This is a genomic window from Bradyrhizobium sp. SOJA106, from assembly GCF_059448745.1.
The window spans coordinates 7,131,548-7,245,282 of record NZ_CM182549.1; the positions used below are offsets into that span (position 1 = coordinate 7,131,548).

At 65.0% G+C, this 113,735-nt stretch carries 100 protein-coding genes, 1 tRNA gene and 1 pseudogene (1 of these 102 cut by a window edge); 50 read left to right on the plus strand and 52 right to left on the minus strand.

Features of this window, described 5'->3' with window-relative positions; translation table 11 throughout:
* From AC5V87_RS33640 to AC5V87_RS33675, 8 genes are all read right to left on the minus strand, one after another.
* Positions 1-487, minus strand: partial view of a L,D-transpeptidase gene (locus tag AC5V87_RS33640; RefSeq protein WP_495369075.1) — the 5' end (the start) only. It extends 1,079 nt beyond the left edge of the window; the window shows 487 of its 1,566 coding nt (coding positions 1-487); its start codon is at positions 485-487; its stop codon lies off the left edge, out of view.
* A gap of 223 nt (positions 488-710) precedes the next feature.
* Positions 711-929 (minus strand): hypothetical protein, encoded by a 219-nt coding sequence (locus AC5V87_RS33645; protein ID WP_456842809.1) that lies wholly within the window; start codon positions 927-929, stop codon positions 711-713.
* Positions 930-1,089: 160 nt separating this feature from the next.
* Positions 1,090-1,785, minus strand: coding sequence for an ABC transporter ATP-binding protein (locus AC5V87_RS33650; protein WP_495369076.1), 696 nt, complete (start codon positions 1,783-1,785; stop codon positions 1,090-1,092).
* Positions 1,785-2,555, minus strand: coding sequence for an ABC transporter ATP-binding protein (locus AC5V87_RS33655; protein ID WP_456842807.1), 771 nt, complete (start codon positions 2,553-2,555; stop codon positions 1,785-1,787). Before AC5V87_RS33655 ends, AC5V87_RS33650 begins: the two co-directional genes overlap by 1 nt.
* Entirely contained in the window at positions 2,552-3,844 is a 1,293-nt protein-coding gene (locus AC5V87_RS33660; protein ID WP_456842806.1) for a branched-chain amino acid ABC transporter permease, read from the minus strand. The genes AC5V87_RS33655 and AC5V87_RS33660 overlap by 4 nt, the downstream gene beginning before the upstream one ends.
* Positions 3,841-4,788 carry a branched-chain amino acid ABC transporter permease gene (locus tag AC5V87_RS33665; protein WP_456842805.1) on the minus strand — a complete coding sequence of 316 codons (948 nt, stop codon included), beginning with the start codon at positions 4,786-4,788 and terminating at the stop codon, positions 3,841-3,843. Before AC5V87_RS33665 ends, AC5V87_RS33660 begins: the two co-directional genes overlap by 4 nt.
* 120 nt (positions 4,789-4,908) lie before the next feature.
* The gene (locus AC5V87_RS33670; protein WP_495369077.1) at positions 4,909-6,141 is read right to left on the minus strand and encodes a branched-chain amino acid ABC transporter substrate-binding protein; all 1,233 of its coding nucleotides are present in this window, start codon (positions 6,139-6,141) and stop codon (positions 4,909-4,911) included.
* Positions 6,142-6,440: 299 nt separating this feature from the next.
* On the minus strand, positions 6,441-7,877 hold the full coding sequence (locus AC5V87_RS33675; protein ID WP_495369078.1) for a lipopolysaccharide biosynthesis protein: 1,437 nt from the start codon (positions 7,875-7,877) through the stop codon (positions 6,441-6,443).
* A 325-nt stretch (positions 7,878-8,202) separates the two neighbouring features.
* On the opposite strand from AC5V87_RS33675, the gene AC5V87_RS33680 reads away from it, so the two are divergent.
* On the plus strand, positions 8,203-9,270 hold the full coding sequence (locus AC5V87_RS33680) for an endo-1,4-beta-xylanase (RefSeq protein WP_495369079.1): 1,068 nt from the start codon (positions 8,203-8,205) through the stop codon (positions 9,268-9,270).
* Positions 9,271-9,282: 12 nt separating this feature from the next.
* On the opposite strand, the gene AC5V87_RS33685 is transcribed toward AC5V87_RS33680, so the two are convergent.
* From AC5V87_RS33685 to AC5V87_RS33695, 3 genes are all read right to left on the minus strand, one after another.
* Positions 9,283-10,233: a DUF6492 family protein gene (locus AC5V87_RS33685; RefSeq protein WP_495369080.1), complete on the minus strand. Its 951-nt coding sequence runs from the start codon at positions 10,231-10,233 to the stop codon at positions 9,283-9,285.
* Positions 10,234-10,328: 95 nt separating this feature from the next.
* Positions 10,329-11,123, minus strand: a complete 795-nt coding sequence (locus AC5V87_RS33690) for a protein-L-isoaspartate O-methyltransferase family protein (RefSeq protein WP_495369081.1) — start codon at positions 11,121-11,123, stop codon at positions 10,329-10,331.
* Complete coding sequence (locus tag AC5V87_RS33695) at positions 11,120-14,590, minus strand: ATP-binding protein (RefSeq protein WP_495369082.1); 3,471 nt, start codon at positions 14,588-14,590, stop codon at positions 11,120-11,122. The genes AC5V87_RS33690 and AC5V87_RS33695 overlap by 4 nt, the downstream gene beginning before the upstream one ends.
* A gap of 136 nt (positions 14,591-14,726) precedes the next feature.
* Between AC5V87_RS33695 and AC5V87_RS33700 the strand changes: the two genes are divergently transcribed.
* From AC5V87_RS33700 to AC5V87_RS33715, 4 genes are all read left to right on the plus strand, one after another.
* The gene (locus AC5V87_RS33700; RefSeq protein WP_495369083.1) at positions 14,727-21,170 is read left to right on the plus strand and encodes an amino acid adenylation domain-containing protein; all 6,444 of its coding nucleotides are present in this window, start codon (positions 14,727-14,729) and stop codon (positions 21,168-21,170) included.
* A 142-nt stretch (positions 21,171-21,312) separates the two neighbouring features.
* The gene (locus AC5V87_RS33705; RefSeq protein ID WP_495369084.1) at positions 21,313-21,483 is read left to right on the plus strand and encodes a hypothetical protein; all 171 of its coding nucleotides are present in this window, start codon (positions 21,313-21,315) and stop codon (positions 21,481-21,483) included.
* 233 nt (positions 21,484-21,716) lie between these two features.
* Positions 21,717-22,448 carry a 4'-phosphopantetheinyl transferase family protein gene (locus AC5V87_RS33710; protein WP_456842797.1) on the plus strand — a complete coding sequence of 244 codons (732 nt, stop codon included), beginning with the start codon at positions 21,717-21,719 and terminating at the stop codon, positions 22,446-22,448.
* A complete protein-coding gene (locus tag AC5V87_RS33715; RefSeq protein WP_456842796.1) occupies positions 22,445-23,425 on the plus strand; it encodes an LLM class flavin-dependent oxidoreductase in 981 nt (326 codons plus the stop codon). Before AC5V87_RS33710 ends, AC5V87_RS33715 begins: the two co-directional genes overlap by 4 nt.
* 134 nt (positions 23,426-23,559) lie before the next feature.
* Here the strand turns inward: AC5V87_RS33715 and AC5V87_RS33720 are convergent, their stop codons facing one another.
* The 3 genes from AC5V87_RS33720 to AC5V87_RS33730 all read right to left on the minus strand — a co-directional run bounded on the left by AC5V87_RS33720 (position 23,560) and on the right by AC5V87_RS33730 (position 27,743).
* Entirely contained in the window at positions 23,560-24,585 is a 1,026-nt protein-coding gene (locus AC5V87_RS33720; RefSeq protein ID WP_495369085.1) for a histone deacetylase family protein, read from the minus strand.
* Between the two features lie 190 nt (positions 24,586-24,775).
* Positions 24,776-25,717, minus strand: coding sequence for an SMP-30/gluconolactonase/LRE family protein (locus tag AC5V87_RS33725; protein WP_495369086.1), 942 nt, complete (start codon positions 25,715-25,717; stop codon positions 24,776-24,778).
* A complete protein-coding gene (locus AC5V87_RS33730) occupies positions 25,674-27,743 on the minus strand; it encodes a PQQ-dependent sugar dehydrogenase (RefSeq protein WP_495369087.1) in 2,070 nt (689 codons plus the stop codon). Before AC5V87_RS33730 ends, AC5V87_RS33725 begins: the two co-directional genes overlap by 44 nt.
* A gap of 206 nt (positions 27,744-27,949) precedes the next feature.
* Here AC5V87_RS33730 and AC5V87_RS33735 point away from each other — a divergent pair, with 206 nt between their 5' ends.
* From AC5V87_RS33735 to AC5V87_RS33745, 3 genes are all read left to right on the plus strand, one after another.
* Positions 27,950-28,183: a DUF6894 family protein gene (locus AC5V87_RS33735; protein WP_027562577.1), complete on the plus strand. Its 234-nt coding sequence runs from the start codon at positions 27,950-27,952 to the stop codon at positions 28,181-28,183.
* Between the two features lie 9 nt (positions 28,184-28,192).
* Entirely contained in the window at positions 28,193-28,363 is a 171-nt protein-coding gene (locus tag AC5V87_RS33740; RefSeq protein ID WP_456843587.1) for a hypothetical protein, read from the plus strand.
* Between the two features lie 591 nt (positions 28,364-28,954).
* Positions 28,955-30,544: a gamma-glutamyltransferase family protein gene (locus AC5V87_RS33745; RefSeq protein ID WP_495369088.1), complete on the plus strand. Its 1,590-nt coding sequence runs from the start codon at positions 28,955-28,957 to the stop codon at positions 30,542-30,544.
* Between the two features lie 164 nt (positions 30,545-30,708).
* Here AC5V87_RS33745 and AC5V87_RS33750 read toward each other — a convergent pair whose 3' ends face one another.
* Genes AC5V87_RS33750 through AC5V87_RS33765 form a run of 4 tightly spaced genes read right to left on the minus strand, consistent with a single transcriptional unit; the run spans position 30,709 to position 34,169 of the window.
* Positions 30,709-31,992 (minus strand): NAD(P)/FAD-dependent oxidoreductase, encoded by a 1,284-nt coding sequence (locus AC5V87_RS33750; protein WP_495369089.1) that lies wholly within the window; start codon positions 31,990-31,992, stop codon positions 30,709-30,711.
* A 13-nt stretch (positions 31,993-32,005) separates the two neighbouring features.
* Entirely contained in the window at positions 32,006-32,737 is a 732-nt protein-coding gene (locus AC5V87_RS33755; protein WP_495369090.1) for an amino acid ABC transporter ATP-binding protein, read from the minus strand.
* Positions 32,734-33,387 (minus strand): amino acid ABC transporter permease, encoded by a 654-nt coding sequence (locus AC5V87_RS33760; RefSeq protein WP_456842790.1) that lies wholly within the window; start codon positions 33,385-33,387, stop codon positions 32,734-32,736. Before AC5V87_RS33760 ends, AC5V87_RS33755 begins: the two co-directional genes overlap by 4 nt.
* 23 nt (positions 33,388-33,410) lie before the next feature.
* Positions 33,411-34,169, minus strand: coding sequence for an ABC transporter substrate-binding protein (locus tag AC5V87_RS33765; protein ID WP_456842789.1), 759 nt, complete (start codon positions 34,167-34,169; stop codon positions 33,411-33,413).
* Positions 34,170-34,347: 178 nt separating this feature from the next.
* Between AC5V87_RS33765 and AC5V87_RS33770 the strand changes: the two genes are divergently transcribed.
* Entirely contained in the window at positions 34,348-34,992 is a 645-nt protein-coding gene (locus AC5V87_RS33770; protein ID WP_456842788.1) for a helix-turn-helix domain-containing protein, read from the plus strand.
* A 96-nt stretch (positions 34,993-35,088) separates the two neighbouring features.
* Here the strand turns inward: AC5V87_RS33770 and AC5V87_RS33775 are convergent, their stop codons facing one another.
* Complete coding sequence (locus AC5V87_RS33775) at positions 35,089-36,357, minus strand: D-amino acid dehydrogenase (RefSeq protein WP_456842787.1); 1,269 nt, start codon at positions 36,355-36,357, stop codon at positions 35,089-35,091.
* 70 nt (positions 36,358-36,427) lie between these two features.
* Positions 36,428-37,756: an omega-aminotransferase AptA gene (gene aptA, locus AC5V87_RS33780; protein WP_456842786.1), complete on the minus strand. Its 1,329-nt coding sequence runs from the start codon at positions 37,754-37,756 to the stop codon at positions 36,428-36,430.
* Between the two features lie 148 nt (positions 37,757-37,904).
* Between aptA and AC5V87_RS33785 the strand changes: the two genes are divergently transcribed.
* Positions 37,905-38,453: a cupin domain-containing protein gene (locus tag AC5V87_RS33785; protein WP_018646206.1), complete on the plus strand. Its 549-nt coding sequence runs from the start codon at positions 37,905-37,907 to the stop codon at positions 38,451-38,453.
* 147 nt (positions 38,454-38,600) lie between these two features.
* A complete protein-coding gene (locus AC5V87_RS33790) occupies positions 38,601-38,753 on the plus strand; it encodes a hypothetical protein (RefSeq protein WP_495369091.1) in 153 nt (50 codons plus the stop codon).
* A gap of 42 nt (positions 38,754-38,795) precedes the next feature.
* Here AC5V87_RS33790 and AC5V87_RS33795 read toward each other — a convergent pair whose 3' ends face one another.
* The 3 genes from AC5V87_RS33795 to AC5V87_RS33805 are packed head-to-tail and all read right to left on the minus strand — an operon-like array spanning position 38,796 to position 42,599.
* The gene (locus AC5V87_RS33795) at positions 38,796-41,057 is read right to left on the minus strand and encodes a xanthine dehydrogenase family protein molybdopterin-binding subunit (protein WP_456842784.1); all 2,262 of its coding nucleotides are present in this window, start codon (positions 41,055-41,057) and stop codon (positions 38,796-38,798) included.
* Complete coding sequence (locus AC5V87_RS33800; RefSeq protein WP_456842783.1) at positions 41,050-42,105, minus strand: FAD binding domain-containing protein; 1,056 nt, start codon at positions 42,103-42,105, stop codon at positions 41,050-41,052. The genes AC5V87_RS33795 and AC5V87_RS33800 overlap by 8 nt, the downstream gene beginning before the upstream one ends.
* The gene (locus AC5V87_RS33805) at positions 42,102-42,599 is read right to left on the minus strand and encodes a (2Fe-2S)-binding protein (RefSeq protein ID WP_456842782.1); all 498 of its coding nucleotides are present in this window, start codon (positions 42,597-42,599) and stop codon (positions 42,102-42,104) included. Before AC5V87_RS33805 ends, AC5V87_RS33800 begins: the two co-directional genes overlap by 4 nt.
* 239 nt (positions 42,600-42,838) lie before the next feature.
* On the opposite strand from AC5V87_RS33805, the gene AC5V87_RS33810 reads away from it, so the two are divergent.
* Together AC5V87_RS33810 and AC5V87_RS33815 are read left to right on the plus strand one after the other, a co-directional pair.
* Entirely contained in the window at positions 42,839-43,480 is a 642-nt protein-coding gene (locus tag AC5V87_RS33810) for a TetR/AcrR family transcriptional regulator (RefSeq protein WP_456843544.1), read from the plus strand.
* A 1-nt stretch (position 43,481) separates the two neighbouring features.
* Positions 43,482-43,574 (plus strand): annotated as a pseudogene (locus AC5V87_RS33815) (DUF4864 domain-containing protein); the annotation flags it as partial.
* On the opposite strand, the gene AC5V87_RS33820 reads toward AC5V87_RS33815, so the two are convergent.
* Complete coding sequence (locus AC5V87_RS33820; protein ID WP_495369092.1) at positions 43,571-44,830, minus strand: MFS transporter; 1,260 nt, start codon at positions 44,828-44,830, stop codon at positions 43,571-43,573. The pseudogene AC5V87_RS33815 and the gene AC5V87_RS33820 sit on opposite strands and share 4 nt — an antisense overlap.
* 173 nt (positions 44,831-45,003) lie before the next feature.
* Here AC5V87_RS33820 and AC5V87_RS33825 point away from each other — a divergent pair, with 173 nt between their 5' ends.
* The 8 genes from AC5V87_RS33825 (at position 45,004) to AC5V87_RS33860 (ending at position 52,324) form a co-directional block, all read left to right on the plus strand.
* Positions 45,004-45,426: a hypothetical protein gene (locus AC5V87_RS33825; protein ID WP_495369093.1), complete on the plus strand. Its 423-nt coding sequence runs from the start codon at positions 45,004-45,006 to the stop codon at positions 45,424-45,426.
* A 77-nt stretch (positions 45,427-45,503) separates the two neighbouring features.
* A complete protein-coding gene (locus AC5V87_RS33830; RefSeq protein ID WP_456842779.1) occupies positions 45,504-45,788 on the plus strand; it encodes a hypothetical protein in 285 nt (94 codons plus the stop codon).
* A gap of 7 nt (positions 45,789-45,795) precedes the next feature.
* A complete protein-coding gene (locus tag AC5V87_RS33835) occupies positions 45,796-47,220 on the plus strand; it encodes a TolC family protein (RefSeq protein ID WP_495369094.1) in 1,425 nt (474 codons plus the stop codon).
* Positions 47,221-47,233: 13 nt separating this feature from the next.
* Complete coding sequence (locus tag AC5V87_RS33840; RefSeq protein WP_456842778.1) at positions 47,234-48,565, plus strand: multicopper oxidase family protein; 1,332 nt, start codon at positions 47,234-47,236, stop codon at positions 48,563-48,565.
* A 32-nt stretch (positions 48,566-48,597) separates the two neighbouring features.
* The gene (locus AC5V87_RS33845; RefSeq protein WP_456842777.1) at positions 48,598-49,050 is read left to right on the plus strand and encodes a cupredoxin domain-containing protein; all 453 of its coding nucleotides are present in this window, start codon (positions 48,598-48,600) and stop codon (positions 49,048-49,050) included.
* Positions 49,051-49,067: 17 nt separating this feature from the next.
* On the plus strand, positions 49,068-49,364 hold the full coding sequence (locus tag AC5V87_RS33850; RefSeq protein WP_456842776.1) for a copper-binding protein: 297 nt from the start codon (positions 49,068-49,070) through the stop codon (positions 49,362-49,364).
* Positions 49,365-49,687: 323 nt separating this feature from the next.
* Positions 49,688-51,829 carry a flagellar biosynthesis protein FlhA gene (flhA, locus tag AC5V87_RS33855; protein ID WP_456842775.1) on the plus strand — a complete coding sequence of 714 codons (2,142 nt, stop codon included), beginning with the start codon at positions 49,688-49,690 and terminating at the stop codon, positions 51,827-51,829.
* A gap of 294 nt (positions 51,830-52,123) precedes the next feature.
* Positions 52,124-52,324 (plus strand): hypothetical protein, encoded by a 201-nt coding sequence (locus AC5V87_RS33860; protein ID WP_092193413.1) that lies wholly within the window; start codon positions 52,124-52,126, stop codon positions 52,322-52,324.
* Positions 52,325-52,999: 675 nt separating this feature from the next.
* Here AC5V87_RS33860 and AC5V87_RS33865 read toward each other — a convergent pair.
* The 7 genes from AC5V87_RS33865 to fliI all read right to left on the minus strand — a co-directional run bounded on the left by AC5V87_RS33865 (position 53,000) and on the right by fliI (position 60,383).
* The gene (locus AC5V87_RS33865; RefSeq protein ID WP_495369095.1) at positions 53,000-53,968 is read right to left on the minus strand and encodes an ABC transporter substrate-binding protein; all 969 of its coding nucleotides are present in this window, start codon (positions 53,966-53,968) and stop codon (positions 53,000-53,002) included.
* Positions 53,969-54,080: 112 nt separating this feature from the next.
* The gene (locus AC5V87_RS33870) at positions 54,081-55,304 is read right to left on the minus strand and encodes an NAD(P)/FAD-dependent oxidoreductase (RefSeq protein WP_495369096.1); all 1,224 of its coding nucleotides are present in this window, start codon (positions 55,302-55,304) and stop codon (positions 54,081-54,083) included.
* Between the two features lie 115 nt (positions 55,305-55,419).
* Positions 55,420-56,379, minus strand: coding sequence for a helix-turn-helix transcriptional regulator (locus tag AC5V87_RS33875; RefSeq protein WP_456842773.1), 960 nt, complete (start codon positions 56,377-56,379; stop codon positions 55,420-55,422).
* A gap of 157 nt (positions 56,380-56,536) precedes the next feature.
* The gene (locus AC5V87_RS33880; protein WP_495369097.1) at positions 56,537-57,580 is read right to left on the minus strand and encodes an anti-sigma factor; all 1,044 of its coding nucleotides are present in this window, start codon (positions 57,578-57,580) and stop codon (positions 56,537-56,539) included.
* 74 nt (positions 57,581-57,654) lie between these two features.
* On the minus strand, positions 57,655-58,200 hold the full coding sequence (locus tag AC5V87_RS33885; RefSeq protein WP_456842772.1) for a sigma-70 family RNA polymerase sigma factor: 546 nt from the start codon (positions 58,198-58,200) through the stop codon (positions 57,655-57,657).
* Between the two features lie 316 nt (positions 58,201-58,516).
* Positions 58,517-58,936, minus strand: coding sequence for a flagellar export protein FliJ (gene fliJ, locus AC5V87_RS33890; RefSeq protein ID WP_011084990.1), 420 nt, complete (start codon positions 58,934-58,936; stop codon positions 58,517-58,519).
* A gap of 121 nt (positions 58,937-59,057) precedes the next feature.
* Positions 59,058-60,383, minus strand: coding sequence for a flagellar protein export ATPase FliI (fliI, locus tag AC5V87_RS33895; protein ID WP_495369098.1), 1,326 nt, complete (start codon positions 60,381-60,383; stop codon positions 59,058-59,060).
* 400 nt (positions 60,384-60,783) lie between these two features.
* Between fliI and ctrA the strand changes: the two genes are divergently transcribed.
* The 4 genes from ctrA (at position 60,784) to AC5V87_RS33915 (ending at position 63,608) form a co-directional block, all read left to right on the plus strand.
* Entirely contained in the window at positions 60,784-61,485 is a 702-nt protein-coding gene (gene ctrA, locus AC5V87_RS33900; protein ID WP_016848562.1) for a response regulator transcription factor CtrA, read from the plus strand.
* Positions 61,486-61,645: 160 nt separating this feature from the next.
* The gene (locus AC5V87_RS33905; protein WP_495371996.1) at positions 61,646-62,050 is read left to right on the plus strand and encodes a DUF350 domain-containing protein; all 405 of its coding nucleotides are present in this window, start codon (positions 61,646-61,648) and stop codon (positions 62,048-62,050) included.
* Position 62,051: 1 nt separating this feature from the next.
* Complete coding sequence (locus tag AC5V87_RS33910; protein ID WP_456842770.1) at positions 62,052-62,444, plus strand: hypothetical protein; 393 nt, start codon at positions 62,052-62,054, stop codon at positions 62,442-62,444.
* A 3-nt stretch (positions 62,445-62,447) separates the two neighbouring features.
* Positions 62,448-63,608 carry a glutathionylspermidine synthase family protein gene (locus AC5V87_RS33915; protein ID WP_495369099.1) on the plus strand — a complete coding sequence of 387 codons (1,161 nt, stop codon included), beginning with the start codon at positions 62,448-62,450 and terminating at the stop codon, positions 63,606-63,608.
* A 156-nt stretch (positions 63,609-63,764) separates the two neighbouring features.
* On the opposite strand, the gene AC5V87_RS33920 is transcribed toward AC5V87_RS33915, so the two are convergent.
* The 7 genes from AC5V87_RS33920 to chpT all read right to left on the minus strand — a co-directional run bounded on the left by AC5V87_RS33920 (position 63,765) and on the right by chpT (position 71,329).
* Complete coding sequence (locus tag AC5V87_RS33920) at positions 63,765-64,235, minus strand: hypothetical protein (protein ID WP_456842768.1); 471 nt, start codon at positions 64,233-64,235, stop codon at positions 63,765-63,767.
* Between the two features lie 260 nt (positions 64,236-64,495).
* Positions 64,496-65,368, minus strand: coding sequence for a CheR family methyltransferase (locus AC5V87_RS33925; RefSeq protein ID WP_495369100.1), 873 nt, complete (start codon positions 65,366-65,368; stop codon positions 64,496-64,498).
* Complete coding sequence (locus AC5V87_RS33930) at positions 65,365-66,558, minus strand: protein-glutamate methylesterase/protein-glutamine glutaminase (RefSeq protein ID WP_495369101.1); 1,194 nt, start codon at positions 66,556-66,558, stop codon at positions 65,365-65,367. The genes AC5V87_RS33925 and AC5V87_RS33930 overlap by 4 nt, the downstream gene beginning before the upstream one ends.
* A gap of 74 nt (positions 66,559-66,632) precedes the next feature.
* Complete coding sequence (locus AC5V87_RS33935) at positions 66,633-66,998, minus strand: response regulator (protein ID WP_007600538.1); 366 nt, start codon at positions 66,996-66,998, stop codon at positions 66,633-66,635.
* Positions 66,999-67,071: 73 nt separating this feature from the next.
* Entirely contained in the window at positions 67,072-67,542 is a 471-nt protein-coding gene (locus AC5V87_RS33940) for a chemotaxis protein CheW (RefSeq protein WP_456842766.1), read from the minus strand.
* A gap of 80 nt (positions 67,543-67,622) precedes the next feature.
* Positions 67,623-70,478, minus strand: coding sequence for a hybrid sensor histidine kinase/response regulator (locus AC5V87_RS33945; RefSeq protein ID WP_495369102.1), 2,856 nt, complete (start codon positions 70,476-70,478; stop codon positions 67,623-67,625).
* A gap of 197 nt (positions 70,479-70,675) precedes the next feature.
* On the minus strand, positions 70,676-71,329 hold the full coding sequence (gene chpT, locus AC5V87_RS33950) for a histidine phosphotransferase ChpT (protein ID WP_456842764.1): 654 nt from the start codon (positions 71,327-71,329) through the stop codon (positions 70,676-70,678).
* A gap of 189 nt (positions 71,330-71,518) precedes the next feature.
* On the opposite strand from chpT, the gene AC5V87_RS33955 reads away from it, so the two are divergent.
* Positions 71,519-72,346 carry a 3'(2'),5'-bisphosphate nucleotidase CysQ family protein gene (locus AC5V87_RS33955; RefSeq protein ID WP_456842763.1) on the plus strand — a complete coding sequence of 276 codons (828 nt, stop codon included), beginning with the start codon at positions 71,519-71,521 and terminating at the stop codon, positions 72,344-72,346.
* A 9-nt stretch (positions 72,347-72,355) separates the two neighbouring features.
* On the opposite strand, the gene AC5V87_RS33960 is transcribed toward AC5V87_RS33955, so the two are convergent.
* Positions 72,356-72,841: a YHS domain-containing (seleno)protein gene (locus tag AC5V87_RS33960; RefSeq protein ID WP_495369103.1), complete on the minus strand. Its 486-nt coding sequence runs from the start codon at positions 72,839-72,841 to the stop codon at positions 72,356-72,358.
* Positions 72,842-72,981: 140 nt separating this feature from the next.
* On the opposite strand from AC5V87_RS33960, the gene AC5V87_RS33965 reads away from it, so the two are divergent.
* From AC5V87_RS33965 to AC5V87_RS33980, 4 genes are all read left to right on the plus strand, one after another.
* On the plus strand, positions 72,982-73,587 hold the full coding sequence (locus AC5V87_RS33965) for a DUF1134 domain-containing protein (protein ID WP_456842761.1): 606 nt from the start codon (positions 72,982-72,984) through the stop codon (positions 73,585-73,587).
* Between the two features lie 118 nt (positions 73,588-73,705).
* Positions 73,706-74,998: a coiled-coil domain-containing protein gene (locus AC5V87_RS33970; protein WP_456842760.1), complete on the plus strand. Its 1,293-nt coding sequence runs from the start codon at positions 73,706-73,708 to the stop codon at positions 74,996-74,998.
* 158 nt (positions 74,999-75,156) lie between these two features.
* Positions 75,157-75,231 (plus strand) — tRNA-Val (locus tag AC5V87_RS33975).
* 630 nt (positions 75,232-75,861) lie between these two features.
* A complete protein-coding gene (locus AC5V87_RS33980; RefSeq protein ID WP_456842759.1) occupies positions 75,862-76,635 on the plus strand; it encodes an SDR family NAD(P)-dependent oxidoreductase in 774 nt (257 codons plus the stop codon).
* A 205-nt stretch (positions 76,636-76,840) separates the two neighbouring features.
* On the opposite strand, the gene greA is transcribed toward AC5V87_RS33980, so the two are convergent.
* The 3 genes from greA to AC5V87_RS33995 form a co-directional block, all read right to left on the minus strand.
* On the minus strand, positions 76,841-77,323 hold the full coding sequence (greA, locus tag AC5V87_RS33985; RefSeq protein WP_495369104.1) for a transcription elongation factor GreA: 483 nt from the start codon (positions 77,321-77,323) through the stop codon (positions 76,841-76,843).
* A gap of 66 nt (positions 77,324-77,389) precedes the next feature.
* Entirely contained in the window at positions 77,390-77,866 is a 477-nt protein-coding gene (locus AC5V87_RS33990) for a hypothetical protein (protein ID WP_456842757.1), read from the minus strand.
* A 136-nt stretch (positions 77,867-78,002) separates the two neighbouring features.
* Positions 78,003-78,353 carry a hypothetical protein gene (locus AC5V87_RS33995; protein WP_456842756.1) on the minus strand — a complete coding sequence of 117 codons (351 nt, stop codon included), beginning with the start codon at positions 78,351-78,353 and terminating at the stop codon, positions 78,003-78,005.
* Positions 78,354-78,624: 271 nt separating this feature from the next.
* Here AC5V87_RS33995 and AC5V87_RS34000 point away from each other — a divergent pair, with 271 nt between their 5' ends.
* Entirely contained in the window at positions 78,625-78,858 is a 234-nt protein-coding gene (locus AC5V87_RS34000) for a DUF3551 domain-containing protein (protein WP_456842755.1), read from the plus strand.
* Between the two features lie 335 nt (positions 78,859-79,193).
* Positions 79,194-80,738 (plus strand): peroxidase family protein, encoded by a 1,545-nt coding sequence (locus AC5V87_RS34005; RefSeq protein WP_456842754.1) that lies wholly within the window; start codon positions 79,194-79,196, stop codon positions 80,736-80,738.
* Between the two features lie 229 nt (positions 80,739-80,967).
* Here the strand turns inward: AC5V87_RS34005 and AC5V87_RS34010 are convergent, their stop codons facing one another.
* Positions 80,968-81,201 carry a DUF1127 domain-containing protein gene (locus AC5V87_RS34010; RefSeq protein ID WP_456842753.1) on the minus strand — a complete coding sequence of 78 codons (234 nt, stop codon included), beginning with the start codon at positions 81,199-81,201 and terminating at the stop codon, positions 80,968-80,970.
* A gap of 150 nt (positions 81,202-81,351) precedes the next feature.
* On the opposite strand from AC5V87_RS34010, the gene AC5V87_RS34015 reads away from it, so the two are divergent.
* Positions 81,352-82,929, plus strand: a complete 1,578-nt coding sequence (locus tag AC5V87_RS34015) for a winged helix-turn-helix domain-containing tetratricopeptide repeat protein (RefSeq protein ID WP_456842752.1) — start codon at positions 81,352-81,354, stop codon at positions 82,927-82,929.
* A 142-nt stretch (positions 82,930-83,071) separates the two neighbouring features.
* Here the strand turns inward: AC5V87_RS34015 and AC5V87_RS34020 are convergent, their stop codons facing one another.
* Together AC5V87_RS34020 and AC5V87_RS34025 are read right to left on the minus strand one after the other, a co-directional pair.
* Positions 83,072-83,590, minus strand: a complete 519-nt coding sequence (locus tag AC5V87_RS34020; protein WP_456842751.1) for a hypothetical protein — start codon at positions 83,588-83,590, stop codon at positions 83,072-83,074.
* 86 nt (positions 83,591-83,676) lie between these two features.
* A complete protein-coding gene (locus tag AC5V87_RS34025; RefSeq protein ID WP_495369105.1) occupies positions 83,677-85,224 on the minus strand; it encodes an acetolactate synthase large subunit in 1,548 nt (515 codons plus the stop codon).
* 266 nt (positions 85,225-85,490) lie between these two features.
* Between AC5V87_RS34025 and AC5V87_RS34030 the strand changes: the two genes are divergently transcribed.
* Together AC5V87_RS34030 and AC5V87_RS34035 are read left to right on the plus strand one after the other, a co-directional pair.
* Positions 85,491-86,069 carry a L,D-transpeptidase gene (locus tag AC5V87_RS34030; RefSeq protein ID WP_495369106.1) on the plus strand — a complete coding sequence of 193 codons (579 nt, stop codon included), beginning with the start codon at positions 85,491-85,493 and terminating at the stop codon, positions 86,067-86,069.
* A gap of 208 nt (positions 86,070-86,277) precedes the next feature.
* Positions 86,278-87,090 carry a DUF2927 domain-containing protein gene (locus AC5V87_RS34035; protein WP_495369107.1) on the plus strand — a complete coding sequence of 271 codons (813 nt, stop codon included), beginning with the start codon at positions 86,278-86,280 and terminating at the stop codon, positions 87,088-87,090.
* 50 nt (positions 87,091-87,140) lie between these two features.
* Here AC5V87_RS34035 and AC5V87_RS34040 read toward each other — a convergent pair whose 3' ends face one another.
* A complete protein-coding gene (locus AC5V87_RS34040) occupies positions 87,141-88,268 on the minus strand; it encodes a threonine synthase (RefSeq protein WP_495369108.1) in 1,128 nt (375 codons plus the stop codon).
* A 395-nt stretch (positions 88,269-88,663) separates the two neighbouring features.
* Here AC5V87_RS34040 and AC5V87_RS34045 point away from each other — a divergent pair, with 395 nt between their 5' ends.
* The 3 genes from AC5V87_RS34045 to upp are packed head-to-tail and all read left to right on the plus strand — an operon-like array spanning position 88,664 to position 91,846.
* Positions 88,664-89,920 (plus strand): GTP cyclohydrolase II, encoded by a 1,257-nt coding sequence (locus tag AC5V87_RS34045; RefSeq protein WP_456842746.1) that lies wholly within the window; start codon positions 88,664-88,666, stop codon positions 89,918-89,920.
* A gap of 7 nt (positions 89,921-89,927) precedes the next feature.
* A complete protein-coding gene (locus AC5V87_RS34050; RefSeq protein WP_495369109.1) occupies positions 89,928-91,166 on the plus strand; it encodes a URC4/urg3 family protein in 1,239 nt (412 codons plus the stop codon).
* A 50-nt stretch (positions 91,167-91,216) separates the two neighbouring features.
* Positions 91,217-91,846, plus strand: a complete 630-nt coding sequence (gene upp, locus AC5V87_RS34055) for a uracil phosphoribosyltransferase (RefSeq protein ID WP_456842744.1) — start codon at positions 91,217-91,219, stop codon at positions 91,844-91,846.
* 111 nt (positions 91,847-91,957) lie between these two features.
* Here the strand turns inward: upp and AC5V87_RS34060 are convergent, their stop codons facing one another.
* Together AC5V87_RS34060 and AC5V87_RS34065 are read right to left on the minus strand one after the other, a co-directional pair.
* Entirely contained in the window at positions 91,958-93,067 is a 1,110-nt protein-coding gene (locus AC5V87_RS34060; protein ID WP_495369110.1) for a M48 family metallopeptidase, read from the minus strand.
* A gap of 3 nt (positions 93,068-93,070) precedes the next feature.
* The gene (locus AC5V87_RS34065; RefSeq protein ID WP_495369111.1) at positions 93,071-94,216 is read right to left on the minus strand and encodes a DUF898 family protein; all 1,146 of its coding nucleotides are present in this window, start codon (positions 94,214-94,216) and stop codon (positions 93,071-93,073) included.
* 305 nt (positions 94,217-94,521) lie between these two features.
* On the opposite strand from AC5V87_RS34065, the gene AC5V87_RS34070 reads away from it, so the two are divergent.
* Positions 94,522-95,787 carry a cytochrome P450 gene (locus AC5V87_RS34070; protein ID WP_495369112.1) on the plus strand — a complete coding sequence of 422 codons (1,266 nt, stop codon included), beginning with the start codon at positions 94,522-94,524 and terminating at the stop codon, positions 95,785-95,787.
* A 190-nt stretch (positions 95,788-95,977) separates the two neighbouring features.
* Positions 95,978-97,252, plus strand: a complete 1,275-nt coding sequence (locus AC5V87_RS34075; protein ID WP_456842741.1) for a cytochrome P450 — start codon at positions 95,978-95,980, stop codon at positions 97,250-97,252.
* A 226-nt stretch (positions 97,253-97,478) separates the two neighbouring features.
* Here the strand turns inward: AC5V87_RS34075 and AC5V87_RS34080 are convergent, their stop codons facing one another.
* Positions 97,479-98,399 carry a LysR family transcriptional regulator gene (locus tag AC5V87_RS34080; protein ID WP_495369113.1) on the minus strand — a complete coding sequence of 307 codons (921 nt, stop codon included), beginning with the start codon at positions 98,397-98,399 and terminating at the stop codon, positions 97,479-97,481.
* Positions 98,400-98,524: 125 nt separating this feature from the next.
* Here AC5V87_RS34080 and AC5V87_RS34085 point away from each other — a divergent pair, with 125 nt between their 5' ends.
* From AC5V87_RS34085 to mdlC, 4 genes are all read left to right on the plus strand, one after another.
* Entirely contained in the window at positions 98,525-99,694 is a 1,170-nt protein-coding gene (locus AC5V87_RS34085; RefSeq protein WP_495369114.1) for an acyl-CoA dehydrogenase family protein, read from the plus strand.
* A 9-nt stretch (positions 99,695-99,703) separates the two neighbouring features.
* Positions 99,704-100,822, plus strand: coding sequence for a CaiB/BaiF CoA transferase family protein (locus tag AC5V87_RS34090; protein WP_456842738.1), 1,119 nt, complete (start codon positions 99,704-99,706; stop codon positions 100,820-100,822).
* Positions 100,819-101,670, plus strand: a complete 852-nt coding sequence (locus tag AC5V87_RS34095; protein ID WP_456842737.1) for an HTD2 family dehydratase — start codon at positions 100,819-100,821, stop codon at positions 101,668-101,670. Before AC5V87_RS34090 ends, AC5V87_RS34095 begins: the two co-directional genes overlap by 4 nt.
* A gap of 116 nt (positions 101,671-101,786) precedes the next feature.
* Positions 101,787-103,409: a benzoylformate decarboxylase gene (mdlC, locus tag AC5V87_RS34100; RefSeq protein ID WP_456842736.1), complete on the plus strand. Its 1,623-nt coding sequence runs from the start codon at positions 101,787-101,789 to the stop codon at positions 103,407-103,409.
* A gap of 141 nt (positions 103,410-103,550) precedes the next feature.
* On the opposite strand, the gene AC5V87_RS34105 is transcribed toward mdlC, so the two are convergent.
* Entirely contained in the window at positions 103,551-104,345 is a 795-nt protein-coding gene (locus tag AC5V87_RS34105) for an SDR family oxidoreductase (RefSeq protein ID WP_495369115.1), read from the minus strand.
* Between the two features lie 64 nt (positions 104,346-104,409).
* The gene (gene trhA, locus AC5V87_RS34110; protein WP_456842734.1) at positions 104,410-105,105 is read right to left on the minus strand and encodes a PAQR family membrane homeostasis protein TrhA; all 696 of its coding nucleotides are present in this window, start codon (positions 105,103-105,105) and stop codon (positions 104,410-104,412) included.
* Between the two features lie 186 nt (positions 105,106-105,291).
* On the opposite strand from trhA, the gene AC5V87_RS34115 reads away from it, so the two are divergent.
* Positions 105,292-106,761 (plus strand): YcjX family GTP-binding protein, encoded by a 1,470-nt coding sequence (locus tag AC5V87_RS34115; RefSeq protein ID WP_495369116.1) that lies wholly within the window; start codon positions 105,292-105,294, stop codon positions 106,759-106,761.
* Positions 106,758-107,786, plus strand: a complete 1,029-nt coding sequence (locus tag AC5V87_RS34120; RefSeq protein ID WP_456842732.1) for a YcjF family protein — start codon at positions 106,758-106,760, stop codon at positions 107,784-107,786. Before AC5V87_RS34115 ends, AC5V87_RS34120 begins: the two co-directional genes overlap by 4 nt.
* Here AC5V87_RS34120 and AC5V87_RS34125 read toward each other — a convergent pair.
* Complete coding sequence (locus AC5V87_RS34125; protein WP_456843540.1) at positions 107,695-109,326, minus strand: glycosyltransferase family 39 protein; 1,632 nt, start codon at positions 109,324-109,326, stop codon at positions 107,695-107,697. The two genes, AC5V87_RS34120 and AC5V87_RS34125, sit on opposite strands and share 92 nt — an antisense overlap.
* Before the next feature lie 463 nt (positions 109,327-109,789).
* Between AC5V87_RS34125 and AC5V87_RS34130 the strand changes: the two genes are divergently transcribed.
* The 4 genes from AC5V87_RS34130 (at position 109,790) to AC5V87_RS34145 (ending at position 113,669) form a co-directional block, all read left to right on the plus strand.
* A complete protein-coding gene (locus AC5V87_RS34130) occupies positions 109,790-111,517 on the plus strand; it encodes an adenylate/guanylate cyclase domain-containing protein (RefSeq protein ID WP_456842731.1) in 1,728 nt (575 codons plus the stop codon).
* Positions 111,518-111,738: 221 nt separating this feature from the next.
* Positions 111,739-112,938, plus strand: a complete 1,200-nt coding sequence (gene sorA / locus AC5V87_RS34135) for a SorA family sulfite dehydrogenase catalytic subunit (protein ID WP_495369117.1) — start codon at positions 111,739-111,741, stop codon at positions 112,936-112,938.
* A gap of 12 nt (positions 112,939-112,950) precedes the next feature.
* Positions 112,951-113,259 (plus strand): SorB family sulfite dehydrogenase c-type cytochrome subunit, encoded by a 309-nt coding sequence (gene sorB / locus AC5V87_RS34140; protein WP_456842729.1) that lies wholly within the window; start codon positions 112,951-112,953, stop codon positions 113,257-113,259.
* 209 nt (positions 113,260-113,468) lie between these two features.
* Positions 113,469-113,669 carry a cold-shock protein gene (locus AC5V87_RS34145; RefSeq protein ID WP_008563500.1) on the plus strand — a complete coding sequence of 67 codons (201 nt, stop codon included), beginning with the start codon at positions 113,469-113,471 and terminating at the stop codon, positions 113,667-113,669.
* Positions 113,670-113,735 lie beyond the last annotated feature (66 nt).

Consider the following 113,735-nt stretch of genomic DNA (forward strand, 5'->3'; position numbering starts at 1 on the left):
CGATGTTGGTCTTGTCGAACAGGCCCTCGGCGAAGTCGAAGGGCATGCGCACGCAGCCGTGCGAGGCGGCATAGCCGGGCAGCGGCCCACCATGCAGCGCGATGCCGTTCCAGGTGATGCGCTGCATGTTCGGCATCCAGGCATCGTCATACATGGTCGAGTGGTGGTCCTTGTCCTTCTCGATGATGGCGAAGACGCCGGCCGGCGTCTCGCGGCCGGTGGTGCCGGTCGAGACCGGCGCCCGCAGGATCCAGCCGTCGGCGTCGTAAAAGGTGACCTGCTGGCTCTTGATCGATACGATCGCCATGATCGGCTCGCCGGCTACGCGCGGCGCCACCGCCTCGGCCGCCTGGCGGGCCTGCTTGGCCGCTTCGGCGCTGGCGGTCAACCCGGCCAGGGCAGCGATCGTCGCGAGCGCAACAAGTCCGGGGGTTCGCCAACGCCGCGTCGCCATCGTGGATTGCGCCGTCGTCATCAGGTCTTTCATGCCATACCCCGGTCCAATGCCAGTCCGCGCCCGTGCGTCGACCGCATGTCAGATTGCGGTCTTTGGATTAAGAATTCGCAGCCACCTTGCGTTCCGTATCTGGCGATATTCGGTCCAGTCCGGCGGCAAATCTCTCATATACGAGGGCCCGAAAAGGCGGAAGATGGTCCGGCGCCGGGGCTGGTCCGAGGCTGGCCGCGAATCACTGCGGCAGAATGTCCGGCTAGTGGGTCCTGCGCCCGATCAGCCGGGTCATTGCAGCGCCAAACAGGCCGAACAGCGCAAAGACCATGAGGGGCAGAGCGCGCGCTGCGGCCTGCGCGACCGGCTCATGCTGCATGATCAGCAGCACGGCGAACACGGTGAGGCTCAGCAGCGCGCAAATGAGCGCGGCGGCAACACCCAGCTTGCGCAAAACGGAAGCAAAGTCGGTGGCGGTCATGACCGGAACCCGGGCGAAGATGAACAAATCTGTGCTAGCGCCGTTTGGAGGCCGCACGATGTGACCGTCATCACACAGAGCCGTGTCATAGGCCTACCATGCCGGGCGCAGCCCGGGTGCAGCCCTGTCAGACTCCAGCGGAGGTCCTGTACTGTGAGCGTCAGACCTCGAGCCACTCTTGCCGCACGGCAGCATTCGCTTTGAGCGCGTCGGGCGTGCCCTCGAATACGACGCGGCCGTGGCCCATGATGTAGACGCGTTTCGAGATGCGCATCGCGATCGACAGCTTCTGCTCGACGAGCAAGATCGCGACACCGGCCTGTGCGATACGCGCGATGAGATCGCCGACCTGCTGCACGATCAGCGGCGCGAGACCTTCGGTCGGCTCGTCGATCATGATGAGATCCGGATCGCCCATCAGCGTGCGGCAGGTCGTGAGCATCTGCTTCTCGCCGCCGGACAGCACGCCCGCAGCCGTGTCGGCGCGCGCCGCGAGATTGGGGAACATGTCGAGCATGTCCTGCAATCGCCACTTGCCGGGACGGCGCGTGTCCTTGACCCCGAGCAGGAGGTTCTGGCGGACCGTCAGGCTCGGAAAGATGTCGCGATGTTCAGGCACATAGCCAAGGCCAAGCCGCGCGATCCTGTAGCTGGGAAGACCTGCGATATCCTGGCCCTTGAAGCGGATCGTGCCTTGCGGCGCGACCTCGCCCATGATCGCCTTGACCGTGGTGGAGCGGCCGACGCCGTTGCGGCCGAGCAGGCTCACGACCTCGCCGGCGGCGACATCGAGATCGACGCCCTGGAGAATGTGGCTCTTGCCGTAATAGGCGTGCAGATCCCTGACCTCGAGCATCAGTGCGCGTCCTCGCCCAGATAGGCTTCCTTGACCTTGGGGTCGCGGCGGATCTGTTCCGGCGTGCCCGAGGCGATGATGTGGCCGTAGACCAGCACGGAGATGCGGTCGGCCAGACCGAACACGACGCTCATATCGTGCTCGACGATGACGAGGGTCTTGCTCTCGGTCAGCCGGCGGATCAGCGACACCGCGCGATCAGTCTCGGCATGGCTCATGCCGGCAGTCGGCTCGTCCAGCATGACAACCGTGGCGCCGCTCGCGATCGTGATGCCGATCTCGAGCTCGCGCTGCTCGGCATAGGTGAGGAGCCCGGCCGGAACATCGCGCCGATGCGTCAGATGGATGTCGTCCAGGATCTGCGCGGTGCGCTCGCGCACTTCTGGCAGGTTGTCGACGTTCTTCCAGAACGCGTAGCGATGGCCCGTTGCCCACAACACGGCGCAGCGGACATTCTCCCAGACCGACATGCGGGCAAATACGTTGGTGACCTGGAACGAGCGCGACAGGCCGCGCCTGTTGATCTCGAAGGGCCGCAAGCCCGAGATCAGGTCGCCATTCAGCCTCACCTCGCCCGAGGTCGGCTTGATGTGCCCGCTGATCAGGTTGAACGTCGTGGACTTGCCGGCGCCGTTGGGACCGATGATGGCGTGACGCTCGCCTTGCGCGACGCTGAGATTGAGGTCGCGGATGATTCCGACATTGCCAAAACGCTTTTCGACGGCGCGGACTTCGATGGCCGCGCGCTTTCCAGACACCGCTCCGCTCATGCGAGATACCCCCGGTCACGGGCGACCGTTGCCGCCCTGTCCCACGCATCCGCAGTCCGCCGCCAGGTCAGCCGCGCGACGAATCCGCCGCCGATCACGAGAACCGCGGCAGCGACCCAAGTCACCGGCGATGTCGGCTTGAAGCCGACCCCTAACAGGTTGATGACTTCCCCGCCCGAATAGCGCGCGATGGTCTCGATGGTGAGAATGATTCCGCAGGCAAGCGCCACCGTCGGGACAACAGCGACGAGATAGGACGGGATCACCGTCCACAGCGTTCCGGCGCGCACCAGCGGCCGGTGCATCATCACCAGGCCCGCGATGCCGCCCGGCGAGAACATCACGATGCCGATGAAGATGATGCCGAAATAGAGCTGCCACACGCTGGTGACACTGGTCAGCCCGAGCTGCAGGTAAGTCACCAGGATCGCGCCGAGGATCGGGCCGAAGAAATAGGCGGTGCCGCCGATGAAGGTGGAGAATAGCACGAGGCCGGACTGGATCGCGCCGAGATAGGCGGAGTTGGCGATCTCGAAATTGATCGCGGCAAGACCGCCGGCGACGCCGGCAAAGAATCCGGCAAAGCAGAAGGCGAGATAGCGCACGACATGCGGATCGTAGCCGATGAACTGGACGCGCTCCGGATTGTCGCGGACGGCATTGCTGATCCGGCCCAGCGGTGTCCGGGTCAGCGCGTACATCGCGATCGCCGACAGCACGAGCCAGAACGCAATGAGGTAGTAGACCTGAAGCTGCGGCCCGAACGACCAGCCGAACATTTTTGGCAACGCGGTGCGGTCCGTGGTGATGCCAGACTCGCCCCCGAACACGGAGCGCAGGATCAGCGAGGACGACGCCACCAGCTCGCCGATGCCGAGCGAGATCATCGCGAACACGGTGCCGGCGCGCTTGGTCATCACCCAGCCGATGATAATCGCAAAGACGAGGCCGCCGAGGCCGCCGAACAGCGGAATGAACGGCAGCGGGATCGGCCAGCCGTGCGAGACCACGGCGTTCATCAGGTGGCAGGCAGCGAAACCGCCGAGGCCGTAATGCACGGCATGGCCGAACGACAAGAGCCCGGTCTGGCCAAGCAGGATGTTGTAGGACAGCGCAAAGACGATCGCGATGCCGATCAGGCTGAACGACGTCAGCGAACCGCCGGTGGAGAAGACCATCGGCAGGACGATCAGCGCGGCAATGCCGATCAGCCAGACGCCGTAGAAGCGCAGGCCGTCGCCGGCGGGTTTGTCTGCAATCTTGGATGTCGAAGTCTTCGTGGCGGTCATGTCTCGCGCGTCCCCATCAGGCCCATGGGGCGTACGATCAGAATGATGACCAGCAGAAGATAAGGCACGATCGGCGCGACCTGGGCGATGGTGACGTTCCAGATGTCGGTAAGGACGGACGGGCCCGCCGAGGGATCGAGCGGGCCGAAGGCGCTGGCGAGCGAGCCGTTCAGCGCGACCGCAAAGGTCTGGACCAGGCCGATGACCAGCGAGGCGATGAAGGCGCCGGGCAAGGAGCCGAGACCACCGAACACGATGACCACGAACAGGATCGGCCCGAGCGCCGCGGCCATGTCGGACTGCGTCACCAGGGCGGGGCCGGCAATGACGCCGGCAAGGCCGGCGAGCGCGCTGCCGACGCCGAACACCACCATGAACACACGGCCGACATTGTGGCCGAGATGCCCGACCATGTGTGGATGCGTCAGCGCCGCCTGCACGATCAGACCGACACGGGTGCGCTTGAGCACGATCAGCAGCGCGACAAAGATCACGACCGACACGGCCAGCATGAAGATCTTGTAGGCGGGATAGTTGGTCGAGAACACCGTGAAGGCCGGAAAGTCGAGCAGCGTCGGCACGCGGTAATCGACCGGGCTCTTGCCCCAGATCATCGACACGATCTCTTCGATCGCGAACGCGAGACCGAATGTCAGAAGCAGTTCCGCGACATGGCCATGCTTGTGGGTGTTGCGCAGGCCGTAGCGCTCCACCGCCATGCCGATGGCGCCGACCAGCAGCGGCGCCAGCACCAGTGCCGGCCAGAAGCCGATCCACTTCGTCAGCTGGAAGCCGAAGAAGGCGCCGAGCATGTAGAAGCTCGCATGGGCGAAATTGAGCACGCCCATCATGCTGAAGATGACGGTGAGTCCGCTCGACAGCAGGAAGAGCAGCATGCCGAACAGCACGCCGTTCAGGATCGAAATGACAATGAGTTCAAGCACAGCGCACTCATGGATATCCGGGGCCTGATGGCCCCGGCGAACATCGCCCAATCAAAAACAGTCCTGCTGCCGTCAACCCGCGGCCCATGACGGCCCGCGGGACAACGACAGGGTTCATGCTTACGGCCGCGCCATCTTGCAGGTCGTGGAGACCATGGCCTGCGGCGTGTCGATTCTGGAGACCAGATGCCAGCCCCAACCGGTGCTCTCCTCGTCGAACGGCTCGCTCTCGGTCAGCTTGCCGAACGAGGAGATGTAGATCGGTTGCAAGAACTGATGGTCGTCCTTGCGCATGATGCCCTGCCCGCCGTCGAGGACCTCGAACTTCAGGTCCTCGAGCGCCGCCGCCACCTTCACGGGGTCGATCGAATTGGCCTTCTCGGCCGCCGCCTTGAACATGCGCATCTCGTTGACCGCGCGCGGATACCACAGCGACAGATTGACCTTGGCGCGGAACGCTTTCTCGTAGTCCATCGCAGCCTTGTTGCCCGAATTCGCAAAGCCTTCGGTGATCTGGAAGACCTGATGATCCAGGCCGGTCTGCTTGACGGCAGTGGGACCGCCGGCGCCGCCGGCATAATAGGTGTACCAGTTGACCTTCAGACCGGCATCCGCCGCAGCCTTGAGCAGCAGCGCGAAATCCTGCCCCCAATTGCCGGTGACGACGCTATCGGCGCCGGACGCCTTGATCTTGGCGATGTAGGGCGAGAAATCCGTGACCTTCAGCAGCGGATGCAGCTCGTCACCCACGATCTGGATGTCGGGCCGTTTCGCACCCAGCATCTTGCGCGCATCGGTGCGGACCGACTGGCCGAACGAATAGTCCTGGTTGATCAGGTACACCTTTTTGATCGACGGCGCTTCCTTCATGTAGTTGGTGAGCGCTTCCATCTTGATGTCGGAGCTCGCATCCCAGCGGAAATGCCAATAGCTGCACTTCTCGTTGGTCAGGCTCGGATCTACCGCGGCGTAGTTGAAGTACAGGACCTCCTTGCCGGGATTACGCGAGTTGTTCTTGGTGACGAAGTCCGAGAGCGCCGCGGCGACGGACGAGCCGTTGCCTTGCGTGATGTAACGCACCCCGGCGTCGATCGCCTTCTGAGCCTGCACCAGGCTCTCCTGCGGATTGGTCTTGTTGTCGAGCGGGACGATCTCGATCTTGTGGCCGAGAATGCCGCCCTTGGCGTTGAGCTCGTCGGCCAGATACTGGAAGGTCTTCAAACCACCCTCGCCGACGCTGGCACCGCCGCCGGAGAGCGGATCGATATAGCCGATCTTGATGGTGTCCTCGGCCGACGCTGGTTGACCGAGCATCGGGGCGATCACGGCAATGGCCAATGTGAGCTTGCGCATTATTGTTTCCTCGCTGGCTATCGACTTTAGTCGATGGGTTTTTTGCGCAGGTTGCAGCGCATTTTCAAAACCCTAATGAGCAGAACGAACTTTGCTTTTCAAGCGCTACAGGACATGGCTCGGGCTGCCACCATGAAATCGTGATCCGGCCGCCTGACCTGTCTTCAGAATTCCGCGACAAGGAATAGAACGCAAGGGGAAATTCGCATGCGGCGGACAGCGGTACCGCCGGCGATGCTCTCCACCTAGAGCCAGTCGATCGGATCCTTGCTGTCTGCTTCCGGGTGCAATGCGCCGGGCTAGACCCCCAGCGCTTTGCGGTTGAAGGTCCGCACCAAGCGCAGCGACAGCGTCCGCACATTGGCGACGTTCAGCAGCCAGACGGCGGCAACGTAGGCAAGACCGCCGGCGAGACTCACGACGATGAGCGACACGGGTCCGGTGCCGCCGGCCTGCGATCGCGCAATCAGGATTGCAGCCGCCATCACGGCGGCGGAGGCGGCAATGCCGGCGAGGCGGTTGAGGTCGAACGGGACCGGATGGGCGCGGTGCATCAGCACGATAGCGACGAGGAAGCCGATGGCCTCGGTCGCAAGCGTCGCCAGCGCCGCACCGTAGAGGCCGTAGCCGGCGACCAGGACGAACATCAGCGCCACGCTCAGAACGAGCGTGAGGAGGGACTGCGCCGCCAGCATGAACGGCCGCTCGGCGAGCTGGAAGCTGATCTGGACATAGAACTGGTTGGCGATGCCGAAGAATCGCGCGAGCACGAGGGTCGGCAGCAGCGCCGACACGCCGGCGCGGAAGTCCACGCCGACGAGCGTGCCGGCGACCTGGTCGGCCGCGAGCGCAAGCCAGACCGCGACCGGCGCGACGACGACGAGCAGCAGCTCGAGACTTTCGGTCAGCCGCTCCCGCGTCGTCTCCTTGTTGTTCTCGGACAGTGACCGGAACACCAGCGGCACGGTCGCCGCGGCAACGCTGGAGGCGATCATGACCATGAACTGGCGCGGCAGATCGGCGGCGACGCCGAAAATGCCGGTGGCGTCCTTGCCGAGGAGGTAAGCCACAATGAGCCGGTCGCAAGCCGAGTAGACTGCCACGGACAGTCCGGCCAGCGTCAGCGGCAGACCGTAGCGGGCGAGCTGCATGAATTGGCTGCGCTGGAAGCGACCAATTTTGGTGCGGTCGCCTACGAGATTGAGAATGATGCCGGTGAGCGAGCCGAGGCCAAAGGCCGCCAGCAGCCCCAATCCACCCCAGCCGAGCCAGATGCCGAGGAGGCCGAAGCCGACGCTGGAGACGCTGCGCACGATCGAGATCGCGGCGAATCGATAGGGGCGCAGCTTGGCGCGCTCGAACTCCTGGCCGACATCGACCGCATTGGCCATGATCGCGACGAACATGCTGGCGAGCAGCAGCTCGATGCTGAGATCGCTGCGGAACAGGAACGCCAGCGGCGCAGTGGCGCAGAGCACCGCCGCCGTCAGCGCAAAGGCGACCATCGCCGTGCCGCGAAAATCCACCTCCGCCGACATCGCCTGATAGCGCGACACCGACAGCTTGATCCAGGCAAAGAAGATCGCGCCCAGAATGCCGGCAAGGCTGATGCCGACGACATAAACGCCGTACTCCGCGGGCGTCAGCAGGCGCGTGTAGGCCGTGACGGCGAAGAAGCCCACCGCCGCGGGCAGGATATAGGCGACGAGATAGATCGAGAAATGGCGGTTCAGCATGCGAGCACGGGACCGGCAGCAAGACGTTGGCGGCCGTTCATCAATGGGGCCTTGTCAGGGACCTTGGCGGAGCGAACGAACTGCGCCGCAGCATCGCTCAAGAGTGTCACATAAGTCTGGAGATCGGGCGGCGAATGCGGCTGAGCGGCCGCTTTCGCGCGTTAGCGTTAAATTTGCCCTGTCGTCGAAGCGCATTTTTGCCGACCGTGAGGCGAAAGCCCTGATCCAGACCGGAACAGCGCCACAAGGTTAACCCAACAACGGAAAACCCCGACGTTGCAAGGCGTCGCTTGGTACTATGGCGCGTTGGTTCCGAAGGACTGCTGTGACCAGGCTCAACAGACGCGAATTTCTCTTCGGCAGCGCCGTGACGCTCGCGGCCGGCGCATCGGTGTCGGCCGCTCCCGCGTCGAAATTTGCCCAGCGCCGGCCCGGCTATGGCGCAGCCGCGACGCTGTGGGATCTGCAAGCCGATCCGCGGCTCGGCGACGCCATCAGCACCTATTGCACGCAGGTCGTGCCGGTGCTCGAGCTGAAATGGCCGATGCTGCGGCCGGATGCGCATACATTCGCGTTCGAACGCGCCGACGCCATCTATGAATTCGCCCAGAAGAACGATCTGACCATGCGCGGTCACGCGCTCGCCTGGTATCACGACATTCCGGACTGGACCAAGCAGATCAAGGACGCCAAAGCGGTCGAGCGGGCCTATGTCGATCACATCGGCACCGTGGTCTCCTATTACAAGGACAAGCTGACCTCGTGGGACGTCGTCAACGAGCCGATCCCGGACAATCCGCGCAGTGCGAAGGATCGGCGCGACACGTTCTGGACGCAACATCTCGGCGAGCGCTGGATTCCGCTGGCCTTCCGCACGGCGGCGGCGGCCGATCCATTCGTCAAGCTCGCGATCAACGAATATGACATCGAATCGGCGAAGGACTCGTTCATCGCGAAGCGCGCTGCGTACCGCAACCTGATCATGGACCTGCTCGACCAGGGCGTTCCGCTGCATGCGGTGGGCCTGCAATCACATCTGCATGCCGAGCTCGATATCGATACGCATGGCCTCGCCGAGTTCGTCACCGAGCTGCGCTCGTGGGGGCTCGAGGTATACGTCACCGAACTCGACGTCGACGATCAGAAGCTGGCGGGCAGTCCGGCGGAGCGCGATGCCATCGTCGCCAAGCGTGTCGACGATCTCCTGACGGCGATCTCGACCAGCGGCCCGGTGCGCTCGATCCTGACCTGGGGCATCTGCGACCGTTACAGCTGGATCAACGGCACCTTCGCGCGCAAGGACAAGCAGCCGAACCGTCCCTTGCCGCTCGATGGCGAGTTCAAGCCAAAACCGTTCATGGACGTGATCAGCAAGTTCACGAAGGACGTTTGAGAACGGCGGCGCTTAGCGGGTCTTCGGCACTTCGAATTCCGCCGCATCGCTGATGTGATCCGGCGACAGACTCGGGCCGCGGCGATCGCGCGAGCTGAAGCGGAACACGTCGCGGATGTCGTCGATCGAGGTAGACGAATAGGACTGGATGCAGAGCGCGACCTGCTCCGGTGAAGCGGCCCGCATCATCGCCTCGATCGCCTCGCGGTCGAGGCGGGTGTCATCCCAATGCGAGACGGCGATGCCGTCCTCGGTGACGCGATGCGCCGCCAGATGTTCCGGCGAATTCGCGACGAAGTTTCCGTAGAGCAGGTATTCGGAGAACTTCTTCTTCCGGCACAACGCCAGCGTCCAGCTGAGGCCCGTCGCCGATTTGATGGCCGCGGTCATCGCCCGCGCGCTGTCCTTGTCCCAGACCAGTGCGTTGCCGACATAGTCGTCCGCGGGGAAGGACCGGTCCTTGATGCCGAGGAGCTGGTCGACGGTGCGCAGCCACAGCACGTGCAAGGGATGGTCGGCGTCGATCCCCTTGCGCGTGACGAAGAGCGGCGCCTTCTCACCGCCGGCATATTGGCCGACGTCGAATTCGCGAAAGAACAGATTGTCCGAGTCGAGGATGCAAACGCGCTGCTCGGGCGCGTTGAGGACGCCGGCGATCTTCAGGATCTGCTGGATGTGCCAACCGTGCACGGGCGACGACAGCAGCGACAACCAGACCCGACGGCTGCTGACGAACTGAAGCGCCGGCGGCAGGGCGAACAGCCATTTCGGCAAATAGCGCGAGGCCGGAACGATGACGCGCTTGTCGGACGCGAACCGTTCGAACAGCGGCACGTCCTCATCGTTAACAAGGACATAATGCCGCGTGTATCCCGTCAGCCAGGTGTCGATGCTCTCGCTGAGCAGCGAAAAGCGTTCGATATCCTTGGCATAGCTGGCAGTCAGCAGTGCAACGGAATGCATGAAGCGCGCCCGAATGACCATCAAGCCGCAGTCATACAAGTGGTGCGCGACATTGGAAACTTGGATTCGCAATCAAGGTAAAATGAAACGAATCGTTAGCCATCCGATGGCAGCCCCTGCTCTATCCGCCGAAAGCGCAGCGGCTGCAGGGCGGAGGCGCGCTGCCACCAGTCCGCGACGCGGTCGTCGAGCGCGGTCACGCCGCGGCCCTGGCCGGGAAAGATCCGGATCTGCTGCACCGCCTCGGCTTCGAAGCCTTTGACCTTGCGCGTGATCTTGATCGCGGCGCCTTCGCGGTCCCGCTGGGTCAACGGCACCAACAGGCGGCCGCGCGGGCGGAGCGCCTGGAGCCAGAGCGGATGCGGGTGCGAGAAGCCGGCATGGATGATGATCACGTCGGCGCGTTCGCGGATCTCCTCACATCCATCGCCATGAAACACGATGACGTTGCGATAGGGGCGAAGATAGTGCGCAGCGCGGAATGCCAGACGCTCATCGCAATCGACCGCCATCACGCGCCCTTTCGGGCCGACCATCTTCGACAGTATTGCCGAGTAATAGCCGAGCCCGCAGCCGATCTGCACGACGCGGTCCTTCTCCTTGATGTCGAGCACGTCGATGAAATGCGCCCACAGGCTCGGCAGACCCACATCCAGCTTGCGGCGCGCGTCGATCGCGACCAGCACGTTGTCATAGAGATGAACTGGATCGGCATCGGGCGTCAGCCGGTAGCTGCGTGCCGCCTCACTCTTGACGCGCCAGCGCCCCCTGGGCAGAAAATCCTCGCGCGGGACGGCCGCCAGCGCTGCGAGCAGCCGCGGCGAGGAAATCCGCTCGCGCTTCGCAATCATCGCGACGTAACGCGCACGCGCGGCGGCAAGATCGCTCATCGCACCGGATCAGCCGGTTCGCGCACGGACAGGTTCGCGCCGAGCTCGTTGACCAGTTGCATCGCCTGCTTCACGTCGGGCGTATAAAAGCCCTCGCTGAACTTGGCCACGATCGGCACCAGCAGGAGGCTTGCGTGCTCGCGCTTGCCCGCCTCGTGCGACAGGCGCGCGAGGCTGACGGCGGTACGGAGCTCCCACGACAGCGCGCCCTGCTTACGCGCGGTCTCCAGCGACAGCGCGAACAGATCCTCGGCCTCCTGGACCGAAGCCGGATCGCGGTCCAGCAGCGTGATCTCGCCTTGCAGGCGGTAGACCTCGGCGAGGTAGGAATGATCGCCGGTCCTCCGCGCGGTCGCGAGCGCGCCGTCGAGCGCGCGCAAGGCGGCTTCGCGCATGCCGACCTTCGCATAGGCTTCCGCCAGCAAGCAGCGGAACCAGCAGCCGGCGAGCCAGGAATCCATCGCCTCGTACTCGTCGAGGCCGAAGCGCATCTGGCTGATGCCTTCGTCGGCCTCGCCGAGCTGCGCCAGCGCCCAGCCGCGCAGGATCGCGGCCTGCTGCTTCCAGTGCAGGAAATTGTGCTCGGTGGCGATGATCATGGCACGGTTGGCATAGTCGCGCGTGCCCTCGATATCGCGCAGATGCTGGCAGAGATAGGCGCCGAACACGAGCGCGAAGGCGAGCGAGAACGGATGCCGGATCTTCTCCGCATGCAGGATCGCCTGCTCGCTGTGCTGGCGCGCCGCGTCGGGCCGGCCGAGAAACCACAGGAGATAACCGAGATAGGACAGCGAGACGACGCCGGGATCGGTGCCGTGCCGCTCCATCAGATCGGAGTGCAGGTCGGGGCTGTAGAGGTTGATGCAGCGGTGCAGATGATGCTGGGACGCGGCGAAGCGGCCGCGATAGAGCATCGTCATCGCGATCGAGCGGTGCGCCTCGATCAGGTAGCCGGTCTGCTGCGCCGAATGGGCCCGCTCGTTGAGCCGCTCGCGCTTGGCGAACTTCAACAGCTCGACGCTGAGATCGTGCGCGCGGGTCAGGTCAGCGCGGATGAAATGGCACACCCAGAGGCCGCGCGTGGCAGCAAAAGCCTTCTCCTCGTCGTCGAGCTGCTGGCCGAGCTCGAGCGCGCGGGTGTAGTTCTCCTCGACCTCCTGCACCGCATAGCCCTTGGCCGCGATCAGCGCGTTGCCGAGCGCAATACGCAGCTCAAGCTCCATCTCGTCGGCGCCCTGCATGCGCGCATTGGCCTGCACGACGCTGAGGCCGCGCCTGAGATGGCCGATCGCCTCCAGATTGCCTCCGCTCTTGGCCGCCTGCTTGCCGGCCTTGAGCCAGAAGCTGGCAGCGCCCTCGCTCTGGCCGGATTCGGTCAGGTGATGGGCGAGCAGCTCCGGCTCGCGCTCGGTCTTCTCCGGATACATCTCCGCGAGCACCTGCGCGATGCGGGAATGCAGCTTGCGCCGCTCGCTGTGCAAAAGGCTTGCATGCGCGGCGTTCTGGATCATCACATGCTTGAAGGAGTAGAGCGCATCGGGCGGATGGCCGCGGCGCATGATCAGCCCTGCTTCTTCCAGGTGATCGAGCGCGGCCTCGATCTCATCGGCCGGCGTGTTGGCGACCGCGTGCAGCGTCTCGTAGGAGAATTCGCGGCCGATGGTGGCACCGATCTGCGCGATCCGCTTGAACGGCCCCATCCGGTCCAGCCGCGCCATCAGCGAATCGGTCAGCGTTGCCGGGATCGCGAGCTGACGCCACGGGCCAGACAGCACGTAGCGGCCGTGCCGTTCGGTGAGCAGGTTGGATTCAAGGACGGTCTTGGTCAGCTCCTCCAGGAATAACGGCACACCGTCGGTCTTGACGATGATCTCCTCGACGACCTCCTTGGGAAGCTCCCTGCCGGCGACGCGCTCGACCAGCGTCGTGCGGAGCTGCCGGCTCAGACGATTCAGCACCAGGGTGGTGATGTGCGAATGCGCGTTCCAGCTCGGCTGGAATTCGGATCGCGCGGTGATGATGACCAGGATCGGCCGGTTCTGCACCCGGTCGACCAGGAGGTCGATCACCTCGCGGGAGGTCGGATCGATCCAGTGCAGATCCTCGAACGCGATCACCAGCGGCATCTCGCGCGCAAGGCCGAGGAAGTGATTGACGAGCGCGGCGACGGTCGCATCCTTCTGCTGCTGCGGCGACAGGTCGAGCGGGGGGTAGCGATCGCCGGTCGGAATCGACAGCAGCGCGGCGAACAGCGGCGTGACCTGCTCGATGTCGCCATGCGCGGCAGCGATCGCGGTCTCCAGGTTCGCCAGCGACAGCGCGGAGGCATCCTCGCGGTCGAGGCCAAGCGAGAATTTGAGCTGCTCGGCGAACGGATAGAACGCCGTCGAGGTGTAATAGGGCGAACACTGAAACGAAACCTGGCCGTGGCGGTCGCCCGAGATCCGCTCGAAGATCTCCTGGATGATGCGCGACTTGCCGATGCCGGGCTCGCCGAACTTGACCACGACCTGGCCGTCGCCGTCCTTGGCCTGCTGCCAGCGGCCCATCAAGAGGGCGATCTCCTCCTCGCGGTTGACGAGCGGTGTCAGCCGCCCGCCCATGGCGGCGGCGAAGCGGGTCTCCACCCGCGTGGCGCGCACCACGTGCCAGGCCTGCGCCTTCTCCGAGATGCCCTTCAGGGCATGGACGCCGAGATTGCGGTAGTCGAACTTTCCCTTCAGTAGCGACTGGGTCGAGGAGGAAATCACGACGCCATTGGGCGGCGCCAGCGCCTGCAGGCGTGCGGCGAGATTGACGGTCTCTCCGACCGCGGAGTCGCGCTCTTCGGTGCCTTGTCCAACGAGGTCCCCGACCACCACGAGCCCGGTCGCGATGCCGATGCGAACGGCGGGGGAGTGGCTAAGCGCCACGCGCGGCTCGATCGCGCGCGCGGTCGAGAGCACGCGCACGATCTCGAGCCCGGCACGCACCGCGCGCTCGGCGTCGTCCTCATGCGCGGTCGGATAACCGAAATAGACCAGAATGCCGTCGCCGACGAAGCGGGCGGCGAAACCTTCGTAGTGCTTGACCACGCGAACGCAGGTCTCGCGAAAACTCGCGATCATGTCGCGCACGTCTTCCGGATCGAACTGCACCGAGAGCGAGGTGGAATCCACCATGTCGCAGAACATGGTGGTGAGCTGACGCCGTTCGGCGCCGACCTCCGTCCGGGTTTGCGGGCGCGCCGCCGGCGCCGGCGTCTCCGCGGTTTCCGCCTTGAACAGCGCGGCCATCGCCCGTTGGAGCCGCTTGCGATCGCCAAGCGGCAAGCCGAGCTCGACCAGATCGGATTCGGTCAGGTCCGCGATGACATCGAGATCGAGGCGGTGCTGCGCGAAGAGATCGCTGTAGTGGCCGAGGCCGATGGACTCGAGCCAGCGCTTCAGCCCGCTTTCCGCCCCGATGTCCGGCTCGTTCTCCAGCATGGTGATTTCTGCCCGACCCTCACTCCGTCGAAGGGCTTTGGGTCCCTCAACCACAGATTTTGGGGCCCGAACCTCACCTCAGACTGGACGCATTCCCGAAGTCTTGGGAAGAATAGCCCAATCAGATCAAAAGGGAATGGCGTTGTCCGATATTGCATCCGGAGCGGGAGAGGGATCGGACGGCGAAAGCGCCGAAACCGGCACCTTTGCCCATATCGGCGGTCTTCTCGAGCATTATGCACGGAAGACGCCGTCGGCACCGGCCCTCCTCGCCCCTGGCCGGCCAGCCCTCACCTATGGCGGGCTGGACGAGCTGATCCGGCATCTGGTCCGCACGCTGCGCGGGTCCGGCATCGGTCCTGCCGACCGCATAGCCGTTGCATTGCCGCGCGGCGCCGATAGCGCGCTGGCGTTGATCGCGGTCGCATCAAGCTGCGCCTGCGTTCCCGTCAACCCCGACCTGACCGCGGACGAGCTGCAACGCTATTTCAGCGAACTCGAGCTGACCGCGCTCGTCACCCGGGCCGACATGAACTCACCGAGTCGTGAGGTCGCCAAGGCGCTCGATATCGCGGTGATCGATTTCGTGCCGGGACCGAAAGACGATCTCGGCGGCTGCGCATTCATCGGTCCGACGATTGCTCCAGCGAGCAGCAGCGGCGCTTCGCGCGCCGACGATGATGCGTTCATCCTGCTGACGTCGGGCACGGCGGCGCGACCGAAAATGGTGCCGCTGACGCAGCGCAATGTGTGCCTCTCCGCCCACAATGCCGGCCGCGTGCTGTCGCTCGCGCCGAACGACCGCCTGCTCAACGTGCTGCCGCTGTTTCACGCCCATGGCCTGATCTCCGGCCTGCTGACGGCGCTCGCCGCAGGCTCCAGCGTGATCTGCACCGATGGCTTCGACGCTGCATCCTTCTTCGGCTGGATGCGGGAGCTGCAACCGACCTGGTACACGGCTGTGCCGACCATCCATCGCGCGCTGCTGACGGCGGCGGAAGCCGACCCGGACCGCGCCCGCTCGTCGTCGCTGCGCGTGATCCGTTCGGCCTCCGCCTCGCTCGCGCCTGCGATCCTGAACGGATTGGAGACGACGTTCGGCGTTCCCGTGCTCGAGACCTACGGCATGACCGAAGCGGCCTCGCAGATCGCGGCCAATCCCTTCGAGCTGCGCAAGGTCGGATCTGTAGGGCGTGCCGCAGGTCCCGAGATCGCGATCATGGACGAGACCGGCCGGCTGCTCGCGAGCGGCGAGCGCGGCGAGATCATGCTGCGCGGCCCCAATATGAGCCGCGGCTATTATAATGACGAGGTGGCGACGCGGGCCGCGTTCCGCGACGGCTGGTTCAGGACCGGCGATCTCGGCTATCTCGATGCCGACGGCTACCTCTTCATCGTCGGCCGCATCAAGGATGTCATCAATCGCGGCGGCCAGAAGATTTCGCCGCTCGAGGTGGAAGAGATCCTCTTGAGCCATCCCGCGGTGCTGGAGGCGGGCGTGTTCGCCGTTCCGCATCCAAAGCTCGGCGAGAACGTCGCCGCCGTCGTGGTGTTGCGGCCGAATTCCGCGGCGACCTCGGACCAGCTGCGCCAGTTCGCGCGGAAGCGTCTCGCCGCCTACAAGGTGCCGAGCCTGATCCGCCCCGTGGCGGCGCTGCCGAAAGGCGCCAGCGGCAAGGTCAAGCGCAATGCGCTCGCCGAGCTGATCGCAAGGACTGAGGACGCCGACGAAGAGCAACTGCCGCGCAATACGTTGGAGACCCAGCTCGCCACGATCTGGGCCAGCCTGCTGGAGCTGCCGCGAGTCGGCATCGATCAGGACGTCTTCGCGCTCGGCGCGGATTCGCTCGCGGTGACGCAGATGCGCTCGCGCCTGCGCGAACGCTTTGGCGTCGACTTCTCGTTCGAGGACATCTTCGATTGCGCCACGGTTACTGCGCTTGCGAGGCGGATCGAGACCGCCGTAAACCATCGTGAAGCCACGCTGCCCGCCTGGCGCCAGGCCAGAGGAACCGACGCGCCGCTGTCGTTCCAGCAGCAGCGAATGTACGTGCTTTCCCGGCTCGATCCGACCCGGTACAATTATAATGTCGTCGAAGTCGCGCTGCTGAAAGGGCAGGTCGATGTCGCCGCGCTTTCTGCGAGCCTCACCGCGATCTGCGCGCGCCACGAGGCGCTGCGCTCGGTCGTCGTGGAACAGCAGGGCGAACCGGCGCAGCGCGTGCTGCGATCGCCGCCGCGGTTCGATCGGATCAAGCTCAAGCCTTGCCCTGCCGGCAAGCAGCCCGCGGTCGTCAGGCGCGAGGCGCTCAAGCTCGCGCAATATCCATTTGATCTCTCGCGCGAGCCGCCACTGAAGGTCACACTGCTCTCGTTCGACAGATCCAGCCACGCGCTGGTGGTCAACGTCCATCACCTCGTCACCGACGGCTGGTCGCAGCGGCTGTTCTGGGAGGAGCTTGCCGCGCATTACGCTGCCGCGCGCAAGACGAGCGTGGCGGCGCTCCCCTCGCCGGCCTTCCAGTATCGCGACTTTGCGCTGTGGCAGCAGAGCTGGGCGCGGACGCCGGCGGCAAAAGAGCAGCTCGGTTACTGGAAGACCCAGCTCGACGGCGTCACCACGCTGCCGCTGCGGACCGACCGGCCGAGGCCGGAGGTCTGGAGCGGTCACGGCGCCCGCCATTATTTCGAGTTCTCCAAGACGCTGTCGGGCGATATCCGTGCGCTGAGCCAGGACCAGGGCGTCACGCCGTTCATGACGCTGCTCGCGACGTTCCAGTGCTTGCTGTTCCGCCACACCGGACATGAGGACGTCGCGACCGGGTCGCTGATCGCCAACCGTAACCAGATCGAGAGCGAGCGGCTGATCGGGCTGTTCGCCAACACGCTGATCCTGCGCAACGATTTCGGCGGCGATCCGAGCTTTGGCGAAATGCTGCGGCGAGTGCGGCAGGTCACGCTCGATGCCTACCGCAACCAGGACCTCCCGATCGAGGAGGTGCTGCGCGCACTGCAGGTGGCGCGAAGGACGGATGGCAATCCGCTGTTCCGGATCATGTTCATCCTCCAGAACGCCTCGATCGAGGCGGCGCGTTTCCCTGGCCTCTCGATGCGGCGGATCGAGATCGACCCGAACGTGGCGCGCTTCGACATCACGCTCGAATTGGTCGAGGCCGACGGCCGCTTCACCGGATTCTTCGAATACGCCACCGATCTGTTCGACGCCGAGACGATCGAGGACATGGTCAGGCAATTCAAGACCCTGCTCAAGGCCGCCATCGCCAATCCGGAGCAGCAGATCTCGCGCCTGCCGCTACTGACCGAGGCGGAACGCCGGCAGTTGCTGTTGCAAGGCCGCGGAGTCCAAATCAATTTTGGCAAGCGCGGCAATCTCGGCGAACGCTTCGATGCCCAGGCGAAAAAGACACCGTACGCGATCGCCGTGTCCGACGGTCGAACGTCCCTGACCTATCGCGAGCTGGCGCGCCGCAGCGCGGCGGTGGCGGGCTGGCTGGCGCGTGAAGGTGTCGGTGCCGAGAGCGTGGTTGCCCTGCTTGCGGAGCGCGGGCCCGGGCTGCTCGCCGCAATGATCGGCGTGCAACGTGCCGGCGCGGCTTTCCTGAACCTCGATCCCGAGCAGCCGCCGACGCGGCTCGCGACCATTTTGGGATCGAGCTGCGCCCGGGTGCTGCTGGCCGGCCGCGCGCAGTCGCCCATGGTCGAGGCGCTGCTCGAACCGCTGGTCGCGCGCATCCATGTGGCCGAGCTCGAAGACGCGATCGCGCCGGGCGCGACCAGGCCGGCCCGCGCCGCGCGGCGCGACGCCGCGAGCCTTGCCTATCTCATCTACACGTCCGGCTCCTCCGGCGCGCCGAAGGGCGTCACGATCGAGCAGCGCGGACTGTCCAATCATCTCGTCTCGCTCATCTCCGAGCTCGGCCTCACGGCCAGGGACGTGATCGCCCAGACCGCCCCACAGAGCTTCGTCATCTCGGTCTGGCAGTTCCTCGCCGGCCCGATGGTCGGCGGGCGCGTTCACATCTGCGCCGACGAGGTCGTGAAAGACCCGATCCGGCTCGCACAGGAGATCGCGCGCGAAGGCATCACGGTGCTGGAGGTCGTGCCGTCGCTGCTCCGCGTGATCCTCGATCGCATGGACGAGGCGCAGATCCGGCGCGCCTTCGCAAGGCTGCGGCTGCTGATCTCGACCGGCGAGCCGCTGCCGGTCGATCTCTGCCGCGCCTGGTTCGCCCGCTGCCCGAAAGTGCCGCTGATCAACGCCTATGGCGCGTCGGAATGCTCTGACGACGTCTCGCTGCATCGCCTGACCAAGGCGCCGGCGACAGCGACAGGCAACGTCCCGGTCGGCGCGCCGCTGCCGAACACCCAGCTCTACGTGCTCGATGCAAACCTCCAGCCGCAGCCGGTCGGGGTGGTCGGCGAGCTCTGCATCGGCGGCGCCGGCGTCGGCCGCTTCTATGTCAACGATCCCGCGCAGAGCCGGCAGCGCTTCCTGCCCGATCCATTTGCGCGCAAGGCCGGCAGCCGTCTCTACCGGACCGGCGACCTTGCCCGCCGCCGCAGTGACGGCACGATCGAATGCCTCGGCCGCGCCGACCATCAGGTCAAGGTCCGTGGCTACCGTATCGAGCTCAAGGAGATCGAGACCGCGCTGGCCGAGCATCCGGCGGTGCGCACCGGCATCGTCGAGCCGCGTCGCGAGGCGAGCGGCGAGGTCAGGCTGATCGCCCATATCGTCGCAAAACCGGGCAGCCGGAGCAGCGCCAGCGAGCTGCGTGAATTCCTGAAGACCCGGCTGCCGAGCCACGCCATTCCGTCGGCGTTCCTGTTCCTGGAGCAGGTGCCGCTCAACGCCCATGGCAAGATCGACCGGTCTGCGCTGCTCGCGCCGGCGCAGGTGGAGGCGTCCGGGCCGGATGCGGCCGTGCCGGCGCGGCGCTTCACCGAAAAGGTGCTCTCCGACATCTGGATCGACCTGCTCAAGGTCGAGAGCATCGGCGTCACCGACAATTTCTTCGATCTCGGCGGCCATTCGCTGCTGGCGGGCCAGGCGATGGCGCGCGTCGCCCGCGCGCTCGGCGTGTCGCTGCCAATCAAGACCATCTTCGAGGCACCGACGATCGAGCAGCTTGCCCGGCGGGTCGATGAGGCCGTGGCGGCAAAGCCGCGCAAGCTTGCCGCAACGGCGCCGCTTCTGACCGAGCGCGGACCTCCGACACTTTCGATCGCGCAGGACCAGATGCTGCGGATCGAGCAGAACCTGCCGGGACTGCCGCTGTTCAACCTGCCCTTTGCCTTCCATCTTCACGGCCCGCTCGATCCGGCCGCCCTGGCACAGGCGATCGATGATGTCGCAGCCCGGCACGAATCGCTGCGGACCGCGTTCGGCTGGAACGGCGAGGAGCCAACCACCCGCATCTTTCCGCCCGGAAAACTCCGCCGGGTGCTGACCGTCGAGACCATCGGCGACGGTCATCCCCACAACAACAAGCGCCGCAAGGCCCTGGAGCTCAGGAAGATCGGCCTCCTGATCGAACAGGAGACCTACACCCCGATCGACACCGCGCAGGCGCCGCTGCTGCGAGCCCGGTTGTTGCGGCTCCACGCGAACGATCACGTGCTGCTGCTGACGCTGCATCACGCCATCGTCGACGGCTGGTCGATCGGCGTGCTGTTCGAGGAGTTGTCGAGCCGCTATGCAGCGCTGGCCGGATATCCGTCGGTGCCGCTGCCGAAACCACCACCGGCCTTCGCGGACGTCGCACGCTGGCAGCGCTGGTGGTGCGGCACAGACGCCGCCCGCCGCCAGGCCGCCGACTGGACCGCGAGTCTGCGCGGCGCGGCGCCGCTCTTCGACGGCGAATCAAGCCCGGGTCCATCCACCGGCCATCATCCGGTCAGTCTCGAGCCCGACCTGATCGCACGGCTCACGGCCTTTGCCAGTCAGCACAATGCCACGCTGTTCATGTGCCTCCTCACCGGCCTGAAGGCCCTGCTGCTGGCGTGGACCGGCCGTAGCGACATCGCGGTCGCCACCGCGATGGCCAACCGTGCCCAGTCGCACACCGACCGAATCGTCGGCCCGTTCGAGAATACGGTGATCGTTCGCACGAGACTCTCGCCGGAGCTGTCGTTCGTGGAAGCCCTGGCCCGGGTGCGCCAGAGCGTGCTCGACGCGCATGCGCGGCAGGAACTGCCGTTCAATATCGTCGCCGACCATCTGGAGCAGGCGGGGATCGATCCGGCCGCCCTGCTCCAGGTCTATTTCACGCTGCAAAATCCGTTGCGGCAGCCGCTCGACCTGCCTGATCTCACGACAGCGTCGATCGGCAACATTGCACGCGAAGGCCAGCCTGTGCTGCCGATCGACCAGACCTGGCTCTCGCTGATGCTCAAGGAGCGTCCGACCGGAATCACGGGGTCATGCAATTACAAAAGCGAATTGCTCGACGGCGGTTTGGTCAGCGAGTGGATGGAAGATCTCGTCGCGCTGCTGGTGGCCGGAAGCGCCCAACCCAACGCACCGCTCGGCCGACTGCTCGCGCGCAGGGCGGCATGACCGGCTATACAGCACGGGCGAATACGGGTTCACTCGCCAAAGCTGTGAATGAGCAAGTTGCATCTTGATTATTTGACGCCACCGCGCAAGATTATTCCCGTGTTTTGATTTGGACGATCATTTTTAACCGGGGGAGTGTGTTATGGGTTTCATCAAATTTACCAAGGGCACCTCGTTGAGCGACAAGGATCGCAAGGCCCTGCAAAAGCTACTGAGCGACGAGAAGAAGAAGCTCCAGGCCGCGCTGAAGGACGTCGACGTCAGCCTTTCGATGCTGAGCGGCGCGAAGAAGTCCAAGAAGAAGAAGAGGTAAGACTCGCCGGCCGGGACGCCGCACGAATCTTGCAGCTTCATTTTACGGAAATCAGCCGCTCGCGCCTCGAGTTGGGGTCTCGCACAAGCTTGCGTCTGTAAACCGGCCTGCAAATCGACAAGAATTTGCCCGGGTGGACCGTTACAAGCGGTCCACTCAGTTGATTCTTGCTCGGTTGCTTCTTCTGTCGGGACCGGCAATCCAGCCTCCGCCCGATGCCAAAGGCCCAATTGATGGCAGACGACAGAATTGAACTGTTTGTCGGATTGATCGAGACCATTGACGCGCCGGGCGCCGCCGATGCGTGCCGCCGCCTGCTGTCGGTCGACGAACGCGTCCGCGCAGACCGCTTCATGTTCGAGCGGCACCGGCGGCAATATATTTTCGCGCACGCGATGCTGCGCTTGGCGCTGTCCCAGGTCGCGCCCAACGTCGCGCCCTCCGACTGGTCGTTTGGTGCCGGGCGATATGGACGGCCGTATGTCGCGGCGCCCAAGACCTCGACCGCGCTGCATTTCAGCCTGTCGCATGCCGACGGCTGCGTCGCCTGTGTCGTGTCAGGGCATGAGGCCGTCGGCGTCGACGTCGAAACCGTGTCGCGGCGCGTCGCACCGCTGTCGACCGCGCTTCGCTTCTTCGCGCCGGAAGAGGTCGAAACCTTGCGCGGACTGCCGGAGCCTGCCGCGATCGAGCGCTTCTTCGATTACTGGACGCTCAAGGAGGCCTATCTCAAGGCCAGGGGCTTCGGGCTCAATCTGCCGCTCGACGCCTTCGCAATGCAGGTGTCGCGCGAGGCGATCGAGATCAGCTTCAAACCGGATATCGCCGACGATCCCCAGGGCTGGCGCTTCTCACTTTGCTCGCCCTCCCCCTCGCATCGCCTCGCGATCGCCGACGGCTCGCGTGCGGACGGCGGCCTTCCGATCAGGCGCAACGCCTGGCCGTTCCAGGAAGCGGCGGAATGACGCCGCCGCGGCTGCGCGTCTTCCCGGCGATCTCGCGCAACCGCGACCCCAAAAAATATGTCGGCGAGCTGATGGGCGTCGCGCAGTTCGCCGACCGCAACGGCTTCGAAGGCATTTTGCTGTTCGAAGGCAATGACGTGTTCGTCGAGCCCTGGGCGATGGCCCAGCACATCATGGCGGAGACGACGCGGTGTTCGCCGCTGATCGCGGTCAATCCGGTCTACATGCACCCGTTCACGGCGGCGAAGTTCGTCTCCTCCTTCGCGCAGCTCTACGGCCGCAAGGTCTATCTCAATATGATCACGGGGACCGCGGTCAGCGACTTGCAGGGGCTGGGGGACGAGCAGTCGCATGGCGACCGTTATGTCAGGCTGGGCGAGTTCGTCGCGCTGATGCGCCAGCTGCTCTCGAGCCCGCGTCCGGTGAACATGGAGGGCCGGTTCTACCGCGCCAGCAATTTGCAGCTGCGTCCGCGCCTGCCGGCGGAGCTGATGCCCGAATTTCTGATCGCAGGTCAGTCCGAGGCGGCGCAGCGCGTGGCAAAGGAGACCGGCTGCATCAAGATGCAGATGCTGCCGCCCGACCTCGATCAAGGTCTCGATGCGCCGGCCGTGAATTTTGGAATATTCGCCCGCGAAAGCCGCGAGGAGGCGCGGCGGGCGGCGAAGGCGCGCTTTCGCGATAATGTCGATGATCGCGAACTGCTGGCGCTCACGGTGGAGAACAGCGACTCCGTGTGGAAGCGGCGGCTGTATGAGGGCCAGAGCGGCGAGCTTCAGGACAATGGCTACTGGCTATTGCCGTTTTTGACCTTCCAGGCCGACTGCCCCTATCTCGTCGGCAGCTACGCAGAGATCGGCGCGAAGCTGAAAGAGTTTGCCGCGAAAGGCCTGACCACGATCATGCTCGACATGGTCGCGGACGAGACCGAGATGCAGCACGTCTGCAAGGCGCTCGCGGCGAGCGGGATGTTTTGAATTTCGGCCGGCGCTCTCTCCACGTCATGGCCGGGCCTTGTCCCGGCCATCCACGCCTTGCTCCACGGCGCAAAGGACGTGGATGCCCGGGACAAGGCCGGGCATGAAGACCTACTCGGGGAGAGGTGAAAGCCTCACCTTGCCTCTTCAAACCCTGCCAGCACCGAGGTCAGGTTCGCGCCCAGAATATCCGAGAGATAGCCGCCTTCCTGCACGAACACGGTCGGCAGACCGAGCTTGGCGATGGCCTGGCCGATACGGCGGAAGCCGGGCGTGGTGACGGCAAGGCCCTTCAGCGGATCGTGCTCGGAGGCATCGAGGCCGAGGGCGATGACCAGGGCGCCGGGCGCGAAGGCCTCGATCGCCTTGCGCGCGACGTCCATTGCCTGAATGTAGCCGTCATCACCGGTGCCGATGGCGAGCGGGATGTTGAGATTGGTGCCGAGGCCGGGGCCCTCGCCGCGCTCATGCGCATAGCCCCACACGAACGGATAGTACGCGACGGGATCGGCATGGATCGAGATCGTGTAGACGTCCGGCCGCGCGTAGAAGATGCGTTGCGTGCCGTTGCCGTGATGGACGTCGACGTCGAGGATCACGACGCGCTCGTGCTTGAGCCGGAGATGTGCGGCGGCGATCGCGCTGTTGTTGAGGAAGCAGAAGCCGCCGGCCATATCGCGATAGGCGTGATGGCCGGGCGGACGGCAGAGCGCGTAGGTCGCATCCTCGCCGTCCATCACCATTTGCGCGGCGGTGACAGCAACGTCGGTCGCAGCGCAGGCCGCGGCCCAGGTGCCGGGACCGATCGGCGCCGCGGTGTCGGCGGTGTGCCAGCCGAGCTTGCCGACGATATGGGTGGGATAGGTCGCGGCATGACGCACGGGATGGATGTTGCCGATCATCTCCGGGCCGGAATCGCCGAGCGCCGTCCAGGCGTCCCAGGCTTCGCTCAGGAACGATAGATATTCCGGGCTGTGAATGCGTGCACGCGGGCCCTGCCCGAATGTCTTGGGCTCGACCAGTTGATGCTTGCCGTCCTTCAGCCCCTTGAGCAGGCGGTCGGCGCGCTCGGGTTGCTCGGTGGTGCGCTTGACGACGCCGCGAACCAGGAAGAATTGCGGATCGTGGCTCCGGTGCAGTTCGGTATGGACGGCTTTCACTCAAACACTCCGTGGTCGCGTGCTCTTGGGTTAGTGCCACAGATGTCTTGATCCCTGCGGCGGCCGGATGCAAGCAAGAAGAATGCCGCCTCTCATCGCGCCGCTCTGCGCGGAAGCAGAACGCCTCTGATGCTCTTTTAGTTGAGCATGATCTTTTCGGAAAACCGCTTCACACTTCTCCGGATCATGCTCAGCAGCGCCCGCGCTGGAGGCAGTGCTCGCGGCCCTCCTGGTCGGTGCGGAAGGCCTCGATGAAGCCGCCCTGGCGCTGGGTGACGAAGACGGTCTTGCCGTCGCTGCCGCCGAAAGCGAGATTGGTCGGCTCCTTGGCCCTGAGCGCGATCTCGCGCTCGACTGCGCCATTGGGCCTCATCACCGCGATGGTGCCCTTGAGAATGCGCGCAACGAAAAGACGGCCGGCGACATCCGTGCGCAGGCCGTCGACGGTGTCGGGCTGGAACGCCTTGACCATCTTTGCAGCAGTGAGCTCGTTGCCGTTGATCGCGTAGGACCAGATCTGGCCGTTGCTGGATTCCCCGACATAGAGCGTCTTGCCGTCGGGGCTGAGATCGATGCCGTTGGTGGTGCCCATCGCACGCGGCGCCGACATCACCTGCCCCTGCACCGAGCCATCGGCGGCCTTGGCGATGCGCCAGATGTGGCCTTCCCTGCCCTTCCAGTTCGGATCGCTCGCATAGATCGTGCCGTCGCGCGCGACCGTGATGTCGTTGGGCTGGCTCATCTCGTCGGAATGAAACCACACGACGGGCTCGGTCGCGCCCTTCGGGATCGCGAAGATGTTGTGCTTCTTGTAGTCGGCGATGAACATGGTGCCGCTGCGATCGAAGCGGATGGCGTTGCCGACGCTGCCCTCGGGCAGCGCCGTGAACAGCTCCGACGCCGCACCACCTGCCGGCAGCCTGCCGATAGTGCCGGACTTGCCAAAATTGACCACGAACAGATTGCCGTCGAGATCCGCCGCTGGCCCTTCGATGCCGAAGGTGTATTCGCCCGGCGACGTGACTTGCACGCTCTCGAACAGCTTCGTCTCCGCTTGCGCGGACGCCGCCGCGATGACGAGGAAAATGCTACCGCACAGGCACCAGAAATTCCTGCCGGATGTAATAGCCATCGTCGTCGCTGCACTCGCCGTTCAGATAGGGATCGGCTGGCCGGAAGAACCGGCTGAAGCCGGATTTGTCTACAGCGCTCCTTTGTGTCACGACGACGACCTTGCCGGCCGGTATTTCGCCGCATTCCTTGTTGGTTTTGCCAAAGAACTTGCGTTGCGGCGGACCGGCCTTGATCCGCATCCGCGTGCCCGGAACCATTTTTGCAACCAGCAAATCCGCGGTGTCGAGCAGGCGCGTGTAGCCGGGCTCCGTCTTCGGCAGGCTCTCACCGCCGGGCGGCATCAGCTTCTCCGCGCCGAGCCCGCGCAGCCGCGTGCGCAGCCTGCCGGACTCGGGGTCGCCGGGATAGATCCAGCCGTCCTGCGACAGCATGAAGCGCAGCACCGCCTTGTCCTTCTCGGCATCCGACTGTCCCGCCTTCAGGCCGAAGTCGGAATGGCAGCCGAGGCAATGCTTCTCGACGAGGCCCTTGCGCAAGCTGGTGAGGCGGCTGCTGTTCTGTACGTCCCTGGCAACGAAGGCCGCGAGCTGGTCGATCACCGACTGGCTGCGCGTGTCGCAGGGGAGCGGCTGACGCGCTTCGCCTTCAGCGCGATCGACGCGGATCACGGTCTGATTCTTGTCCTCCACCAGCCAGATCGCGCCGTCCTCGGCGACCGTCATGCCGACTGGCGCGCCTTGCGGCCGCGCGCCGTTGACGCGGTGCCAGCCCGCGATCAACTCCTCGAACGGTGCGGCCGCGATCTCGCCGGCCTCGGTCTGAAAGCTGTGGGTCGGATCGGCGGCACAGCTGACATGGTAGCGCACCGGCGCCGGGGCGGGTTTTGGGAAGCCGTGATCGTCGACGTTGTAGATAAGGACGCGGCTGCCGGTCGGGCGATAGCCGTGCAGGCCGACCAGCAGCTTGCCCTCGAGCTCCGGAAATTTTGTGCCGTGATAATAAAGCATCGCGAGCGGCGCCCCGTGCGGCGGCAGCAGCGAGAATGGCGGCTTGTAGAGCGCATTGGCAGTGCAGAGCGACTTGTAGACGCCCGATTGCAGCACCAGCCTGAATTCGGGGCTTGGCGTCGAAAGGTCGTAGCAATAGGGCCAGCCATAGTGCCTGCCCTGCTCGATCGCGTTGATCTCCTCATTCGGCTTGAAGATGTCGGGCAGGTCGCGCCCGTTCTCGCCTTGCAGGAAGGCGTAGCCGGCGTCGGGGAAATTCGGATGCAGCGCCAGCGCCATCGAATTGCGCAGCCCCCGCGCGTAGACCGTGTGCGGCGGATCGGGATCGTTCGGCTTCAAGGCCGGAAAGACGCCGCCCGCGGGCGGTGTGAACAGCCAGATCGATGCCATCGCGGAGGCGCCCTCGGCGGCCGCGCAAGGCTTTGTGATCGGCGCCGGCGTGATGCAGTCGTCGCTGTGCGAGCCGACATTGACGAACAGCCGACCATTTTTATCAAACACGAATTGCTTGAGCGGATGCGCGCTCTCGTCGAGCTTGGTGCCATCGGGCAGCTTGATCCGCCGGCCCGGCATATGACGGATGATGGTCTCGACCGTGCTGCGCGGATTCTCCGCCTGCGGATCGAACCGGAAGATCGCCTCGGCGCTCGAAGCATAGAGTTTCTTGTCCGGCCCGATCACGAGGCCGAACGGGTACTCAACGTCAGTCAGCAGCTCCTTGAAGCGCTGGCGCTGCGGCGCGTGCGGATCGAGCAGCAGTAGCCGGCCATTGGTGTGGCCCCAGCCACCCATGTCGGCGACCACGAACAGGTCGCGGCCCGGCACCTGGACGATCGAGCGCGGAAATTTGAGATGGTCCTCTTCGCTGCCGACGAGGCCGGCGCAGAAGCCCGCCTTCATGTCGATCTGGATTCTGGGAAAGGCGAGATCGCCGCTGCCGCAGAGTTCCGTGCCGAGCGCGTAGCCGCTCCTCCTCACCGGTTCGGAGGAGGCGACCGGCGCGACACCAAGCAGCACGCCGGCGAGGATCGCCGCCAACCGGCGTCGGTATCTGCGCGACAATGTGAGCTGATTCACGGCGGCCCCCAGATTTTCCCGTAAAGCTTGTTCCATGCCGCCCATACGCCGTCCAGTCGATCATCACCCCGCTGTGATTAAACCTGTAACGAGCTTGGAGCCGACCAATCTCCGTAATTTCCCTTACCGGGCTCGCCCCGAATGTTTCGCGAAGGCCTCGGGTGGTATCGGTTTGCCGTCCCAATCGCTCCCAATAGGAGACGCATATGGTCCAGGTCTACTTTCACTGCTCCAACACCGAGGGCACGCTGATTGATCGCAGCGGCGCTGCCGTGGCCAACCTGACTGAAGCGCGTGATCGCGCCGCCCAGATCATGAGCTCGATGATCCTGACGCCCGGCGCCGAAGACTGGCGCGACTGGGTAATCCATGTCAGCGGCTCCGATGGCGAAGATCTGTTCGATCTCCCCTTCACCGCCATGCTCGGCAAGCCGCATTGAGATGGTGCCGTGCTGCCACTGAGCCTCATTCGCCAGCCGCTGAGCTTCGTCGCCGCCAAATGGCAGAAGCTGGTCCGGATCGCCGGCAATCCCTATCGCCCCGAGCTTCACTACATGCGCGGGCCCGGCCCGAAATGGCACGCCAAGTATGAGGCCAGCCGCCTGAACCGCGGGATTTGAGCGCGGCGGCTTCGCCGTTTTTCAATTAACGGTCTCTCCACTCATGCCCGGGCCTGTTCCGGGCATCCACATTTTGGCCTCCACGAAACAATGTGGATGGCCGGGGCCTAGGCGAGCGGAAGCGACGCCGTCCTTCGGACCACTATGCCCGGCCATGACGGCTTGGGAAACTCTACCGCCCCTTAAACTTCGCCTTGCGCTTCTCGACGAAGGCGTTGCGGCCCCTCGATCGCATCCGCGCTCTTGCGGTGGCGATGTCCTCGCCGAGTGCTTCCGAGGCTCTTAAATTCTGTCCTGAGCAAATCCGCGCTCCGCGCCGGTGAGGACCAGCGCACGGACGTCGTCATCTCCTGTCATCTCAGCGATGGCGCCGCGAGCGCGCCGAGCAGGTCCGGCGTCATCGCGTTCAGGCTCGCGGGCTCGTCGAGCGTCAGGATCCGACCGCGCCATCCCGCGCCTGTTTCACACCTGCCATGTCGCTCCTCCGTTTGTTCTCGTTGACGGCAATGTGCCATCCTCCGCGCGCCCCGCAAATGCTGAGCTTCCCCGCCAGCGCCACAACGCAAAAACAACAGAGATCAAGACGACATCATGCCTCATCAGTTCAGCCTCAGCCAAACCGTCCGCAAGCCCGCCGTCACATCCAAGGGCGGCATCGTCGCCTCGCAATCGCGGCGGGCGGCTGAGGTCGGGGCGCAGGTGTTGGCGGCGGGCGGCGATTGCGTGGACGCGATCGTCGCGACCACCTTTGCGCTGAACGTGCTTGAGCCCTGGAACAGCGGCATCGGCGGCGGCGGCGCGATGGTGCTCTACCGCGCCAAGGAAAATCGCTATGAGGTGATCGACTACGGCATGTGCGCACCGCAGAGCCTGCGCACCGCCGACTACCCGCTCAGCGGCGAGGGTGCGGCCTCCGACCTGTTTCCGTGGCCGCGGGTGAAGGACGATCGCAACATCCACGGTCCCGGCTCGATCGCCGTGCCTGGCGTCGTCGCCGGCATGGAGGAGGCGCATCGCCGCCACGCCAAGCTGCCGTGGAAGGATCTGGTCGCACCGGCCGCCAGGCTCGCCGGCGCAGGGCTGCTGGTCGATTGGTGGACCACGGTGACGATCGCGGGGGCGGCGGCCGATCTCCGGCGCTATTCCGCCAGCGCGGCGGCATATCTGAAGGACGGCCTGCCGCCGAGTGCACCATGGGGCGTCAAGTCCGAGACGCGGCTGCCGCAGGACAGTTTGAAAGCAACGCTGTTGCATCTCGCCGAAGCCGGGCCGCGCGACTTCTATCAGGGCGATCTCGCCCGGAGCATCGCCTCCGACATCAAGGCCGATGGCGGCTCGCTCTCGGCGGAGGATCTCGCCGCCTTCCGCGCGCATCTGCGCGAGCCGCTGGCGATCCCCTATCGCGACGGCAAGGTGTATGCGACGCCGGAGCTGACGGCCGGGCCGACCATGGCGCATGCGCTGCGGCTGTTGCAGCAGAGCCTGAAGCCGGGAAGCGCGCCGGATGCAACCGCCTATGTCGAATATGCGCTTGCTTTGCAAGCGGCCTTCCGCGAGCGGCTCAAGGACATGGGCGATGCCGACGGCAAGCGCTCGCTCGGCGCCGAATATCTCGCGCCCGCCTGCACCACGCATTTCTCCGTGGTCGACCGAAACGGCAACATCGCGGCGGTGACGCAGACGCTGCTCTCGTCCTTCGGCTCGAAATACGTGACGTCACACAGCGGCATCACCATGAACAACGGCATCATGTGGTTCGATCCGACGCCGGGCACCACCAACTCGCTCGCGCCCGGCAAGCGCTGCCTCTGCAACTACACGCCCGTCATCGGCGAAACCAGGGACGGCAAGCGTCTCGCCGTCGGCGCCTCCGGCGGCCGCCGCATCCTGCCCTCGGTGATGCAGCTCGTGTCATTTGCGATGGATTTCGGCATGGACTTGGATGCCGCCATCCACCAGCCGCGCATCGACGCCAGCGAGGGCGCGATCGTGATCGGCGATGCCCGCCTGCCAGCCGACGTGCGCAAGACGCTGGCAGAGCGCTTCGATTATGAGGAGAGCCTGGTGCAGGCGGTGCCGCAGAAGTTCGCCTGCCCTAGCGTCGTAATGCGCGAGGGCGACACGAATTCGGGCGCGGTCGATATCTTCCAGCCCTGGGCCGAAGCAGTGGCGGAAGGTTGAGGCTTAAGCAAAAACGATCGGCCCGTGAGCAGCACTGCACCTCTCCGGCTTGCTTGCGGGAGAGGTCGACGCGCACAGCGCGGCGGGTGAGGGCTCTCTCCTCTTAGGGGTTCTCGATTGCGGAGACACCCTCTGTCCTACCTCCCCCGCAAGCGAGCGAGGCGCTATATCCCCAGCCGGTCCCGGACGCGGCCCGTGATCACGGCCGCCGTCACGCCGACTGGCCAGAACGCATGCATCGGGATCGCTTTGATGCCCGATATCGGCATGTCGATCTCGGCCTTGGCACCGCCGATCAGGCGGCGCGCGAGCTGCGCGCCCATCGCGGTCGAGAGCGCGACGCCGCGGCCGTTGCAGCCGAGCGAGATCAGGATGTTCTCCGCCGGCTCGTGCACATGCGGGTAATGATCTTTGGTGATGGCGAGCCGGCTGTTCCAGCCATGAGTCCAGGTGACGCCCTTGAGCTGCGGCCACAGCCGCTCGGCATAACGCATGAGATAAGCGACGTCGTGCGGCGAGTTGATCCAGCGCATCGGGCCGCGACCGCCCATCAAGAGGCGGTTCTGCTGGTCGATGCGATAGTAGACGGTGATGTGGCCGCTTTCGTAGAGCACCGGGCGCGTCGGCATGATCGAGCGCGCGACGTCGTCGGACAGCGGCGCGGTGGCGGCGATCGAGGAAAACACCGGAACGATGGTGCGGCGGAGCGCGGGCCAGAGATCGTCCGTAAAGCCATTGGTAGCGAGCAACACCTTTTCGGCATGCACCACCGCGCGCGGCGTCTCGATGCGCCAGCGCGAGCCTTCGCGGCGCAGCGACAACGCCGGCGTCTCGCCGTGGACCTTCGCGCCGGCAGAGATCGCGGCGCGCGCGAGACCGCGGGCGTAGCTGAGCGGATGCAGATCGCCGCCGCGAGTATCAAGCATGGCGCCGATGTAGCGGTCGGTGCCCGTCATCTCGCGGAGCTGCTCGCGTTTCAGATAGCTCACCGGCATGCCGCGGCGGATGCATTGTCGCGCCGTGCTCTCGATGGCGGCGGCGCTGGCCTCGTTGTAGGCCGCACGCAGGGTGCCGTTCTGCCGCGCCTCGCACGGGATCTGGTAGCGGCGGATCAGATCATGCGTGAAATTCGTCGTGCCATAGGAGAACGCGATCATGCGGCGGCCGAGCTCCGCGCCGAAATCGGCCTCGATCTGATCGGGATCGTGCTTCAGGCCGGGATTGGTGTGGCCGCCATTGTTGCCGGACGCGCCCCAGCCCGGCTCCTGCGCTTCCAGCACCAGCGCCTCGACGCTCTGCTCCGCCAGATGCAGCGCGGTGGAAAGCCCCGTGTAGCCGCCGCCCACGATCGCGACGGAAACGCTCTTGTCCGTATCGAGCGGCGGCGTCGCCACCGCTGCGACGGCGGTGTCGGCGTAGAGCGAGGGCGGCAGAGGCAGGCGCGTCATTATGAAAGACCGGTCAAAGCGGATGCAGCACGCGCCGCAAGAAATCCTGCGTGCGCGGGTGCTGGGGTTGGTTGAGCAGCGTCTTGGCCGGCCCCTGCTCGACGATGACGCCGCCGTCGATGAACAGCACCCGATCGGCGACGTCGCGGGCAAAGCCCATCTCGTGGGTGACGACGACCATGGTCATGCCGTCGTCGGCGAGCTTGCGCATCACGCCGAGCACGTCGCCGACCAGCTCGGGATCGAGCGCCGAGGTCGGCTCGTCGAACAGAATCGCCTTGGGCTGCATCGCCAGCGCGCGCGCGATCGCGACGCGCTGCTGCTGGCCGCCGGAGAGTTGTGGTGGATGTGCATCGGCCTTCTCGGCGAGCCCGACCTGGGCAAGCAGCGCGCGGCCACGCTCTAGCACCTGGGCACGCGGCTCCTTTTTCACGAACAGCGGTCCCTCGACCACGTTCTCCAGCGCGGTTCGGTGCGGGAAGAGGTTGAAGCGCTGGAACACCATCGAGACCTGGGTGCGGATGTTCACGATCGACGGCGCATTGCGATCGACCTTGAGGCCCTCGACGCTAATCTTGCCACGGTCGTAGCTTTCGAGGCCATTGATACAGCGCAGGATGGTGGACTTGCCGGAGCCCGAGGGACCGACGATGCAGACCACCTCGCCCTTCTCGACGGAAGCCGTGATGCCCTTGAGCACCTCGACCTTGCCGAAGCTCTTGTGGACGTCGCTCAGCTCGATCATTTCTTGCCAGCCCGCTTCTCGAAGTGACGAACCAGCAGGATCAGCGGAATGCTCATGGTGAGGTACATCAGCGCCACCAGTGTGAACACGCTGGTGTTCTTGAAGGTGGAGGACGCGATCAGCTTGCCTTGCAGCGCTAGCTCGGCCACCGTGATCGTCGAGGCCTGCGAGGAATCCTTCAGCATCATGATCATGACGTTGCCGTAAGGCGGCAGCACGATGCGCACGGCCTGCGGCAGCACAACGCGGCGCATGGTCAGCCACCAGCCCATGCCGATCGACTGCGCCGCCTCGATCTGCCCCTTGTCGATGGCCTCGATGCCGGCGCGGAAATTTTCGGCTTGATAGGCGGAATAGGCGATCCCGAGGCCGAGGATCGCGGCCTGCAGGGCCGTCAGCCTGACGCCGAGATCAGGCATCACGAAATAGAGATAGAACAGCAGCACGATGATCGGGATGCCGCGGATCACGTTGATCAGGCTGGCGCTGAGCATCGACAGCGCCTTGATGCCGGAGACCCGCATCATCGCCCAGATCAGGCCGAGCACCGTCGAGAGCAGCAGCGAGCCGATGGTGACGATGATCGTCAGCGCGACGCCGTTCATCAGGATCGGGAAGAACTCGACGGTGTCGTGCCAAAAGCCTTTCATCGGCAGCCTTCAATGACGCGCTATCAGCCTTGAGCCTTCAGGCCCCATTTATCGAGGATCTTGTCGATGGTGCCGTTGGCCTTCAACTTGGCGAGCGAGGCGTTGATCTTGCCGAGTAGCGCGGCCTCGCCCTTGCGGACGCCGATGCCGACCGAGCCGACAGTGACGGGCTTGTAGCCGTCGACGAGCCGCACCTCGGGGAAGCCGCCCTGCTTCAGATTGTAGGCGAGGATGGGATAATCGGCATAGCCAGCCTTCAGGCGGCCGGTGTTCACGTCGCGCAGGATGTCGGGAATGGTGTCGTAGACCTTGACCTCGGCGAACAGGCCGGTCTTCTTCAGTGCGTCGACGAAAGCGGTGCCGACCTGCGCGCCGACCGTCTCGCCCTTCAGGTCGTCCTGCGTCGCATAGGCCTTGGTGTCGCTCTTCGGCACAACGAGGCCTTCGCCATAGGTGTAGATCGGGTCGGAGAAATCGACGACTTCCTTGCGCGGCGCGGTGATGAACATCGCGGCGGCGATGATGTCGATCTTGCTCGAGGTCAGCGACGGGATCAGGGCCGAGAACTGCATCGGCTCGATCAGCACGTTGAAGCCGGCATCCTTGCCGATTTCGGTGACGAGATCGACCATGATGCCCTGGATCGTGTTGGTCTTGGTGTCGAGGAAGGTGAAGGGAATGCCAGTCGGTGTCGAGCCGACCTTGAGCACCTGCTGCGCCGAAGCCGGCGTCGCCGCTGCAATTACGAGTGCCGCGACCGCGGCTAGACAAAAACGCTTCATGGCATCCCCTTTGGGCTCGGCCGATGACGGCGATCGCGCAGGTCGTGATCAGACGTTGCGGGCCAAGCCGTTTCGGCCTATTTTCACCAATATGAAATTTTGGTCACACTTTCGCGGACGATGCAAGCGGTTTTCATGCACATGAAGGAAGCGGTTTGACGTGAGCGGTGGCAAAAGAATGCGCAGACCGGCCGCCGCAAAGCCGGTGAAGAAGGCCAGGACGAAGGCCAGCATCAAATCGGCTGAGCCGGCGATGGACGTCGCAGTCGGCCGCCGCATCCGCGATCTCCGCCGCGTCAGGCAATTCTCGCTGGAAACGGTCGCTTCGCGCACGGATCTCTCTATCGGCTTCCTCAGCCAGATCGAGCGCGGCCTGTCGTCGCCGTCGCTGCGCGTGCTGGCAACGATTGCCGACGTGCTCGGTGTCGGCATCGCCGCGCTGTTCGGCGCCAGCCCGAGCGCCGACGGCGCATCGGATCAGGTGGTGACGCGCGGGTTGCAGCGGCCCGAGCTGAAGCTCTGGCGCACCGGCGTCTCAAAACAATTGTTGAGCCCGGCGAGCGCGGACAACAAGCTCAACCTGTTCCTGGTGCATCTGGAGCCCGGCGGCTCCACCGGCGACGAGCTCTACACCCATGACGGCGAAGAGGCAGGTCTCGTGCTCGACGGCGAGATGATGCTGACGGTGGACAGCGAGACATGGTCGCTGAAGACCGGCGACAGTTTTAGATTTGCGAGCCGCAGGCCGCACCGGTTCTCGAACCCGGCGAATGATGCGAAGGCCGTGGTGCTGTGGGTGAATTGCGTGACGGGGGCGGGGTAGATTGCACGTCATTCCTTGGGCGATGCAAAGCATCGAACCCGGAATCTCGAGATTCCGGGTTCGGCTCTTACGAGCCGCCCGGAATGACAGCGTCAATCACCCAAAGCGATGCTTGTACCGCTCCACCGTCAGCGAACTTACATCGATCTCCGGCTTCTTGCCGGACAGCATGTCCGCGAGCACGCGCCCAGAACCGCAGGACATGGTCCAACCGAGCGTGCCGTGGCCGGTGTTCAGATGGAGGTTGGCGTATTGCGTCGGGCCGATCACGGGCGGGCCGTCCGGCGTCATCGGACGCAGGCCGCTCCAGAAGGTCGCTTTGGAGAGATCATCGCCGCCGCGCGGGAACAGGTCGGTCAAGGAATGATCGAGCGTGGCGCGGCGCGCGTCGTACAGCTTGCTCGAATAGCCGGAGATTTCGGCGGTGCCGCCGACGCGGATGCGGTTGCCGAGGCGGGTGATCGCGACCTTGTAGCTCTCGTCCATCACGGTCGATTCCGGCGCGCCGGAGGCGTCCTTGATCGGCACCGTGATCGAATAGCCCTTCACCGGATAGACCGGAAGCGAGATCCCGAGCGGCGCAGCGAGCCGTGACGACCAGCTGCCGAGCGCGAGCACATAAGCGTCGGCCTGCAGCATCCCCGCGCTGGTCGCGACACCGCTGACGCGTCCGCTGTCTGTAACGATGCGGTCGATGCTGGTGTTGAACATGAAGCGCACGCCGAGCGCCGCCGCATGCGTGGCCAGCGCCTGCGTGAACATGTGGCAATCGCCGGTCTCGTCCTGCGGCAGGCGAAGCCCGCCGGCGAACTTTTCCTTCACGCCAGCGAGCGCCGGCTCGACGGCGATACAGCCTTCGCGGCTCAGCACCTCGAAGGGAACGCCATATTGCTTGAGCACGGCGATGTCCTCAGCCGTTCCGTCGAGCTGCGCCTGGTAACGGAACAGCTGGAGCGTACCTTTCGAGCGCTCGTCATATTGAATGCCGATGTCGCGGCGCAGATCGCGCAGGGAATCGCGACTGTATTCCGCGATCGGGATCATCCGGCTCTTGTTGACCGCGTAACGCGCGCTGGTGCAGTTGCGCAGCATCTTCAGCAGCCAGACCCACATGACGGGATCGAGCTTCGGCCGGATCACCAGCGGACCGTGCTTCATCAACAGCCACTTGACCGCCTTCACCGGCACGCCGGGGCCGGCCCACGGCGAGGAATAGCCGGGCGACACCTCGCCGGCATTGGCAAACGAAGTCTCCAGCGCCGGTTCGGGTTGACGGTCGACGACCGTCACTTCGTGGCCGGCACGTGCGAGGTAGTAAGCAGAGGTGACACCGATGACGCCGCTGCCGAGGATCAGAACTTTCACGCTTGGTCAAACTCCCGCGGCATCACGCTCGCCGCTGCAAGATAAAACTCCACAGCGGCAAGAGCAATTATCAGGCCACCTTCTTGATGGCGTCGCCGAGGATCGAGACGATCTGGTCGATGTGGCTCTTCTCGACGATGAGCGGAGGCGACATCGCGAAGCTGTCGCCGCTCATGCGCAGGTAAAGGCCGGTGTTGAAGCAGTCGACCATCACGTCATAGCCGCGCGCGCCGACGACACCGTCGCGCGGCGCGAGCTCGACCGCGCCCATCAGGCCGCAATTGCGGATGTCGACGACGTTCGGCAACCCCTTCAGCGAATGCAGCGCATCGCGCCAGTATTCGGCCATCGTCGCTCCGCGCGTGAGCAAGCCCTCGTCCTTGTAGATGTCGAGCGTGGCGATACCCGCGGCGCAGGCAGTCGGATGCGCCGAATAGGTGTAGCCGTGGAACAGCTCCATCTGGTTCTCGGGGCCGACCATCATGCCGTCATGCACCTTGCGGCTCGCGAACACCGCGCCGCAGGGAATCGTGCCGTTGGTGATGCCCTTGGCGGTCGTCATCAGGTCCGGCGTGACGCCGAAGAAGTTGGCGGCGAATGGCGTGCCGAGGCGGCCGAAGCCGGTGATGACCTCGTCGAAGATCAGGAGGATGCCGTGCTTGTCGCAGATCTCGCGCAGACGCTGCAGATAACCCTTCGGCGGCGGCAGCACCGCGGTCGAGCCCGGCACCGGCTCGACGATGACGGCGGCGATGGTCTCGGCGCCGTGCAGGCCGACCAGACGCTCGAGATCGTCGGCCAGCTCGGCGCCGTGCTCGGGCTGGTCCTTGGCAAAGGCGTTGCGGGAGAGATCATGGGTGTGGCGGATGTGGTCGACGCCGGGCAGCAGGGTCGCGAAGGCGCGGCGGTTGGCGACCATGCCGCCGACCGAGGTGCCGCCGAAACCGACGCCGTGATAGCCGCGCTCGCGGCCGATCAGGCGGGTGCGGCTCGACTGGCCGTTGGCGCGGTGATAGGCCAGCGCGATCTTCAGCGCCGTGTCGACCGACTCGGAGCCGGAGTTGGTGAAGAAGACGCGGTCAAGGCCCTTCGGCGCGATGTCGGCGAGCCGCTCGGCGAAATCGAACGCCAGCGGGTGGCCCATCTGGAAGGTCGGCGCGAAGTCCAGCGTCATCAGCTGCCGCTCGACCGCAGCCGCAATCTGCTTGCGGCCGTGACCGGCGTTGACGCACCACAGGCCGGCGGAGCCATCGATCACCTTGCGGCCGTCGACAGTGGTGTAGTGCATCCCCTCGGCCGAGGAGAACAGGCGCGGCGCCTTCTTGAACTGCCGGTTGGCCGTGAACGGCATCCAGAACGAGTCGGTCTTGATAGTGTTCGGAATCTGATGAAGGGTCACGGCCGCGCTCCTTTGCTGACCTGCTAGCAGAGCCACGGCTTCGATAGCGCAACAAGTCCTTTTCTGGTGACCTGCAAGCCATTGATTTCGCTGGGGCAGCCGGTCCATATTTGCGCGATCCGCAACACCTGCAACACGGGACCAGGGCATGAGCGTCGACATCGGTGGACGGCTGCGATTCATCCGGGCGCGCCACAAGCTGTCGCAGCGCGAGCTGGCCAAACGGGCCGGCGTCACCAATTCGACCATCTCGCTGATCGAATCCAACCAGATGAACCCTTCGGTGGGCGCGCTCAAGCGCATCCTCGACGGCATCCCGATGGGGCTCGCCGAGTTCTTCGCGCTGGAGCCGGAGTCCAGGCGCAAGATCTTCTACCGCGCCGAGGAGCTCACCGAGGTCGGCAAGAAGCCAATCTCGTATCGGCAGGTCGGCGACAATCTGTTCGGCCGCAGCCTGCAGATCCTGAAGGAACGTTACGAGCCCGGCAGCGACACCGGGCGCGTGCACCTCGTCCATGACGGCGAGGAAGGCGGCATCGTGATCTCAGGGAAGCTCGAAGTCACCGTCGAGGACGAGCGCCGCATCCTCAATCCCGGCGACGCCTATTATTTCGAGAGCCGCCGCCCGCATCGCTTTCGCTGTGTCGGGGGCAAGCCGTGCGAAGTGATCTCGGCCTGCACGCCGCCGACGTTCTGACGTACACCAACGTCACCCGGGATCCTACGCGATGCCCCGGTGTCTTACGGAGCTTGAGGCATCTCAATTTCCGCAGGGTCACTCCTCTATATGATGCGAGCCGTCGCCGAGAGACATTGCGGCGCCGCTTCATAACCGGGCTCGCAGATGAAGATCACGCCCACCAATGCAGAGGCTACGCTCGACGAAGTGCAGCGCGATGCCGACAAGCTTCATTCGCAGGAGCTGCGCAAGGCGATCGCCGACCACATCGAGACGCAGCGACAGGCGCTGAAGGCGCTTCGCAAGAAGCTGCATTAAGGTGCGCGGCGGAGCGAGACGATCTCGCCCCGCCTTCTTGCTTCAACGCGGCGTCAGCAATGCCTCGATCTTGATCGGAAAGCGACGGACACGCACGCCGGTCGCATGCCAGACGGCGTTGGCAATGGCGCCGGCACTGCCGGTGATGCCGATTTCGCCGACACCCTTGATGCCGAGCGCATTCACATGCGGATCGTGCTCCTCGACCGTGATCACGTCGAGCGGCGGCACGTCGGCATTCACCGGAATGTGGTACTCGCCGAGATTGGCATTCATGATCCGCCCGCTGCGGCGATCGGTGATGGCCTCCTCGTGCAGTGCAAAGGACAGCCCCCAGATCATGCCGCCGAACAGCTGGCTCTTCACCAGGTGCGGATTGACGATGCGTCCCGCAGCGAAGGCGCCGACCATGCGGGTGACGCGGACCTGGCCGAGCTCGGGATCGACCTTCACCTCCGCGAACACCGCGCCGTGGGCATGCATCGCATATTCCTGCATCGCCGCAGGGTTCGGCGCGCCGGTGCCGCGCGCCTCGACCTCAGCGACGCCGGCGCGCGCGAGGATCTCGACGTAGCTCTCACTGCGGCTCTCGTCGTCGCGGCGGACCAGCCTGCCGTCCCGTGCGATGACGCCGGCATTGCCGGCACCGAATAGCGGCGAGCGCTCGTCGCCAGTCGCGAGATCGGCGAGCTTTGCGATCACGGCCGCGCCGGCGCTGTGGATCGCGGCACCTGCGGTCGCCGTATGGGCCGAGCCGCCGGCGATGCCGGCATCAGGCAGGTCGGATGTGCCGGCCTTGAAGTCGACACGGTCGATGTCGAGGCCGACGGCATCGGCCGCGATCTGGGCGAGGGCCGTCCAGGCGCCCTGCCCCATGTCATGCGCACCAATCTCCATCGCGCCGCTACCATCGCGGCGGATCACAGCGCGCGCCTCGGCCTGGAACATCAGCGCCGGGAAGGTCGCGGTGCCCATGCCCCAGCCGACCAGCAGGCCGGCATCGTCGCGCATCTGCCGCGGCTGGAGCGAGCGTTTGGCCCAGCCGAAGCGCGTCGCGCCCTGCTCGTAGCAGGCCCGCAGCGCCTTCGAGGAGAAGGGTCGCCCCGTCATCGGCTCGACCTCGGCATAGTTCTTCAGGCGGAAGGCGAGCGGATCGATGCCGCAGGCCCAGGCCATCTCGTCGATCGCGCTTTCGAGCGCGATCGAGCCGGTCGCTTCCCCCGGCGCACGCATGAACAGCGGCGTGCCGGTGTTGACGCGCACGGCATCGTGCGAGGTGCGGATTGCCGGGCTCGCGTAGAGCGTATGCGAAGCATCAGCCGCCGGCTCGTAGAAATCGTCGAACGTGCTCGACACGGTCCTGGCGTGATGATCGAGCGCGGTCAGGCGCCCATCGCCGTCGGTGCCGATGCGCAGGCGCTGCCGCGTCGGCGCGCGGTGGCCAACCGGCCCATACATCTGCTCGCGGCGCAGCACCAGCTTGACCGGCTTGCCGACGAGCTTGGCCGCCATGATGCCGAGAACCGGGGGGCCGGCCATCAGCCCCTTCGAGCCAAAGCCACCGCCAAGGAACGGACTGCGGATGTGGATCTTGTCATGTGCAAGGCCGAACAGCTCGGCGACGCGTGCCAAGGACAGCATGAGACCCTGGGTCGGCATGTCGATCCGGAGATGGTCGCCGTCCCAGTGCGCGACGATCGCGTGCGGTTCCATCGCGTTGTGATATTGCGGCGGCGTCTCGTAGGTCGCGTCGATCTGCTTCTCGGCCGCGGCAAACCCCGCCTTGACATCGCCGCGGTGGCTTTCCGTGGGATTGCCGACGCCAACGACCGGCGGCACATAACTTTCGCCGGCATCGAGGCCGATCAAAGCGGGCAGCGTCTCGTAGCGCGGCGCAAGCAATGCGGCGCCTTCGGTGGCGGCTTCCAGCGTTTGCGCGATCACGACAGCGATCGGCTGGTTGGCGTAGCGGACCTCATTGCTCTGCAACACCTCCATCCGGAACACGAACGGATTGGTCTTGATCTCCGGATCGATCGCGAGCTGCGGTTTGTGGTCCGGCGTCATGACGTCGACCACGCCGGGATGACGTTTTGCGGCGGCGACATCGAGCGAGGTGACCCGGCCGTGCGCGATGCTGGCAACTGCCATCACCGCGAACAGCATGCCGGGTGGATGATTGTCGGCGGCATAGGTGGCACGGCCGGTGACTTTGAGCACGCCGTCGCGGCGGGTCAGCGGCTGGCCGATGTTCGAGCCGTGGCGCAGATGGGCGGGAGCGCTGGTGAGATTGAGCTCAGGCATGGATGGCTCCGGACATGGAGGCAAAGGGTGAGGCCGGCAGTGCGGGAATACGCGCGGGCGTCCCCGCGGCCGCAAGGGTCAGCGCGCGGACCAGGATGCGGCGTGCGAGCTCGATCTTGAAGCCGTTGTCGCCGGACGGTTTTGCGTCGGTGAGCGCGCGCCAGGCGGCTTCCTGGAAGGCGTCGGCCGTGGGCGCGACGTTCCTGAGAACGTCTTCTGCGGCGCGGGCGCGCCAGGGCTTTGCGGCGACGCCGCCGAGCGCAAGCCGCGCCTCGGCGATCTTGCCGTTGTCGATCCGCAGCGCAGCCGCAGCTGAGACGACGGCAAAAGCATAGGAGGTGCGCTCGCGAACCTTGAGATAACGCGCATGCGTTGCGAAGCTGCGCGCCGCAGGCGGCAAACGAACGGCAACGATGAGATCGCCGGGCTCCAGCGCCGATTCACGCTCAGGCGTGTTGCCGGGCAGACGATGCAGCTCGTCGAGGGCGATCTCGCGGGGGCCGTTCCTGCCCTCGATCTCGACGACAGCATCGAGCGCAACCAGGGGCACACAGAAATCGGACGGGTGCGTGGCGATGCAGCTCTCGCTCCAGCCGAGCACGGCATGGCCGCGGTTCTCGCCGTCGCGGGCATCGCAGCCGGAGCCCGCCTCGCGCTTGTTGCAGCGGCTGGCGGTGTCGTAAAAATACGCACAGCGCGTCCGTTGCAGCAGATTGCCACCGACGGTCGCGGCATTGCGCAGCTGCGCCGAGGCGCCGGAGAGCAGCGCTTCCGCCACGGCAGGATAGGACCGCGCGAACTCCGGGGCATGCGCGAGATCGGCATTGCTGACCAGCGCGCCGATGCGCAATGATCCATCGGCAAGACGCTCGATCTGATCGAGCCCGCCGAGATGCGTGACGTCGACCAGGCGATCCGGACGGCTGACACCGCCCTTCATCAGATCGAGAAGATTGGTGCCGGCGGCAAGATAGACAGCCCCCGGCTGGGCGGCGGCGGCAACGGCCTCAGCGACCGTGGCCGGCCTGACATAATCGAACTGTTTCATGCGGAGCGCCTCTGGTTGGATTCATCCATGCCGGCCTGCGCCTCCAGCACGGCATCGACGATGCCGGCATAGGCGCCGCAGCGGCAGAGATTGCCGCTCATGCATTCGCGGATGCGTTCGGGATCGTTGCCGGCCTGCGCCTCCTGCATCATGCCGATCGCGCTCATGATCTGCCCGGGCGTGCAGAAGCCGCACTGGAAGCCGTCATGGGCGATGAAGGCGGCCTGTACAGGGTGAAGCTGGTCTCCGTGCGCGACGCCTTCGATGGTGAGGACGTCGGCGCCGTCGTGGCTGATGGCGAGCGCGAGGCAGGAATTGATGCGCTTGCCGTCGATCAGAATGGTGCAGGCGCCGCATTGGCCGCGGTCGCATCCCTTCTTGGTGCCGGTGACATGGAGGCGCTCACGCAGGAGATCGAGCAGCGTGACGCGCGGATCGTCGAGGACGAAGTCGCGCCGCGCACCGTTCACGGTGAGGCTGATGGAGTGGTTCATACAAGGCTCCGATCAGATATGGACATGGCTCATCGCTCGGCGCACCACCGCCGTGGCCGCCGTCGATATCGCGTGGCCGGGGAAAACGCGGCCAACATCCCAGCGAAGATACGGAGGCATCCTCCGCTTAACAAGGGCCGCCAAAAAATATTGGAAATCCTCAAAACTCCATGCGCGTACAACGCGATGCAGCGAGCCGAGGGTTCAATCTAACCAATTCGTGATCTACATTGCCTGATATGGACGACCACACCGACCATACCCGCAAGCCTCGCGCCGATGCCGTGCGCAATCGCGAGCGCGTGCTCGAGGCGGCCAAGGTCGTGTTCAATGCGGGCGGACCGGAAGCCAGCCTGGAAGCGGTGGCCAAGCGCGCCGGCGTCGGCATCGGCACGCTCTACCGGCATTTCCCGACACGCGAGGATCTGTTCGAGGCGGTGTACCGGCGCGAGGTCGAGCAGCTCAGCGAACTTGCCGAGCAGCTCAAGAATGCCAAGGATCCGGTCGATGCGCTCCGGCGCTGGCTGCGCTCAGGTGTCGAATTCGTCGCCACCAAGAAGGGCATGGTGGCAGCGCTCGCGCTTGCGGTGCAGAGCGGTTCCGAGCTGCACGCATTCTCGTTCGATCGGCTGACGAAGGCCATCGGCTCGCTGCTCGACCGCGCAGTCGCGGCCTGCGAGATGCGCGCCGACATCAGTCCCGAGGACTTGCTGCGCGCGTTCTTCGGCATGTGCTACATGCACGACCAGCCCGGCTGGCAATCCTCGGTGCTGCGGATGCTTGATGTGTTCGTGGACGGGCTGCGGGTGCAGACCTCCACCAAGACTAGGGCGCGCAGTGCGGCCAAGCCCGCGAAGCCGGCGGTGAAACGGAAGCGATAGCGGCTGGGAAGCGCTCTACACGCTCGAGCAACAGGCCGACGGCAGCTACAAGATCACCGGCTGCTCGCTGCTGAAGGTGGGGCAGGAAGCCTAAGTGGCAAAGCCGGTGTTGACCGCGTTCATGCGCGAGCGGATCAGCAGCAGCAGGACGATGCCGATGTTCAGGGCATTCCACGCCACGCCGTTCGCGAACGCCGCGGCATACGAGCCCGTGGCGTCGAAGATCACGCCCGACACCCAGCCACCGAAGGACATGCCGAACACCGAGGCGAAGATCACGATACCGACCCGGGTGGCGGCTTCGCTCGCCGGCATCGCCTCGCGCACGATGATGGCATAGCTCGGCACGATGCCGCCCTGGAACAGGCCGAACATCGCCGAGATGATGTAGAGCGAGGCGAGGCTGTCGAAGAACAGGTAAAACACCAGCGCAAAACCCTGCGCCAGCGATCCCACCAGCAGCGTGCGAATGCCGCCGATCTTGTCGGCGAGATAACCCGAGCCGATGCGGCTGACGATGCCGCAGGCCATCATCAAGGACAGCATCTCGGCGCCGCGCGCCACGCCATAGCCGAGGTCGCCGCAATAGGCGACGATATGGACCTGCGGCATCGCCATGGCGACGCAGCAGGAGATGCTGGCAATCGAGAGCAGCACCGTCAGCGTATTGGTCGAGAGCTTGAGATCGACCCGCGGCGGAGGTGCCTTGGCGTGGTCATGGACCGTGTCATTGCCAATCTGCGCGCGCAGGACCAGCACCAGGATGGTCATCAACCCCACGCAGACGAGACCGATGCCGATATGAGTGGTGCGCCAGCCGATCGCCTGCATGCCCCAATTGACGAGCGGCGGCCACATCGTGCCGGCGAAATAGTTGCCGCTGGCGACGATGGTCACGGCAAGGCCGCGATAGCGCTCGAACCAGTGCGAAGCCTCCGCCATCAGCGGCGCGAAGGTCGCGGACGTGCCGAGCCCGATCAGGAAATAGGCCGCAACGAACTGCCAGAGCTGCGTCGAAAGCCCTGCCAGCGTGTTGGCGATGCCGAGGAAGGCGATGCTGATCGCCATCGCCGGGACGATGCCGAACGTGTCGGTGATCTTGCCGGCGATCACGCCGCCGAGCCCGAAACCGAACATCATCAGCGTAAAGGCCAGCGACACCGCGCCGCGCGTGGCGGCGAAATCGGCCTGCACCGCGGGAATCATCACCACGATCGCCCACATGCCGACGCCGCCGATCGAGCCGATCACGAGCGCGAGCAGCAGCCGTATCCACGCCTGACGGGAATCAGGGGTGAAGGAAGCCGGTCTTTGTCCTGGGTGATTTGGCGCGTGCACGGGCGGAACCATGTTTGCTGAGCGCCTGACGGTCAAGCAGCGTGCCGCGATATTGGGCATGCGCGGTGCGCTGCGGTAAGAAGGGCTTGGCGAAAGCGCGCTTTGCCATTAGTTTGCAATCAGCGTGTGCAACACTGCCGCGCGAAGGACATGTCGACGGAATGTTGCTGCGATTGACACGATCGATGCGGATCAGGGTGGGGCGCCTCATTGCCCTCGCCTATCTGTTCTGCGTGCTCGCGCCGGCAGCAAGCCTCGCCTGGGGTACTGGTCCAGCGCCGTGCCTTGGTGACGACGTTGTGCTGGCTGATCTCGTGACGGCGCATCATCAGATGCAGGACGGCCACATCATGCATGGCGGTGTGCCGCATGACCGCGCAGGGTCACACCCGCATCACCAGGCGACCGCCGACGCCCCCACTCCGCATCAGCACGACGGCAAAGGCCAGGTTGGCCCCTGCTGCGCGATGATGTGCGTCAGCGCGCTGCCGGCCGAGCTGCCCGGCATCGCCACGCCGGCCCAGCCGATGTCGACCTGCGCGCCCGAGATCATGGCCAGCCTGCACGGCGCGGCGCCTTCCCGGCACTACCGCCCTCCCATCGCCTGATCTGACTCGCGACGACGTCAGGCCGCGCGCGTCCGCGCGAGCGAACCTGTGGTCTCCAGACAGATCAGGGATGATTCATGTTTACGCTTTCCGGGGCGAGATCCGCCGCCGCATCCGCGGCGCGTGGAGGATACTTTCGACTCCATTGGCCGCTGCTGGTCTTGGCTGCATTGGCGCCGTCCGGCTGCATGCCGGCAACGACGCAAATTGCGAGCGCGGATCCCGCCGATCCCGCTGCAAAGGTCGCGCGCGCCGGCTATCGGTCGACGATCGCGCCCTACACCAGCCTCCGGCCGGCAGCGCCGGCCCCATGGCGCGAGCGCAACGACAGCGCCGCGCCGCAGCCCAAGCAAGACCGGTAGGCGCGTCATGGCACACCATTTTGGACGAGGCCTGCTCGTTGTTGCTGCCTTCGGTCTCTCCGGCTGCGCCGTGTTCTCGCCCGACAGCGGCATGGGCACGGTTTCGGAGCTGACGAGCCAGACCATCAACAAGGACATTGCCTTCGTGCGCACGGCGGAGGGAGCAGGTGCGGTCGACGCGCGAGTTCGCCAACTGCTGTCGCGGCCGCTCAGCGCAGATGCGGCCGTTCAGATCGCGTTGCTCAACAACAAGGGGCTGCAAGCCGCCTATAACGAGTTGGCGCTGGCCGAGACCGATCTGGTCGAGCAGAGCTTGCCGCCGAATCCCGTGTTCTCGATCTCGCGGATCTCGGGCGATGGCGCCAGCGAGATCGAGCGTCAGGTGGTCGGCGACATCCTCGCGCTCGCCACCCTGCCCTTCCGCTCCGACATCGCGCGCGAGCGTTTCCGTCAGGCGCAATTGCGCGCAGCGCTGGCGACGCTGCGGCTTGCCGCCGACGTCCGCCGCGCTTACATCGGCGCAGTCGCCGGCCACGAGATGGTGGCGCTGCTCACCGACGCCAAGGCGACGGCGGAATCGACCGCGCAGCTTGCGGTGAAACTTGGCGAGACCGGCTCGCTCAACAAGCTCGACCAGGCTCGCGAGCAGGTGTTTTATGCCGAAACCACCGCCGATCTCGCCACCGCGCGGCAAACGGCAACGAGCGCGCGCGAGAAGCTGGCGCGGCTGATGGGATTATGGGACGGCGGCCTCGACTTCCGCTTGCCGAACCAGTTGCCGCCGCTGCCGCGCCGGCCGCAGGCGCTGCCGACGATCGAAGCCGACGCGGTCGCCCACCGCATCGATCTGCAGATCGCGCGGCTGGAGCTGACCGCCCTGGCGAAATCGCTGAACCTCACGGAAGCGACGCGCTTCGTGACCCTGCTCGATCTCGCCGGCATCTCCCGCCGCACCCAGGATCCGGAGGGGCCACCGTTCCGCGAGCGCGGCTTCGACGTGCAGTTCCAGATCCCGATCTTCGACGGCGGCGAGGTGCGGGTGCGGCAGGCCGCGGAGACCTACAATTTCGCCTTCAACCGCCTGACCGAGCGTGCCGTCAACGTCCGCTCGGAGGCACGCGATGCCTATCGCGTCTATCGCTCGACCTATGACATCGCCAGTCACTATCAGCGCGAGATTCTGCCATTGCGAAAGATCATCACCGAGGAGATGCAGCTCCGCTTCTCCAGCATGCAGGTTGACATCTTCGCGCTGCTGACCGAGGCGCGGCAGCGCCTGGCCTCACTGCGTGGCGCCATCGATGCCAGGCAGAGATTCTTCCTCGCCCAGTCCGACCTGCAGACCGCCGTCAACGGCGGCGCCGCACCTGCGATCGGTAGCGCCAATTCAACCACCATCGCCGCGGCAGGGCCTGCCGAGGGCGGCCACTGAGACGGAGACCAGCATGTTTTCCCGCCGAGGATTTTTGGGCACCGCCGCGCTTGCCAGCGCTTCGGCCATCAGCGGCCGCGTGCAGGCCGCCTCGATTCCGGAGGCCCTGCACATGGACAAGGTGGTCATGCAGCCGCCGCTGCACCCGACCAGCGGACCAGATTATCGCCCCGTGGTCACGCTGAACGGCTGGTCGCTGCCGTTCCGCATGAACGGCGACTGGAAGGAATTCCATCTCGTTGCCGAACCTGTGGTGCGCGAATTCGCCGAAGGCATGAAGGTGAATCTGTGGGGCTATAACGGCCAGTCGCCGGGCCCGACCATCGAGGCGGTCGAGGGCGACAAGGTCCGCATCTTCGTCACCAACCGCCTGCCCGAATACACCACCGTGCACTGGCACGGCATGATCATTCCCAGCGGCATGGACGGCGTCGGCGGGCTGACCCAGCCGCACATCCAGCCGGGAAAAACCTTCGTCTACGAATTCGAGATGAAGAAGAGCGGCACCTTCATGTACCACCCGCATTCCGACGAGATGGTGCAGATGGCGATGGGCATGATGGGCATGATCGTCGTGCATCCGCGTGACCAAAGTTTCCGGCCCGTCGACCGCGACTTCGTCTTCGTGATGAGCACCTATCGCGTCGATCCCGGCACCTATCTGCCGCAGGTCAACGAGATGACCGACTTCAACATGTGGACCTGGAATGCGCGGGTGTTTCCCGGCATCGATCCCTTGCCAGTGCGGCTCGGCGACAAGGTGCGCGTGCGCATCGGCAATCTCAGCATGACCAACCATCCAATCCATCTGCACGGCCACAGCTTTGCGGTGACCTGCACCGACGGCGGCTGGATTCCCGAGAGCGCGCAATATCCGGAGACGACGACCGATGTCCCGGTCGGCGCGGTGCGGGTGTTCGACGTGCTCGCAGACAATCCCGGCGACTGGGCGTTCCACTGCCACAAGTCGCATCACACCATGAACGCGATGGGCCACGAGGTGCGCAATCTCATCGGCGTGTCGCGCAAGGATCTCGCGAGGGCGGTCGGCAAGCTGGCGCCGGATGCGATGGCGATGGGCTCCACCGGCATGGCGATGGGCAACATGGAGATGCCGGCGCCCGACAACACATTGCCGATGATGACCGGCACCGGTCAGTTCGGGCCGATCGAGATGGGTGGCATGTTCACGGTGATGAAGATCCGCGAGGACCTCGCCCGCGACGATTTCTGCGATCCCGGTCCCTACAAATTCCCGCAAGGCACCGTCGCCTACGAGGTCACGGCACCAGCCGCGGAGCCAGCGCGGCAGCCCGGCGCGCCCGCGCGCAAGATGAAGATGTGAAGATTTCGATGACCCATCAACTGGAGAACAAGATGAAGACGATCAAACTCGCACTCGCGCTGGCCGCGCTGTCGATCGCGCCGGCTTTTGCCCATGAGCAGCACGGGCATGAGTCCTTCTCTGCCGGTGAGCCCGGCAATCCCAAGAAGCCCGCGCGCACCATCGAGATCCTGATGAACGAGATGGACTACACCCCCGCCAAGATCGAGGTCAAACGCGGCGAGCAGATCCGCTTCGTGCTGCGCAATGTCGGCAAGGAGGATCATGAATTCCTGCTCGCCACCACCAAGGAAAATCTCGCCCATGCCGAGGTGATGAAGAAGCATCCGCACATGGAGCACGACGATCCGAACGGCGTGCGCCTCGCACCAAGCAAGACCGCCGAGGTCCTCTGGAAATTCACCAAGGCCGGTACGTTCGAATTTTCCTGTCTCATCCCCGACCACCGCGAGTACGGCATGGTCGGCCACGTCACCGTGAAGTAACGCAAAGGAAGACTCCCATGAGCCGTATCATCCGCATCGCCGCAGCGCTGGCGCTGACCGTCGGTCTTGCCACTGAAGCCTTGGCGGCCGGCGCCGCCATCAGCGGCGAGGTCAAGAAGATCGACGAGAGCGCCGGCAAGGTCACGCTCAAGCACGGCCCCGCCAAGAGCCTCGGCATGGAGGAGCCGATGACCATGGTCTACCGCGTCAAAGACGCCACGATGCTCAAGCAGGTGAAGGTCGGCGACAAGGTGACCTTCGAGGCCGAGGAGGCGCCGGCCGGGTACACGGTGACGAAGATGGAGAAGAAGTAGAGCGGCGGCCTGTCATTCCGGGGCGACTCGAAGAGCCGAACCTGGAATCTCGAGATTCCGGGTTCGATGCTGCCCATCGCCCCGGAATGACGCCTCGCCTCCAATCCCCCCGCCCAGACCCCCTCCCGCCCCCTCCGTTAACCCTTTGCTAACCATACACCGGGCAAAAATTGCCGGGTGAAGTCGAGTGTCGTCGGCCGCGTTAGAACGGGGGATCCCCTGTGGACGCCAGTGCGGTGCCTCACTTTCGGAACGGCGGCCCCTCGGCCGCTGCGCAGACGTTTGGGGCGCGCGGCCGGCGGTCGCGCGGGGAGGCAGCTACCATGGTCGACGTCACCGCGGGTCAGGGCGTAGGCGCAGCAAGGCCCGGGATACCCTCCCTCAACGAGATCGTCAGTATCCTGAAGCGCGGCGACATCGCGCTCGCGCTCGGCATCCTCACCATCCTGGTGGTGCTGATCCTCCCGCTGCCCTCGATCGTTCTGGACCTGTTCTTGGCGATCTCGATCACGCTCTCGATCCTGATCCTGATGACCTCGCTGTTCATCCAGGCGCCGCTCGAATTCTCGGCCTTCCCGACCATCCTCCTGATCTCGACCATGCTGCGCCTGTCGCTCAACATGGCCTCGACCCGCCTGATCCTGTCGCACGGACACGAGGGCACGGATGCCGCCGGTCACGTCATCGAAGCCTTCGGCAGCTTCGTGATGGGCGGCAATTTCGTCATCGGCATCATCGTCTTTGCGATCCTGATCATCGTCAATTTCGTCGTCATCACCAAGGGCTCGGGCCGCATCGCCGAAGTCGCCGCCCGCTTCCACCTCGACGCCATGCCCGGCAAGCAGATGGCGATCGACGCCGATCTCTCCGCCGGCCTGATCGACGAGAAGGTCGCCAAGCAGCGGCGCAAGGAGCTGGAGGACGAGAGCGGCTTCTTCGGCGCCATGGACGGTGCTTCCAAATTCGTCCGCGGCGATGCCATCGCCGGCCTCCTGATCGTCTTCATCAACGTCGTGGGCGGCATGATCATCGGCGTCGCGCAGCAGGGCCTCTCCTTTGCCGACGCCGGCCGCAGCTACACGCTGCTGACCGTCGGTGACGGCCTCGTCACCCAGGTGCCGGCGCTGATCGTCTCGACCGCGGCCGGTCTGCTCGTCTCCAAGGCCGGCGTCTCCGGCGCCGCCGACAAGGCGCTGATGAAACAGTTCTCGGGTTACCCGCAGGCGCTGGCGATGTCCTCGGCGGTGATGCTGGTGCTGGCGGCCCTGCCGGGCATCCCGACCATCCCGTTCCTTGCGCTCGGCGCCGGCGCCGGCGCGCTGGCCTGGCACGCCCGCAACCACAAGCGCACCACGGTCAAGGCCGAGGAAGCCGCCAAGGCGGCCCCGGCGGCAGGTCAGCCCGGCGCGCCGGGCGCTGCTGCAGCCGAGGAGCCGATTTCCGCGGCGCTGAAGATCGACGATCTCAAGATCGAGCTCGGCTATGCCCTGCTGCCGCTCGTCAATGGCCCCGACGGCACCGACCGCCTCACCGAGCAGATCAAGGCGCTGCGCCGCTCGCTGGCGATCGAGATGGGCTTCGTCATGCCGGCGGTGCGCATCCTCGACAACGTCCAGCTCGAAGCCAACACCTACATCATCAAGATCAAGGAGGTCGACGCCGGCACCGGCAAGATCTGGCCGAACCAGTTCATGGTCATGGACCCCGGCGGCAGCCAAGTGCAGGTGCCCGGCATTCACACCACCGAGCCGACCTTCGGCCTGCCGGCGACCTGGGTCGACGCCAGCCTCAAGGAAGAAGCCTCGCTCAAGGGCTACACCGTCGTCGACGCCGCGACCGTGCTCTCGACCCACCTTACCGAGCTGCTCAAGGCCAACATGTCGGACCTGCTCTCCTACGGCGAGGTGCAGAAGCTGCTCAAGGAGCTGCCGAAGGAGCAGAGCGAGCTGGTCAAGGACATCGTGCCGGGCCAGGTCACGGTCTCCGGCATCCAGCGCGTGCTGCAGCTGCTGCTGGCCGAGCGCATCTCGATCCGCGACCTCTCAACCATCCTCGAAGGCATTGCCGACTCGCTCGCCTTCTCGCGCAACCCCGCGACCATGGTCGAGCACGTCCGCGCCCGCCTGGCGCGGCAGATCTGCGCGCAAAACACCAGCTACAACGGCTATCTGCCGCTGATCGCGCTGTCGGCGAAGTGGGAGCAGGCGTTCGCCGAATCCATCATCGGCCAGGGCGAGGAGCGCAGCCTCGCGATGCAGCCCTCGAAACTATCGGAGTTCATGACGGCCGTCCGCGAGGCTTTCGAGCGCGCCGCCCGCGAAGGCGAGGCTCCGGTGCTGGTCACCTCTGCGGCAATTCGTCCCTTCGTGCGTTCCCTGGTGGAGCGGTTCCGGGCCCAGACGACCGTGCTGTCGCAGGCCGAAATCCACCCCAGGGCGAGGTTGAAAACGGTCGGAAGCATCTGATTTGCCTTAAGAAGCCGTGTGTTTTTCGGCCACAGGCAAATGGTTTTTAAGTTCCTGGCGTCTTGTCGACCTGAGGTCGACAGAGCGCCAGATAAGCACATTACATCTTTGAAATAATTATATAATCGAACGATTCCGGCGCGTTTTCGATCGCGATCTTTCACGAGCTGTCACGCTCTTGTGATGGCCTCTTGGGAACGAATCCTTCCAATACTACGTTGTTGGGGACCGGAAGCATGAACCTGCCTGAACTGGCCGGCGACTACTTCGGGTAGATGGCGGCAGGAGGCTTCCATGAACCACTCGATCTACAGCGCCGATCGCTCGACCCATCTGAAGATTGTGGTCGTGGCCCTCGTCGCAGGGATCGCAGTGGCAGGCTTCGGCATCACGGCACGCTCGGGTTCGGATGAAGGCCTGACCCAGACGGCCCGCGTCATCAAGGCCGGCAAGCCGGTCGTTATCACCAGCTCGAACGCGTCCCTCGTTCGATAAGGAGATCTAGCGAGTTTTTTGAATTCACGCGGCTCTTTACCAGCCCCCCAAAGTCGCCACGTGGATATGTAGACGACCCCAACCCCAAGTCGACTACAGAAAGCGCCCGCCCCCCACGGGCGCTTTCTCATGTCTGGGGTATGGTGCTTCGGTGCCCCCCGTCGAATCCGTGTGGTTGACGACAATTGCCACTCTCGTGTCCCGGACGCGCTGCAACGCGCGAGTGTTGCTGCGCTGAGCCGGGACCCAAAAGGCCACGTACGCGCTGCTGCATAGGCCCCGGCTCTGCAGCGCATCGCTGAAGAAGCGCCGCGCTGCGTCCGAGGTACGAGACTTTTCTTCAACGATCGACATAGCTGATCATCCTCGCGGCTGAATTCGCTCGAGCTTTGCTTTATCCTCACCCTCAAATGAAGGAGCAACTGGGTCGGAATAGACCGGCGATCATGGTGGCCGACGTGGTCGGCTATTCGCGGCCCATGCAAAATGACGAAGAGGCTATGCATGTCCGCCTCACCGCGCTTCTGACGGATATTATCGAGCCGGAGTTCGCTTCGGGTCACAAATCGCGGTCACCATCGTCATCCTACAACTACCGGGCTGCCGCCGGCAGGAGACATGGCGGCGGCTTCTGCGTTGCCACAACCGGACTCACGCGCCGCAACAAAGTGATCTCTAGTCGATCACCTCGTCGGCGAGGGCGATCAGCTCGTCTGGAATGTTGAGACTGAGCGCCTTTGCCGTCTTCATGTTGATGACGAACTCGGACTTGGTGGCTTGCTGCACCGGCAGATCGGCTGGTTTTTCTCCCTTGAGGATTCGACCGACATACAATCCCACGAGACGATACGCGTCGGCAACATTGCTTCCGTAACTCATCAGGCCGCCGGCCACCGGATACTCGCGCCATTGAGCGATGCCAGGGATGGTGTACCGGGCGGCCAGAGCAGCGATCTGACCGCTCTGATAGAGGAAGATCCCATCGGTCCCAATCACAACCGCACGAGCGCCATGAGCAATCAAGTCGGGAAACACCGCATCAATTTCGTCTTGATTTGTGGCGTTAGCAACATGCAGCTCCAGACCCAGGTTACGCGCCGCAGCTTCGATTTCCCTGCGCTCGACCTGGCTGAATGGATTTGCCGGGTTTGTCAGCAGCGCAATCGTCCTGTCGTTGGGTATCAGTTGGCGCAGTACATCGACCCGCTTCGCGACCACTGGCGTCTGAAATAGGGAGACTCCCGTGATGTTTCCTCCCGGGTGCGCGAAACTCGCGACAAGTCCGAGCTCAACGGGGTCGGCACCAATCATGAAGACTATCGGAATCGTTCGCGTAGCGTCCTTTGCAGCAAGCGCCATCGCCGTGGCTCCCAGCACGGCGATGACGTCAACTTTCCGGCTGACGAGTTCGGCCAGGATAGCCGGCGAGCGTTCGTAGCGGCCTTCCGACCACCGCCAGTCTATCGCAACGTTCTGGTTTTCGAAGAAACCCATCTGGCTTAAGCCGGCACGAAATGCGTCCTCAAAATGCGTGCCTTGCCCGCGATTGCCGATGCGCAAAACGCCGATCGTTCGCACGTGCTTCTGCTGAGCAGACACAATCGCCGGCCAGGCGACGGCCGCGCCGGCAAGCCGAGCGATCAATTCCCGACGTCCGACTGCGCCTCGCATCTGCTGCCTCGAAGACTGCCTGCCGCGATGTTACCGCGCCGTGTGCATAGTGTCTTCAGGCGCGGCTATGGATGCACGACCCAGCTCAACGACGCGGCGCCCCATACGTCGGCGGAGGAGCCTGCACTGTCGGCGCAGCGGCTGCGAACAGCTCCTCCTTGTTGCCCGAGAGCGGCGGATAGATCCGCTTGCGGTTGATGGTCTGCTTGGTCGCCTTCGCAGCCGCGCCAGTGGTGCGAACCTCGCGGTCCCAGCCTTCGGTGTAGAGCGCGCCCCAGCTGCCGAGATCGAGCACGGTCACGTACCAGTCGATCCGCAGCGGCAGCATCGGCCGGCCCGCGAGATCGGCCACGACATTGTGGCCCGCGAAGCGGCCCATCGGCCGCGCAAACTGGCAGGACATCACCGTCGGATGCAAGCCGTCGACCACGCTTGAGGCGACGTCGCCGGCCGCGAACACGCTGCCCACATCCGCAACCCGCATGAAGGGATCGACCAGCAGGCGCCCCAGGCGGTCGCGCGCGTCCGGAAAGCTCGCCGCCAGACGACTCGCACGCATCCCGGCACACCAGATCACCGTCTGTGTCGGGATAAACTCGCCCGAGCTCAGGTGCATGCCGGCGGCCTCGACCGAGACGACGCGCACGCCGAGCCGTGTCTCGACCTCGAGCGAGGCCAGCGCGGTCTCAATGACGGGACGCGCATGCGCGCCAATAGTGGCGCCGACCGTCGGATTGGGATCGACCAGGATGATGCGGCGGCTGCCGGTGATACCCACACGCGCCAGCCGGTCCGGCATCTCGGCCGCAACCTCGATACCGGTGAAGCCGGCGCCGACCACCACGACCGTCGAGCGCCCCGGCGACGGCGCGCTGCGTCCGAGCGAAGTGAGATGGTCCTCGAGATTGAGCGCTGCAGCATAGGTATCGACGTCGAACGCATGCTCGGCAAGGCCCGGAATGTCGGGCCGCATCACTTCGCTGCCGAGCGCCAGCACAAGGCGGTCGTATCTCAGCGTCTCGTCGCCGCGGCCGGTGACGAGCGAAACCTCACGCCGTGCCGGATCGACGGCCTCGACCTCGCCGATGCCGTGCGTGACGCCGATCGGATCGAGCAGTTGCGGCAGCGGGATGGCGATCTCGGAAAGATCGACCTCGTAATTGCGCACGCGGATATTGTGATAGGGGTTGCGGTCAATGAGGCGGATCTCGATGTCGCCGACAGCGCCGATCTCCTCGCGCATGCGCGCAGCACCGATGGCCGACCACAGGCCTGCAAACCCGGCGCCGAGCACGACGATACGCGCCATCTCCGCCTGCTACGCTTTCCCAAGTTTGAGCGGTCAGCCCGCGCATCAGGTATAGCGCATTCGCTTCGGCAGACCAACTATGGCAGCACGGCGCCCGCTGCACAGCAACGTGGACTCAGGCCTCGCGCAATTCCGACGGCGTCGCGCCAAAGCGCTTGCGGAAGGCGCGGTTGAAGTAGGACAGATCCGAGAAGCCCGAGGAGTGCGCGATGTCGCTGATCTTGCGCGCCCTGGCGCGGGGATCGCCGAGCAGCTTGCGCGCCTGCAACAGGCGCTGCTCCAGCACGAATTCGGTGAAGGTGGTGCCGGCCTGCTCGAACAGCCGTTGCGCCTGGCGCGGGCTGAGGCCCGAGCGCGTCGCGATCTCGGACAGGCAGAGATCGTTGCGGCCGAGCGCCGCCATCACGTCGGCGCGCATGAGATCGAGGCGGGCCGCGGCATGTCCGCGGCCGCGGGCGAGGCTTGCATGCTCGGCATCGGTGCCGAGCAGCAGGCCAACGAGATCGACCATGTGCTGCGCCGTCAGGCGCTGGCCCACGGCGTCGAGATGCGGCGCGTGATGGGCTGCAAGCGCGTGATAGCGGAAGATGGTCTCGGCAACCGCACCGTCGGAGAGCACTTGCGACAGCTTCTCCTCGGCGCGCGGATTGATGTCGAGCAGCGCGCGGCGCGGCATGCGGATGGTGGTGAATCGGTCCTCGTCGGTATGACCGACTGTACCGGTGACGCCCATGTCGACCAGCACCATCTGCGCCGGCGCAAGCTCGACGGTATGGCCGTTCTGTCCGACCCGGACGAGGCCCGCATGGGCCGATATCAAGACGAGGTCGTCGCTGCCGTCGGCAAGATGGCTTTGCGTGCGCGTATATTGCGCGGAGGTGCCTTCGGGAATGGCCAGCGCGATATTGTCGACGATGCTGATCTGGAGCCGGCAATCGATGCTGTCGCCGTGGCTCGGCCCGATATCGAGGCCGCAGGGACCGAACGCCCGCTCGCGCCAATGTTCGAAGGCCGGACCGTGCGGCAGTCCTGAATATTGGTGCACGAAGATGCCCGGCGTCCTTGCTGCATCCATCTGAATTCCTGCCCCTCTCCGGCATCATGATCGGCGACGCCGACTGCAAATTCCGGGCATTTGACGCCCCGAATTGCGGGGAGGTTCAAATCGAGGCGGGATTTGTCGGAATGCGACGGCGGAATGGGCCGTGACGACAGAAAAACAGCTCAGTCGCCTACTTCTGCGCGGGCGCCTGCGGCTGGGACGGCGGCACGGTCTCGATCAGCTTGCCGGAAAACACCGGCGCGGAGGTCGGCTGTCCCGTGGGCGAGCCGCCGGCCTGCTCGACGGTGACCGCGTAGGTGGCGCCGCTGACGACGTCGGCATCGTAGGATCCGAGCACCGGACGTGCCGTGAAATCGCCGGAGCCGATCACGCCGAGCGAGCGTGGACGCGGCAGCTTGTCGGAGATCAGCCAGAGCTCAAAACTCTTGCCGGGCTCCGGCGTCGCGCCGACCTTGCGCAGGGTGAAATTCCGCGTCGCGCCGTCGATGGTGAGGATGAAGGCCGGGCCGCCGCCCTGGCCCTGCAACAGCGCCACGTATTGCGCGGAGGCGGCGAGCGGCGCCGCCGGCGTCTTCACCTCCACGGTCTGGATGCGCGGTGCGGGACGCAACGCGCCCGGCAGCGCCTCGGGCCGGAAGATCTGGAGCGACAGCGTCACCAGCAGCGCGGCCGCAAGCGCACCGACGGACGATGCAATGGTGCGCCAGCGCTTCACGCGGCTCTCGAGATAGATCACGTTGGTGTCGTCGACGATCGGCACCTGCTGCACGCGCACGACGTCGGGATCGGGCGCGTGGACCTGCGGCATGAAGACCGGCGCGATGTCACCAATCGCATCGGATGAGGTGCGCATCGTCTCGGGCTGCCCTGCCTCGGCAGGCTGCGGCTCCGGCGTCTGCTCCGATGGAAAGTCCGGCGGCGCCGTTTCGGCCGGCGGAGGTGGCGGCGGCTCGACTGCGGACGGGACCGGCGGCTCCTGCGCAAGCGCTGTGCGCTCGATCTCGGACCTGATGTTCTCCCACACGATCGGACGCGGCTCGATATTGCCGACCATCTGGTTGAGGGCGCCGAGCCGATAAGACCAGGCCTGCACGATGTCGGCGAACGCCTTGTCCACCGCCATCATGGTCTCGACCTGCGCGCGCTCCTCGGCGTCGAGCGTACCGAGCACATATTCCGCGGCGAGCGCGATATGGTCCTCCGTGTAGGCCATCACTGTCCTTCACCTCTTCCGAAGGGAACGGTGAAGCGAGAACGCTGCGCCAGCATACACACTCTCGTCATCCTCTAAAGTCCGAGGCACTCGCGGATATCCAACATGCTGCGACGCAGCCACGTCTTCACCGTGTTGACGGGCGCGGCAAATTTCTCCGCCAGCTGCTCGCGGCTCCAGCCGTTGTAATAGGCGAGAAGGACGAGCCTCTGACGATCCGGCTCGAGCCGGCCGATGCATTCCAGGAGCCGCTTCAATTCCTCCGTCATCTCCCGCCGGGCCAGCGGATCGGGGCTGTCGGCCGCAACCTCCATCGCCTGAGGCTCTTCCTCGATGGAGACTTCGGACTTCTTGCGGATGATATCGATGGCGCGGTTGCGCGCGATCGACGCCATCCACGTGATCGGCGACGACAAGGCCGGATTGAACTGGGCGGCCCCGTTCCAGATCTTGACATAGGTCTCCTGAATGACCTCCTCTGCGAGATCCTGTCGGCGCAAGATACGGAGCACGACGCCATAGAGTTTCGCCCGCGTGGCGACGTAGAGACGCTCGAACGCGGCCTGGTCGCCCTTCGCCACCGCCTCGATCAGCCCGACCAGCTCTGTCGGCGTCAGCATTCAGCCCCCTGAAACGCGGCCCGTCGCTTCCCTTCACCTCTCCCCGACGGGAAGAGATCGATTTGCGCAGCAAATCGGGTGAGGGGGTGCAGGGCCAACGGGAGACCGTCACCCCTCACCCGGCGCTCCGCGCCGACCTCTCCCAAGGGAGAGGTGGACACCGCCGTCGCTGGCACAGCATTCATTTCCGCTACCATAGCGCGCGGCAAAGCCGACCACCAAGTGGGCGCGGCGCCACACTGTGGACAGCAGATGCAAAAACCCGGACCTTGCGGTCCGGGTTTTGTGAATTCCCAGCAGGTATGCCCTGGCGCCTTCAGGCGACGGCCCCGATGCGGGCGCGCATCAGGCCGATGCTGTCGAGGTCCGCCTGCTCGCGGGCGTTCTCCTCGGCGCGTTCGCGGGCCTGGTCGCGCTCGTCGAGCAGCTCGACCTTCTTCAGCTCTTCGAAGGCCTCGGCCAGCGCGGCCTTGGCTTCGTCGAGCTGGCCCTTGAGTTCGTCCGCCGAGCGAGTCAGGTTCTCGCGGCGCTGGATCGCGGCCTTGGCATAGGTCGGATAGGCGAAATGCGAGGGATCGTTGATCCCGGCGCGCTCCTGCTCGGTCTGGATCTCGCGCTCGAGATCGACCGACATCCGCTGGAAGTCAGCGATCATGGTCTCGATCTGGGTGACGCGGCGGCGCTTCTCGTCGACCTGAAACTTCTTCAGGCGGATGAGGGTATCTCGTGACTTCATCGACTCGTACTCCCCAGAAGTCCCCTAGCTGCGCGTGGGACAACACCGGTCTCCCCACAGGCCCAATTTGGGCCAAGACCGGCTCTGCTACTCTGTGGGATCGGATGATGACGCGACAAAGTTAGCGTTCCGTTTCCAAATCACCGAGGATTTGCGCCAACTGGCGATAGCCGTCCGCCAGTGATGCATTTTCGTCCTTGCGCTGGCGCAGGAAGGCCTCGAGCGGCTCGTGCAGGCGGATCGCCTCGTCGACCTCCGGGCTGGAGCCGGCCCGGTAGGCCCCTAACCGGATCAACTCCTCCATGTCGGCATAGGTCGCCATCACCTGGCGCGCCCGCTGGATGATCGGCCAGAACTGCGGATCGGCCGATTTCGGCATGGTGCGGGAGACGGATTTGAGGATGTTGATGGCGGGGTAGCGGCCGCGCTCGGCGATCGAGCGCTGCATCACGATATGGCCGTCGAGGATGCCGCGCACCGCATCCGCGATCGGCTCGTTATGGTCGTCGCCGTCGACCAGCACCGTGAAGATCGCGGTGATGGCGCCCGCGCCCAGGCCCGGCCCAGCGCGTTCCAGCAGCTTCGGCAGTTCGGTGAATACTGTCGGCGTATAGCCCTTGGCGGTCGGCGGCTCGCCGGCGGAGAGGCCGATCTCGCGCTGCGCCATCGCAAAGCGCGTCACCGAGTCCATCAGGCAGAGGACATCCTTGTCCTCGTCGCGAAAATATTCGGCGACCGCGAGCGTCAGATACGCCGCCTGGCGGCGCATCAGCGCCGGCTCGTCGGAGGTCGCGACCACGACGACGGAACGCGCGAGGCCGTCCTCGCCGAGATCGTCCTGCAAGAACTCCTGCACCTCGCGGCCGCGTTCGCCGATCAGCCCGATGACGCTGACCGCGGCATCGACGTTGCGCGCGAGCATCGAGAGCAGCACCGATTTGCCGACGCCGGAGCCTGCGAAGATGCCCATGCGCTGGCCGCGGCAGCAGGTGAGGAAGGTGTTCATCGCGCGCACGCCGAGATCGAGCGGGCTGCCGACGCGCTTGCGCGAATGCGCCGGCGGCGGTGAATTGCGGTACGGCATCGGCGAGGAACCCTGCGGCAGCGGCCCCTTGCCGTCGATCGGCTCGCCCAGTGCGTTGACGACGCGGCCGAGCCAGGCCGACGACGGCCGCACTTGATTTGCGGCATTGGCGATCACCGCCTTGCAACCGCGGCGCACGCCGTCGAGACCGGCGAACGGCATCACGACGGCGTTGTTGCCGGAGAAGCCGATCACCTCACAAGGAATGGACCGGTTGGCGCCGGTCTCGATCACGAGCCGTGCGCCGACCGACATCGCATGGATGGGTCCGGCGACCTCGACCATCAGGCCGCGCACGCCGACCACGCGGCCATAAATGTTGACGCCGTCGATGTCGCCGATCTGTTCGGCCAAAGCCTTCATAAGGTGTGCGCCTTCATGATTTGGCCTTCACCGTGGAAACCTTAAGTTTCGCCATATTTCTGAACGGCGCTTAACTTCGTGTTTACCCGCATCATTAATCATTGCGTCACTGTCTTTGTGACTGAGCGTGACTCCCCTTCAGAAGAAGGCTGAGTCGCGGGAGTCGGTTAGCGCCGTCTCTTAAAGTGGAGCTTGAACGGAATCGGGTGACGAAAGCTGCTTCGCGCGCAAGACCTTAGGGCGATTCGACAAAAATTGCACCGGGGGGACTTGCGTTCCAGAATCAGGATTTGTTAACCATCTGTCGTCAGGATCCGAATCAGTTGTTCAAAGGCGTTTTGTTGAGTGCCGCGAATGCGGCCGACCTGACGCCCGGGAGCGGCGACTATGGGGAACTGGCATGCGCGTTTTGCTGATTGAAGATGACAGCGCCGTCGCGCAGTCGATCGAGCTGATGCTGAAGTCGGAGAGCTTCAACGTCTACACGACCGATTTGGGGGAAGAAGGCGTCGATCTCGGTAAGTTATACGATTACGACATTATTCTCCTCGACCTCAACCTGCCCGACATGTCCGGTTACGACGTGCTCAAGCAGCTGCGGGTCTCCAAGATCAAGACACCGATTCTGATCCTCTCCGGCCTCGCCGGCATCGAGGACAAGGTCAAGGGTCTCGGCGTCGGCGCCGACGACTACATGACCAAGCCCTTCCACAAGGACGAGCTGGTGGCCCGCATCCACGCGATCGTGCGCCGCTCCAAAGGCCATGCCCAGTCGGTCATCCAGACCGGCGATCTCGTTGTCAACCTCGACACCAAGACGGTGGAAGTCGGCGGCCAGCGCGTGCATCTGACCGGCAAGGAATATCAGATGCTGGAGCTGCTTTCGCTCCGCAAGGGCACGACCCTCACCAAGGAAATGTTCCTCAACCACCTCTATGGCGGCATGGATGAGCCCGAGTTGAAGATCATCGACGTCTTCATCTGCAAGCTCCGCAAGAAGCTGGCCAACGCCTCCGAAGGCCGCAACTTCATCGAGACCGTGTGGGGCCGCGGCTACGTGCTGCGCGAGCCGCACGAGGCCGACGAGCGCATCCCCGCCTGATCTCAGGGTTATGTCGCGAGCCCATGGGGCTCGCTCCTTCCAGCCTCGACCCCGCCGCAAATGGCGGGGTTTTGTTTTTTGGGACGCTTCATCCGAAGCTTAATCTTTGAACCGCTATCCTCCCGAGGCCGACGAATGGTCGCTGCACGACGGGGGAACGATGATCCTGCAATCACTTGCCGGCCTGCCCGCGTTCCTGGTCTATTTCTGCACCGGCCTGACCGCCATCATGGCGTATCTGTTCGTCTATACACGCATCACCCCGCACAACGAGTTTCAGCTGATCCGCGACAACGAGCCGGCCGCGGCGATCGCGCTCGGCCTCAGTCTGCTCGGCTTCGTGGCGCCGCTGGTCAGCGCCATCGCGCATTCGGCCAACGTGCTGGACTGCATGGTCTGGGCGATCATCGCGCTGATCGTGCAGATCATCGTGGTGTTTCTCGTCAAGGTGCCGGTGCCGAACCTGTCGGCGCGGATCGCCGCCGGCGAGCTCGCGCCCGCGATCTGGCTCGGGCTGTCCTCGTTCGCGGCAGGCCTCCTGAACGCGGCCTGCATGATCTACTGAGATGGCCGACAAACCCGCCAAAAAGGATTTCGGCAAGCGCCGGCCGCCCGCTGAGCCGCCGCCTCCGCGGCCGCCGGTGAAGCGCTCCGGCCATGTCGCGCTGCTGGTGATGGGCACGATCGCGGTCGGCACCACTGCCTACACGCTGATGCCGCGCCAGACCTGCGAACCCTCCCCCGGAGCCGTGCCGGAGCAGACGACAACGACGTGCACGAGCAGCAGCAGCAGTTCGGCAGGCGGCAGCGGCGGCTCGCGCGGGTCGTCGCGCTCAAGCTTCTTCAGCGCCGATTCATCGAGCCACTCCCCGTCGAGCACGTCGTCGGATTCAGGCTCGAGCAGCGTGAGCCGCGGCGGCTTCGGCTCGTTCGGCCATGGCTTTTCCGGCGGCGGCTGAACCATGCAACGCATTGCCTGCCTCGAGCGCGACGATTGGCGAGAGACCGCAGCGCGATACGGCTTCGCCTTCCACACCATTAACGGCGAGCGCTATTGGGACGAGCGCGCCTATTACGCCTTCACGCTTGACGAGATCGAGCGCGGCATCGAGACGCCGACCGGCGAGATCGACGCAATGTGCCTGGAACTCGCCGGCCGCGTCATCGGCGATGAGCGCTATTTGCGGCGTTTGAAGATCCCGGAAGCGTTCTGGAGCTTCATCGCCGAAAGCTGGAAGCGCGACGACCGCAGCCTCTACGGCCGGCTCGACTTGAAGTTCGACGGCCAAGGTCCGGCAAAGCTGCTCGAATACAATGCGGATACGCCGACCTCGATCTTCGAGGCCGCCGTGTTTCAATGGACCTGGCTCGAGCAGGCGATCGAACGCCGCATCATCCCGTCGCGCGCCGATCAGTTCAACTCGATCCACGAGCGGCTGATCGCGGCATGGACGGAGATCGCTGCTGGCCGCCATGTTCACCTCACCGGCGTGACCGGGAACGATGAAGACGCCGGCACGCTGGCTTATCTCGAGGACACCGCACGCCAGGCAGGGCTCTCGACCAGGCTGCTCGACATCGAGGAGGTCGGCTGGCGCGATGCGCCCGGCGGCTTCGTCGATCTCGACAATGACGATATCGCGCTCGCCTTCAAGCTCTATCCCTGGGAATGGATGTTCCAGGATGCCTTCGGTGCGAAGCTCGCGAGCGCAGCGACACGCTGGCTTGAGCCGCCATGGAAGGCGGTGCTCTCCAACAAGGGAATCCTGCCGCTGCTCTGGGAGATGTTTCCAAATCATCCCAATCTGCTGCCTGCCTTCTTCGAAGATGATCCGCGTGCCGCTGAGCTTGCGACTTCTTATGTGCGCAAGCCGCTGCTGTCGCGCGAAGGCGCCAATGTCACGCTGATCTCCGGCGGCATGCCGCTCGACGAGGAGGCGGGCCCCTATGGCGCTGAAGGTTTCATACGCCAGGCGTTGTCGCCGCTGCCGAATTTCTCAGGCAACTATCCGGTGATCGGAAGCTGGCTGGTGAACCACGTGCCGTGCGGCCTGTCGATCCGCGAGGACGAGAGCCCGATCACAGGCAACCGCTCGCGCTTCCTTCCTCATGCGATTTTGTGAAGTGCGCTCGCGACCTCATCGGCAAAGGCGCGCGAGCGCGAGTTTCGCGTGCCGGCCTAAAGCGCGATAGATTTGGATGAATCATTATCGCGCTTCAGGTTGTTGTTTGAGCATGATCTCTTCGGAAAACCGCTGCGCACTTTTCCGGATCATGCTCTACGGGGTCTTGACGATAAATCTTCCGTCGTACAGGCCGGCGCCCTTGAACCCACTTTGCACGCTCTCGAAGCCGCCCGTGCCCGTCGCGTTTGCGTACGTTCCGGTGCCCGACAAAATCGTATACTCGCCCTTTGCCTTTCCGTCCTTGACCGCGCCGGTGTAGCGCGCCGTGATCGAGGAGCCATCGTCGAAGGTGTAGGTGCTGTAGCCGAATATCGGTCCTGAGCCCTTGAGCAAGTCGGAGGAATTGACGAAGTCCTTCACGGCGATACGGCCGTCCTTGAAGAAGGCAACGCCGAACATCTTGCCGGACATGACTGTCTGTCCTTCGACATTCGCGACTTCAGTGACCTTGACGTCCACCGGCTTGGTGACGAGCTTGAATTCGAGCACCTGCTCGCCAGCAAGAGCGGTCGCGGGCAACGAGAGCGTCGCCAACAGGAAATAAGAGGCACAAGACATTCGCATGGTATGCCCTCCTCAAAATAGGTCATGATGTCGAACGAATTCCCGCCTCGGTCCGGCGGGACGATCGGGACCATAACACAACCGCCAGATGCTGATGAGGGTCGCGATCGCGTCGCATCACAGCGCGCGTTCTGCTGCGCGGTAGCGGAGTAATCTGCGCTGCTCAATTGCTGGTGATGCGTCACGCGCAAATGGAGGCGCCGGCAAGTACTGCCGGTCATCCGCAACAACGTCGCTCACTCCGATCGCCGCGCGGCAAATCACCTCGCCGCGGCAACCTTCAGCGGCTGCGGCATCAATCCGCCCATCGGACGGCCGGAGCGCGCGGGATTGAGCTGATAGAGACCGCGGCGCTCGGTGATGGGACGGAATGCATCGGTGATGCCGACAACGGATTCGGCGGCGCCAAGCAGCAGCGTGCCGTCGGCTTCCAACCCCTTCGCCATCCGCTCGAAGATCACCGCCTTGGTGTCCTGGTCGAAATAGATCAGCACGTTGCGGCAGAAGATCACGTCGAACGTGCCGAGATGGGAGAAGTCCTGCAACAAGTTGAGCTGGCGGAACTGCACCATGGCGCGGATGTCGGCGTTGAGCTGCCAGAGCTCGTCAACTTGCGTGAAGTACTTCATCAGGTGCTGGATCGGCAGGCCGCGCTGCACCTCGAACTGGCTGTAGACGCCGGCCTTGGATTTCTCCAGCACCTCCTGCGAAAGGTCGGTGGCGATGATCTCGATGCGCCAGCCGGCCAGAGCCGCGCCCATCTCCTTCACGCACATCGCGATCGAATAGGGCTCCTGCCCCGTCGAGGACGCCGCCGACCAGATACGCAAAGACTTGCGCGCCGCGCGCGCCTGGATCAGGCCCGGCAGGATGGTTTCGCGCAAATGATCGAACGGGATCTTGTCGCGGTAGAAGAAGGTCTCGTTGGTGGTCATCGCTTCGACCACGTCGGTCGCAAGCCGGCCGTCGCCGTTCCTGATCTTCAGCACGAGATCGGGAATGCCTGATAGACTTGCCTTGCGCGCGAGCGGCAGCAAGCGGCTCTCCACCAGATACTGCTTGTCGGCGGAGAGATCGAGGCCGGAGCGCTCTTTCAGGAACTTGCGCAGATAATCGTAATCTGCGGGCGTCACGAGCGGTCTCCCGCAAACAGGCGGTTGACCTTGGCGCCGATCTGGTTGAGCGGCAGGATCGCCGCGCAGATGCCCGCATTGGCAGCCGCGCCCGGCATGCCCCAGACCACGCTGGAGGCTTCGTCCTGCGCGATCACGCTGCCGCCGGCCGCGACGATGTCCTTGCCGCCGCGCATGCCGTCCGAGCCCATGCCCGTCAGAATCACCGAGAGAATGCCGCCGTGCCAGATGTCGATGGCGGAGGTGAACAACGGATCGACCGCGGGCTTGCAGAAATTGACGGCCGGCCCGTCATCGAGCGCGATCGCGACGTCCGCACCGCTGCGCGCGACTCGCATGTGCTTGCCGCCGGGCGCCAGATAAATCCGTCCCGGCTTCACCGGCTCGCCATCGACCGCCTCGGCTGCCGGCCGGCGGCTCGAACGCGCCAGATGCTCGGCGAGAATGGTGGTGAAGGTCGGCGGCATGTGCTGGGTGATCAGCACCGGGAAGCGGTCGATCACCGAGCCAAGCTCGGTGACGAGCGCCATCAGCGCTTGCGGGCCGCCGGTCGAGGAGCCGATCAGCAGCACCTTCGGAACCTGAGTCGAGAACGGGCGTGTCGACAGCGCTCCTGACGACGGCGCATGCACGGTCGGCGCCGGCGCAGCAGGCCGCGCAACGATAGGTCCGCGTGCGGCCGGAGCCGGGCTCGCGGGCGCCAGCGGCGGGCTCGCAATGGCGGTCTTGCGGCGCAGCCGCGCGCCGAGGTGACGGATCTTCTGGATCAGGTCATGATGAAAGATGTCCGCGGCCTGCGCCTCGCGCGTCGATTCCGGTTTCGGAATGTAGTCGGCCGCGCCGAGCGACAGCGCCTTGAAGCTGATCTCCGCGTTGCGGCGGGTCAGGGTCGAAGCCATGATGATGACGAGGTCGCGCTTCTTTGCCAGCAGTCGCGGCAGCGCCGATAGGCCGTCGAGCTCGGGCATTTCGATGTCGAGCACGGCAACGTCGGGATTGATGCGTTCGAGCTGGTTGACCGCCTCGAGTCCGGTGCGCAAGGAGGCTGCGACCTCCATGTCGTGCTCGGCACCGATCCAGCGCGAGATCAGACCGCGGATGACGACGGAATCGTCGACGATCATCACCCGCAGCGGCCCGGCTTCGCGCGAGGGACCCGTGGTCGAATTACCTGCGAACGCAACACTCATTACTCACCAACTCAGACTGAAACGGTTCAGTTGAAACAATCGCCGAAGGATCCGTTCAGCCTCCGGGCGTTCGCTCAGATCAGGCCGACTTCCTGGAATTTCGCCGTCACGATGTCCTTGTCGAACGGCTTCATGATGTACTCGTTGGCGCCGGCGTGCAGCGCGCGCGCGATATGCGCGACGTCGTTCTCGGTGGTGCAGAACACCACCTTCGGCTGGTCGCCGCCCGGCATGCGCCTCAGGTGGCCGAGGAATTCGTAGCCGTCCATCACGGGCATGTTCCAGTCGAGCAGCACCGCATCGGGCAGACCGCGCTTGCAGGCCTCCAGCGCCTTCTCACCGTCTTCGGCTTCGAGGATCTGGAAGTCGAGGCCCTCCAGGATCCGGCGCGCAACCTTGCGGATGACGCTGGAATCATCAACGACGAGACAAGTTCGCATGTGAACCTCTGCTTCCTCCCCCTTTGCCGGGGGCACTTCCGATTGCAAGTCGTTGGCGGCGCTTGCTGCCGTATCAGGCCGCCATCATCTCGGGCGCGAGCTCGAGCACGCGGTCGACGTCGAGGACGACCATGAGCTGGCCCTCGAGACGGTGGACGCCGCCGGCGAGCTTGGCCATGCGGGGATCGAGGTTGACGGGGTTTTCCTCCTTGCCGTCCTCGGGCAGGCGCAGCACCTCGCCGATCTGGTCGATCAGAAGGCCGTAGGATTCACCGCGCAGATCGACGCCGACCGCCATCGGCGCCTTGCCGTCCTCGGCCTTGGGCAGGCCGAGACGGGCGCGCATGTCGATCACGGTGACGATGCGGCCGCGCAGGTTCAACACGCCCGCGATCTCGCGGGAGGCGAGCGGCACGCGGGTGACGCGCTCGGGCATGAACACGTCCTGGACGCGCGAGATCGGCAGGCCGAACAGCTGGCCGCCGATCATCGCGGTGACGTATTCGACCATGGCGCCTTCGGCGGACTGGGTCTTCTTGCTCATTGGCGAACTCCTCGTCCCGTTCCTTAGGTTTTGAGCATGATCTGATCGGAAAACCGCTTCACACTTTTCCGGATCATGCTCTAGGCCGCTGCCCGGCTCAGCTCGGAGACGCCGGCCGCGCCCGCGGTCTGCTCCTTCAGCGCCGCGATCAGGCCGGGACGGTCGAACTTGGCGACATAGTCGTGGAAGCCGGCCTGCCGGCCGCGCTCGATCGCCGCCGGCGACACCAGCGCCGACAGGCCGATGATCGGCGTGGCCGCGAGGTTGTTGTCGGAGCGGATCACTTCCGCGAACTCGAACCCGTTCATGTCAGGCATCTCGATGTCGGTCAGGATCACGTCGAAGCTTTGCGCGCGCAGGGCCGCGAGGCCCTCCTGCGCGGTCGGCGCGGTGCGGACGCGGTAGCCGGCCGCCTTCAGCACGGGCGCCAGCATGTTGCGGAAGAAGGCGCTGTCGTCGACCAGCAGCACCGACTGCGAATGCATCGACGGCTTCATCTCCTTGCGGGTGAACCAGTCGGCGAACGCCATCGGCAGGAAGTGGCCGACGTCGATCACTTCGGTGGCCTGGCCCTTGATCACGGCCGAGCCGAGAATGCCGGAGGAGGAGCCGCCGACCTCGATGTTGAGCCGTTCCTCGACGATGTCGATGATCTCGTCGACGACGAGGCCCATGGAGCGGCCGTCGTCGGCGAACACCAGGATCGGCTGGGCGCCCTGGCTCGCGATGGTGACGCTCTCCATGGCGACCAGCGGCATCAGCTGCTCGCGGTACTGCACCATGTAGCGGCCGTTGGAGAACTCGATCTTGTCGGCGGGCAGCTCTTCCAGGCGCGTGACGAGGCCAAGCGGGACCGCCTTGGGCTGCGACGAGCCGGCGCGGAACACCAGCAGCGAGGTGGTCTGCTCGCCCGAGCCGATGTGATGGCCGGCGCCCTCGTCGGCCATGTCATGGGCCGAGGAGCCGGAGGCGCCGAGCGCTTTGGCGATGCCGTTGGGGTCGATGATCATGATGACGGCGCCATCGCCCAAAATGGTGTTGCCGGAGAACATGTCGATGTGACGCAGCTTCGTCGACATCGGCTTGACCACGATTTCTTCGGTGTGGAACACGCCGTCGACGACGATGCCGAAGGTCTGGCTGCCCACTTGCGTCACCACGATGAAGCCGTTCTCGGGATCGGAGGCCGCGCCGTCGTCGATCTTGAGCAGCTTCTTGAGATGGATCAGCGGCAGGAGCTTGTTGCGCAGGCGCAGCACCGCGGTGTCCTTGATGCGCTCGATGCGGTGCTCGGAGTTGGCGCGGGCGCGGACCAGCTCGACCACCGAGAGCTGCGGGATCGCAAAGCGGTCGCCGGCAGCTTCCACGATCAGCGCGGAGACGATGGCGAGGGTCAGCGGGATCTTGATGGTGACGGAGGAGCCTTCGCCGGCCACCGACTTGATGTCGATGGTGCCGCCGATCTGGTCGATATTGGTGCGGACCACGTCCATGCCGACGCCGCGGCCGGAGACCGAGGTGACGGCGGCCGCGGTGGAGAAGCCGGGCGCGAAGATGAACTTGTGAATCTGCGCTTCGCTCATCTTCTCGAGCTCGGCCTCGGTGACGAGACCGGACGAGAGCGCCTTGGCCTTGATCTTCTCGGTGTTGAGGCCTCTTCCGTTGTCGGCGATGCAGATGATGATGTGGCCGCCCTCGTGGTAGGCGGACAGGCGAATGGTGCCCTGCTCGCCCTTGCCGCTCGCCAAGCGCTCGGCGGGGGTCTCGAGGCCGTGATCGGCGGAGTTGCGCACCATGTGGGTGAGCGGGTCCTTGATCAGGTCGAGCACCTGGCGGTCAAGCTCGGTGTCGGCGCCGTGCATCTCCAATTCGATCTGCTTGCCGAGTTCGCTGGAGAGGTCGCGGACGATGCGGGGCAGCTTCTGCCAGGCGTTGCCGATCGGCTGCATGCGCGTCTTCATGACGCCTTCCTGCAGCTCGGCGGTGACGTTGGAGAGGCGCTGCAGCGGCACCTTGAACTCGGTGTCCTCGTTGCGGCGGGAGATCTCCAAAAGCTGGTTGCGGGTCAAGACCAGCTCGGAGACCATGGTCATCAAATGCTCCAGCGTATCCACGTTGACGCGGATCGACTGGTTGGCGACGCGGTCGCCCTCGCCGGCACTCTCGTCGGCCATCGACTTCTTCGGCGCGGCCTTTTCCTTGGCGGGCTTGGCGGTTTCCTTGGCCTGCTTCGCTGCTTGCTTGGCGGCAGGCGCCTCGGCAGCCGGCGCGGGCTCGGCCTTGGCCACCGGGGCGGGGACCGGCGCTTCGATCGCGGTCTCGCGGAAGGCGCGCTCGAGCTCGTCGAGCGAGACTTCGCCCGGACGCAGCGGACGCTCCAGCGTCTGCTCGACCAGCGAGCCGGTGGTCATCTCTTTTGCCGGGGCCGGCTTGGCTTCGGCACCAGGTGCGTCCGGCACCAGCGGCGGCGCTTCGGCAACGGGAGCAGAGCTTCCCGCGGCCGGCATCGGCTGCGCCGAGCCTGACGCGATCGGCGAAGCCGACGCTGACATCGCCGCCATGCCCTGCTCGACCATCGCTTCCAGCTTGTCGATGAGATCGCGGTCGTTGCCCTCGGGCTCGGCTTCGGTCGCCTCGAGGCCGGCGAGGATCTCCTTGATGCGGTCGATCGAGGACAGGATCACCGTCACGGCCTGCCCGGTTACCGGCATGCCGTCGCGGAATTTGCCCATCAGGGTCTCGCCGGCATGCGCCAGCGCTTCGAGCCGCGGCAGGCCGAGGAAGCCGCAGGTGCCCTTGATGGTGTGGACCAGGCGGAAGATGTTATCCAGGATCTTGGCGTTGTTCGGCTCCTGCTCGAACTTCACCAGCTGATTGTCGACGGTGTCCAGGCTCTCGCTGGTCTCCGTCAAGAACTCCCGCAACAGATCATCCATGAAAACAGGCCTTCATACAGCGAGGGCGCGCACGCGGCGTGATGCGCCATTTCGGAATGAGGCCAGCTTCACCGCAAAGCGTTTAATAATGGTTGAGTATGTGCAAAAGAACGGAACCAACAAAGAGATAAGGCGCTCCGGACAAGCCGAAGCGCCTCGTCAAGATTGGATTAACGCTTCAGGCCCGATGGGCGCGTTTACGAAGCGGTAACGATGATGGCTTCGCCTTCCGGCGCGAGCTTCACGCTGAGCCCGCAGGCCTCTGCGAGCAGGCGCGTGTAATAAGGCTGGATCGCGTGCGCATCCGCGGCAGGTCCCCGCTCGCCGCTCAGGAGCTCGGAGATGTTCTGCGGCAGGCGCGCATTGTGTCCGGTCGCGGTGATGCGGAAGCTCATGGTCTCGCCCTCGCCGATCGGATCGACCGTCAGCATGCCGCCGCGTGGAATCGTATGCTGGGCGACGACCAGCATGTTGAGCAGCAGCTTGACGCGGTTCTTCGGCAGCAGGAGCCGCGGCAGATTCCACGTGATCGCGCACTTGCCATCCTCGATGTGGCCGCGCGCCATGGTCTGGGCGTCGCCGAGGTCGATCTGCGCACCGGACGAGCCGGCCGCGCCGAAGGCGAGACGACAGAACTGGAGGCGGGCGGAGGCCGTCTTGGCGCTCTTGCGAATGAGGTCGAGCGCGAATTCGCGATCTTCCGGCTTGGGATCGTCGTCAAGCACTTCGAGTCCGTTGACGATGGCGCCGACGGGACTGATGAGATCGTGGCAGACCCGCGAGCACAGCAGCGCGGCGAGTTCGAGCATATCGGGAGCAGTAGCGGTCGCGGGCGACGAGGCGTCAGACATATAAAGGGGTCCTGGAGGGTTCCTGGAATTGCGCGGCGCTGGACGCCGCGAATCACGCATGCTTGACGGATGCTGCGGGTTCTAACATTCGCCAGCCCGTGGCAGCTAGCTTGCGATAGGCTCGAAGCGGCCATAAAGGGCTGCGGGCGAATCAGGTGAAGAGGGGCGAGATTTGCCGATGAATGAGGCATGCAGGTGAACATCATCGACGCCGAGGCCGCGGCCGAATTGATGGAGCCGCTCACCGCGCTGGTGGTGAAGGCGGGCGAGGCAATTCTCGCTGTCAATCGTGCGGCGATGCGGATCGAGGGCAAGAAGGACGGCTCGCCGGTGACCGAGGCCGACCTTGCCGCCGACCGCATCATCGCGGACGGCCTGGCGCAGCTTGCGCGGGATGTCCCGACGCTCTCGGAGGAGCGGACCCAGCTCGCCGCACCGCGGTTTCAAGGCAGCTTCTTTCTGATCGATCCGCTCGACGGCACCAAGGAGTTCGTCGCCGGCCGCGACGAGTTCACCGTCAACCTCGCCCTCGTGACTGAAGGCGTGCCGTTGCTGGGCATCGTCAGCGCGCCCGCGCTGGGGCTGCTCTGGCGCGGCATCGTGGGCCGCGGCGCCGAGCGCGTCAGGTTCAACGGCGCCAACATCGTTGCCGCTGAACCGATCCGCACCCGCAAGCTGCCGAAGCCGGGCGAGCCTTGGGTCGCGGCGGTGAGCCGCTCGCATGGCGATCCCGCGAGCGAGGCGTTCATCGCTGGCCGGCCCAATTTTGTGAGATTGACGTGTGGCTCGGCCGTGAAGTTCGGCCGGATCGCCGAGGGCAACGCCGACATCTATCCCCGCTTCGGGCCGACCTCGGAATGGGACGTCGGGGCCGGCTGCGCGGTCGTGACCGCCGCCGGCGGCAAGGTCACCGACGGCAAGGGCGGCGCGCTCCTTTTCGGCCAGCGCGGCGATACCGGCTTCATCATCCCGGACTTCATCGCCTGGGGGGACCCGCAGGCGGTAGGCAGCTACTGACCGGGCTTGTCACTGGCTAAGCTTGTCCTGGAGCGCCGGCCAGCGCTTGCCGACCTCGTAGAGGAAGCGCTCCGGATCGGCGGCGAAAGCGTCGCGATTGGCTTCCAGGCTGAACAGATAGAGCCGCTGCGCCGCGATCACGAAGAAGCGGGGATTGCCAGGGACGGTGACGCCGCGGGCGATGTCGGCGGGGTCATAGCCGCCAAACTGCGGGCCGTAGATCTCGGGATGGGCCAGGAAGGAGGCCCGGTTGCCCTCGTTCCGGAAGCGCCAGACCGCTCCCCAGAGGTTGGCCTCGAACTCCGCCGTTCCCTGCTCGGCGGTGCCATCGACGAAATAACCGACGGGGTCGAAGCCCTCGATGGCGACGCCCGAGAAGCGGTTGACCACGATGCGCTCGGTCGTGGCCGCTTGCGCCGATGACCCCAAGCCCGAGAGCCAAACGCCCGCCAGCAGGCAGATCGCGAGCCCGATCAAGGCAATTCCGGGGCGCAAAGGGCTATCTTCCTGCCGTTGTGCCGTCATAGTTGCTGCGGATAACATCCGAGTCGAGGGGACATCCGGCGCAACCTAGAGCCGTGCCTGTTGGCGTCAGGTTAAGGAAGCGATCGGATTCGATAGCAGGGGTTTCTTTTATGACTTTCGCATCACGCCTTGCTGCGCTCGCGCTTGCCGCGATGGTGGGCTGGATCGTGCCGGCCTCCGCCCAGCAGGCGCCGCCGCCCAACCTGCCGCCGCCGCAGCGGGCCCCGACGCCCAACACCTACGGGCCGGACGAGCTGGTGACCGCCGGCCACCGCTTCTTCGGCAACGTCTCGCGCGGGCTCGCCTCGATCATCGAGAAGGCGGTCAGCCAATGGGGGCTGCCCAACGGCTATATCCTCGGCGAGGAAGGCTCCGGCGCCTTCGTCGCGGGCCTGCGCTACGGCGAAGGCACGCTCTACACCAAGAACGCCGGCGACCTCCGCGTCTACTGGCAGGGTCCGTCGCTCGGCTTCGACTGGGGCGGCGACGGCGCGCGCACGATGACGCTGGTCTACAACCTGCCCGCCACCAATGCGATCTACCAGCGCTTCGCCGGCATCGACGGCTCGGCCTATATCATCGGCGGCTTCGGCATGACCGCGCTCACCGCCAACAACATCGTGCTGGTGCCGATCCGCTCCGGCCTCGGCCTGCGGCTGGGCGCCAATATCGGCTATCTCAAATACACACCGCGCGCGACCTGGAACCCGTTCTAGGCCTCCCTCCCCGATCCAGTTCCGGATTCACGTTAACGACAGGGCGGGGCTGGCTTTTTGCCGGTCCGCCATGCATTGTCGTTGGTAAATTTTTCCTTAGCTCTCGGAGTTCTGGCCCATGGTCGAACCGATCATGTACCTGGCGATCGGTTTCCTGCTTTCGATGCTGTGCGGGCTGGCCATCGTGCCGCTGGTGCATAACCGCGCGGTGCGCCTGACCACGCGCCGGCTCGAGGCCGCCACCCCGCTGTCGATGGCCGAGATCCAGGCCGACAAGGACCAGCTGCGCGCCGAATTCGCGATGTCGGCGCGGCGGCTCGAGATGAGCGTCGAGCAGCTCAAGAACAAGACCACCAGCCAGCTCGCCGAGCTCGGCAAGAAGAGCGACGCCATCAACCGCATGAAGATCGAGCTCGGCGAAAAGAACGCCACGATCTTCGCGCTCGAGGCGCGCGAGAAGGCGGTGAAGGAGCAGCTTCGCGCCACCGAAGAGGAATTCAACGCCAAGACCGAATCCTTGCGGGCCGCCGAGCAGGCGCTGACCGACAAGCAAAGCGAGCTCGCGAAAATCACTTCCGAGCTGTCCGACCGTTCGATGATGGCGGAGAGCCGCCAGGTCGAGCTGGTCGCGGTGCGCGCCCAGATCGAAGAGCTCAAGAACCGCGTCGGCGATGCCGAGAAGGAATTTGCCGCAACCCAAGCGCGCCTCGCGCAGGAGCGCACCGAATCCGAGACCGCCTCGCGCGAGCTCGCCGATGCACGCGGCCGGGTCGAGAATCTGAGCCAGCGCGTCACCGAGCTCGATCGCCAGCTCCTGGTGCAGGTCAAGGAAGCCGAAATGCTGTCGGGCCGCGTCGCCGACCTCGAGGGACGGCTCGCCACGCAAGGCAAGCTGCTCGCCGAACGCGACTACGAGAACAACCAGCTGCGTCAGGCCAATGAGGCCTCCGAGCGCACCGTCAAGGAGCTGCGCGTCGAGATCGCGGCCTTGAGCGGCGGCAAGTCGTCGGCCGCGCTCGAATCGCTGCGCGCGGAAAAAACCGCGCTGGAGGAACAGCTCCGCACCGCGCGCGACGAGCGGGCAAAGCTGCAGCGCGACATCAACGCGATCCAGCAGCAGGCAGAAAGCTCCTGGGCCACCGAGCGGATGGAAAACGCGCTGCTGCGCGAGCGCATCAACGACATCGCCGCCGAGGTGGCCAAGCTCGCGATGCAGCTCGAAGGCCCGAACTCGCCGATCGAGGCGCTGCTCGCGGCCGAGGCCGGCCAGCCGCCGAAGCCGGCGCCGCGCCCGGCCAACGACGCCGCGAGCAATGGCACGCCGAGCCTGCCCGAGGGCGGTGGAACGCTCGCCGAACGCATCCGCGCGCTGCAGGCTCACGCCTCCCGCGCCCGCCAGCAGGGCGCGTAAGCGGGCCGAAACCCGGCCTTGCAGCCGGATTGCGCGACTGGCCGAGGTTTTCGCCCCCGCAGGGCACCTCGAAACTTGACACCTTCGGCCCACACTTCTAAATCGCGGGCTCCAATGCACCGGCCGGCCGCAAGTCCGGCCGCCTGCATGATGGTCCCGGGCGCATAGCTCAGCGGGAGAGCGTTCCCTTCACACGGGAGAGGTCCAAGGTTCGATCCCTTGTGCGCCCACCATCCATCTTCCTGAACCCCATCGGTTGCGGACGACCATCGACCATGGCGGCTTTTTGGGCTGCCTCGCCAAAAATCTCGAAAACAACCCCACGCACAGTAGGCCGACAGCAATCGGATCAAGGCGTTACGATTTTTCCGAATTTTTATTGACCCGTCGGGCAAAACAGGGGCATGATGGCAGGATCGGGACTGTCCCACGTGCCTTCATTGCGAGCGCAGCGAAGATCCAGAGTATGTCCGCGGAGGCAGACTGGATTTGCTTCGCTGCGCTCGCAATGACGGAGCATGACTGAGGCGGCGCCAGGTTGGGCACACGCCTCCAAGCTTTACGCACGCTCCCCGAGAGAAACCGTCTCATCCAAGCATCGGGCTTTGTTGCGCGGACATAGCGGAAACCATCGATATCAGAACAAGACGGCGGAAACGCATGGATCATGCGTCAGACGAATGCGACTGCTGCTGTCGATGGCGCGCTTTGCCGCGCAATCCTCAAGGAACCGGCAGGATGGCAGCGTCCGGAGAGAGGTAAGACACGGAGCCGAACGATGGAGAAAGTGAGCGACGAACAGTATCGGAAGCCGTGAGCGCGCGTTGTAGGGTGTCAGCAGAAACGCTTTCGAGGAGCAGCGCATGGCGACCATCTTCATCACCGGCAGCACCGACGGCCTCGGCCGGGCGGCGGCGCAATCGCTCGTCGATCAGGGACATCGCGTGGTGCTGCACGCGCGATCGGCGGGTCGCACTGGCGCGCTCGGCGAGCTCGCATCGCGTTCCGCCGGGATCGTGGTCGGCGACCTCGCGCGAGCCGCAGACGTGAGAAGCATCGCCGAACAGGTCAACGCGATCGGGCGCATGGATGCGGTCATCCACAATGCCGGCGTCTACACGCGGCCGGGCCGTGGCGCAACGCCGGAGGGCCATGCCGAAACGCTGGCCATCAACACGCTTGCGCCGTACATGCTGACGGCCCTGATCGAGCGGCCTCGCCGATTGGTGTATCTCAGCAGCGGATTGCACCGGGGTGGAGAGGGCTCGCTGGATGACCTCGACTGGACGAAGCGGTCGTGGGATTCGGCCAAGGCGTATGCCGAGAGCAAGCTGCACGTCGTCGCACTGGCCTTCGCGCTGGCACGACGCTGGCCCAAGGTCCTGAGCAACGCCGTCGATCCCGGATGGGTCCGCACCAAGATGGGCGGCGCGGGCGCGCCGGTCGATATCGACACCGGACAGCGGACCCAGGCCTGGCTGGCGGTGAGCGAGGATGCCGCGGCTCAGGTCAGCGGGCGCTATTGGCATCATCTCCAGCAGCAGCAGCCGGCAAGTGAGGCGAGCGATCCGGAATTTCAGGACGACCTCATTGAGAAGCTAGGCGGGCTGACCGGTGTGGAATTGCCGCAGGTCTGAGCGCGCGCCTCGTCCTTCGAGACGACCGCTTCCAGCGATCTCCTCAGGATGAGGTTCATCAGCATCGGTGCCCGCTGAAAGGGCTGCCGCGCACTCCCTCCTCATCCTGAGGAGCCCGCCCAAAAGCGGGCGTCTCGAAGGATGGTCGCAGCAAAGCCGCTTCCATATGCGACAACCCTGCCCACGAAAATCTGCGCACGACGCCCTACGCGATCGACAGGATTTCGATCTCCTGCGCGCCCGAACCCACGACGTCGCCGACCGCCTTTCCCATCAGCGACCTTGCGACCGGCGCGACGAACGAGATCGAACCCGCCTTCGGATCGGCTTCGTCCTCGCCGACGATGCGATAGGTCTGCACGCGGCCGTCAGCGCGGCTGAAGGTTACCGTGCTGCCGAAGGCGACCACATCTGATGACTCGGGCTTCGGAACAAGCTGTGCCGTGCGCAGCCGTTCGGTGAGATAGCGAACGTCGCGCAACGGCACCGCGGACTGCCGGCGCTTCTCGTCGACGTCCTCGATGGCCTGCGCAGCCTCATAGGCCTCGCGCGCCTCGGCAAGCTGCGTCTGCAACGCCTGCAAGCCGGCTTCCGTTACGAGATTGGGATGCGGCGAGATCGGGCGATCCGGCAATAGCGTCTCGGACGCGGTCTCGGCGCTTTCTTCCTTGGTAAAGGCGACGCTCAAATCGAAAATCCTGTCGAACTTGTCTGGCTGATCGCGGCGCGTTCGCGCCGCGGGCGATTTGCCAGATTATATCTCAAGTTCGACGAAACGACGGAGCTTGAACACGAGATCCGGCATGGCCTGGCGGAACCGTGTCGCGTTCTGGAAGCTGGTCGAGAACGGCGCGAAGGTGATCATGGCGTTCCAGTGGCGATAGCCGTAGACCGTGACCGAGGCGCCGGTTGCCGGAAAGTCTTCCAGCTTGCGCAGCTCGCCGAGCACGAGCTCGGCGATCGCTTCCGCGGGCAGCAATTGCTTGCCGTCCGCCGTCCTCGTGATTTTCGGAGGCGGCGCGACCGGCTCCGGCGCGATCGGTGCAGCCGCATCCTCGCGCTTGACCGGGGTCGCTTCGGGGACGATGGCGGCAATCCCATCGAATCCGTTCGACGGCGCGGTTGGCGGAACCTCCGCGAGCGGCGGCACAACGCTGTCCGCGCGCTTGTTGCCTCCCAGGATGCTGCTGATCATGGCCACAAGGCCAGCATCCTTCACGTCGTCGCTCATTCCTCCCCCCGGGATTCGGCCTACTCTATCATCGCTCGGGCAGGCCGCCACAAGGGATGCATCGCCCGATTCCGGCCGCTGGGACCACTGTGACGACGGCGCGACCCCAAGTCACGCTGCGCCGCCGCACAGGGGATCACTGCTTATCAAACGGAATATATCGCTGGTACTGCTTGGGCACCGAGCTGCGATAGCGCGCGGGAACCGTGCCGGTGTCGATCGAATGGTCGATCTCCTGCTGCCGCGTCATCTTCTTCTTGGCCGGCTTCTTCGAGGCGCTCTTCTTGGAGTCGGACGGCTGGCTGGCGGTGTCGGTGGTTGCGGCCGGCGTGGACGTTGTCGCGGCGGGCGCTGTCGTGGTCGACGGCGCAGCAGTGGTCGCGGGCGCCGCGGTTCCGTCCGCAGGCGCGTTCTGTGCCAACGCCAGCGGTGTTTGCGCAAGAATCGCCAGCGCTGCTGTCGCAGCCAGCAAATATGATTTTTGCATCAAAGCCTCCAAAATGTCCTGATCCGAACGAGACGAAGCGGCGGCTTCCCGGGGATCGGCGCGTGCAAGTCCGCACACGATAGGCACGAAGCCGGACGCCAACTGTGGCCGAGATCACATTGCTGACCGCGGCTCACGCCTCATCATAGACCCATGTCGAACGCAGTGCCCACTGCGCAGACCAAGACGGGCACGACAAAGTGTCGGCCAGGTCCCGGAACACAGATGGACCTTGCGGTTCCTCATCCACTCGTACTCGAAGGAGTTTGAAATGCGCCGCATGATTCTCACCCTCGCATCGTTCGCAGCCCTGAGCGCCGCGACCTTCCCGGCGTCCCAGGCTCACGCCGCAAACGACCGCTATTGCCTGCAAGGCCGCATCTGGGGCTATCCCGGCAATTGCCAGTTCGCGAGCTATCAGCAGTGCCAGGCCAGCGCATCCGGCACGTCGGCCTATTGCGGCATCAATCCGCGCTACGCATTCTCGCAGCAGCGCTATGACTGAGGGCATTGCGGCGGCGTGCGCACGAGGCGCGCGCCGCCACAATCTTCACGTGAAGACTTTCTGCTTCGCCGACAGTTCAGCGAACTCACGCACGCAAAGCCGCTTACGCCCGTCGATGACGAGAATGTTATCCCTCCTCGCTCCGGGATAAATTCGCAAAGCACGGCCAGAGCTTGCGCGCAACGCCCTCCCCCGGAACAGCATCGATGTCGCGAAGTGTGTGAAGCGACCGCTTGTGGCGCAAGAATCCCTGATCTAGCCTCACCTGCATATTACGTTACGAACAACTTTAACTTTAGTCTTTTTCGGTGTGACTTTTCAGGGAGGAATTTGAAATGAGCAGTCGCCACGCAATTCTTCCGCGCGGATTGAACAATATCCGTTCGCCGCTGTCGCAAGGCCGCTTCGGCCGCATGTTCCGCAAACCCAGCCTCACGCCGGCCACATTCGGCCTCACCGAAGCAGACAATATCGCCAACCTGTCGGCGCTCGCCGACAAGATGGTCGGTAGCTTCGATGCGCCGAAAGACGCGCCGGACGCGGAGGAGAGCGGCATTCCCGCGCTCTACACCTATTTCGGCCAGTTCGTCGATCACGACATCACCTTCGACCCGGTGAGTTCGCTGACCAAGCAGCAGGATCCCGACGGCCTGGTCGATTTCCGCACGCCGTCGTTCGATCTGGACAATCTCTACGGCCGTGGCCCGAGCGACCAGCCCTACATGTACGACGGCAAAAGGTTTCTGCTCGGCGAGAAGTTGACCGGTGCGGGCGTCCCCGATGCCAACGACCTGCCGCGCTTCAAGGGCCGCGCGCTGATCGGCGATCCCCGCAACGACGAGAACAGCATCGTCTCGCAGTTCCAGGGCCTGATGCTGCGCTTTCACAACCGCATGGTCGACGACAACGACAGCCTGTCGTTCGAGGAGGTGCAGCAGCGCGTCCGCTTCCACTATCAATATGTCGTGCTGAACGATTTCCTGCCGCGCATCGTCAAAGCCGACGTGCTGAACGCGCTGAAGACCGCGGGCCGCTACGACCGTAGCAAGCTCGCCCACTATCACTGGCACAACTACCCGTTCATGCCGGTGGAGTTCTCCGTCGCCGCCTACCGCCTCGGGCATTCCATGATCCGCCCGGGCTATCGGCTGAACGACGCGGACAACATGCTGCTGCAGATCTTCCCAGACCCCAACAATCCCGATCTCAATGCGCTGACCGGCTTCCGCGCCATGGGCCCGGGACGCGCCATCGACTGGGGCCGCTTCATCGACATCGACACGCGCCCCTATGGCGACGAGGACGACGAGAGCAATCCCGACAACAAGCGGCGGCTTCAGTTCGCCTATCGCATCGATACCTCGCTGGTCGATCCGCTGCGCAAGCTGCCGCCGGAAGTCGGCTCTAACCCGGCCTCGCTGGCGCTGCGCAATCTCGAGCGCGGTTGGCGGCTCAGCCTGCCCTCCGGCCAGGCCGTCGCCAGCGCGATGCAGCTGACGCCGCTGAGCGACGATGAGATCATCATCGGCAAGGCTGTCGACCACGCCGAAGCAGGCGATCCGCAAACCAGGATCGCAACCATCGCGAACGGCGTGTTTGCCGGCAATTGTCCGCTCTGGACCTATATCCTGGCCGAGGCGCGGCAGCAGCCCCCGACCGAGGTCACGATTCCCGTCTCCGGCGCCCCCCGCACTGTCAACACGCCGCAGCTCGGACCCGTGGGCGGCCGCATCGTCGCCGAGGTCTTCCTCGGCATGATGTTCGGCGACAGCTCCTCCGTGCTGTCGCTCGACCCGCAATGGACCCCGGTGACCGGCGCCGGCTTCGCACTGAAGGACCTCGTCGCCTACGCGCTGGGACAGGGCGATCCGCTGCATTGAGCCGCGAGGACGGTCATGCAGGGCCGCCCGCGTTGCGAGGGCGGCCTTGTCGTCTACTCGCGCCCCAAAGGGGGTAGGTGGACCGCGCGCCCTAAAGCGCGATGAGATCAGGATGAATCGTCATCGCGCTTTAGCTTGTTGTTTGCGCATGATCTTTTCGGAAAACCGCTGCGCACTTTTCCGGATCATGCTTTAGGGCCGCGTCGATGCAACCAGAGCTCATTCCGGTTTAGAAGCCGCGTGGGTCGATCGAAGGATCAGCTCGAACGAGATAGTCGATCTCGCCCCTCGCAACCCCGATGTCCCTGAGCTCCAGGTCGCTCAGGTCCTCTAACGTCGCGCGCAAGGTCTGGCGGATACACCAAGCACAATAAGCGTCAAAATACCTCTTGAGAAAGTTTGGGGATCGCCGCGTCGCCGCGGACGTCTGCGCCGATCCGGCCGCAGTATAGATCGTGCTCATCGCTCTCTCCCGGGGAGGTGATTACCCACCGAGCGAACTTGCCAAGGCAGATCGGAGCGCGCTTGACACCGGGCTCACATTTTCCTCACCAGCAGCTTATTTTTCGCGTTGCATCCTATGCTACATTCCTGATGCTAGACGGGAGGGATCTTGCGCTATCTCTTCGAGGGCCATGCATTGGACACCGACCGGCGCGAGCTTCGTCGCGGACCGGATGTGTTGCCCGTGGCGCCCCAAGTATTTGACCTGCTCGCGTACCTGATAGGTCACCGGGAACGCGTCGTCAGCAAGGATGAGCTGATCAGTGTGATCTGGAACGGACGCGCGGTATCTGATGCCGCGCTCACGACCCGTTTGAATGCCGTACGATGCGCCATCGGCGACAGCGGTGAACAACAGCATCTCATCAAGACGCTGCCGCGCAAAGGTTTCCGCTTCGTTGGCGTCGTGCGGGGCGTGGATAACGTTATGGTTGAGCCTACAGGCTCGGCCATGCATGACAGCAACTCGACGCCAGTACCGTCACCGCCACATCTTTCCATTCTTGTGCTTCCTCTGGCCAGCCTCGGCGGTGAGCCGGATCAGGATTATTTCGCCGCCGGCATCACCGAAAGCTTGACCGCCGATCTGTCAAGGATCGACGGCACGTTCGTGATTGCCTGCAACACTGCGCTCACTTTCCGCGGCAAGGCTATAGACGTGCGACAGCTCGGCAGGGAGCTGAATGTAAAGTACGTCCTGCAGGGCTCGGTTCAGCGCGGATCCAATCGCCTCCGCGTGAATGTCCAGCTGATCGATGCCGAAACACGCGCCCATCTTTGGACCGATCGCTTCGACAAGCCGATGACCGACCTGCTCGAAATGCAGGATGAAATCGTTACCAGACTTGCCAATGCCCTGGACGCTCAGCTGATCGAAGCCGAGGCGCGACGCGCGGAGCGCGCGCCGCATCCCGATGCGATAGATTTGTGTTTCCAAGGCCGCCATTTGTGGAACACAGGACTGACGCCCGAACGCCTGGCACAGGCGCGCGGCTTTTTTGAACGGGCCCTGGTGCTTGATCCAGAGAATGTCGAAGCATTGGTCGGCATAGCTCACGTCGATCTGTCAACCGCCACCACGTTCATGGTGAATGACCGTGACGCGTATTTCAAAGCGGCGGAGGTTAACCTGACCAAGGTCCTATCGATGAATCCGCGCCACGCCCGCGCACGTCTTGCATTTGGCGTCTTGCACCTGTTCACGGGACGCGGGTCGGAGGCAATCGTCGAGTTCGAGCAGGCGCTGGCGCTTGACCGCAACATGGCCACGGCCCACGCGCTGATCGGATTTGCAAAGGTCTTTGTTGGCCAAGGCGCCGAAAGCGAGGCTCACATCCAGCAAGCGCTTCGGATTTCTCCCCGCGACAGTTTCACCTATCGATGGATGCACTGGCTCGGCGTCGCCAAGCTGATCCTGGGCGCCTATGAAGAGGCGATCGATTGGTTGCGCCGGAGTCTTGAAGCGAACCGGAACAATTCGATCGTGCATCTCCAGCTCGCTGCGGCCTTGGCGCTGGTGGGATCGATCGAAGACGCAAAGGCTGCCGCCCGCGAGGGACTTGCGCTCGATCCCGCCTTCACAACACGCCGCACGCGAGGGCTCATACTGAGCACTGATCCAACGTTTCGTGCCGGAAGCAGGCGTATTCGCGATGGCATGCTGTTGGCGGGCATACCCGAAGGCTGACATTGCTTCCACGGCCTTTGGCAGCGCACAGCCACCACCGAGCGCCGCGGCCGAGGTCATCGAGCAGGTCGAACACTTGTGGGGCGATCGAGAGGGGGGGCCATCCCGCGATGCAGCTCGCGGTTCGCGCGCGGCACACCCGTTAACGCGCAGCGCCGAGACCGCTCTCGCCAAGCCGCGCCGCAAACCAGAGCGACAGCGGCTGGTCGACGAGGCCGCTGACATAGACTTCCGATGTCGTCACCCCGTGCTTGTCCAGCACCAGCAGCACGCCGATCCAATAGGCGAACCAGACATGCGGATCGGTCATCGCTTTCAGCTTGTGCTGGTCGTGATCGAGCGGGGTATGATTGCTGGCCTTGCGGATCTCCACAGCGAGCAGGTTGTTCGGGATCTCGCGCTGATGCACCACGACGTCGGGATAGATCGACTTGCCGAGATGATCGTCGGTCGAGATGATGGTGCCGTGCGGCAGATGCAGCGTGCGCTCGCCGAGCCGGTCGTAATTGCAGTCGACCGCCCAGCCCGAGAACTGCCGCTCCAGATAGACGGCGAAGCGATGCGTGATCGCACGCTCGCCGATGTCCTTCTCGAACAAAAATGCTTCGTGCGCGTAGAAGTCCCGGAGCGCCGCGATCACCTTGTTCAGCTCGGTCTGCATCGTGCCTCCCGGCCCCTCACACCTATCGATCAGGTTCCGCGCGGCGACCTCTCCCGGCAGAGGGGCGGGAGACGTCAAGATACATCCTACATCTGCACTTCGATCAGCCGCGGCCCGGGCTCGGCGACGGCTTCCGCCAGCGCCTTGTTGAACTCGTCGGCATTGGTGACGGCGCGGCCGGGCACGCCCATGCCTTTGGCCAGCGCGACGAAATCCAGCGTCGGACGGTCGAGGCGGAGCATGTCGTTGGCGCGCTGGCCGGGCTCGCCGGCGCCGACATTGTCGAACTCGCCGCGCAGGATCTGATAGATGCGGTTGGCGAACACGATGGTGACGATATCGAGGTTCTCGCGCGCCTGCGTCCACAGCGACTGGATCGTGTACATCGCGCTGCCGTCGCCGACCATGGTGATCACCTTGCGGTCCGGGCAGGCGATTGCGGCGCCGATCGACAGCGGCGTCGAGAAGCCGATCGAGCCGCCCATGTTCTGCAGCCAGTCGTGCGGCGCGGCCGCCGCGGTCAGCGGGAAGAAGCCGCGGCCGGTGGTGAGCGATTCGTCGACCATGATCGCGTTCTCGGGGATGGCGCAGGCGATCGCCTGCGCGATCGAGGCGAAGGTCAGCGCGCCGGTCGGCTTCACCAGTTCCTGCAACGCCTGCGGCTTGACGTCCTTCGCGCTCGCCTTCACGGCGCCGGCCAGCGCTTCGAGCGCTGCGACCGAGTTCTCGCCCCAGGAGGTCATGCGATGCACCTCGCAGCCCTGGGGCTTGAGCATGCTCGGCTTGTTCGGATAGGCGAAGAACGCCACGGGATCGTCGGACTCGACCAGCACGATGTGGCGGAACTTCGCCAGCATCGGCAGCGCGTTCTCGATCACGTAATGGATGCGGTCGATCGAGAAGCGGCCGCGGCCGCGCGCCATCTTCGGGCGGAAGGTCGGGCCCATCACGGTGCAGCCGGTCTTGCCGGCGATGCGCTCGGCCAGCGCCAGGCCCTGCTCGCTCAGCGCGCTGCCGGTCATCAGCAGCAGCGTACCCTCGCCGTCGCCGTGCAAGATCTTGGCAGCCCGCTCGACCGCCTGCGGCGAATAGCTCGCGCGCTGCTGCTCGGCCGGCACCTCGGCGATGCCGTCGGCCTCGTTCCAGGCGGTGTCGGCGGGCAGGATCAGGGTCGCGATCTGCGGGGGCGCGCTCTTCGCAGCCGCAATCGCCGCGGCGCCGTCGGCGGCGACCGATTTGGCATCCGGGGAGGTGCGGACCCAGGACGACATCGGCCGGGCCAGGCCCTCGATGTCGGAGGTCAACGGCGCGTTGTAGCCGATGTGGTAGACCGCGTGCTGGCCGACGATGTTGACAATACCGGAATTGGCCTTCTTGGCGTTGTGCAGATTGGCAAGACCGTTGGCGAGGCCCGGGCCGAGATGCAGCAGGGTCGAGGCAGGCGTGCCCTTCATGCGGAAATAGCCATCGGCAGCACCCGTCACCACGCCCTCGAACAGGCCGAGCACGCAGCGCATGCCGGGAACGCGGTCGAGCGCCGCGACAAAATGCATCTCCGAGGTGCCCGGGTTGGTGAAGCAGACGTCCACCCCGCCCTTGACCATCGTTCGCACCAGGCTTTCCGCACCGTTCATTCTGTCTGCTCCCGCAACCGGCGATTTCCAGTGACCCGTTCGATCAATCATTGTTCGCGCGTGCCGTCAAAGCAAGAGCGGCCATTGCGGCCCTGCCCCGTGTGACGACGCGCCGGTTTGGCTAACACTTTCTGCAGATTGGCGGGATTGCCGATTTGGTAACGCCAATGGCCAAGCATGGCGCCCCTCACGGGGCCGTGGCTTGCGAAAAGCCCGCAAATATGGCCTCTGGCCTTCGTTGAATCGATTTTTTGCTGGGGGTACCAATGATCCGGTTTTTCGCCGCGCCGATTACCGCCATCGCACTGCTGACCGCCACCGTGGCCGGTGCCTTCGCCGAAGAGTTCGACTCGCGCGACATCATGGGCGGCGGCCCGAACTTCTTCCGCGGCGGCTCGAGCCCAATCCCCCGCACCACCGTCATGTACAACGGCAACCATGCCCCCGGCACGATCGTGGTGAACACCGCCGAGCGCCGGCTCTATCTGGTGCTCCAGAACGGCCAGGCGCTGCGCTACGGCATCGGCGTCGGCCGCGACGGCTTCCGCTGGGGCGGGGTGCACAGGATCACCGCCAAGAAGGAATGGCCGGATTGGACGCCGCCCTCGCAGATGCTGGCCCGCCGCCCCGACCTGCCGCGCCACATGAAGGGCGGCATCGAGAACCCGCTCGGCGCGCGCGCGATGTATCTCGGCTCGACGCTGTACCGCATCCACGGCTCCAACGAGCCGGAGACGATCGGCCAGGCGGTGTCCTCAGGCTGCTTCCGCATGACCAACGAGGACGTCACCGACCTCTACAGCCGCGTCTCGGTCGGGACCACCGTGGTCGTGCTGAACAACTAAGGCCTGCGCGAACTTCCGTACGGTGGGCAAAGCCGAAGGAACGCGCCAACGCGCGGTCCTTTGGCGTGGCCACCATTTTGAGTTGGTGGGCACGGCGCTTTGCGCCTTTGCCCACCCTTCGGCATCGTGCTTGAGCGCCTGGAACCCGCCACACGCGTGAATTTGTGGTCTTGTGCGCGCGCGGCGAATACGGCAGCGTCGCGCGACGATGAGCGCATTCAACCAGCCCGCGGCTGCCGTCCGCCTCGCCCTGCTGGCGTTCGCCGCGCTCACATCCGTGCCTGACACCGCTACCATGGCCGCAGGCGAATTGCCCGCGATCGCCTCGCGCCAGCGCAGCGAGAAAAAGAGTTTTACCGACGGCGAGATCGTCGAAGGTTTCCTGAAGACGGCGTTCGGCGCCGAATACCACCTCGCCGGCCGTGTCGATCGCATCCGCAAGTTCGACGGGCCGGTGCGGGTCTACGCCGAGAGCGACCGCGCCGACCGCAAGGCGCAGCTGGCAAAAGTCGTCGCCGACATCGGCAAGCGCGTGCAGCATCTCGACATCGCCATGACCGCCACCAGCGAGGCGGCGAACGTGCGGGTCAAGCTCGTGCGCGACCGCGATCTCTTCCGCACCATCGCGACCTTCTACGGCGTGGACAAGGCGCGCGAGATCCGCACCTCGCTCGATCCGCAATGCCTGTCCGGCTTCCGCAAGAACGACAATTTCGAGATCGAGCATTCCGACGTCATCCTCACCGTCGACAATGGCGACTTCACCTTCCTCGACTGCGCCTATGAGGAGCTCTTGCAATCGCTCGGACCGATCAACGACACCACGAGCGTGCCCTGGACCATGTTCAACGACAACGTCTCGATGGGCTATTTCGACGTCTACGACCAGTACATCCTCAACCTGCTCTACGACCCCCGTATCAAGGCCGGCATGACCGTGCCGGAGGTCAGGGCCGTGCTGCCGCAAGTGCTCGCGGACGTGCGCGCCTGGGTGAAGCAGGTGAATGATCTGAAGGAGTGAGCTGCTCTTACCCTCCCCTGGAGGGGAGGGTAAATCCAGCGCCGCTTCCGCTACTGCACGAGATCGGCGACCGTGGTCGCGGCCTTGAGGCCCGTGCCGGTGAGGACGGCGACCGTGGTCTCGTTCGTCCTGATCGATCCGGCAGCAGAGAGCTTGTCCAGCGCCGCCGCTGCGCTGGCGCTGGTCGGCTCGGCGAACAGGCCCTGACGCGCGAGGCGGCGCAGGGCGGTGACGATCTCGTCCTCGGTGAGCGCGATGGTGCCGCCGCCGCTCTCGCGCAAGGCGGCGATGATCTCGCGCAGGCGTAGCGGGTTCTTGATCGCGGTGCCCTCCGCAATGGTCTTGCTCACCTCGCGCGCGACGGGCGTATCGACGCCGGCCTTGAAGCTCGCATCGATCGGCGAGCAATTGAGCGGCTGCGCCGCGAACAGGCGCGGCAGCCTTGTAATCTGGCCGGCATTCAAGAGCTCGCGAAAGCCGAAGGCGCAGCCGAGCAGGCTGCTGCCGGCGCCGACGGGGACGATGACGTTGTCGGGCGCGCGGAAGCCGAGGTCCTCCCAGATCTCATAGGCGAGCGATTTGGTGCCTTCGAGGAAGAACGGCTGCCAATTGTGGCTGGCATAAAAAGTCTGGCTCGACTGGCGGATGGCCTCGGCTTCCGACTCTTCTCGAGGCCCCTCGACGAGTTCTACCGTCGCACCGTAAGCGCGCACCTGCGCGATCTTGGCCGGCGACGTCGAGACTGGCGCCAGAATCTTCACGCGCATGCCGCCGGCGGCACCCAGCCCCGCCATCGACGAGCCGCCATTGCCGGAGGAGTCTTCCAGGATGGCGTCGACGCCGATCTGCCGCAGGAAGGACAGCATCACCGAGGAGCCGCGGTCCTTGAAGCTGCCGGTCGGGTTGAACCATTCGAGCTTGAAGAACGGGCGCAGATCGCCCCAACCCTGCTGAACCAGCGGCGTGCAGCCTTCGCCGAGCGTGATCGGATTCTTGACGTCGACCGGCAGCGCCGCGCGGTAGCGCCAGAGCGAGCGCGTGCGGCTGTCGATATCGTCGCGCGCGATCCCCGCCCCCGGCGTCACCAGCAGCGGCGTGCGCTCGTCCGAGCACCAGCGCGGTTGGTCGAGCGAGTAGAGCTTTCCGTTGCGGGGATCGATGTAGGCGGCGGTGGACATGGCATTCTCCGGGGCAGAGCCGATCCGGACCATATGTCCGAATGCAGGCGGCTTATCCAGTCGGTCGTGGCCACGCCACCGCGCGCGGAGCATGGCACGCCAGCGCCCGCCGCGGCTCCGCCGAATCCTTATAAATATAGTAATTTCAATATGTTACGCATTTCGCCGCACGAGCCGCCGGACCCCGGCGGTCCGCCGGACCATGGCGCCTGGCAGCCGCGCGCCATATCTCATGGGACGAAGCAGCCCGCCCCGACGGCACGATTAACTTGTCTGTCGTGGCTCGCCGCTACAATATGTTGGATTGAGCTTGCGTCGCCGGTGCTCTGCATGGGCGATGCAGGTGAGCCAGGCCCGTCCGAGCGGCGGGCCGTTGGCTTTTTGGGAGCCTGGACATGAGCCGCGCGAACCGTACCGAGCATATCCGCCTGACCTCCCATCCGGAGCCGGGCAAGAAAGCCGCCTATCCGATCCATTGGGGCGCCGCAGACGCGCACGCCCGCGGGCCGATCATCGGCACGGTGTCGCGCGCCGGGGATCGCAACGTGATCGGCAGCCATGGCGGCTCCTATGCGATGTACCGCGCGCTCGCAGTGTCCGCCGGCGCGCTCGATCCGATCCGCCGGCCAGATCTCACCAACACCTTTCCGGCCGCGACCATCGGTCCGTTCGAGCAATGGCGCGATCCCGCAAAGATCGTCGCGCTCGATCCGTGGGGGCATCTCGTCGCCGAGAATTTCGGCAAGGACATCGCCGAGGGCGTTGATATCCGCCCGAGCATCGCCGTGACGCGCGCGCGGCTCGATCTGCCGGAGATCCGCGAGGCGCTGGCCGCGAAGCGGCTGCGCGCCGACGGCGAGGTCGTGCACGCCAATGGCAGCGTCTCGGTGGTGAAGATCGCGATCGATCCGGTCTGGTACCTGCCTGGCCTTGCGACGCGGTTCGGCACCAACGAGACCGAGCTGCGGCGCACGCTGTTCGAGCAGACCGCCGGCATGTTCCCCGAGCTCGTGACCCGGCCGGACCTGAAGGTGTTCTTGCCGCCGATCGGCGGCACCACCGTCTATCTGTTCGGCGATGTGACAAAACTGCCGGACCATCGCACAAAAATCACCTGCCGCGTGCATGACGAGTGCAACGGCTCCGACGTGTTCGGCTCCGACATCTGCACCTGCCGGCCCTACCTCATCCACGGCATCGAGGAATCCGCGCGCGGCGCGCAGGAGGGCGGGCTCGGGCTCGTCGTCTACAACCGCAAGGAAGGCCGCGCGCTCGGCGAGGTCACGAAATTCCTGGTCTACAATGCGCGCAAGCGCCAGGAGGACGGCGATGCGGCCGCCGCCTATTTCGAGCGCACCGAATGCGTCGCCGGCGTCCAGGACGCACGCTTCCAGCAGCTGATGCCGGATACGATCCACTGGCTCGGCCTGAAGCGCATCGACCGCTTCCTGTCGATGAGCGACATGAAATACGACGCGCTGACCTCGCAGGGCATCGACATCGTCGAGCGTGTGCCGATCCCGCCCGAGCTGATCCCGGCCGACGCCCATGTCGAGATCGCCGCCAAAAAGGCCGCGGGCTACTACTCGACCGACATCGCGCCGGAGAAGGACGTGGACGGCGTGGTCGGGCGTTCGCTGGAAAAATACTGATCGCGCGATGGCGAACGCTTTGGAACGACAGGCGCGCTCGCTGCTCACCGCGACGGCGGTGCGCGCGCGGGCCGGGCAGATGCTCGAGACCGGCCTCGCCGGCGGCTTGAGTCACTTCACGATCGATCTCGGCCGCATGGATTGCGTCGCGGAGGCCGTGTTAGCGGTGACGCGCAAAGCCTATCCGGCGCTGGACATTCCCTTCCATGCGCGCTGGCGGCATTTCGTGCTTGGCGGCATCGATCGCTGGGCGCGGCTCGCCGACGCCGCATCCTGGCCCGACCGCGCGGCACGGGCGCGCACCGAGTTCGATCTCGCCATCGTCAGCGTGCTGCTCGACGCCGGCGCAGGTGCCGCGTGGCGCTATCGTGACGCGGTGACAGGGGAAAGCATCGGGCGGTCCGAGGGGCTGGCGATCGCGAGCCTCGACATGTTCGCAACCGGACTCTTCTCCGGCGATGCCCGCGCGCCATTCAGGGCCGACGCGGGCGTGCTCGCAGAGCTGCCGCTCGCGGCGCTCACATCAGCCTTTCAGGTAAGCGATGCCAATCCGCTGCTCGGGCTGGAGGGACGCACCGATCTGCTGCGGCGCCTGGGCCGGCTGATTGCCGGGCGTGCGGACATTTTCGGCCTGCAGGACACGCCGCGGCCCGGCGGGCTGTTCGACCACATCGCGGCCCGAGCCGTAAGCGGTGCTATCGCCGCGCCGGCGATCTTGTCCGCGGTGCTGAACCAGCTCGGGCCGATCTGGCCATCGCGGCTCGAGCTCGCGGGCGTCCCGCTCGGCGATTGCTGGCATCACCCTGCGCTCAAGACGGATGACGTAACCGCGGGCCTCGTGCCGCTGCACAAGCTGTCGCAATGGCTGAGCTATTCGCTGATCGAGCCGCTCCAGCGCGCAGGCTTTGTTGTCACCGACATCGACGGCCTCACCGGGCTTGCCGAATACCGCAATGGCGGCCTGTTCGTCGATCACGAGGTGCTGCGCCTGCGCGACGCCGCGGATGCCGAGCGCGCGCATCCGGTGGATTCCCTGCTCGTCGTCGAATGGCGCGCGCTGACGGTCGCGTTGCTCGACCGGCTCGCCGAACTCATTCGCGCGAAACTTGGCCGCACGCCCGAGACATTGCCGCTCGCCAGCATCCTCGAAGGCGGCACCTGGGCCGCGGGCCGCGCGATTGCCTTTGCGCGCCGCCCAGATGGTTCGCCGCCGCTCAAGGTGATCAGCGACGGCACGGTTTTCTGACCCTATTGTCGCTCACGCACCCACTTGATGAATTTCAGGAGCAACCGATCATGGAAGGCGTCACGATCGTCGATCATCCGCTGGTGCAGCACAAGCTGACGCTGGTGCGGGACAAATCCATCTCGACCAAATCGTTTCGCGAGCTGATCAAGGAGATCGGCATGCTCTTGTGTTACGAGGTGACGCGCGATCTGCCGCTCGCCGACACCGTGATCGATACGCCGCTGGCGACGATGCACTCGGCCAAGATCGCCGGCAAGAAGCTGGTGTTCGTGCCGATGCTGCGCGCCGGCACCACCTTCGTCGACGGCATGATGGACCTGGTCCCGACCGCGCGCGTCGCCCATATCGGTCTTTATCGCGAGCCGCACAGCTTTGCCGCGGTCGAATATTTCTTCAAATCACCGTCCGATCTCGGTGAGCGTCTCGCCATCGTGGTGACGCCTGTCGTCGCCACCGCCAACACCGCCGTCGCCGCGATCGACCGGCTGAAGGAACGCGGCGCCAGGGACATCCGCCTCGCCTGCCTGATCGCAGCACCGGAAGGACTGGAGCGGCTGCGCGGACTGCATCCGGACGTGCCGATCTGGACCGCCGCGGTCGACGAAGGTCTCGACGAGAACGGCTTCATCCTGCCGGGCCTCGGCGACGCCGGCGACCGCGCCTACGGGACGCGGTAGTTCAGAGACAATGATGTTAGGCCCAGTTGGCTGTCCGTTGCTTACCTCTCCCTTCGGGAGAGGTGCTTCGAGTTCTGGGCTCGCACCAATTCAAGCAAAGCTCATCCCGCGCTAAACCTTCCCGCTGCCGCAAATCCCCTTCAGCGCCTGCCATTCCTTGTCGCTCAAGAGCGGCGGGCCACTGGCGGGGCGATCCTCTTTCGTCATCCGCGCGAGACGGTCCTCGGTCAGCGGATGGCTCGCCAGGATCGTGAAGCCGCTGCCGCCTTCCTTGCCGGTGATGCGGAACATCAGCTCGGCCGCGGGTTTTGGCGAGCGACCGAGCTTGTGCATGATCTCGATCGCGAAGGTGTCGGCGCCGGTCTCGGCCTCGCGCGAGTAGGAGGCTTCGACCACGCTGCGCGAGGCGAAGATCACGGCGCTCGAGCCGGTGACGTCGCCGAACAACAGGCCGATCAGGAACGAGGTGCCGCCGTTGTAGATCAGGCCGCGCATGTTGTCGTAGTGCTTGAGATGGCCGAGCTCGTGGGCGAGGATGCCGGCGAGCTCGTCGGGGTTTTGTGCCTTGTCGAGCAGCCCCCTCAGCACGTAGACCTTGCCGCCCGGCAGCGCGAACGCATTCGGCACCGAGCTCGGCAGCACTCCGGCGGTCATGGCATCGTCGTCGAGGCCGGCGGCATCGCGCAGGCGGTTGACGAGCTTGGTGAACGCGGCCTTGCCCGCGGGCTCTTCGCACACGCTGCCACCGAAGATGGTCTTCACCTGGACTTCGGAGGCATCCCCGATGCGGCGCTCGATCGGCTTCGGCACCAGTGGCGCCAGCCGGTCGGCCGCGAGCGGCACGCCGAACAGCACGACGCAGACGATGGACACGGCGGCGGCCACCGACCAGCCGACGATTTTCGCCAGCCCGCGGCGCGAGGTCTGGTGCTCGTCGAGCCGCGCACAGCGGACGATCACCTGCGTCGCCAGGGTGACGTCGCGGACCTCGAGCCGCGCCAGAGGCGGCGCGGTCGTGCAGGAAAGCCGCAAGATGCCGGCCGGACTGTCGGCGCGGCGGATGTCGGCATAGGCCCAGCGCACCGGTGCTGCGCCCTCCTCGACGATCTCGAGGGCATCGCCGAGCACCAGCGTCACTTGCCGCCTGCGGCTCGACACGCCGTCGAAGAAGATGGTCGGCTTGGCCGACTGCGCCGGGGGCCCGGTGAACAGCTCGCTCACAGATCAGAATCCCGCGACATCCAGCCCGTCGGCAAAGCCTTCGCCGAGCGCGCTGGCAAGCTCGCCGCTGCCGCGTACATCCGCGGCCGCGCCGATATTGTGCACCTCGACCGTTTCCAGCACCTTGGCCCAGAGATCTCGCTGAAGATAGACGCGCATGATGATGTTGACCGCGAGGGCAACGGTGAAATAGCCGACGACCATCATCACCAGCATAGCGATGTTGGCTCCATGAGCATTGGGCCCGAACACCTCATCGGCCGGGAGGCCGGTCAGCTTGCTGGCAAGCGCTATGGCGCCGCCGATATAGAAGCCGAAGATGGTGCTCAGCAGCAGCCACCAGCCGATCACCTTCCAGTACAGGCCGTAGAAGGCATTGTGCGGCAACTCCGAAGACACGCTGACGCCGCCGATACGGATGCCGTCGAGCCACCAGCGCCATTCGCGCGCCTTGAACTCGGCGTAGAAGAACGGGGCCAACGGGAAGATGATGAGCGCGATCGGGCTGAGCAGCCACAGCCACCAGCCGCGCTTGAAGAAGGTCCAGCCGTCGCCTTCGAAATCGCCGCGCAAATCGCCGTAATGGGTGTGCCGCATCTTGTAGCGTTCCAGCGAAGCCTCGCGCCAGGGCAGCGCCAGGCCGAGGGTGAGAAATAGCAGCAGGCCCCACGCCATGGCCCGGAACGAATAGGCCCAGCCCGAGCCGTCCATCCAGAACCGCACGCCGCGCCAGACCGTGCGCGTCAACCGATAGCGCCGCGCGCGAAAGATCGCGAACTGGCCGAAGGCGTAGAAGCTGATGAACAGCGGCGTCGAGGCGAAGCCCTGCCAGCGCTCGAACTCGATGCCGATGAGGAAATAGGCGAGATAGATCGGCACCAGGATCGCGAGCGCGAACAGCAAGCCGATCAAAAGCTCCTTGCCCCGCCCGGTGTATTCGGCGGCGTCGCCGTCGATCGAAGTGTTCGACCAGAGATGACGGCGGATGTCGGTGACCAGCCAGAACCGGTAGAAGCCGAAGGTGGCCAGCTCCAGCATGGCACCCGTGGTGACCATTTTCCGGAACTTGGTGCGGTTGCCGGTGAAATCGACGCGCGTCGGCGGCAGCGGCGGCGGTAAGGGTTTGGACCCGATTGGGGTCCATTTCATGTCGTTCACGGCGGCAACCTCGGGGTGCTTACGGCCAAACTATAGATCACAAGATTAGTCGGTCCCCAACATGAGGGGGTTCGATTGACCTCGTTTCCAGTCGATTTCTCGCTGGATTGCTGGGCAGCAGCGTGCGGGAGATCACGTTGACACATCCACGTGACATTCGCCCGAATGCCTCTCGCAAAGGTTGGATGCGGCAAAACTCTCCCTTGCTCCGGCGCAGACAACCGGCTGTAATTGCAAATCAAATACCGCGGCGCAGAATTCATAAAAAGGCGCGTGGGAAGCCAGGGAGAACGGTCATGCATGGGACCATGGAGAGCGCGTCCAAGCTCGACGCATTGCGCGAGCGGGCGTCGTCACTGCCGCTGGAGCAGTTCGATCCAGGCGATCCTGAATTGTTCAGGACCGATACGTTCTGGCCCTATTTCGACCGCCTGCGCCGCGAGGATCCCGTGCACTATTGCGAGCACTCGATGTTCGGGCCGTATTGGTCGGTGACGCGCTACAACGACATCATGGAGATCGAGACCAACCATGCGGTGTTCTCCTCGGCCTCCGCGCTCGGCGGCATCACCATCCGCGACATCGATCCGGATCTGCGCCGCGAAAGCTTCATCTCGATGGACCCGCCGCGCCACGCGGCGCAGCGCAAGACCGTGGCGCCGATGTTCACGCCGACGCACCTGGACAATCTCGCCATCAACATCCGCAAGCGCTCGGCCGAGTGCCTGGACAATCTGCCGCGCGGCGAGGTGTTCGACTGGGTCGACCAGGTCTCGATCGAGCTCACCACGCAGATGCTCGCGGTGCTGTTCGACTTTCCCTGGGAGGACCGCCGCAAGCTGACGCGCTGGTCCGACATCGCCACCACCATCCCCGGTCCCGACGGCTTAGTGGCGACCGAGGACGAGCGACAGGCCGAGCTGACGGAATGCGCGGCGTATTTCTCACGCCTCTGGAAGGAGCGCATCGCGCAGCCGCCGAAGAGCGACCTCCTGTCGATGATGGCGCATGGCGCCGCGACGCGCGACATGGATGCCAAGAACTTCCTCGGCAATCTCATCTTGTTGATCGTCGGCGGCAACGACACCACGCGCAACACGATGTCGGGTTCGCTTCTCGCGCTGAGCCAGCACCCGGAGCAATATCGCAAGCTGCGCGAAAACCCCGCGCTGCTCGACAGCTTCGTGCCGGAGGTGATCCGCTGGCAGACGCCGCTCGCTCATATGCGGCGCACCGCGCTCTCCGATTTCGAGTTCCGCGGCAAGCAGATCAAGAAGGGTGACAAGGTCGTGATGTGGTACGTCTCGGGCAATCGCGACGAGGAGGCGATCGAAAAGCCCTACGACTTCATCATCGACCGCGCCCGTCCCCGCACGCATCTCTCCTTCGGCTTCGGCATCCATCGCTGCGTGGGCCTGCGGCTTGCTGAACTCCAGCTCAAGATTATTTGGGAAGAGATTCTCAAGCGCTTCGACCATATTGACGTGGTCGGCGAACCGAAGCGGGTCTATTCGAGTTTCGTGAAGGGGCTGGAGACGTTGCCGGTGAAGATTGCGGCGTAGATTCGCAAAATGATGAGTTCGAGCAACATCCGCAAAGAAGCTGCGCCCCTCCCCCGCCTGCGGGGGAAGGCTGGGGAGAGGGTATCTCCACAATGGGACAATGCCCAAGAGGAGAAAGCCCTCACCCGGCGCTGCGCGCTCACCTCTCCCGCAAGCGGGAGAGGTGAGAAACCAACCTGGAGCCACCACCATGAACTTCCAAGCGCCGGTTAAAGCGGACAAGGCCGAACGCATGCGCAGGGCGCGCGAGGAGGCCTATGCGACGCCGCTGGCGCAGTTCCACCCCGGCGCTCCCAGGCTGTTCCAGGACGACACGCTGTGGCCGTGGTTCGAGCGGCTACGCAAGGAAGAGCCGGTGCATTACTGCACCAACGCGCCGATCGAGCCGTACTGGTCGGTGGTGAAATACAACGACATCATGCATGTCGACACCAATCACGGCATCTTCTCCTCGGACTCGACGCTTGGCGGCATCTCGATCCGCGACGTGCCGGAAGGCTATGACTGGCCGAGCTTCATCGCCATGGACCAGCCCCGCCATTCGGCGCAGCGCAAGACGGTCTCGCCGATGTTCACGCCGACCCATCTCGACGAATTGGCCAAGCTGATCCGGCAGCGCTCGCAGACCGTGCTTGACAACCTGCCGCGCAACGAGACCTTCAATTTCGTCGAGCGCGTCTCGATCGAGCTGACCACGCAGATGCTGGCGACGCTGTTCGACTTCCCCTGGGAGGAGCGGCGCAAGCTGACGCGCTGGTCCGACGTCTCGACCGCGCTGCCCAAGAGCGGCATCGTCGCGTCCGCCGAGGAACGCCGCCGCGAGATGGACGAGTGCTATGCCTATATGTCGAAGCTCTGGAACGAGCGCGTCAACTCCGCGCCGCGCAACGACCTGTTGTCGCTGATGGCGCATAACGACGCCACGCGCTTCATGGACCCCGACAACCTCATGGGCAACATCATCCTGCTCATCGTCGGCGGCAACGACACTACGCGCAACACCATGACCGGCTCCGTGCTGGCGCTGAACGAGAATCCGGACCAGTACGACAAGCTGCGCGAAAATCCCGCGCTGATCGATTCCATGGTGCCCGAGGTGATCCGCTGGCAGACGCCGCTCGCGCATATGCGGCGCACCGCGCTCCAGGATACCGAGATCGGCGGCAAGCATATCAAGAAGGGCGACCGCGTCGTGATGTGGTACGTCTCGGGCAACCGCGACGAGGACATGTTCGAGAGGCCGAACGACTTCATCATCGACCGCCCGCGCCCGCGCACGCATCTGTCGTTCGGCTTCGGCATCCACCGCTGCGTCGGCATGCGGCTTGCCGAATTGCAGCTCAAGATCGTCTGGGAGGAGATGCTGAAGCGCTTCGACCGCATCGAGGTGGTCGGCGAACCCAAGCGGATCTATTCGAGCTTCATCAAGGGATATGAGTCGCTGCCGGTGCGGATTCCGGGGTAGCGGCGCCATCCTTCGTCGTTGCGAGGAGCTCTTGCGACGAAGCAATCCAGACTGCCACCGCGGAGGGATTCCTGGATTGCTTCGCTGCGCTCGCAATGACGAGGTTTTGGGTGCACCTGTGCATCAAACGCGCGGCATCCCAGCCCAGCTATAAAATTCCGGCATGGCAGCTCGCAAAGGATGCGAAGGGCCGACCGCGCCTGGCTGGTCTACGACACGAGCGCATCTAACTCAATTTGATGTCCCACACGCCGTCCTTGCGGCAGGCGGCGACCTCGTCGCGCAGGAGTGCGGTGATGGCGAGGGACGCTGTCGAAGGCGGGCGATCGATCGGAGAGGCAAAAATGAGCTCGCGTGTCATCGGCTTGGAGACCATTGCCGTTTCCAGCCGCCCGTCCGCGACCTCGCCATGGACCGACGAGGGCGGCAAGAGCGCGAACCCAAGCCCTTCCTCAACCAGACTCGTCAGCACGCGGAAGCAATCTGCCTCCAGCTGGACGTTGAGCTTGATCTTGCGCTGGGCGGCGGCGTGCTCGATCAGCGCGCGGAGACCGTGGGAATGACTGGGCAGCACCAGCCGCTGCCGCAGCAGCCAACCAATGTCGACGTTCTTCTTGCGCGCGAGGCCGCAGCCGCGCGGGCCGACCGCGACGATGTTGTCGCGCCCCAGGCTCTGCACGTTGAGATGAAGATCGGCCGAGCGGCCATAGAGGATGGCGAGATCCATCTCGCCGCGATGCAGCCATTCGACGAGATGCCCGCTGTAGCTCTCGACGATGCGCAGCGAGATGCCTGGAAATTTATCGACGCAACGCCGTGCAAAACGCGCCGACAGCACACAGCTCACGGTCGGAACCAGGCCGAGCACGACCTGGCCCGACGGCGGCCCCTTGGCCGACTGGATGTCGTCGCGGATCTGGTCGATCTGCCGCACGATACCGGAGGTGCGCGCCAGCAGCAGACGGCCGGCTTCGGTCAGCACCATGCCGCGGCCGTTGCGGGTGAACAGATCGGTGCGCAGCTCGTGTTCCAGGAGCTTGATCTGCCGGGAGAGCGCCGGCTGCGCCACGCGCAGCGTGTCGGAGGCCTTCGACAGGCTGCCAAGCTCCGCCACGCAACTGAAGGTCCTGAGCTGCCGGAAATCCATGCTTGCCAATCCTGGAAGGCTACTCCATACGCTATAGCAAATGAGCATAGGGGGCTGACGTTGTTTTCACAACGCCAGAGCATCGGCCGGCGTTATCTTAACTGCCGCTAGATACGGGAAACGCCATGAGTGACGAACACCACACCGACGATCACGCCGACATCCGCGAAGCCGTCGCAAAGCTCTGCGCGCAGTTTCCCGGCGAGTATTGGCGCAAGCTCGATCGCGAGATGGCCTATCCCAAGGCCTTCGTCGATGCGCTGACCGAGGCCGGCTATCTCTCGGTGCTGATCCCGGAAGAATATGGCGGCGCGGGACTGAAGCTTTCGGCGGCGGCGGCGATCCTCGAAGAGATTCAGCGCGCGGGCTGCAACGGCGGCGGCTGCCATGCCCAGATGTACACGATGGGCACCGTGCTGCGGCACGGCAATGCCGAGCAGAAGGCAAAATACCTGCCGAAGATCGCGAGCGGCGAGTTGCGGCTGCAGGCCTTCGGCGTCACCGAGCCGACCAGCGGCACCGACACCTCCTCGCTGAAGACCTTTGCGCGCAAGGAAGGCAACGACAGCTACATCGTCAACGGCCAGAAGATCTGGACCAGCCGCGCCGAGCATTCCGATTTGATGATCCTGCTGGCGCGCACCACGCCGAAGGAGCAGGTCAAGAAGCGCACCGATGGTCTGTCGGTCTTCATCGTCGACATGCGCGAGGCCAAGAACAATGGGCTCGAGATCCGCCCGGTCCGCACCATGATGAACCACGCCACGACAGAGGTGTTCTTCACCGACATGAAGGTGCCGGCGGAGAATCTGATCGGCGAGGAAGGCAAGGGCTTCCGCTACATCCTCTCCGGCATGAATGCCGAGCGCATTTTGATCGCGGCCGAATGCGTCGGCGATGCCAAATGGTTCATCGCGAAGGCGACGAACTACGCCAAGGAACGCAGCGTTTTCGGCCGGCCGATCGGCCAAAATCAAGGCATCCAGTTCCCGATCGCGAAGGCCTACGCGTCGATGCGCGCCGCTGAATTGATGGTGAAGGAAGCCACGCGCAAATACGAGTCCGGGCTTGACTGCGGCGCGGAGGCCAACATGGCAAAAATGCTGGCGGCGGATGCGTCGTGGGAAGCGGCGAATGCCTGCATCCAGACCCATGGCGGCTTCGGCTTTGCCGAGGAATACGACGTCGAGCGCAAGTTCCGCGAGACCCGGCTTTATCAAGTCGCGCCGATCTCGACCAACCTCGTGCTGTCCTTTGTCGCCGAGCATGTGCTCGGCATGCCGCGCTCGTACTGAGGTCGCATCATGGGAGCACTTGACGGGATCAGGGTGATTGCGGTCGAGCAGGCGGTGGCGGCGCCGTTTTGCTCCTCGCGCCTGGCCGATGCCGGCGCGGAGGTGATCAAGATCGAGCGGCCCGAGGGCGATTTCGCCCGCGGCTATGACGCGGCGGCGAAGGGCCAGAGCAGCTACTTCGTGTGGCTCAACCGCGGGAAACAATCCGTCGTGGTCGATCTTGCCACGAAGGAAGGCTGCGCCGAGTTGGAGAGGCTGATCGCGAGCGCCGACGTGCTGATCCAGAATCTGAAGCCGGGCTCGATGGACAAGCTCGGCTTTTCGCGCGAGCGCTTGCTGAAGGACTATCCAAAACTGATCTCGTGCACGATCACCGGCTATGGCGACGAAGGTCCCTACGCCCATCGCAAGGCCTATGATCTCTTGATCCAGGCCGAGAGCGGACTCGCCTCGATCACCGGCAATCCCGATGGCGCCTCGCGCGTCGGCATGTCGATCGTGGACGTTGCGACCGGCGCCACCGCGCATGCGGCGATTTTGGAGGCGCTGATCGGGCGCGGGCGCACTGGCAAGGGTGCCGATATCCGCATCTCCATGTTCGACGTCATGGCCGACTGGTGCACTGTGCCGCTGCTCAACTCCGAAGCCGGCAATCCGCCCAAGCGCATGGGCCTGCGCCATCCCTCGATCGCTCCCTACGGCGTGTTCACCTCGAAGGACGGCAAGGACATCCTGATCTCGATCCAGAGCGAGCGCGAGTGGAAGACGCTATGCGTGAAGGTGCTGGACCAGCCGGATCTTCCGGCCGATCCGCGCGTCGCCAACATGGTCGAGCGCGTGCGCAACCGCGATTTCACGGACACGATTGTCGCCGATATCTTCGGCAAGATGACGCGCGACGAGCTGCTGAAGCGGCTGTCGGACGCCGACATCGCCTTTGCCGAGGTCAACACCATGGCCGACCTCACCAACCATCCGCATCTGCGCCGCATCGAGGTCGATACGCCGAACGGCCGCGTCAGCTATCCCGCGCCGGCCCCGATCATCGTCGGCGAGACGCGCACTTATGGCGCTGTGCCCGCGATCGGCGAAAAGCCCCAGAACAAGCAACAGAGCGAGGCGTCATGACCGAGAAGCTCGACATCGATCACTTGCGGCAATGGATCGGCCGCAGCACGGAGGCGACCGACATCGTCACCGCGCAGCTCGTGAAAGGCCTGCGCGCGACGCTGTTCCAGGAGGTCGGCGAGCCCAAAAACGGCGATGCCGCACCGTTCACGGTGCATTGGTGCCTGGCGCAGCCGGTGTTTCCGATGTCGATGCTCGGGCCGGACGGCCACCCCACCCGCGGCGGCTTCCTGCCGCCGGTGCCGCTGCCGCGCCGGATGTGGGCCGGCGGCGAGATCGAGTTCTTGCTGCCGCTGCAGGTCGGCGATGAATCGACGCGAACCTCGCGCATTGCCGATGTGCAGGTGAAGACGGGCTCGACCGGCACGCTGTGCTTCGTCTCGGTCGAGCACAGCATCTCCTCCCCGCGCGGCACTGCGATCCGCGAGCGGCAGGACATCGTCTATCGCGAGATGACCAGCAACGTGCCCACCACTGCGAAGGCGCCGCCTGCGCCGCCGAAGGCGCAGCATCGCGAGACGCATGTCTCCGATCCCGTGCTGCTGTTCCGCTATTCCGCGCTGACCTTCAACGGCCACCGCATCCATTACGACCGCGACTACGTCACCAAGGTCGAGGGTTATCCGGGCCTGATCTTCCATGGGCCCTTGCAGGCGGCGCTCATCATCGAGATGGCCGCAAAGCTGCGCGGCGGCAAGGCGCCGAAGAAGTTTACCTATCGCGGCGTGCAGCCGCTGTTCGAGGGCACGGAGTTTTCGGTCAATGCCAATGAGACCGAGGCGGGCATGGAGCTGTGGACCGCGAATGCGGAGGGGCAGCCGACGATGAAGGGCACGGCGGTGTGGTAGCTCCGTCACCGTCATTCCGGGGCGATGCAAAGCATCGAACCCGGAATCTCGAGATTCCGGGTTCGCTCCGCGCCCCGGAATGACGAACCTGACAATAAGCACACGGGACGGAAACCATGTCCAAGAACGGCAAGACCGGCAGCAAGTCCGTCACCGTGAAGCAGGCGACGCTCGACCTGCTGCGCGCCTTCGGCATCAACAAAGTGTTCGGCAATCCCGGCTCGACCGAGCTGCCGTTCCTGAGCGATTGGCCCGACGACATTGACTATGTGCTGGCACTGCAAGAGGCCTCCGCCGTCGGCATGGCCGATGGCTATGCGCAGGCGACGCGCAATGCCGGCTTCGTCAACCTGCATTCGGCGGCCGGCGTCGGCAACGCGCTCGGCAATATCTACACAGCGCATCGCAACCAGACGCCGCTGGTGATCACCGCGGGCCAGCAGGCGCGCTCGATCCTCCCCTTGCAGGCGTTCCTCTATGCCGAGCGCGCCTCCGAATTTCCGCGGCCTTACGTCAAATACAGCGTCGAGCCGGCGCGACCCGAGGACGTGCCGGCCGCGATCGCACGGGCCTATTACACTGCGATGCAGCCGCCCTGCGGGCCGACCTTCGTGTCGATCCCGATCGACGACTGGACGCATGCCTGCGCGCCGGTCGAGGCGCGCAAGGTCAGCCGCGAGATCGGTCCCGACCCGGAAGCGATGGAGGCGCTGGTCACAGCACTCGGCTCGGCAAAGCGCCCTGCCCTCGTGGTCGGCCCCGGCGTCGATCGTGCCGGGGCAGTCGATTTGATGGTGCGCGTCGCCGAGAAGGCCAAGGCGAGCGTCTGGGTGAGCCCGTTCTCGGCGCGCTGCTCGTTCCCCGAGCGCCACCCGCAATTCGCAGGCTTCCTGCATGCCTCGCCCGCACAACTCTCCGATGCGCTGCGGGAGCACGACCTCGTCGTCGTCATCGGCGCACCGGTGTTCACCTTCCATGTCGAGGGCCACGCCGCGATCTTTGACGGCGGCGCGACGATCTTCCAGATCACGGACGATCCGGATGCGGCTGCGGTGACGCCGGTCGGGACCAGCATCATCGCGACGATGAAGCCGGCGCTGAGCCTGCTGCTCGATATGCTGCCGGAAAGCAAGCGCGCTACGCCGAAGGGACGCACGCTGCCGCCGGCGCCGCAGGCCGCCGATCCGTTGCCGGTCGAATTCCTGCTGCATTCGCTATCGCAGGCGATGCCGGATGGCGCCTCGCTGGTCGAGGAAGTGCCCTCGCACCGGCCGGCGATGCAAAAATTCCTGCCGATGCGCGGCCAGGATTCCTTCTACACCATGGCGAGCGGCGGCCTCGGCTACTCCCTGCCGGCTGCCGTCGGCATGGCGCTCGGCAAGCCGAAGCAGCGCACCGTCTGCCTGATCGGCGACGGCTCGGCGATGTATTCGATCCAGGCGCTGTGGACCGCCGCGCAGCGCAAGCTGCCGCTGAGCATCGTCGTCATCAACAATTCCGGCTATGGCGCGATGCGCTCGTTCAGCCAGGTAATGCAGGTGCGCAACGTGCCCGGGCTGGAGCTGCCGGGGATCGATTTCGTGAAGATCGCCGAGGGCATGGGCTGCCATGCGGCGCGGGTGAGCAAGGCCGCAGAGCTCGGCGAGGCGCTCAAGCGCGGGATGGCGTTTGAGGGCACCAGCCTCGTCGAAGTCGTCGTGGATTCGGCGGTGCCGGTGCTGTATGGGCAGAAGCATTGATCGCGTCGTCCCCGCCTCGAGCGCAATTGCGCACCAGGCAGGGACGATAGGGAGTATTTGGCGCGAGCGGTGGCTAGCAACGTAGCCCGCTCTCGAGATCTCGGGTTCGGTCCTGCGAACCGCCCAGGGATGAGCTAACGGTCACTTCCCGAACTCCTCCCGCATCCTGGCCTGGATCTTCGCCATGCCGCCGATCCAGCGGTCGTAGTTCTCGGTCTTCTTGCGCATGTAGCCGAGCACCTGGGGGTGCGGCAGGATCAGGAACGTCTCTTGTTCGAGGCCGGCGAGCACGTCCTTGGCCACCTGCTCCGGCGTGAGATCGCCGTCGCCGGATTGCGGGCCTTTCGGGATCGAGCGCAGCATGTTGGTGTCGACGCCCTGCGGGCACAGGATCGAGACCTTGATGTTGTGCGCCTTGTGCGAGATCGCGAGGTTCTCGGCAAAGCCGACCGCGGCATGCTTGGTCGTCGAATAGGCCGGGCTGCCGACCTGCGACAACAGGCCCGCCGCCGAGATGGTGTTGAGGAAATAGCCGCCGCCGCGCGCCTTCATGCGGGGGATCAGATGCCGCGCGGCATAGACATGGGCCATGACGTGGATCGCCCAGCTGCGCTGCCAGGGCTCGTCGGAGTTACCGCCGGCATTCTCCGACATCGGATCGAAACCGCCGCCGATGCCGGCATTGGAGCAGAAGAGATCAATGGGGCCGAACTGCCGCTCGGTCTCCTCGATGACGTGCGCGATGTCCTTTTCCTGCGCGACGTCGCATTTGAACGCCGCGCCGTTCACCGTGGCGGCGACCGCCCGCGCATTGGCGGCGTCCATGTCGGCGACGACGACCTTGGCCGCGCCCGCATGATGAAAGGCCTCGCACAGCGCCTTGCCGATGCCGTTGGCGCCGCCCGTGACGACCACGACCTTGCCGGTCACCTGCATGCGACGTCTCCTCTTGCCTTGTACCGCTTTATACCGCGCCGCTTATTCCGCGTCGCGGTCCTGCTCAGCTCAACACGAGGTCGAGCACCGCGGTATAATGGCATGCCGCGCCGGCCAAGACAAAGCCGTGCCAGATCGCATTCTGGAAGCGCAGCCGTCGCCAGGCATGGAAGATCACGCCGAGGCTGTAGAAGATGCCGCCGGCAAACACGAAGCCCAGCGCGAGCGCAGGCAGTGCCTTGACCACGGCGTCGTAGAGCATGACGCCGCTCCAGCCCATCGCGAGGTAAATTCCGACCGAGACGCGGTCGAACCGGCCGGGGTAAAACAGCTTCAGCACGATGCCGAGGATGGCGACGCACCAGACGCCAGCGAGCAGCACCAATGCGAACACGCTGTCCTTCACTTCCAGGATGAACGGCGTGTAGGTCGCGGCGATCAGCAGGTAGATCGCGGAATGGTCGAACCGGCGCAGCAGCCATTTGGCCGGCGAGACCGGCCAGAGATTATAGATCGCCGACAGCACCAGCATCGAAAGCAGGCCGGCGACATAGATCGAGACGCCGACGATGTCGATCGCGGTTGCATAGATCACCGTCAGCACCACCAGCACGGTCGCGGAGATGAGGCCGGCAAGGACGCCGATCGCATGGACGATTCCATCGGCGATCACCTCGGCGCGATCGTAGTCCCAGCCGATCACGTCGGCCGCGGCGTGGACTGAGGAGGATGCGAACTGTTTCAGTTGGAAGACGGTCATGGCAATCCGGGAAAGCTTGAGGCAATGCCCCTCTTTATCGGTCTTTCGGCGTCGGCGCGTCGTTCAAACGGCTGATTTGCCGACAAAGGCGGTAGAAGTATGAAAGCTTGATTTTCCTCAGGCAGTTGCCATTTTTGTGATTAGTCCATTTTGCGTATCCCTCGCCCGAGCCCCCTCAACGTTCATATGGCATTCAGTTTCCAGGACATGGTCGAGGAGGCGCGCCTGTCGGCCCGGGCGCTGATCGACTATGGCGAGCACTTCTTCAACCCGACGGTGCGGCTCGGTGTCACCGGCTTGTCGCGCGCCGGTAAGACCGTATTTATCACCGCGCTGATCCATGGCCTCACCCGCGGCGGGCGGTTTCCGGTGTTCGAAGCCTATGCCTCGGGCCGGATCGCGCGGGCGCATCTGGCGCCGCAGCCGGACGATGCCGTGCCGCGATTTGCCTATGAGAACCATCTGCGCGCGCTGATCGAGGAACGGCGCTGGCCCAACTCGACGGTCGACATCAGCGAGCTGCGCCTCGTCATCGACTACCAGCGCCCGAACGGCGCCGACCGCACGCTGACGCTCGACATCGTCGACTATCCCGGCGAGTGGCTGCTCGACCTGCCGCTGCTGCAAAAGAGCTATGAGCAATGGTCCGCCGAAAGCCTGGCGCTGTCGCGCGAGGCGCCGCGGGCGCATCTGGCTGCGGACTGGCACGCGCATCTCGCAACGCTGAAGCCGGAGGCGCGCGAGGACGAGCAGGCGACGCTCACGGCCGCAAGGCTTTTCACCAACTATCTTCGCGCCTGCCGCGACGAGCGCTTTGCGATGAGCCTGCTGCCGCCCGGCCGCTTCCTGATGCCCGGCAATCTCGCCGACACGCCGGCGCTGACCTTCGCGCCGCTGGACCTGCCCGTGGGCGAGCAAGCGGGCGAGGGATCGCTGTGGGGGATGATGGTGCGCCGTTACGAGGCCTATAAGGACGTCGTGGTGCGGCCGTTCTTCCGCGATCATTTCGCCCGGCTCGATCGCCAAATCGTGCTGGCCGACGCGCTCGCCGCATTCAACTCCGGCCCCGAGGCGCTGCACGATCTCGAGGCCGCGCTGGCCGGCATTCTCGACTGCTTCAACATCGGCCGGAGCACCATCCTCTCCAGCCTGTTCCGGCCGCGCATCGACCGCATCCTGTTCGCGGCGACCAAGGCGGATCATCTGCATCATTCCAGCCACGACCGGCTCGAGGCCGTGCTGCGCCGCGCGGTGAGCCGCGCCGTGGCGCGCGCGGAAAATACCGGCGCGGGAATCGATGTCGTCGCGCTCGCAGCCGTCCGCGCCACGCGCGAAGCCCAGGTCGCGCATGGGCGCGACAAATTGCCGTCGATCCTGGGAACACCGGCCGCGGGCGAAAGCGCCGGCGGCGAGTTCTTCGACGGCAACACCGAAGTTGCTACCTTTCCGGGCGACCTGCCGCTGGATCCCGAGCCGCTGTTCAACGGCAGGGACGCGTTCCGCGGGCTGTCAACTGAGGCCGCCGAGAGAAGCGATTTCCGTTTCCTGCGCTTCCGCCCGCCCAAGCTCGAGCGCGAAGGCGCGAGCGAGCCGGCGCTGCCACACATCCGCCTCGACCGCGCCTTGCAGTTCCTGATCGGAGACAAGCTCGCATGAACGACCGATCCCAGCCGCGGCGGCCGGCAACGTTCCGGCTCGACGATCCCGGCGTCGTCGTCACCGAAGCCGACGAGATCAGCCGACTCAGCCGCGCCACCATCCAGATCACGCCGGAGCACGATCCGCAGGCGCTGCCGGTGCCGATTGAAGCTGCGCTGCCGGCGCGGCGCCGATTTTCGTGGGGCACGCTGTTCTGGTCCGGTCTCGCCGGGCTGACGCTGCTCGGCACCGGGCTCGGTGTCGTTCATCTGATCGAGGATCTGTTTGCGCGCAGCGAAAGCCTCGGCTTCGTCGGCCTCGCCCTCGCCTTCGTCACCGCGCTCGCGCTTGCAGTGGTGATCGGACGCGAGGCGTTCGGGCTCGCGCGTCTTGCGACCATCGAAAAGCTGCATCAGCGCGCAGCCGCCGTGCTTGCCAGCGACGACCGCAAGGAGAGCCGCGTCATCGTGCAGGACCTCATCAAGATCGCGCACCAGAACCCGCAGCTGGCGCGCGCCCGCGCCACGCTGGAAAGCCATGCCGGCGAGATCATCGACGGCGCCGACATGATCCGCCTCGCCGAGCGCGAGCTGATGTCGCCGCTGGATGCGGAGGCGCGGCGGCTGGTGTCGTCGGCCGCGCAAAAAGTCTCGATCGTGACCGCGGTCTCGCCCCGCGCGGCGATCGATGTGCTGTTCGTGCTCGTCGCAGCGCTGCGGCTGATCCGCCAGCTCGCTTATCTCTACGGCGGCCGTCCCGGCGCGCTCGGCATGATCCGCCTGCTCCGCCACGTCATCGCCCATCTCGCCATCACCGGCGGCATGGCTGCAAGCGACAGCCTGGTGCAGCAGATGCTCGGGCACGGGATTGCAGCAAAGCTGTCGCAGCGGCTGGGCGAAGGCGTGCTGAACGGGCTCTTGACGGCCAGGCTCGGGTTGGCGGCGATCGACGTCACGCGCCCGCTGCCGTTCGCGGCCCTGCCGCCGCCAAAACTGTCGGACCTCGCGACGGATCTGCTGCGGAAGAAGGACGAGGAGGAGTAGCCACTTCGCCTCTCCGCGCTTGCGGGGAGAGGGAGAGAGAGGCCAGCACTTTCCACCAGAACAGCGGCGAGTCCTTCGGCGGGGACAGCTCCGGGGTCCAGCCGGTGAGCCTCTCAATCACATAGGTATCCGCCAGGACACCGCGCCAGCGGCGTTCGACGTCACCGAGCGGCTGGCGCTGCGCGGGGATCGAATCCCACACCGGGGCGCGATTGTCCGGCACGCGGCCGACGTAGATGCCGGCGTGGCCCTTGATCCGGTCCATGCCGGGATCGCCGAAATCCTGGAAGCGGCCGCGCTCGTTGATCTCGATCACGGGCACGCGGCCGCGGAACAGCCAGCGCATCATGGCGTAGGTGCGGTAGTCCGTGGTGGCGATCCAGGTCGCGCCGGTCTCGTCGAGCGCGGCCTGCGCACCGGCGGCGACCTGCTCGTAGCCGCCCTCGGCGCCGATCGGGTCGATCTTGCCGAGCAGATTCCAGGGCGCTGCGACGTAATACAGGAACACGATGACGACGAAGGCGAGGCCCGAGACGACCGCCGTGTCGAGCCAGAACACGCTCGACCGGATCAGCCTTGCCGACCAACCCTCGCGCGACAGCACGACGAGATTGACGGCCGTGGCGGCGAAGCCCACCGGCCACATGAACATCGGCCAGGTGTCGCCGACGCGGAGCGTCATCGACTTCACGAGGAAATAGAGGAACGGCACCAGCACCGCGGTCGAGAGCAGGATCGCGACCGGCTCGCGGGCGCGATAGCCGCGCCACGCCGTCATCCCGAGGCCCGTCAGCACCACCGGCAGCATCACGAAGCCGACGAGGCCGAATTGCAGGCCGATGTAGTCGCCGATCGTGCGCAACGAGATGCCGTAATTGGCGGTGGCGCGCACGCCCTGGAAGCGGAACGAGGCCCAATCATGCTGCGCGTTCCAGATCAAGACCGGCGAGAATAGTGCGATGGCGATCAGCACCGCGAGGTAGGGATACGGGCTGCGCAGCCAGCGCCAGCGCCAATCCGGCACCAGCAGGAACGCCGCAACCGCTGGCGCGAACATGATCGCGGTGAATTTCGACAGCAGCGACAGGCCGGCGAACAGTCCGGCCGCGAGCCACCACCGTCCGTCGCCGCTTTGCCCCAGCCGCACCAGCGACCACATCATCGCCATCGCAAACGGGATCATGGCGACATCGGGCGCGACTTTGGCCATCAGCAGGCCGTAATAGAGCGCGGCCTCCGGCATCAGCAGCGCGAACATGATCGCGCGGGCATCATGGGTGAGACGGCGGACGATGTCGGCGAGCAGCAGCTGCGTCACCAGCATGGCGACGATTCCGCCGAAGCGCACGCCGAGCGTGGTGTCGCCGAAAATCGCCGTGCCGAAGCGGATCAGCCAGGCGATCATGGGGGGATGATCGAGGAAGCTGAGCGCGCCCTCCTTCGACCAGGTCCAATAATAGGCCTCGTCGGTGCGCAGCTCGAGCGCGGAGGCGTAGACGATGCGAAGTACCGTCATCGCGGCGACGACGAGCACGGCCATGAGGATGAGCCGGCGCTGGGCGCCGTCAGGCTTCGCAGAGATGTCGGGAGCGATCGTCACGGCCGCGCTTTTCCCCGACTTGAGAGGGGGAGTCAATGTGTGGGAGGTGCAGCACACACCGCTGTCGTGCCGGGGCGCGACGTAGTCGCAAGCCCGGGCACCTGATCACCACGGGAGAAGTTTGACGACGACTTGCAACCACGCCCTGTCGTTATCGCGACGAGCGCAAGCGCTCGCGCGGGGGTCCCGGATCGGCGCGCGCCTGGGGGCGCGCTTGTCGGGGACGACAGTGGGCATAATGGGTGCCGATCGGTGGGCACGGCGCACAAGAGCGCGCCTTTGCCCACCCTAGAATTCCCTACGGTTTCGTAACCTGCCGCGCATGTGACCGGCCCTGCTGTCCACTCCGGGAATTAAACGCTAGGCTGGCTGTTCTCGTTGATGAAACTGATACAACCGAATCATGGCCACCGCTCTCGCACAGATGACCGAACTCGTCCGCTCGACCGGCGTGCGCCAGGTGCGGCTGGTCTGCGGCGTCATCCTGTTCGCTTACGTGATCAGCCATTTCCTCAACCATGCGCTCGGCAACATCTCGGTCGATGCCATGGAGGCCGGCGTCTACTATCACATGGCGTTCTGGCAATTCCTGCCTGTCGCGATCGTGTTCTACGGCGCCGCTCTCACCCATATGGGGCTCGGCGTCTACGCGCTGTATCAGCGCCGGCAGTTCCGCTGGAAGACGATCGAGCCGCTCCAGCTCGTGCTGGGACTGAGCATTCCGGCGCTGGTCATGGCGCATGTGATCGGCGTGCGGCTCGGCCAAACCTTGTATGGGCACCAGAAGCTCTACCCGCAGGAGCTTTATCTCTTCTTCAGCTCAAACCGCATCTGGACCATGACGATCCTGCTCACCATCGCCTGGATCCACGGCTGCATCGGCATCTATTTCTGGCTTCGCCTGAAACCATTCTTCACGCGTGGGGCGCCCTATCTGCTCGCGGCCGCCGTGCTGATTCCGACGCTGTCGCTGCTCGGCGTCTACCAGGGCGGCCGCAGCGTGATGCTCGATGCCGATGACGGCGAATGGCGCACGCACAATCTCACCCGCCGCCAGCTCGGAACGACGGCCGAGGCTGCAACGCTCGACCGCATCACCAACACCCTCACCATCGGCTATGTCGGCCTGCTCGGACTGGTGCTGGCGGCGCGCGGTTTGCGGGCCTTGCGCGAACGGCGCGGCGGCATGATCGCGCTGTCCTACGGAAACGGCAAGACGGTGCGGGTCCCCAAGGGCCTCTCTGTGCTGGAGGCGAGCCTGCGCCACAACGTGCCACATGCCAGCGTCTGCGGCGGCCGCGCCCGCTGCTCGACCTGCCGCATCCGCATCATCGGCGACCATGCCGCCCTGCCCGAGCCGTCGCAGCGCGAGGCTTTCGTGCTCGCCCGCGTCGGCACCGCCGATCCCTCGATCCGGCTCGCCTGCCAGCTGCGGCCCGAGTGCGACCTCTCCTTCTTCCAGCTCTTCACCCCGCACACGCATGCAGCGGGCGGGCAGGCCTCGACACCGGCCCGGATCGGTCAGGAGCGCTATCTCGTCAGCCTGTTCGTGGACATGCGCGGCTCGACGCAGCTGGCCGAGAAGCGGCTGCCGTTCGACACCGTCTTCATCGTCAACCGCTTCCTCGGCGCGGTATCGCAGGCGGTGATCGAGCATGGCGGCCAGCCGAACCAGTTCGTCGGCGATGGCATGCTGGCGCTGTTCGGGCTGTCGGCCGATCCGCAACAGGCCTGCCGGCAGGCGCTGAAGGCGGCCAGCAGCATCGCCGCGAATATCGACGAGCTCAACGAGCTGCTCAGCCACGACCTCCGCGAGCCGATCCGCTTCGGCATCGGCATCCATGGCGGCGAAGTCATCATCGGCGACATCGGCTATCGCGATCACATCGTGTTCACCGCGCTCGGCGATGCCGTCAACGTCGCCGCCCGCCTCCAGGACATGACCAAGACGCTGGCCTGCGAGGCCATTGTCTCCGAGGAAGTGCGCCGCACCGCGGGCCTTGGCGACGATTCGCTGCCGCAGCAGGAAGTCGCGATTCGCGGCCGCGACGAGCCGATGGCCGTGCGCGTGGTCGCGGATGCGAGGCAGCTTGCGGCGCTGGTCGATCGCGGCGAGCGCGTGGCGGCCTGATTCTTCTTCAGCTCTCCCCGCAAGAACGGGGCGAGGGAGCACACCTTCGCCGCCGCGACAATCCGGCTCAATCTCGTGACAGCATAACCCGGCTTGCTGCAACGCAGCGGCATGGCCTTGCTGCGAAAGCACGAATTGACTCCGCCCGAGTCGTCGCGACAGATGCGCGAGGGATTGCGGTGATGACCGCTGCTCCAACGAAAGCTCCGGGAGGAGACCACATGTTCGATCGACGCGACCTGCTCAAAGGAGCGGGCCTTGCCGCCGTGGCGGCGACACTGAATTCGACCAAAGCGCTGGCCCTCGAGACCGTCACGCTGCCCTTCGCCAATGGCGAGCGGCCGCTGGTGAAGTACCCGCAGAAGCGGCCGATGATCGTGTTGACCAGCCGGCCGCCGCAGCTCGAGACGCCGTTCGCGGTGTTCAACGACGGCCCGATCACGCCGAACAACGCGTTCTTCGTGCGCTATCATCTCTCCGACCTGCCCTACAATCTCGACCCCGACAAGTTTACGCTTCAAGTCAAGGGCAAGGTCGACAAGCCGCTCAAGCTGTCGCTCCAGGACATCAGGAAAATGAAGGCGACCGAGATCGTCGCCGTCAACCAGTGCTCCGGCAACAGCCGCGGCTTTTCCGAGCCGCGCGTCGCCGGCGGCCAGCTCGCCAACGGCGCGATGGGCTGCGCGCGCTGGCGCGGCGTGCCGCTGAAGGCCGTGCTGGAGATGGCCGGCGTGCAGGCCGGCGCCAAGCAGGTCACGTTCAACGGCATGGACGGCCCGGCCAGCGACAAGACGCCCGATTTCATCAAGGCGCTCGACATCGACCACGCCAGCGACGGCGAGGTGATGCTGGCCTACGGCATGAACGGCGAGGACCTGCCGTTCCTCAACGGCTTTCCGTTGCGCCTGGTCGTGCCCGGCTATTACGGCACCTACTGGGTCAAGCACCTCAACGAGATCACCGTCATCGACAACGTCTATGACGGCTTCTGGATGAAGTCGGCCTATCGCATTCCCGATACGCCGAACAATGCGATCGAGCCGGGCACCGCGCCGAAGGCGACCATCCCGATCAACCGCTTCACCATCCGCTCCTTCATCACCAGCGTCGCCGACGGTGCCAAGCTGAAAGCGGGACGCACGACGCTGCGGGGGATCGCCTTCGACGGCGGCAAGGGCATCAAGGAGGTCCAGGTCTCCACCGACGGCGGCAAGACCTGGGCGAGCGCCAAGCTCGGCAAGGATCTCGGCAAATACGCATTCCGCGAATGGAAGCTGCCGGTGCAACTCGCCGCCGGCGGCGTCGAGCTCAAGGTGCGCGCCACCGGCAATGACGGCGAGACCCAGCCGGATACACCGCGCTGGAACCCGGCGGGTTACCTGCGCAACGTCATCGAAACCACGCGCGTCACCGTGGCCTGAGGGAGAATGATCATGCAGCGCACCGCTCTCCTCGCCGCCTCGCTCACGCTCGCCAGCATCATCAGCGCAGTGACTGCGGCGCCGATCAACTACAAGACTCCCGATGAGGTCGCCGCGTTCAAGCCTGGTCCCAATCTGGAGGTGGCGCAGGGCAACTGCACCGCCTGCCACTCGTCCGACTACGTCGCCACGCAGCCGCCGATGAAGGACAAGAAGGGCTTCTGGCAGGCCGAGGTCACCAAGATGATCAAGGTCTATGGCGCACCGATCGACGATGCCGATGTCGGCAAGATCGTCGATTATCTGGCCGCGACTTATTGACGGAGGGCACGCGGCATTCCCGGCCATTTGACCGCTAAACGGGCAAAACCGGCAAAAACGCCGCGAAGTTGAGCTGAATTCGGCGAAATGCGGATGTGGTTTGAGCTACCAAGCCCGCCACAATCCGCGTATTCTGTTAGGACCGAACCGGCCGGTTGGCGGGGATTGGCGGTTCGCGATCTCGGAGGAAGACCCGCGGAGAAGTCGTGATGGCTAAAGGTACGGTCAAGTGGTTCAACCCGACGAAGGGTTATGGATTTATCCAGCCTGCGTCGGGGGGCAAGGATGTGTTCGTGCATATCTCGGCAGTGCAGAAAGCCGGCCTGTCCACCCTCAACGAGGGACAGACGGTTGAATACGAAGAGATCGCAAACCGGGGCAAGACCTCCGCAGAGAACCTCAAAGTATAAGCCCGCCAGCCTTTGCTGACTCCCGGATCAGTCCGGGAGCGGGGCCAAGAAAATTTCAGAAGACAG

Bases quoted from the DNA above. Each gene is read 5' to 3' on its own strand.
- AC5V87_RS33645 (WP_456842809.1), bottom strand. From the start codon at position 929: ATGACCGCCACCGACTTTGCTTCCGTTTTGCGCAAGCTGGGTGTTGCC.
- AC5V87_RS33650 (WP_495369076.1), bottom strand. From the start codon at position 1,785: ATGCTCGAGGTCAGGGATCTGCACGCCTATTACGGCAAGAGCCACATT.
- AC5V87_RS33655 (WP_456842807.1), bottom strand. From the start codon at position 2,555: ATGAGCGGAGCGGTGTCTGGAAAGCGCGCGGCCATCGAAGTCCGCGCC.
- AC5V87_RS33660 (WP_456842806.1), bottom strand. From the start codon at position 3,844: ATGACCGCCACGAAGACTTCGACATCCAAGATTGCAGACAAACCCGCC.
- AC5V87_RS33670 (WP_495369077.1), bottom strand. From the start codon at position 6,141: ATGCGCAAGCTCACATTGGCCATTGCCGTGATCGCCCCGATGCTCGGT.
- AC5V87_RS33675 (WP_495369078.1), bottom strand. From the start codon at position 7,877: ATGCTGAACCGCCATTTCTCGATCTATCTCGTCGCCTATATCCTGCCC.
- AC5V87_RS33685 (WP_495369080.1), bottom strand. From the start codon at position 10,233: ATGCATTCCGTTGCACTGCTGACTGCCAGCTATGCCAAGGATATCGAA.
- AC5V87_RS33690 (WP_495369081.1), bottom strand. From the start codon at position 11,123: ATGAGCGATCTTGCCGCCGCGCGTGCGCGTTACGTCGCGATGATTGCG.
- AC5V87_RS33695 (WP_495369082.1), bottom strand. From the start codon at position 14,590: ATGCTGGAGAACGAGCCGGACATCGGGGCGGAAAGCGGGCTGAAGCGC.
- AC5V87_RS33700 (WP_495369083.1), top strand. From the start codon at position 14,727: ATGGCGTTGTCCGATATTGCATCCGGAGCGGGAGAGGGATCGGACGGC.
- AC5V87_RS33705 (WP_495369084.1), top strand. From the start codon at position 21,313: ATGGGTTTCATCAAATTTACCAAGGGCACCTCGTTGAGCGACAAGGAT.
- AC5V87_RS33710 (WP_456842797.1), top strand. From the start codon at position 21,717: ATGGCAGACGACAGAATTGAACTGTTTGTCGGATTGATCGAGACCATT.
- AC5V87_RS33715 (WP_456842796.1), top strand. From the start codon at position 22,445: ATGACGCCGCCGCGGCTGCGCGTCTTCCCGGCGATCTCGCGCAACCGC.
- AC5V87_RS33725 (WP_495369086.1), bottom strand. From the start codon at position 25,717: ATGGCTATTACATCCGGCAGGAATTTCTGGTGCCTGTGCGGTAGCATT.
- AC5V87_RS33735 (WP_027562577.1), top strand. From the start codon at position 27,950: ATGGTCCAGGTCTACTTTCACTGCTCCAACACCGAGGGCACGCTGATT.
- AC5V87_RS33745 (WP_495369088.1), top strand. From the start codon at position 28,955: ATGCCTCATCAGTTCAGCCTCAGCCAAACCGTCCGCAAGCCCGCCGTC.
- AC5V87_RS33750 (WP_495369089.1), bottom strand. From the start codon at position 31,992: ATGACGCGCCTGCCTCTGCCGCCCTCGCTCTACGCCGACACCGCCGTC.
- AC5V87_RS33755 (WP_495369090.1), bottom strand. From the start codon at position 32,737: ATGATCGAGCTGAGCGACGTCCACAAGAGCTTCGGCAAGGTCGAGGTG.
- AC5V87_RS33760 (WP_456842790.1), bottom strand. From the start codon at position 33,387: ATGAAAGGCTTTTGGCACGACACCGTCGAGTTCTTCCCGATCCTGATG.
- AC5V87_RS33765 (WP_456842789.1), bottom strand. From the start codon at position 34,169: ATGAAGCGTTTTTGTCTAGCCGCGGTCGCGGCACTCGTAATTGCAGCG.
- AC5V87_RS33770 (WP_456842788.1), top strand. From the start codon at position 34,348: ATGCGCAGACCGGCCGCCGCAAAGCCGGTGAAGAAGGCCAGGACGAAG.
- AC5V87_RS33785 (WP_018646206.1), top strand. From the start codon at position 37,905: ATGAGCGTCGACATCGGTGGACGGCTGCGATTCATCCGGGCGCGCCAC.
- AC5V87_RS33790 (WP_495369091.1), top strand. From the start codon at position 38,601: ATGAAGATCACGCCCACCAATGCAGAGGCTACGCTCGACGAAGTGCAG.
- AC5V87_RS33795 (WP_456842784.1), bottom strand. From the start codon at position 41,057: ATGCCTGAGCTCAATCTCACCAGCGCTCCCGCCCATCTGCGCCACGGC.
- AC5V87_RS33800 (WP_456842783.1), bottom strand. From the start codon at position 42,105: ATGAAACAGTTCGATTATGTCAGGCCGGCCACGGTCGCTGAGGCCGTT.
- AC5V87_RS33805 (WP_456842782.1), bottom strand. From the start codon at position 42,599: ATGAACCACTCCATCAGCCTCACCGTGAACGGTGCGCGGCGCGACTTC.
- AC5V87_RS33810 (WP_456843544.1), top strand. From the start codon at position 42,839: ATGGACGACCACACCGACCATACCCGCAAGCCTCGCGCCGATGCCGTG.
- AC5V87_RS33820 (WP_495369092.1), bottom strand. From the start codon at position 44,830: ATGGTTCCGCCCGTGCACGCGCCAAATCACCCAGGACAAAGACCGGCT.
- AC5V87_RS33825 (WP_495369093.1), top strand. From the start codon at position 45,004: ATGCGGATCAGGGTGGGGCGCCTCATTGCCCTCGCCTATCTGTTCTGC.
- AC5V87_RS33830 (WP_456842779.1), top strand. From the start codon at position 45,504: ATGTTTACGCTTTCCGGGGCGAGATCCGCCGCCGCATCCGCGGCGCGT.
- AC5V87_RS33835 (WP_495369094.1), top strand. From the start codon at position 45,796: ATGGCACACCATTTTGGACGAGGCCTGCTCGTTGTTGCTGCCTTCGGT.
- AC5V87_RS33840 (WP_456842778.1), top strand. From the start codon at position 47,234: ATGTTTTCCCGCCGAGGATTTTTGGGCACCGCCGCGCTTGCCAGCGCT.
- AC5V87_RS33845 (WP_456842777.1), top strand. From the start codon at position 48,598: ATGAAGACGATCAAACTCGCACTCGCGCTGGCCGCGCTGTCGATCGCG.
- AC5V87_RS33850 (WP_456842776.1), top strand. From the start codon at position 49,068: ATGAGCCGTATCATCCGCATCGCCGCAGCGCTGGCGCTGACCGTCGGT.
- flhA (WP_456842775.1), top strand. From the start codon at position 49,688: ATGGTCGACGTCACCGCGGGTCAGGGCGTAGGCGCAGCAAGGCCCGGG.
- AC5V87_RS33860 (WP_092193413.1), top strand. From the start codon at position 52,124: ATGAACCACTCGATCTACAGCGCCGATCGCTCGACCCATCTGAAGATT.
- AC5V87_RS33870 (WP_495369096.1), bottom strand. From the start codon at position 55,304: ATGGCGCGTATCGTCGTGCTCGGCGCCGGGTTTGCAGGCCTGTGGTCG.
- AC5V87_RS33875 (WP_456842773.1), bottom strand. From the start codon at position 56,379: ATGGATGCAGCAAGGACGCCGGGCATCTTCGTGCACCAATATTCAGGA.
- AC5V87_RS33880 (WP_495369097.1), bottom strand. From the start codon at position 57,580: ATGGCCTACACGGAGGACCATATCGCGCTCGCCGCGGAATATGTGCTC.
- AC5V87_RS33885 (WP_456842772.1), bottom strand. From the start codon at position 58,200: ATGCTGACGCCGACAGAGCTGGTCGGGCTGATCGAGGCGGTGGCGAAG.
- fliJ (WP_011084990.1), bottom strand. From the start codon at position 58,936: ATGAAGTCACGAGATACCCTCATCCGCCTGAAGAAGTTTCAGGTCGAC.
- fliI (WP_495369098.1), bottom strand. From the start codon at position 60,383: ATGAAGGCTTTGGCCGAACAGATCGGCGACATCGACGGCGTCAACATT.
- ctrA (WP_016848562.1), top strand. From the start codon at position 60,784: ATGCGCGTTTTGCTGATTGAAGATGACAGCGCCGTCGCGCAGTCGATC.
- AC5V87_RS33905 (WP_495371996.1), top strand. From the start codon at position 61,646: ATGATCCTGCAATCACTTGCCGGCCTGCCCGCGTTCCTGGTCTATTTC.
- AC5V87_RS33910 (WP_456842770.1), top strand. From the start codon at position 62,052: ATGGCCGACAAACCCGCCAAAAAGGATTTCGGCAAGCGCCGGCCGCCC.
- AC5V87_RS33915 (WP_495369099.1), top strand. From the start codon at position 62,448: ATGCAACGCATTGCCTGCCTCGAGCGCGACGATTGGCGAGAGACCGCA.
- AC5V87_RS33920 (WP_456842768.1), bottom strand. From the start codon at position 64,235: ATGCGAATGTCTTGTGCCTCTTATTTCCTGTTGGCGACGCTCTCGTTG.
- AC5V87_RS33930 (WP_495369101.1), bottom strand. From the start codon at position 66,558: ATGAGTGTTGCGTTCGCAGGTAATTCGACCACGGGTCCCTCGCGCGAA.
- AC5V87_RS33935 (WP_007600538.1), bottom strand. From the start codon at position 66,998: ATGCGAACTTGTCTCGTCGTTGATGATTCCAGCGTCATCCGCAAGGTT.
- AC5V87_RS33940 (WP_456842766.1), bottom strand. From the start codon at position 67,542: ATGAGCAAGAAGACCCAGTCCGCCGAAGGCGCCATGGTCGAATACGTC.
- AC5V87_RS33945 (WP_495369102.1), bottom strand. From the start codon at position 70,478: ATGGATGATCTGTTGCGGGAGTTCTTGACGGAGACCAGCGAGAGCCTG.
- chpT (WP_456842764.1), bottom strand. From the start codon at position 71,329: ATGTCTGACGCCTCGTCGCCCGCGACCGCTACTGCTCCCGATATGCTC.
- AC5V87_RS33955 (WP_456842763.1), top strand. From the start codon at position 71,519: ATGCAGGTGAACATCATCGACGCCGAGGCCGCGGCCGAATTGATGGAG.
- AC5V87_RS33965 (WP_456842761.1), top strand. From the start codon at position 72,982: ATGACTTTCGCATCACGCCTTGCTGCGCTCGCGCTTGCCGCGATGGTG.
- AC5V87_RS33970 (WP_456842760.1), top strand. From the start codon at position 73,706: ATGGTCGAACCGATCATGTACCTGGCGATCGGTTTCCTGCTTTCGATG.
- AC5V87_RS33980 (WP_456842759.1), top strand. From the start codon at position 75,862: ATGGCGACCATCTTCATCACCGGCAGCACCGACGGCCTCGGCCGGGCG.
- AC5V87_RS33990 (WP_456842757.1), bottom strand. From the start codon at position 77,866: ATGAGCGACGACGTGAAGGATGCTGGCCTTGTGGCCATGATCAGCAGC.
- AC5V87_RS33995 (WP_456842756.1), bottom strand. From the start codon at position 78,353: ATGCAAAAATCATATTTGCTGGCTGCGACAGCAGCGCTGGCGATTCTT.
- AC5V87_RS34000 (WP_456842755.1), top strand. From the start codon at position 78,625: ATGCGCCGCATGATTCTCACCCTCGCATCGTTCGCAGCCCTGAGCGCC.
- AC5V87_RS34005 (WP_456842754.1), top strand. From the start codon at position 79,194: ATGAGCAGTCGCCACGCAATTCTTCCGCGCGGATTGAACAATATCCGT.
- AC5V87_RS34010 (WP_456842753.1), bottom strand. From the start codon at position 81,201: ATGAGCACGATCTATACTGCGGCCGGATCGGCGCAGACGTCCGCGGCG.
- AC5V87_RS34020 (WP_456842751.1), bottom strand. From the start codon at position 83,590: ATGCAGACCGAGCTGAACAAGGTGATCGCGGCGCTCCGGGACTTCTAC.
- AC5V87_RS34025 (WP_495369105.1), bottom strand. From the start codon at position 85,224: ATGAACGGTGCGGAAAGCCTGGTGCGAACGATGGTCAAGGGCGGGGTG.
- AC5V87_RS34030 (WP_495369106.1), top strand. From the start codon at position 85,491: ATGATCCGGTTTTTCGCCGCGCCGATTACCGCCATCGCACTGCTGACC.
- AC5V87_RS34035 (WP_495369107.1), top strand. From the start codon at position 86,278: ATGAGCGCATTCAACCAGCCCGCGGCTGCCGTCCGCCTCGCCCTGCTG.
- AC5V87_RS34040 (WP_495369108.1), bottom strand. From the start codon at position 88,268: ATGTCCACCGCCGCCTACATCGATCCCCGCAACGGAAAGCTCTACTCG.
- AC5V87_RS34045 (WP_456842746.1), top strand. From the start codon at position 88,664: ATGAGCCGCGCGAACCGTACCGAGCATATCCGCCTGACCTCCCATCCG.
- AC5V87_RS34050 (WP_495369109.1), top strand. From the start codon at position 89,928: ATGGCGAACGCTTTGGAACGACAGGCGCGCTCGCTGCTCACCGCGACG.
- upp (WP_456842744.1), top strand. From the start codon at position 91,217: ATGGAAGGCGTCACGATCGTCGATCATCCGCTGGTGCAGCACAAGCTG.
- AC5V87_RS34065 (WP_495369111.1), bottom strand. From the start codon at position 94,216: ATGAAATGGACCCCAATCGGGTCCAAACCCTTACCGCCGCCGCTGCCG.
- AC5V87_RS34070 (WP_495369112.1), top strand. From the start codon at position 94,522: ATGCATGGGACCATGGAGAGCGCGTCCAAGCTCGACGCATTGCGCGAG.
- AC5V87_RS34075 (WP_456842741.1), top strand. From the start codon at position 95,978: ATGAACTTCCAAGCGCCGGTTAAAGCGGACAAGGCCGAACGCATGCGC.
- AC5V87_RS34080 (WP_495369113.1), bottom strand. From the start codon at position 98,399: ATGGATTTCCGGCAGCTCAGGACCTTCAGTTGCGTGGCGGAGCTTGGC.
- AC5V87_RS34085 (WP_495369114.1), top strand. From the start codon at position 98,525: ATGAGTGACGAACACCACACCGACGATCACGCCGACATCCGCGAAGCC.
- AC5V87_RS34090 (WP_456842738.1), top strand. From the start codon at position 99,704: ATGGGAGCACTTGACGGGATCAGGGTGATTGCGGTCGAGCAGGCGGTG.
- AC5V87_RS34095 (WP_456842737.1), top strand. From the start codon at position 100,819: ATGACCGAGAAGCTCGACATCGATCACTTGCGGCAATGGATCGGCCGC.
- mdlC (WP_456842736.1), top strand. From the start codon at position 101,787: ATGTCCAAGAACGGCAAGACCGGCAGCAAGTCCGTCACCGTGAAGCAG.
- AC5V87_RS34105 (WP_495369115.1), bottom strand. From the start codon at position 104,345: ATGCAGGTGACCGGCAAGGTCGTGGTCGTCACGGGCGGCGCCAACGGC.
- trhA (WP_456842734.1), bottom strand. From the start codon at position 105,105: ATGACCGTCTTCCAACTGAAACAGTTCGCATCCTCCTCAGTCCACGCC.
- AC5V87_RS34115 (WP_495369116.1), top strand. From the start codon at position 105,292: ATGGCATTCAGTTTCCAGGACATGGTCGAGGAGGCGCGCCTGTCGGCC.
- AC5V87_RS34120 (WP_456842732.1), top strand. From the start codon at position 106,758: ATGAACGACCGATCCCAGCCGCGGCGGCCGGCAACGTTCCGGCTCGAC.
- AC5V87_RS34125 (WP_456843540.1), bottom strand. From the start codon at position 109,326: ATGGCCGTGCTCGTCGTCGCCGCGATGACGGTACTTCGCATCGTCTAC.
- AC5V87_RS34130 (WP_456842731.1), top strand. From the start codon at position 109,790: ATGGCCACCGCTCTCGCACAGATGACCGAACTCGTCCGCTCGACCGGC.
- sorA (WP_495369117.1), top strand. From the start codon at position 111,739: ATGTTCGATCGACGCGACCTGCTCAAAGGAGCGGGCCTTGCCGCCGTG.
- sorB (WP_456842729.1), top strand. From the start codon at position 112,951: ATGCAGCGCACCGCTCTCCTCGCCGCCTCGCTCACGCTCGCCAGCATC.
- AC5V87_RS34145 (WP_008563500.1), top strand. From the start codon at position 113,469: ATGGCTAAAGGTACGGTCAAGTGGTTCAACCCGACGAAGGGTTATGGA.